A 115,343-nucleotide genomic window follows, 5' to 3' on the forward strand; every position below is an offset into this window, starting at 1 on the left:
CAAAAACGTGCCCCGGGAACTCGTCAACTTCATCTATTACAAGATAAGCAAGGTGGTATCGATACTGCTGATGCCGGTAAGGATCAGATGGAAAATAGAAATTGCGGTGCCCGATCCGTTCCCAGGGCAACTGAATTTAAAGCTCAACTAAAAAACGGGGGATGGCTAAGTAGTTACAAAGCAAACGACATTTTTCTACCGAGTAAATGTCGTGAGAAAAGAAATTGAAATCATCACTCTTTTCGACACAAGACAAGACCCTGATAAGCTAAAAGAGCAACTGGAATAAGAACGAAAGCACAACAACGGCTATAATAAATAGGGCGGTAAGTGCTTAATTCACAGGCTGGTGTATTTTTGCGAAGTCGCCAAATCTTTTGATTTGGCTTTTAGAAAAATAAGATAAAAACAAAATGCAAAAGATTTGGCTTAGTGCAAGACCGAAAGTAAGTGCTCATCACCTGCCCTACTTGCCATAGCCTTACCGTTGGTAGCCATTTGATAACAATATGAAGTTAAAATCAGCGGATTTGAAGAAGTAAAAGTTGTGAATTAAAACAACAAAAGTCACTCACTTAAAAAGAGATAACTCCCTGAAAGTAAATAAAATATTTAAATTGAATGACTATTTTAAGGTCGAACGGGACAGTGCAATATTTTGTGTTTCACTCGCTAGAGCCGGTCAAAAATAGAATGAAAACATAGGTATAACTTTAACCGTTTAAATTTATACCTATGAATGATGAAATCGATAGATTACTGGACGGGCTTGTCTCCAAGCTCTCTGACAAGGACCAACTGGAGGAGGTGCGCGAGCAGCTCTTCAAACGGGGGGTTGAAACGCTCCTCAAAGCGGAGCTCACTGCCCATCTGGGCTACGAAAAGGGCTCGGTCCCGCCCACGGGCAACGTGCGCAACGGATTTTCCCAGAAGACCCTGAAGACCTCGGGCGGCAACCATCGCATAGATGTTCCCCGGGACAGGCAGGGAACCTTTGAGCCGTTGACCGTCCCCAAGCACGGCACCATGGCCAAGGAGCTCGAGGACTGCGTGCTGCTGCTCTATGCCAGGGGTATGGGCAACGATGACATCACCGACTTCGTGGAGCGCACCTACGGGGTGAGGTACTCGACCTCCCAGGTGTCGGTGATTACCGATACCCTCCACCAGGAGATCCGCAACTGGCGACAGCGCCCCCTGGAGGACGTGTACCCGATCATCTGGATGCCCGCCCGTGCGGTTCGGACGGGGACGCCATACACTATGAGATACGCTTCGAGGGAAAAGTGGTGTCCAAGGCCTGTATGGTCACCCTGGGGGTAGATCTCTCCGGACAGCAGGACATCCTCTCACTGGACATAGTGCGGACCGAGAAGGCCGCCGAATGGATGGCCATACTCGAGGGGCTGCGGCAAAGGGGCGTGCGCGATGTCTTCTTCCTTTGCTCGGACAACCTCCCCGGACTCGACAAGGCCATAGAGGCCATCTACCCCGAGAGCATCCGCCAGATATGCATCGTGCACCAGATCAGGAACTCACTGAAATATGTCTCCTATAAAGAACGCAAAAAAATGGCCGCCGACATCAAGGGGATATACCGGGCCGACGGACAGCGGGAGGCAAAACGGGCCCTGGAGGCGTTCAGGGAACAATGGCACGGCAAATACGCCAGGGCCGTGGAGTCATGGGAAAACAACTGGGACAACCTCACCGCCTTTCTGGAATACCCCCACGAGATCAGGAAGCTCATCTATACCACCAACATCATAGAGAGCTTCAACGCGAGCCTGAGAAAGTACACCCGAAACAAAAAGGTGTTGCCCAACGACGATGCGGCCATAAAATCCATCTATCTCGCCGCAATGGCCATCAGGAGAAAATGGCACAAATCCAGGTTTAACTGGCCACAGATCCACAATCAGTTGTATATTCACTTCAAAGAAAGAATGTCTTTATAAAACCTATGTTTTTGTTCTATTTTCAAGAAACACAAAATTCTGGATAAACTCAATTATCCAGATGGTTCAATGAGTAATTTATATCGAAAATATGTTGAAAAAAACAGGAATGAATTATAAAAGCCTACCTATAATACCGTATAACATCAATTGCAAGCGCAAGCTTGCTTACAAAAATCCTTTCGGATTTTCTACTGGGTTTTTATTTGCTAAATCAGGTGGTTGAACCACGCAACCAATCTTATGCAATACGTTGTGCTTCAGACAGAAACTTCTAATTAGCGGAGATAAATCTACCCAACAAAGAGACATCGAGAAAGCCAAAAAAATCTGGAACAGAATAAAAGGGGATGGATGTGGAAACAACGAAATTTGATATAGCAGACCATTTGGACAGCGAAGAAATGATTGCCGAGTATCTAAATACAGTTCTTGAAGATGGCGAAAGTTCTGATTTGATTGTGGCAATTGGACATATCGCAAAGGCAATAGGGATGACTAAATTTTGAAAAAAAACTGGAATGAGCAGACCGAGTCTTTACAGGGCATTATCTGACAGAGCGAAACCACAATTCGGATCAATAATGAAAGTGCTGCAAGCCATACGGGGGACAAATCAATGCTAAACCAATATCGGTGTACACCACAACACGGGTAACCGATGCACCAGCCTATCCAGACCGATAGCAAATGACCCAAGGTTGTTACCTGCCCAACGCCATTAAAAATCTGGCAACCAGGGTTTACCGCCGAAGGGGGCACATCTTCCGGCACAACCAACCCTGCGCACGGCCGTTTTCCCGTTTTAAGCCTATTCTTTGTAATTAGGGATACCCACGGGACACCACCTTATCTTGGCCTTTTTGTGCCACCGCAAAAAGATGCCCCGATGATTTATGATAAAAAAAGCCCGCTGTTTTCCGTGCCTGCCTTATTTTTGTCATTGCCTTAAACGGGATAAAACATATCAGTTATGACGCTAAACACATTACTTCGCCCCTTGGGGCTTGCCTTGGTCTTTTTCACCCTGGTAAGCTGTGGATCTGATGATGCCGGCAGGGACTATACGGGAGAGAACGACCAGGAAATTAGGGATTACATCAGCGAAAACAACCTAAATGCCGTAAAAAGCGATACAGGACTGTACTATGTGGTCACCAATCCGGGCAATGAGGGCCGCCCCACGCCCACGGACAATGTTACCGTGGCCTACAGGGGTTATTTTACCAATGGCAATGTGTTCGATCAAAGTGGTCCCGAAGGCATTTCCTTCAACCTGAACCAGGTCATTGCCGGTTGGACGGAGGGCATTACCTATTTTGGAGAGGGTGGGGAAGGCGTCTTGCTCATTCCTTCCCGTCTGGGCTACGGCAATGCGGGCCGGGGAAGCATACCCGGTGGCGCCGTGCTTGTTTTTGACATCTCCCTTTTGAGCATCAACTAAGTATTGCTGAATGGGTTGTAACACCGCCCCTGGCTTGCGGGGGCAGCCTCAATCGATCCTGAAGGCAGTGCCCTGCATAATGCGCAGTTTCTTGTTGGGGTTCTTTACCGCGCTCTTGTACTCAAAGGTGTAGGAGCTGTCCGTGGAGCTAATGATCTTGTAGTGTATGGCCGCCCTACTGTTCATGTCCTGCAAAACAAACTCACAATTGTTTACCCAGCGCACGGTGGCACTGTCCACTTTACCTTCGTAATAATCCACACTGTATGCCTCTCCCCGGACAAAGCGGCCCATTTTGGTGGTGTCTCCCACCTGGTATTCAAACGAAAACTCCCCGGTTTTATAGGCGTCGCAATCTTTTTGGGGGGCATAGCAGGAAGAAAGGAGCACCGTTAAGGCAAAAAGGGAAACAACAGCTTTTTTCATAACATCAAAATTAAGAAATGCCCTGGCCATAAGCGGAAACATTATCATTTTTATAACGCTTTTTAAGCGGGCAAAACAAAGGGAACGCACTTCTTACGGGTAATGGAAAGATGGCATTCCGTTTTTGGTGCCTTGTCCTAGCTGTCCGATTCCCATACAAAAGAGGGTAGGCTTGTGGCCCAGGCGAAGATCAGCCTTTTTCCCGATACGTTTTAAAGGTGCCGTCCCTAAAAAAGACCACAATTCGATCAATTTCGGAATCCGTATTGGCCGTGGCAACCTGCTGCCCCGCGACCACTTTAACGGATGGGGCAGGGGCAAGGACTTGGTTGCCCTCCCGAGGAAAGGATCCCTTTCCGTAGAGCAACCAGTACAAGTCCACCTCCGGATAGGTTTCCACAATCTTCATCACGAATTCCAAACTGGGCTTGTTGCGCCCTTTTAGATAGTGGGAGATACTGGAACGCTGCACACCGATGCTTTCCGCAAAAGCGGATGCGGAGAGCTCATAGTGCTCCAAGATAAGTTGCAGCCTTTTGGTGATGTGGGACATGTCCTCCACAAGTTTACAATATTAAATTATACAAAAGTAACCATTTGCCCATCCATCCCAAAAGGAAAAAAAGGCATAAGAAAATATAAATAATAGATTTAAATAATACACATTAAAATATTGATTTTCAATTATTAATAAATATAATATACGAATTGTTCAGATTTGTAAATAAACGCACTGGCCCCATCGGGCAAAAATGTTTACAAATGTAAATAAATTAGCCCGTAGCTTTGTGCTTTGCTATTCATCATGATGACGGACAAAAACAAAATAGGACCATGGCTCCCCGTACAGGGCATAAAGGGAAGGTACATTACCAACGACCACTTGGAGGGGTTCTTGACCACCCTTGGCAACAAGGCGGTGATCGGTCAGGTGGGCCGATCGGTAAAGGGTGCGCCCATACATTGCCTGAAGCTGGGCCAGGGCCCCCACCGGATTTTAATTTGGTCGCAAATGCACGGTAACGAGGCCACGACCACCAAGGCCTTGATGGACTTGGTCCAATATCTCACGGGAGGGGAGGAAGGGGCCCAAAACATATTGGGCAAAATCTCCCTTACCATCATTCCCATTTTAAATCCGGATGGTGCCAGGGCCTACACCCGGATCAATGCCAATGGTGTGGACCTGAACCGGGATGCCCAGCAAAGAACCCAGCCGGAGTCAGAAGTGCTCTGGGAGGTGTACCGGGAGTGCCAGCCCCATTTTTGCTTCAACATGCACGGGCAGCGCACTATTTTCAGTGCGGGAGACCGGGAAAAACCGGCCACGGTTTCCTTTTTGGCCCCCGCCTTTGACGCGGCGCGGAGTCTGTCTCCCGCACGCCAGGCCGCCATGCAGCTCATCGTGGCAATGAATTTGGCGCTTCAGCGGGTGATACCAAACCAGGTGGGCCGCTATGATGACGGTTTTAACCCCAACTGCACGGGAGACGCTTTTATGATGCAGCAAACGCCCACAGTATTGTTTGAGGCGGGACATTATCCTAACGATTATGGGAGGGAGAGCACAAGGGCCTTGATTTTTATGGCCTTGAAAACAGCACTGGAATCCATTGCGGATACCCGTTGGCAAACGCATTCCGTGGCCTCTTATGCCCGTATTCCCGAAAACCAAAAACGGTTTGTGGATGTACTGCTCCACAACCCCCATCTGCTAGCGCCCCAAATGCACAAGGATGACACCGTGGGCATCATGTACAAGGAAATGCTGGTAAACGGGGAGATCGTGTTTAAACCGGACAGCGAAAACGTGAAGGTGGGGGCCAAAGGCCTTTACGGCCACCTCGCCCTGGACTGCGCCAACCCCAAGCACTTGAAAATCATCCAAGAGAGAGAATTGGACACCATTTTGTCATAAATACGACATTGAATTCAGACTTATTCCCGTAATGATCACATTTTATTTAAAAAAAATCGGAATTGATTGATTATTATTTATTTTTGCAGCAAAATTAGATATTATGGCAAAGGTTAAATTAGACGAAATAGATCACCAGATATTGGACATGCTCATAGACAATACCCGGACCCCGTTCACGGATATTGCCAAAAAGCTGCTCATTTCTGCGGGCACGGTGCACGTTAGGGTAAAGAAAATGGAGGAGGCCGGCATTATAAAGGGCTCGTCACTAAGCCTGGACTATGTGAAATTGGGCTACGCTTTTATCGCCTATGTGGGCATTTTTCTTGAAAAAACCCATCAAACAAAGTTTGTACTGGAACGTTTGAACCAAATTCCCAACGTGACCATTGCGCACATCACCACCGGAAAATTCAATATTTTCTGTAAAATCCGCGCTAGGGACACCACCCACGCAAAAAACATCATTTTTAGGATAGACGACATTGACGGCATCAGCCGAACGGAAACGATGATTTCCCTCGAAGAGAGCTTCAACGACAAAAAACGGTTGATGCACACCATTTTCAACGAGTTGTAACAATTGCAGTAAAGGGAATGCCTTTTGTAGCGACCCGTGGAACCTTTGGTTCTTCGGGTTTTTTTGTGGCTGCCAACGGAGCTCAATGGTCCCCAAGTGGCCCTGAAAGCCCTGTCTTATGCCCAAATCCTTTTGGTTGGTTTTGGTGCGTTGGTGTGCCGGGGCAGCTCCAGGATGGGCCAAGATACTTTAGTGGAAATTCACGGTGTTCGCTGTGGATGGTGGATCAATCCACCGAAAGTACATCATCGTCCTGCAGCACGGGCCCGTCTTCACTGGGGTCTTCCACCAACTGGGTGCCGCCCGTGGCGTCTGCGCCCAATTCCTTTTCCATGTTCTTTTCAAAATTGGCTATGAAGGTAGAAAGGCTTTTACTGATCTTTACCAAGTAGATGGCGTCTGCGGTCTTGAGTTCCACAGCTTCCACGTGATCGCCGTTATGGTTTTTAAAATGAATGATGTCCTCATCCCCGTAGCCGTGAGGGTACGTTTCCAACAGCAGGTTGGCCAGGTGGTGGTCCAGTTTCTTGTAATCAATTAACCTTCGTGTCATTTGTTCCGTATTTGGTAGTTTGGTGTTACCAAAGTAGCCAATTGCACAAAAGCGGTATATTTAGAGTTGTGAAACCCTACAAAGAAGTACATAAAGCCCTTAAACTTTGTAGTAAACAAATGCCTTGTCAATGAGTCCATTGGGTATTTCCACATCGATCTGGGCACGGCCAATGGCGTTGAGCAGTACAAAGTTTATTTTCCCGTGTGCATTTTTCTTGTCAAACTTCATCAACTCCAAAATAGGCGGCACATCCTTGTCCTCCAGGGGCACGCGGCCAAAAACGTCCAGAAATGTGTGCTTTATGTCTTCCATGGCCTCAAAGGAAAGTCCGGTGAGGGCGTGGGAGAGGTGGGCTTCCAAGACCATTCCCACGGCAATGGCCTCCCCGTGCAACAGGGCCTCCTTTTCTGGATGCTCCAAAAAATAGGATTCCAGGGCATGGCCCAAGGTATGTCCAAAATTCAGTATTTTTCTAAGCCCCTGTTCCGTGGGGTCTTCCAGCACCACCTTGTTTTTAATGCGTACCGAGGTATGTATGTGCGCGGCCAGCTGGTCCTTGTCCCCTTTCTCTTTTAGGGCCTCCCAGTACCTGGCATCCTTTATGAGCCCGTGCTTTAGCATTTCGGCCCTGCCACTTCTTAGCTGCCGTTCTTCCAGGGTGCCCAAAAATCCGGGCACCACCAAGACCATCTCGGGCTGGTTGATCACGCCCACTTGGTTTTTCAGTGTTCCCAGGTCCACCCCGGTCTTACCGCCCACGGAGGCATCCACCATGGAGAGCAGGGTGGTGGGCACGTTAATGAAGGCAATGCCGCGTTTAAAGGTAGAGGCCACAAAACCGCCCAGATCGGTAAGCACCCCACCGCCCAGGTTAATGAGCAGGCTCTTGCGATCGGCCCCCAGTTCCGAAAGGGCTTCCCAGACCCCAACACAGGTCTCTATGGTCTTGTTGATCTCCCCAGATGCAATCTCAATGATCTCAAAGGCATGATCGCCCTCAATTTCTGCCATAAAGGGCGGTAGGCAATGGAGGTGGGTATTTTCGTCCACCAGGATAAAAACGGTGGAATACGCCCGCTCTGCCAAGTGGTGGTTTAGCCGCTCCATGGCCTTTTTGTTAAAATGTACCGCGTAGGCATCGGACACTATGGAATCCATCTCCATTACTCATCGTTTTTTTTGGTATAACGGCAGCAAAATAAAGGTAAAAATTATATAATGGAATATAATTGTGTGATTATATTTGATTAAAAAAATGGCAAGGGCAAATGGAGAAAATTTTTGAAAATACGGCAACGGCTTTTTCCCTAAAAAGCGATGCCGAACTGGAAAGGGCCTATTTTCTCTTTAAGATGATCGCCAACGAGCCCTTGGTAAAATTGGGCACCCTGATGACCAATTTTGCCCTCAAGGCCAACTTACCGGTAGAGGGCCTGATCAGGGCCACCGTCTTTGACCATTTTTGCGGGGGCGTAAATGAAGTGGACTGCCTGCCCGTGGTGGACAAAATGTACCAGAAGGGCGTGGCTTCCGTGCTGGACTATTCCGTGGAGGGCAAGGATGAGGAAGACCCCCTTGACCACGCGGTACAGGTGATTCTTACCATTTTGGACTTTGTAAAGGAAAGGGAGGCCATACCTTTCGCCGTGTTCAAGCCTACGGCCTTTGGCAGGTTTGCCCTGTACCAGAAAAAAGGGGAGGGAAGGCACTTGACCGCAGATGAACAGGCCGAATGGGGCCGGGTGGAAAACCGCTTTGACAAGGTCTGCAAAAAAGCGCACGACCTCAATGTGTCCCTGTTGATCGATGGGGAAGAAAGCTGGATGCAGGATGCCGCAGACCAATTGGTAACCGAAATGATGCGCCGTTACAACACCGGGAAGACCATAGTCTTCAATACCTTGCAGGCCTATCGTTGGGACCGGCTGGATTATTTGAAGAAACTGCACGCAACCGCGGTAAGGGAAGGTTTTACCGTGGGCATCAAAGTGGTGCGCGGTGCCTATATGGAAAAGGAGAACGAGCGGGCGGAAGCCATGGGCTATCCGTCTCCCATCTGTGCCTCCAAGGCGGCCACGGACCAGAATTTTGATGAGGCCGTGCGCTATATGATCGCCCATTTGGATACCATTTCCATCTTTGCCGGAACCCATAATGAAGCCAGTTGCTACGCGCTGATGGCCCTGTTGACGGAAAAGGGCATTGCCAAGAACGATGCCCGTGTGTGGTTTGGGCAATTGTACGGAATGAGCGACCATATTTCCTTTAATCTGGCCGCCCACGGCTACAACGTGGCCAAATACCTGCCCTTTGGGCCGGTCAAGGACGTCATGCCCTACCTTACCAGGCGGGCCGAGGAAAACACCTCGGTGGCCGGGCAGACCAGCCGGGAACTCTCCCTGATCAAAAAAGAACGAAAGCGCAGAAAAATGTAGGGGCTTTTACGGGGAAATGACCAGGCTTTTCAAGGTGGCCTTCTTGGGACAGTTCTCTACCTGCATCACGGCCGGATCTCCCTTGATCATCCCCTCTATCACGTAGGTCTTGCATGGCCGGCTCTTCGTGTCACTGGCACCAAAATCCACATCGCCATCCCTAAGGAAGCCTTTTATCTCCAGGGTATCCAACTGTTTGGAAACCAGCATTTCCCGGACCTCTTCCGAATAATAAAAGGGCTTGGACCGGATGTCCTTCAGGGTTCGGCAATTGGGGAGGTAGCAGAAATACACCCCGCTCTCATCTGCTTTTTTCTTGAGAAAAAAAGCCAGAAAAACAATGCCCAGGGAAAGCCCAAAAAGAAAATACCCGAGCCGTTTTAAAAAGTGTGCGTTCATATCCTTTGTATGGCACAAAGTTAGCGCATACCCATGGAGACCGGAAAGGAAAGGATGGTTTTATTGTAATTGGAGTATTTCTGAGCTTTCCTAGCCATAACGGGTTACAGGGATAAAAGAAGATAGAGGTCAGTAGATAGTTACCTATTTTAAATCGAGTTGATAGCTTAAATGTCAGGCTGAGCGCCCGCCTGAATTGTAGTCGAGGCAGGCAGTCGAAGTCTTCCTTGGCTGGCAAATGGTTCTCTCCCGAAATTTCGGGAGCGCTCGAACTGACAATAGTAAAAATTATTAACCGTTTTATAATCAAATAATTACCTTGTTTGATGGATAAGTATTTATCTACTGACCTCGAAAAGAAGAATTGAAAAAAATAGGATTTCTCTCAAAAAATAAGAAAATTGATGTCGCTGTAGGGCATATCGAACCAATCGCCCACTGATTTGTTTGTGAGGATGCCGTGGTAGAGGTAGAGGCCATTGCGCAAGCCCTTGTCAAACCGCAGGGAATTTTCGAGTCCGCCATCCTCGCCAATTTTCAGCAAATAGGGCGTAAAGATATTGCTGATGGACACCGAGGCCGTTTTGGGGTATCTGGACGGAATGTTGGGCACCCCGTAGTGCACCACCCCAAATTTGGTTATGGTGGGCTTGTTGTGGTAGGTGATCTCGCTGGTCTCAAAACAGCCGCCCGTATCAATGCTCACATCTATGATCACCGCACCTTTTTTCATTTGCTCCACCATGGTGCTGTCCACAACCACCGGTGCCCTGTCCTTGCCCCTGGTGGCCCCTATGGCCACATCACAACGTTTCAGCGCCTTGACCAGGTTCTTGGGCTGTATGGTAGAGGTATATACGGTCCGTCCCAGATTGGTCTGTATGTTTCTGAGCTTGGTAATGGAATTATCGAACACCTTGATGTTGGCCCCCAGCCCAAGGGCAGACCGCGCGGCAAATTCTCCCACGGTACCGGCACCTATGATCACCACTTCCACGGGAGGCACCCCACTGATGTTGCCAAACATAAGGCCATTGCCCGCATTGCTCACGGCCATGAGCTCTGCCGCGATCAATACGGAAGAAATGCCCGCTATCTCGCTCAGGGAACGCACGGCAGGGTACTTGCCGTCGTCATCACGGATGTATTCAAAAGCTATGGCAGTGATTCGCTTTCGGGCCAGGGCCTCAATGTATTCCTTGTGCTGTGTCTTGATCTGCAGGGCCGAGATAATGGTGGTCTGCGGATTGATCATTTCTATTTCGGCCAGGGAGGGCGGCTCCACTTTTAGCAATAGGGGGCAGGAAAAGACCTTTTTGGTGTCCTTGGTGATCTCCCCGCCCGCATTGGTGTAGTTCAGGTCCGTAAAGTTGGCCCCTTCGCCGGCCCCGGACTCAATGAGCACCCTGTGGCCATTGGCCGTTATGGCGTTGACGGCGTCCGGGGTAAGGCAAATGCGCTTTTCCTGATATTGATTCTCTTTTGGAAGCCCTATAAAGAGTTCCCCCTTTTGTTTCAGTACCTCCAAGGTCTCTTCTTGGGGCAGCAATTGTTGGGTGCTAAAAGGGGTGGCGGGTTGTTTCATACAAAAGCGGGTAATGGTATGGCATTCTCAAAAATAAGTCAACTTTTTGTGGTATGCACGGCCTTGGCTTCAATTTATCCTTTTTCAACAGAAAAACAAACTGAAAAAAGGGTTGCCCAAGCAAAAAAGCGTCATTTAAAATTATGGGGGTTAATGGTTTAGGGGTCAGTGTATGGTGGCTCATTTTAAATTGGGTTGATGGCCAGAATGCCAGGCCGGGCGCCCGCCTGAATTGTAGTCTGGGCAGGCAGTCGAGAACTTTTCGCCAGCCAAAGAAGGCATCGACTGCCTGCCCGTCCGGTAGGCGGGCGCTCGAACTGACAACGGCAAAAGTTTTTATTTATTCAATAATCAAATGATTACCTTGTTAAATGAAGACGTATTTAACTACTGACCGCTATAATGGTTTTTGTTCCCGCACCCGTCATCCCAGGAAACCAAAAATGATTTGGCCATGATGGCTTGGCCATACCAAGTCACGTTTGCCGTGGCCGGCCCTTATGTAAATATTGGGACAGGGAAAGGCGGGGCTGGGGCCAGTTGGGCCAGAAATGCCGCGTTGTAAAGGGTTGCACACACCGGCCGGCCCCTTATTGAAAACGCTGAAAGATATTGGGAAAGTCCTTTAATTTTGCTTCAATGTTGCCCGTGGAAAGGGTGCTGTTTATGTAATCCACCAAGCCTTTGGAAGGCCGCTGATCGTGTGGCGCGCCGTTTGCAGGTTCCTTTTTTTTGTGTTCCACTTTTGCCTTTTGCATCCTGTTCTTCTGCTGCTTTTCCTTAAGACTCATCAGTTCTGCCTCCATGGCCTCGAGATCGATCCCGTGCACGTATTTGTCGTACAGGCGTATCCGTATGAGGTACACAAAAGGAATCACCACCATACAGATGGGCAGCAGCCACCAGATGTTGTCCGTGTCCACGTAGTTGTCAGAATCAAACACCACCTCAAACAACTGAAAGGCATACATGCCAATGGGAATGATGAGAATATGGTACCACCAATTTTTTGAGGTAAGGAACCAAAAAATGAAAAGATAGAGGGGTATGAGCTTGCTGGTCAAGAACCAGAGGTAGGTTTTGGCGTCTGCAAAACCATGATCCCCGATCACAATGCCCATAAGGGACACCGAACCGTCTGCATTGCTGGGAAGATACTCGTAAAATTTATAAAGAAATGGGGAGATGGCTATAAAAAATACCATCACAGATTCCACGTAAATCTTCTTTTTGATCTTGAGACGGGGTAGGTTGCCAGACATTGGGATTCATTTTCTTAACCCCTAACGTAAAATCCCACAAAAAAGTATAAAAAAAGACCGAAACAACTCCGGTCTTTTAGCTTCGGTTGAAAAATGACTTAAATCCTCTTCGTCAATTTTCTTTTGTCAATGCCCAAAGCACCCACTTCCTCGTCTATGGTAAGGGTAGGGGCGGCCATGGCGAATAAGAACACACCAAGGCACAGGCTGGCCAAAAAGGTTTTTTGTCTTTTCATTTTCAAAAAGGTTTAATTAGAGGAACATTCCTACTATAACAAACGTAAGAAATATTAGACAAACAAAACACCTTTAAACGTTAAAATTGCACGTTTCATCGGATTTTTTTATCCTTTTGTCGATTTTGGGTCGAATGCTGGATTTCTTGGAAAAGCCCCGGCATCATGGGGATGGGTGCGGGCTGTGCCAAGATGTCCTTGTTTTGGACGCCTTTGCAAACGTCTTGCCCAGCAGACCACAGCATGGCCCTGTGCAGCCCTCTTTGTTCTTAACGGTGCTTGCGTACCAGGGCATCTTGGCAAAATGAGGGTGCGCCTGGTTACTATGGCTTGGTTTGGGCCTTGCGCTGCGCCTCGGGCCCTCTGGGCATGGCCAATTCCCGGGTCTGCGCATCTACCATGGCAATGGTAAGGTGCACCGTGTCATGGGGGAGGGCAGGGGACACCTTTTGGGGCCATTCCATAAAGGACCAACAATCTGTCATAAAGTATTCTTCCAGCCCCATGTCATAGGCTTCCTCCACCGTGTTCAACCTATAAAAATCAAAATGGCGCGCCAACAAGCTTCCCTGGGGGTCCACATATTCGTTCACAATACCAAAGGTGGGGCTGTTAGTTTCCGGCAAACCGCCCAGCTGCGCCATGATCTCCCTGACCAGGGTGGTCTTGCCGGCCCCCATGGGTCCGTGCAGGGCCACATTTTTGGAGGGGGCGTTCTCCAGCACCAACCTGGCAATCTCCGGTAATTCCTTTTCGGAATAGCGTAGCTTGATCATTTTTTCCATACTGCTGTCCATAGGGCCAAAGATAATGGGTTTCTGTGGTGCCAGGGCCAAAGCGGCTTTCAAATTCAGTGTGCCCCCTGCCATGGTGGGGCGCACCATCCAAGGGGCAATGGGTGGGTGGCCCAAAACCACCGTCCATAGGTCTAGGGAAGTGCGGCAATGATCTTTGAAAGGAAGGTGTCCACGTCAAAATCGGGCGTTTCGGCGAGCCCGGTGCGCACCACCACCAGCGATTTGGAAGGGATGATGAAGACATATTGGCCCTGAAACCCCTGTGCGCAGTACATGTCCTTGGGCACATTGGGAAACCTGCCGCCCGCATTGAGCCAAAAATGCGCACCATAGCCCCCGTTGCTGTTCTCGGTTGGGGTGGCCACGTATCCTGCCCATGTCTCCGAAAACAATTGTTCTCCGTTCCAACGGCCCTGATTTAGGTAGAGGAGGCCAAACTTGGCCCAATCTCGCGTATTGGCCCATCCGTAGGACGACGCCACATAGTTCCCCACAAGATCCGTCTCCAGAGTCATGGAATGCATTCCGATGGCATCAATGAGCTCCCGGTAGGGAAAATCCAGATACGCTTGGTGGGTGCCCAACCGCTCCCTGAGGAGGCCGGAGAGCAGGTTGGTGGTGCCAGAGGAATAGTTCCATACCTCTTTGGGCGGGGCCATTACCGGATTGTTCCGTTGGCCAAGGGTCATGTCCGAGGCCAGGAACAGCATTTTGGTGACATCTGATATCTCAAAGTATTCCTCTTCCCAGGCCAGGCCGCTCTGCATGCGCAACAGGTGGTCATAGGTAATTTTTTTCTTTTCCTCCGAAACATCGGGGTCCGATGCGAAGGCGGCATCGCCCACCCTGAGCTTTCCCTGGTGTTCCAAAATGCCAAAGAGGGTGGCCCAGACACTCTTGGTGGCAGACCATCCCAAAATAAGGGTTTCTGGGCCAAAACCGGGGGCATAGCGTTCTGCCAGCAATTCATTTTTGTAGGCCACCAATACCGTGCGGGTCTTGTGTTGTTGGGGCTTTTCAAAGGCAAAGTCCAGGGCGTGGCCCAACAGCGCATGGTCCACTTCGGCAAATAGGGTGTCCCTGACCCCTGCGTTGCCAAAGGGAAAGGGTAGGCTGTCCTTCGCTTTTGTACGCTTGGGGAGCAGCTCAAAGGCATGGGCCTGATGTTCCCCATTGACCAGGACGGCGCCCAGGCCTTCCTTAAAGACGGCTTTGCGTTCCATAAGGCCATAGACGTTGGCGGTGGCCTGTTTTTCTTCCGGGGATACCCAGGAATTCGCCAGGTTGATCATGGGCATGTCATGATCATGCCGTTGTAGGCCTTCTGCCTCGCGCTGGGCCAAGAACACCCCGGAGGCCATATTTTTTGCCGCATAGCCAGATATGAGGTTCAACTTGGGGTAGTTGATGTAGATGATGGTGCCCAGTACGCCAACGACCACCGCAGAAACAAGGAACAGTCTTTTCAAAGGAAAGGGGTTTTATGAAAGTGTTGTAAATTTATCAAAAAATGACGGAAGAATGTCCAACACAGGATTGATCATTGAAGAACGGAGCCGGGATATTGGCGATTTTTTGGTGGGGCGGCTCATTCCCTTTCGCAAAAAGCGCACCATTGGCCCGTTCATTTTCATAGACCATATGGTCCCCACTGCCCTGGGACCCGAAACATATATGGATGTGGATCAGCACCCCCATATAGGCTTGGCCACGCTTACCTATATGCTCTCCGGAGAGCTCATGCATGCCGATAGTATGGGAACGGTGCAGCGCATACGGCCCGGTTCCGTGAATTGGATGGTGGCCGGCAAGGGCGTGTCCCATACAGAGAGAACCCCCAAAGACCTCCGCAACGGGCATCGCTTTTTGGCCCACGGCTACCAGATTTGGGTGGCCTTGCCCAAGGAGCTGGAGGGGATTCCCCCAGAATTTCACCACATTCCGGCCCAAGCGCTACCGCAATGGAAAGAAGACGGTGCCTCCTTTACCCTGGTGGCCGGGGAAGGCTATGGTAAAACGTCTCCGGTACCGGTACATTCCCCACTTTTTATGGTGGAAGTAAAGACCACCAAGGAATTTTATCTGAATACCAAAGACCATCTCAAAGGGGAAATAGGCATCTGTGTGGTGGAAGGCAGCCTGCAGGCCTGCGGGCAGCCGGTAAAAAAGGGCCATATTGCCGTGAGCAAGGTGAGCGATACCTGCGAGACCGTGGTGGCGCCCAACAGTCACCTCCTGCTGTTTGGCGGCGCGCCCCTGCCCGAGCCACGCCACATCTATTGGAATTTTGTATCGCACGACAAGGAAATCATTGAAAAGGCCAAGCGGGACTGGGCCAACAAGACCTTTCCCATGATGGAGGGGGACAGCAGCTATGTGCCCCTTCCCGGGTCATAGCTTTTCCCAGACCTTGTCCGGAGAGAGCCTAAAGGAGCCCAGATGGGCAAAAGTGCACTCGTGGGGGGCGATCAGGGACAAAAAAGTGCTTTGGTCCTTGGCCCTGTACAGGTGATAGGTCTTGCCTATGATGGGCTCAAAATTGAATTTGGCGCCATAGACCAGGTCATTGTACTCAAACTGCTGCATCATCTCCCGGTACTGCCGTTGCAATTCCTGGAACTTGGCCTTGAACTGATAATTGGCCCCAACAATGTGGGCATTCTTCCAAGAAGTGACATCCGGGGGCGTGATCTTGGGTGCGGCCACGCCGGTGGCATAGGGCATCAACTTACCGTGATAGGACTGGGTGTCCTCATCAAAGACCACGGCATCGGGTTTCTTTTCTTTTTTCATCGCCCTGCAAAATTACAAAAAGCAACGCTCAAATTCAACGGATTCCAAAGATGGGTTACAAAAGGAATAATTATATTTAAGGTTTGATGCACAAACCCCATCAACCCTAAAAAATTGGCTAGATACCTGTTTGCCTTATTGCTGTGGCTGTCCCTGTCTGCCTGCGGGGATGATGCCAAAGTGGCCGCTTATGATTGGATACCCCTAAAGGTGACCGCCACCGCCTACACGGATGACCCTGAGCAGACCTCCCGGCTGCACCCGGGCATTACCGCTTGGGGAGATTCCCTGAGGCCCGGTGTTAAATGGATCGCCGTATCCAGAGATCTCATTGCCAAGGGACTTGGGCACAACACTATGGTAAAAATAGATACCTTTGAGGGTATTTACCTGGTAAAGGACAAAATGCACCGCCGCTGGCGCAATCGCATAGACATCTTTATGGGGAAGGATGTTGAAAGGGCCAGGGAATGGGGCAGAAGAAAAGTAAGCATTGCCTATGCCGTAAAAAAGGATTCCCTAAACACCGATTTGAAATGAAACCCTGCCACCTGATCGCACTGTTGCTATTGACCCTGACCGCATGTAGCGTGAAAAGGACCATAGTGGACATGCCTATTGTCTTTGACGAGCAAAGAAAAGAATTGACCTTGGCCTATTTAAAGGAGCGCTACGGCCTGCAGCAGCGGGAACCGCTCATTGACCCAAAAATGATCGTGCTCCACTGGACGGTGATCCCTACCCTTGAGCGCTCCTTTGCGGCGTTCAGGGAGCCCACCTTGCCCAATTGGAGACCGGACATCAAGGGGGTTAGCGGCCTAAATGTCTCGTCCCAGTTTTTGGTGGACCGGGACGGCACCATCTACAGATTGATGCCAGAGACCACCATGGCCAGGCACGTGATCGGATTGAACCACACCGCCATAGGGGTGGAAAATGTGGGCGGAGGCGATGAGCTGCCGCTTACCAAGGCCCAATTGAAGAGCAATATCTGGTTGGTGCGCCATCTGAAGAAAAAATACAACATTGAGTACGTCATTGGCCATCATGAATACACCCTTTTTGAAGACCACCCGCTCTGGTTGGAGGTGGACGATGGGTACCGCACCGTAAAATCAGATCCTGGAGATGAATTTATGGCCAAGGTACGCCGTGCCGTGGCCGACCTCAACTTTAAACCCTTGCCAAAATGAAACTTAGCATTACCTGCCTGGGCCTTTTGTGCTGCCTGCACTTTTCCCATTCCCAAAAAAGCGAGCTCACCAGCAAATTGTACAATACGTATGAGCGGTACAAGGAACCGAGCCTGGACAAGCGCCGCATTAAATACGCGGACCTGCAGCCCCTCATTGGCAACTTAAGGAAGAACAAGAAGTTCCAAGTGACCAAGGTGGGCACCTCCATTGGCGGTAGGGACTTGAACTTGGTGAGTGTGGGATCAGGGGACATCCCAGTCTTCCTGTGGTCCCAGATGCACGGGGACGAACCCACCGCCACCCAGGCCATTTTTGACATTCTGAACTTTTTGGACAGTGCGGACGATAGGGCTGAGAAAGAACAATTGCTGTCCAAGGTGAGCCTGCATTTTTTGCCCATGCTCAATCCCGATGGAGCAGAACTTTTTCAACGCCGAAACCTCTTGGGCGTGGACCTGAACCGGGATGCCCTGCGCCTGCAATCTCCCGAGAGCAAAACCTTAAAGCGGGTAAGGGACAGTTTGGACGCCCGTTTTGGCTTTAACCTGCACGACCAGAGCACGTATTACAATGCAGAGCGCACCGAACGTCCCGCCACCATTTCCTATTTGGCACCGGCCTACAATTACGAAAAGGACATTAATGGGCAGCGGGCCAATGCCATGAAGATCATTGTGTTCATGAACAACATCATACAAGAATACGCACCGGGCCAGGTGGGGCGTTACAACGACGATTTTGAGCCCCGTGCCTTCGGGGACAACATACAGAAATGGGGCACCAGTACCATTTTGATCGAATCCGGCGGTTTTCCCAACGATGTGGAAAAACAGGAAATAAGAAAATTGAACTACGTGAGCATCTTGGCGGCCATCCATACCATTGCCAACGGCAGTTACCGGGACATTCCCTTGGAAGACTACGAAAGAATTCCCGAGAACGACCGCAAACTGTTCGATCTAAAAATACTGGGGGCCACCTATGAACTCAAGGGCCAGCCCTATATCATTGATCTTGGCATCAACCGTTTGGAAGTGGATCTGGAAGACCATTCCAATTTTTGGTACAGCAGCAGGGTAGTGGACCAAGGGGACCTTTCCACCTTCTACGGTTACCAGACCCTGGAGGCCACGGGAATGACCCTGGTGCCGGCCCGGGTGTACCCCACGGTCATGGACAACGCCCAATTGAACAATGGCACCTTTCCCGTTTTGGAGGCCTTGAGGGAGGGCTATGCCTATGTAAGGACCACCAACCTTCCGGCCGCCGACCTTTACAGTGCCTTGCCCTTGCACAAAGTGGGGGTGTCATTCTCGGCGCCCGAGTTGGCACTGAAACCGGGCGTACAGCCCACTTTTTTTCTAAGAAAAGGGGGCAATTTAAAGTATGCGGTGATCAATGGGTTTCTCTTGGATCTGGGCTTGGACCAAGAGGCGCTGCTGCGGCAGTTCAGGTCCGCAAAGGGCAACGCCATGCTGTTTCGCTGAACGTTCGGTCAAAAAAAAACTGGAGATGGCAGCAACAAAAAAGGAAGGCTTTTTGGGCCTTCCTATGTTTTTTGTAGCGAGGGGGGCACTATAGGTTTTCCGTATCCAACAGGGCAAAAAACTTATCCAGGTTGGGCAGTATCACAATCTTTGTCCTTCTGTTCTGTGCCATGTGCTCCTTACTATCGTTTTCCACCAAGGGAAGGTAACTGCTGCGGCCCGCCGCAATGAGCTGAGAGGGCTCCACACCAAAATCGTTTTGCAGTTTGCGCACCACGGAGGTGGCCCGCTTAACGCTAAGGTCCCAGTTGTCCGAAACCATCGGGGTACTTATGGGGCGGCTGTCCGTATGGCCTTCCACCATCACTTCCATACTGGGTTCGGACTTAATGACCTCGGCCAATTTTCCCAAGATATTGTCTGCCTTATCGCTTACACGGTAACTGGCCGTGTTGAACAGCAGTTCGTCCGAGATATTGATCATCACCACCGTTTTGTCTATGCTCACGTCCACGTCCTCTCCCTCATCGGAAATGGACTGTTTTAGCTTGTAGGAGACCGCGAGGTTCATGGAATCTTGCAAGGTCTTGGCGTTGGCCAATTTGGCCGGATCCACGCGCTCCAGGGTCTTGCGCATTTTGGCCTTGGTGTTGTTGCTCATTACGGCCACGTCCTCCACGGTGGTAAATTGGCTGTCGTTAATCTCCTTCAGGGAGTTGATCTTGTCATTGTATTCTGCCACACGGGCCTCAATTTTGGCCATTTTCCCTTCCAGCTCTTCCTTCTCCACCTGTGTTTTGGTCAAGGCGCTTTTGGTCTGGGCCAGATTGTCTTCCAAAGCCACGTATTTTTTCTTGGATACGCAAGAGGACAAGAGTCCCAATACCAACAATCCTGTAATGGATGCTTTTCTCATTTTTTTGTTCTTTAAGGTTACAAATGGTGTTTGGCTTATGTACGAAGGAAGTTGGGGAATGGATGTTCTCCCCAGCAGATTTTCCGTCTTTAAGGTAGGTTGGGCAAACAAAAAAATGGCATTTCAAATCTGTTACAAACCAAAGCGTGCCCGAGTTGTTCTGCTTGGCAAAGTGCTGCATCGAAAGAGCAACCAAATGGGGACCTCCTATTTTTTTGGGTATTTTGGGAAGGAAGTCCAACCATGCCCTAAGTTTCCGGTTTGCACGCCTGGATGGCCACAATGTATGGCCCCTTTGCCACCATGGACCAAAAAAAACGCCCCCGAAAATGGGAGCGCTTGCATGTTGTTGATGCGTGGTGGCGGTTATTCACACCCGCCGGTAAAACCGTTGGCGTTGAACTTGGTCTGCACGGCGCCCTGCCTGGAACCGGCGCGTACTTCAATGGCCAGGTTGTTCTCGCCACTGCCATCCCTTTTGGGGCTGCAGTACTCAAAGAGGTAAAAGCTGTTGGCCCGCTCGGACACCTTGTCCGAGATATCGCGGAAGGTCTGCTCCAACTCCTCTTTGTTCTGGGCAAAGACACTGGCGGTCTTGCCAATGTCCTCCAGTACGTCCGTATCAATTTCACTGCCCAGGCCTATGGTAAAGAAAGAGATGTTGGCATTGGCCTCCTCTACCTTTTTAAGGGCCGCGGCCTCGCTATTTCGGCCGGCTTGGTCGGTGCCATCGGTAAAGATGACCACCGAGGCGGCCCCAATGTTGCCCCCCGAGGTACTCTCCCTGACCAGCTCGGAGGCAATATCAGTGGTTTTGATCACCGCCCCATAGAGATCGGTGGAGGGATCCGTGCTAATGCTCTGGGTAATGCCGTCTATGGCCTGTATCAACTCCTGTTTGGAAGAGGTCAGGGCGTTCAATTGGTGCAGTTTGTCCTCGCCGTCGAACCAATAGATGGCCATTTGGGTAGAGGTTTGTTCCACCGTGGGCATCACGTTGTTCACAAAGCTGGTGGAGGCCACCTTTAGCTCCTCCAAACTGCCCTCCAGGACACTGTTGCTCAAATCCAGTACCAATAAGGTCTTGTTGCTGAAGATTTGTGAGTTGGGCGAAATCCTGGCAAAGGATTCTGAGGTGGAAATGGTGTTGAAGCAATCGTCATTGCGTCCTTGTTCATAAATGGTGAACTCATCTGCGGTAAGTCCTGGAACCGGATTGCCATCCGTGTCCGAAACCTTGAAAAAGATGGATACCTTTCCCGGTAGGGTGGTAAATTGCTCCTGTATGGATAGGACCAGATTGCCCTCTTCCAAACCAAGGCACTCGTCCACGGGCTGCCCCTTCCCCAAGTCGCCACCAAAGTCAAGATTTAGGGAAACATCGTCATCGGCACCGCCGCAGGCGGTAAAAAAGGCCAGTACAAAAACCAGCGATAGTGTCTTTAAAACAGTGTTCATATAACGTGGATTGAATTCAACTAGCAGAACGGGCAAAGCTACCATTAAGTATGGCACAAAAATAAAAATAATGTTAAACAATGTTAAAGAGGGGCATCCGGCGGTCAGCCTCCGCCCACCGGCGCTTGGCCTGCCCGGTGCCACAAAGGAATACACCCAAAAAGACCCCATTGGGGCAAAAAATGGCGCAGATCTTCATTAGCTTTGTGTTTATTGGGAGGCACCTGTACAAACGAGCGCAGAAACAGGATGTTGCCCATTGAAGCTTCTTCCGTATGACCCATGAACTAAAAGACATCATTGCCGCCCATCGCCTTGCGCTGCAAAAACAGCTTTCGGCAGTACTGGCCACCGTGGTGGCACTGGACGGCTCATCGTACCGTAGGCCGGGCGTGCGCATGCTGTTGCTCGAAAACGGCGAAATGGTGGGCGCGCTCAGTGGTGGCTGTGTGGAGCAGGAGGTGGCACAACAGGCGCGCTCCGTCTTTGAGACCAAGGAGGCCAAGGTGATCACCTACGACGGTCGTTTTCGCTTGGGCTGTGATGGCATCCTCTACATCCTATTGGAACATTTTTCCCCTTCCAAGGATACCCTGGCCCTTTTGGACCGCGCCTTTGCGGACCGGTTGCCCGTACAGATAAAGAGCAGCTACCAAAAGCAATTTGGTGTTTGCCCCACCGCTGGCACGGAAATCCGCGTGGCGGGCCACAAGGGTTATTTTAATTCCCAAAAGATCCGGGACAAAGATCATCCTGTGTTTGAGCAGACACTTCCCCCATTGATGCGCTTGCTCATCTTGGGCAGTGAGCACGACAGTGCCAAATTGGCGCAACTGGCAGCCCATACGGGCTGGGAAGTGATCGTGGGCTGCCCGCCCCAACACCAACGGCGTTTGGAACAATTTCCGGGCGCCAAGGCCCTTTGGGAGCATGCCCCGGAGGACTTTCCCGCCCAAAGGGTGGATGATCGCACCGCGGTGGTGCTCATGACCCATGGTTATGTAACGGACCTAAAGTATCTTTGGGCCCTGCGCAGGGCCCGGCCCATGTATTTTGGGGTTTTGGGGCCCTTAAAAAGGAAGCACCGGCTTGTGGACCAGTTTATGGAACGCTATCCCGGGGAAGACCTTTCTTTTTTTGAGGGGCTGCACGGCCCGGTAGGCTTGAACATTGGGGCCGAAACCCCGGAGGAAATTGCGATTTCCATTTTGGCCGAGATCTTGGCGGTTGCCCGTAAGCAGGACGGGGCACCCTTGAGCCATAAGAAAAAGGGCATACACCAATGAGCAAGCAAAGACCCATAGCCGCCCTGGTCATGGCCGCCGGCCAAAGCCAAAGGATGGGGGCCGTTAAACAGCTGCTGCCCTGGAAACAGAGCACCCTATTGGGGCATACCTTAAAGACACTGCAAGAAAACAAGACGCTGAGGCCCTATGTTGTCACAGGGGCGCACAGGGAACAAATTTGCGATCATTTAGAGCGTTTGGGGATCGAGGTGGGCACCGTGCACAATCCCCATTGGAAAAAGGGACTCTCCAGCAGTATTGCCGCGGGCATCCGCTACCTGTACCACAGGGAAAGGCACGCCTTTGGCGGTGCGCTGGTCTGCCTGGCCGATCAACCCTTGCTCACCCTGGCCCATTACAATGGGTTGTTGAAGGAATTTCAGTTGGGCCAGCTGGAGGTCATTGCCACAAACTATGGTGGTAGGGCAGGGGTGCCCGCCGTGTTTCGTCCCGATCAGTTCCAGAAACTGATGCATCTGGAAGGGGATATGGGGGCCAGGGCCCTGCTGAACCAAAAAAACAACAAGATGTTGGAATTGCCCGCCGGGGCATCCCTTATGGATATTGACACACCAGAACAATATGAAGCACTGTACCAATTGCACCATTAAGGTGCCCGCAAGAGCACCACGTACAAAACAGATGGCACTCTGTGCCATGCTATTCCTCACGGCATTGCCCATGGCCTTGGGACAGGAGATGGGCTTTGAGGAGTACAACCCCGTTTCCACCCTGGTTGTGCCCGGTACCGAGGTGCCAAGGGCCAAGTTTCCGTTTGTGGACATCCATAGCCACCAAAGGGACATGTCTCCCCAGCGCCTCCACGAGCTGGTAAAGGACATGGATGCCCTGAACGAAGCCGTGATGGTGAACCTTAGCGGTGGTTCCGGAGCCGATCTCAGGGAAAAGGTGGACAATATCAAGGCCACCCATCCCAAGCGGTTCGTGGTCTTTGCCAATGTGGATTTCAGTGGGGTGGGCACGCCGGGCTGGGGCAAAAAGGCCGCCCAACAATTGGAAGAGGACATTGCCTATGGCGCCAAGGGGCTCAAGATATTCAAGAGCTTGGGGCTGCGCTACAAGGACAGTAAGGGCAACAGACTGGCAGTGGACGACCCCAGGTTGGATGCCATCTGGGCAAAATGTGCGGAAATGGGTGTGCCCGTGCTCATCCATGCGGCCGATCCCAAACCCTTTTGGGATGACATGGACGCGCGAAACGAGCGCTGGTTGGAACTGAAAAAGAGACCTGGAAGGAAACGATCCGCCACGGATCCCGCCCCTTGGGAACAGATCATTGAAGAACAGCACAATGTGTTCAAAAGGCACCCGAACACCACCTTCATCAATGCCCATATGGGATGGTACGCCAACAATCTGGAAGGTTTGGGCAAACTTTTGGACGCCATGCCCAATATGTACGTGGGCATCTCGGCCGTGATCGCCGAGCTGGGCAGACAGCCAAAAAACGCTAAAAAATTCTTCATCACCTACCAAGATCGGGTGCTCTTTGGAAAAGACAGCTGGAAACCCGAGGAATTCCCCACATATTTCCGGGTGCTGGAAACGGGAGACGAGTACTTTCCCTACTACAAAAAGTACCACGCCTTTTGGGCCATGTACGGTATGGAACTGCCAGATGAGGTCCTAAAAAAACTTTATTACAAAAACGCGATGAAGCTATTGCCCGGGCTGGACGCCGGACTGTTTGCACCCTGAGCCCTATTCGGTGAGTTTTTTCTGAATGTAGTTCAGAATGAGCATCCAGTTCATTTTTAGCAGCAGGGAAGCTGTGGGCACATTGTCATCGGCTATGGCCTGGATGATGGCTTCATGCTGATTGTCCGTGGCATTGTAAAACCGATCGTCTTCGGTAAAGGCCTTTTCGTAAAAGAAAATGCGCGTCTTAAGATCGTTAAGAATGCTCAGGGCCAAGGCATTGTTGTACCCCCGTGTGAGCAATCGATGGAATTCCAGATCGGCCTGAATTCGTTCCAGGGCGTTGGAGGCCCGCTCAAATACCGCTTGTTGCTCTCTTAATTGGGCAATATCGGTTTCGGTGAAGTTCGTGTTCTCAATGGCCATGACCTCCAGATTGGCCACTAGGCCGTAGAGGTCCGCGGCCTCGTCCGGATCCAATTCGGCCACCACAAAGCCCCTATTGGGCACCGCGGCAATGATCTGCGCCTGTTGCAATTGCACCAATGCCTCCCGGATGGGGGTAACACTTACCTTCAGTTTTCGGGAAAGGGCGGCAAGATTTATGGTCTTGCCCACGGAGAGCTTGCCCCGAACCATATCGTTCAGCAATTGATTCCGCACCGCATCCCTTAAATTCACTCCCATGGAGGCAAGATATAAAATCGTATACGATGATAACGGGAAATGGCGAAAGAATCGTATGTAATGCAACAATTTATGGGGTTTTTCGGGTAAGCGGGCAAGTGCAGAGGTAGGCAGCGGGGCAAGGCAAGCACCACAACACGAGCACAACACCCGGTGGCCATGGCACCAAAACCTGTACCGTGACAACCCATTGGGCCTGCCGTATCCAGAAAGAAGGCCCCAGCGGCCCCATAGGGCCGGCTAAACAAGGGCTTTCTTACCGTAAATTCAAATGCAAACCCTATCTTTGTAGCATCATACGGCATTTTGGGGCGTTCCCAGCGCAGCGCAAACCACAATCCCCTTGATTTTAGTTCACCAAACCCGAAAATGCGGGGGCGCTGTAATGGCCCGGCAAGAAATCACGGTATCCAACAACATTAAAAACACGTTTCAATAAACAATGGCAAGATCGCAACAGACATTCAACAAAACCGAAAAAGAAAAAAAACGCTTAAAGAAGAGGGAAGAAAAGCAAAAGAAGAAAGAGGCCAGAAAAGCCGCCGCCAAGGAAAGTGGCACCTCCGGCATTCAGTTTGCGTATGTGGACCATAACGGCCATTTGGTGGACACCCCGCCCGATCCCGACCAAAAAGTGGAAGTGGAGGCTGAGGACATTGTCTTGGGCATACCCAAAAAAGAAGAAGGTGATGTGGAAGAGTTCGATCCTGTGCGCAATGGAAAAGTGTCTTTCTTTGACCATTCCAAAGGTTTTGGGTTCATTATAGATTCCGAGAACAATGAAAAATATTTTGTGCACATCTCCGGTACCATAGACGAGATTACCGAAAACGACAGAGTGTCCTTTGAACTGGAAAAAGGGATGAAGGGCATGAACGCCGTGAGGGTAAAAAAGTTGGAGGAGTAACCCCACAACCACTACAAGGCAGGTACCAGACAGATAGAGAGGTGCCGTAGGCCATGATCTACCAAAGCTTAATTTTAAAGACATTGGTCTTACCAAGGGCTTCGTGCGTGGCACGGGGCTTTTTTTGTGCGGTCTTACCGGCGTCCCAAAAGCTTGCACTCTCCAATGGCGCGGCCTCCGGCCCCTGCCCCTCCTCGTTTATGCCCCCAGGGTACCTGACCCTGCGCTCCCCAGCGCGGTAAGGGTGGGCATCAGTCAACATCCATCATCCTTAGGTAACCTATGTTACTGCCAAGGCCAAATTTGCCCGGTATTTTTGCCGTGTAAATGGTTATCCAAAATGAAGAAGACACACATATTGCATTTCCTCCTGGCACTGTTGCTCACCAAGGCATCTGCCCAGGATGCAAGGCTCATCACCAAGGCAGAGGTATTGGATAGGGTCTCCGAAAACAATACCTCCCTAAAGATTTCCGAACAGGGTCTTGAAGAAGCACGTGCCGATTTTAGGCAGACCGGAGCGGTCTTCCTGCCCAACATAACCGCTTCGCACACGGCAATGGCCACGACCAACCCATTGATGGCCTTTGGCTCCAAACTGAATCAGGAAATCCTGACCCAGAACGATTTTAACCCGCTTTTACTGAACGATCCCAGACAGATAGAGAATTACGCCACCCGGCTGGAAATACAGCAGCCCATTATCAATATGGACGGCATATACCAGCGCAAGGCCGCCAAGACCAAGATGCGGGCCATGGCCCTACAGACCCAACGCGCCCAAGAGCATCTGGATTTTGAGGCGGATAAGGCCTACATGCAGCTGCAGTTGGCCCATAAGGGGGTAGCCGTTCTGGAGAAAGCCCTAGGGGCCGCAAGGGCCAATCTTAAACTGGCCCAGGACAACTTTGATCAAGGCTACCTGCAAAGAGCGGATGTGCTGGCCGTGGAAGTGCGTGTTACCGAGGTCATGAACCAATTGCAGACCGCGCGGAGCAATGTGGCCAACGCCTCCAACTACCTTTCTTATTTAATGGATGATGAAGCCTACACCATTTACCGGCCCGCAGACAGTTTACAGCTTAACGGCAATGCGCTGGAGGAGGTGGGGGCCGTATCCGAAACCCGGGCCGATATCCGGGCCATGGAGCTGTCCTCGCAAGCCCATGAGGCCCTGAGACTGGCCGATAAGATGACCTTTTTGCCGCGCTTGAACGCCTTTGGTTCCTATGAGCTTCACGATGATGAACTTTTTAGGGCCGGCGCCAACGGATATACCTTTGGCGCACAGCTTAGCTGGAACCTTTTTGAGGGTTCCAAGCGCTTCGGACAGGCGCAAAAGAGCAAGGCCGCCCATAAAAAGTCGGTCTTGGAACTGGAGAACTACAAATCACAAAGTGAGCTGGAACTGAAAAAGGCCAACCGGATGTTGACCGACTCCAAAAACAAGCTGCAACTCACCAAATTGGCCCTGGACCAGTCCCGGGAATCACTCCGCATCCGCACCAATAGGTTCAAGGAAGGCCTGGAAAAAACAGCCGATCTTTTGCTCACCGAGACCCAATACGCCCAGAAGCAGCTGGAGTACCACCAAACGGTGTTTGAATACAACCATGCCCTCGCTTACGTGCAGTTCCTAACAAAATAATGCTACAACGATGAAAAAATTGAAAACAACAACCTTCCTTTTTGTCCTAATGCCCACCCTATTGTTCTTTACGGCCTGTGGCTCCAAGGACCAAGAACCAAAAAACATTGGCGGCCCCGCGGTGGCGGTGACCGTTACAAAGGTCCGATCTGGTGCCAATGGACAATTTTTGAGCGCAAGCGGAAAAGTGGCCGCCAGCAACAGCGCCAATCTGGGCACGCGGATGATGGGGTATGTGGACAAGATGTATGTGACCGTGGGCGATGAGGTGCGGAAGGGGCAGTTGCTCATCTCGATCAACAATGCCGATCTGCGGGCCAAGGCCGCACAGGCCGATGCCAACATTACCAAGGCCACAGCAGCCTTTGGCAATGCCCAAAAGGACTACGAACGGTATAAAAACCTGCACCGGCAAAACAGTGCCACCCAAAAGGAACTGGATGACATGACCTCACGCTTTGAAATGGCGAGCGCCGCACTGGAAGCCGCCAAACAAATGAAAAATGAGGTCAATGCCCAGTTTAACTATGCCCATATCCGGGCCCCTTTCAGCGGGGTGATCACCAATACCTTTATTGATGAAGGCGATATGGCCAATCCCGGCATGACCCTGTTGGGACTGGAGGCACCGGGGCAATATGAGGTCACCGCCCTGGTTCCTGAAAGTGAAATTTCCCGTATAGCGCCCAACAGCAGCGTAAACGTGGTGGTAAAATCCATTGGGGAGACCTTGCGGGGCACCGTGGCGGAGATCAGCACCTCGGCCAAAAACACGGGTGGGCAATATGTGGTAAAGGTAGCTTTGGAGGCTGCGGGGGCCAATGTCCTGTCCGGCATGTTCGCCACGGTGCAATTCCCGGTGGCAGGGCAGGCAAAGACAGCTCCAGTGCTCATTCCATCGGAAGCCATCATCACCAAAGGACAATTGTCCGGAGTGTACACCGTGAGCCAGAGCGATACCGCCATACTCCGCTGGCTGCGACTGGGCCGGGCCTACGGGGACCAAGTAGAGGTGCTGTCCGGCTTGGGCCCGGAAGAAACCTATATCGTGGCCGCAGAGGGAAAACTGTACAACGGGGCAAAAATCAGGGTCCAATAGCCCCGGGCACGCCTTGTGAACAGGGCGGACACCACCGTATGTTGAAACAATAGATTAACCAAAACAAATCCCTTAACCGTTTCCAAATGGAAATACAGCGGGGACCATTGTACTATGAAAGAAGGTATCGCAGGAAAAATTGCCAGGGTTTTTATGCAGTCAAAGCTCACCGTGCTCTTAATGATCGTGTTCATGGTGGTTGGGGTGTACAGTTCGTTTTTGATTCCACGGGAAGAAGAACCCCAGATAGACGTGCCCATGGCCGACATTTTTGTGGGCTACCCCGGTGCAAGCCCCACAGAGGTGGAGTCCAGGGTTATAAAGCCCTTGGAGAAACTCATAAGCAACATCAAGGGCATTGAGTACGTCTATTCCACCTCCATGAAGGAGCAGGGCATGGTCATTGTGCAATTTTACGTGGGCGAGGACATAGAGCGCTCCCTGGTAAAACTGTACAACGAAATCAACAAGCACATGGACCAGATGCCCCAAGGGGTAACCATGCCCCTTGTGAAAACGCGGGCCATTGACGATGTCCCCATTTTGGGCCTCACCCTTTGGAGCGAAACCTATGATGACTATCAGCTGGGACAAATGGCCCAAGAGTTGGAGAACGAGATCAAAAAGGTCAAAGACGTTTCCATAACCAACCAGATCGGGGGCAGGAACCGTGAGCTGCGCGTGGTTTTGGACAAAGACAAACTTGCGTCCAGCGGGTTGGATTTCCTCTCCGTTGCAGAAATGATAAAGGCCAACAACAGCCAATTGAAGGCTGGGAGTTTTGATAAGAACGATAGGGAGTTTCTGGTGAACACCGGCAAGTTTTTGGAATCGGTGACCGATGTGGAGAACCTAGTGGTTGGTGTACAGCAGAACAGGCCCATTTATTTAAAGCAGGTGGCCACCATTGTCGATGGTCCGGAAATACCGCTCAACTATGTGTCCCTGGGTTTTGGGCAGGGAAGCGAAAAAGCTGCTGGGTATCCGGCCGAGTATCCGGCGGTGACCCTTTCCGTGGCCAAGCGAAAGGGGGCAGACGCCATGAAAATCGCAGATGTGATCATTGCCAAGGTAAACCACTTGCGTGAGACCTTGATTCCTGATGACGTCCATGTTGCCGTGACCAGAAACTATGGGGAAACCGCATCGCATAAAGTGTCCGAGCTATTGCTGCACCTGATGGGCTCCATCATTGCCGTGACCATTGTGGTTATGCTGGCCATGGGCTGGCGGGGCGGACTGGTGGTCTTCCTGTCCGTGCCCATTACCTTTGCCCTGACCCTGCTCAGCTATTATATGCTGGACTATACCCTGAACCGGATCACCCTGTTCGCCTTGGTGTTCGTTACCGGTATTGTGGTGGACGATTCCATCATCATTGCCGAGAACATGCACCGCCACTTTAAAATGAAGCGCCTGCCCTTTAAACAGGCCGCCCTCTATGCCATCAATGAAGTGGGCAACCCCACCATCTTGGCCACCTTCACGGTCATTGCCTCGGTACTGCCCATGGCCTTTGTATCCGGTTTAATGGGGCCCTATATGGCACCGATGCCCATTGGGGCCTCCATAGCCATGATCCTGTCCCTCTTCGTGGCACTTACCATTACCCCCTACCTGGGCTATATCTTTTTGAGGGAAAAGGACAAAAAAGGGGCAAAGGATGCTCCCGAAAAGGCCATTGAAAACACCGCCATCTATAAGATATACAATACCTTGGAGCGGCCTTTGCTGGAGAACAAAGGAAAACGCTGGCTGTTTTTGGGCGCTACCTTTCTACTGCTCTTGGGCACCATGGCCCTGTTCTTCACCAAATCGGTGGCCGTTAAAATGTTGCCGTTTGACAATAAGAATGAATTTCAGGTGGTCATAGACATGCCGGAGGGCACCACCTTGGAGCGCACTGGCGTGGTGGCACGGGAAATAGCACAGTACCTGGCCACACGGCCAGAGGTGGTAAATTACCAGAATTATGTGGGCGCCTCCGCTCCCATAACCTTCAACGGTCTGGTGCGCCATTATGATCTCAGGGGAGGGAGCAACATGGCAGACATACAAGTGAACCTGTTGGACAAAAAGGACCGCAGTTCCCAAAGTCATGCCATTGCAAAACGATTGCGGCCCCATATCCAAAAAATCGCCGCAAAATACAACGCCAACGTAAAATTGGTGGAAGTGCCGCCAGGGCCTCCCGTACTCTCCACCATTGTGGCCGAGGTGTACGGTCCGGACCACAACACCCAGATCAAGGTTGCCAACCAAATCCAAGAGATCCTAAGAAGCACCGAAGATGTGGTGGATATCGATTGGATGGTGGAAGCCGATCAAACCGAATTTCTCTTTGAAATTGACAAGGAAAAAGCCATGCTGTACGGGGTTGCGCCCCAGCAGATCGCCCACACCATGCACCTGGCCCTATCCAACAGGGCGATCACCCATCTGTACGATGAGGATGCCTCCCACCAAGTGGGCCTGATATTGGCCTTGGATGAGCGGGAAAAATCGACCATTACAGATATCTCGCAATTGAAGGTGCGCTCAAAACAGGGCCAAATGGTACCGATCGCGGACGTGGTAAACATTGAGGAAACCACGGCTGCCAAGAGCATATACCGCAAAAACCAAAAGCGGGTGGTCTATGTGCTGGCCGATATGGCCGGGGAACTGGAAAGCCCTGCCTACGCCATACTGGGAATGGAAGAAAAATTGGCTGGGATTCCCTTGCCGGAAGGTTATGCAATTGCCGAGATGTACTTGGGACAACCAGATTTTGAGGACAACTATACGGTAAAGTGGGATGGTGAATGGCAGATCACCCTGGAAGTCTTCAGAGATCTTGGCATCGCTTTCTTGGGCGCCATCATTCTCATTTACATCCTGATCGTGGGATGGTTCCAGAACTTTAAGGCGCCCATAGTGATGATGGTGGCCATTCCGCTGTCCTTGATCGGCATCATATTGGGCCACTGGATCATGGGCGCCTTCTTTACCGCCACTTCCTTTATTGGCATGATCGCCCTGGCGGGCATCATGGTGCGGAATTCGGTGCTGCTGATCGATTTCATCAACCTGAGAACCGCCGAAGGGGTGCCCCTGAAACAAGCGGCCATTGAAGCCGGGGCCGTGCGCACCACGCCCATATTGCTCACGGCGGGCACGGTGGTCATTGGGGCCTTTGTGATTCTGTTCGACCCCATTTTTCAAGGACTGGCCATTTCATTGATGGGCGGCACCATTGTCTCTACCGTGCTCACCTTGTTGGTGGTGCCCTTGGTGTATTACATGATAGAAAAGAAAAATTTCAACTAACGGTATTCCCTGACAAATACACGGAAAGCCAAAAAAAGAGAAAACGATGAAGTTGGTCATAGTAACGGCAGTGGATGAGTACAAAAAGGAGGTCATTGATCTATTTAGAAGGGCCGGAATAGAGAATTTCAGTGAATCTGATGTGGAGGGCCACAAAACAACGGCCACCAACAATTTGGTTTCCAGTTGGTTCGCCAGGGAGGGCAGTAGGGCAGACTCAGAGCTGTTCTTTTCCTTTGCCGAGGAAGACACCGTGGACGAACTTTTTAAACTGATCAAGGGCTTCAACCAAAACCTTGAAACGAACAACCCCCTCAAGGCGGTGGTGGTTCCCATAGAAAAACATATCTAAACCCAATAAAAATGAAAAATAGAATCGTACGCGGAATTGCAGGGACATTTATTCTGATCAGCCTGGTCTTGGCCATTTATGTGAACATCAACTGGCTTTGGTTCACGGCCTTTGTGGGCGCCAACCTCTTACAGTCTTCCGTTACCAAATGGTGCCTTTTGGACGATATTCTCACCAAGGTGTTCAAGGTTAAGGGCTAGGGCCGCCCAGACCAAAGACCTTACACGGCAACTGAAAAAAAAGCGGAAAACCGGTGCGCCCCAGAGGGTCGCAATCCGGTTCCGTGGCCCGTGCAGGCCCAAAGGCTTTGCCGTTTTTGGTCCACAAAAAAACCCAAGATTTTCATCTTGGGTTCTGTATCTAATAAGTAGCGAGAGGGGGACTTGAACCCCCGGCCTCCGGGCAGTGGGCCACCTTTTGCAATTACAACCTACTCAAAAAACAAGTTGTTGTTACATTTAGTTCATTATTTTTAAAATATACCGCATACGCTGGCGTACACGGCATAAATTACTGAACATACCTATATTATCCATATAATCTTCAGCCAATGGAAAGTGGACATAAATTGTGTACATCTCATTCATCTTGAAAGGATTTTAATTCTTCTATTTCGTTCATTCTAGCATAGAGTTGCTGCCAAACAATTTTTTGTTTGGAGAGGATTGTGTGAACTTCTCCCTTTTCAAAATGTTCTGGGTTTTTGGAGACAATGTCTTTTCTCAATTCGAGAAAATCGTATATGGCCTTGACATCAGGGAATGTAACGTTGTTCTGGTTTTTATTATGTCGATGTGATTTATGGTCATAGAGGTCAGTGGATAGTTGCCTATTTTAAATCGAGTTGATAGCCAAAATGTCAGGCTGAGCGCAGTCGAAGCCTCCTTTGAATGGCGAATGGTTCTCGCCTGCCTACCCGGCAGGCAGGCGCTAGAACTGACAACAGAAAATCATTGATCATAAAGTAATCAAATCATTACCTTGTTCAGATGATACGCATTAATCTACTGACCTCTATCTGGTAAAGTTGCAATATGCATATTTTTTCAAGCAGGAGGTATGTTTGTTGGAATTTGTGCCCATTACTTTCGATTTAGTTTTTTAAGCCTTGTTTGATACGACTGTAAATAATTTCGTTTGTACGTATCGCTTAGATAGGAAGCGTCTATTAATTTTTCGACCGCTTCAGAATTTGACAGCGATTTCTCTAAGATCCCATCCAATTGGCCTTGGCCAATTTTTGCGTGTTCGGCAAGCGAAAGAAATTGTTGCATAACCTTGCCTTTGGAAAAGTTTTTGGGTAACAGGCCGTCGTCCAATGCAAAATCGGAATCCTCGATATGCATTCGTGTATTGAGCAGGTCATAGGCAGGACTTAACCTGAAATCTCCCAATTCCGTTTCCAATAACGAGAAATTTTTGAAATGGGCATCCCCATTGGAAAAAAGATAGTTGAAGACGAGTAGTCGGAAAAGTTTCGGTGCCTCCAATTGATAGGCAGGCAGGTATTTTTTCATAAGTTCGAACAATTCAAGATAACTGCCCGAATATTTGTAGTGCTCCCCATGGGTCTGGGGAGTCCTTCCCGCCAAGGAAGCAAAATCCTCTTGGGCAAGTTTTCCACCGCCTTTCTTTAGATCAAATCGCTTGGTAATGTAGGCCGGTGTGCCATCCTTAAAAAATAGGAGCGCATTTTCGGCGGTCTCGATATCAAATACCTGTCGTGCGATCTGCATCGTCAAATGCTCATTGGCAGGCATCTGGTCAGGATTTTTACCTGCACCGGGAATTGGTTTTAAAATATAGGTCCCTTGCTCCCCTTCGTTAATAAGCCGAAGTTTATTTTTCTCCAAAAGGACGGAAAATTTTTCCTGTACCCCGGAAATCGAAATATTTTTTCGGTTCTCAACAAAGAGTTCATCCGTAGCTTCGTTGCTGGCCGGGGAATCGTAAGGCAATATATGGTTTACCTTTCTTCCATCAAACACCCTTCTCAAACAGGTCGTGCTGTAGGTTTCATACCCCTCTGCCAAAGTGCCGGGACAATATTTTATCATCGGTAAGCTCATATCGGTTGCTCCATTTTCTTTACGGTTATGGCACCGATCGTATCATAACGTGCCGTTGTCAGCAACAGGCCAAAATGATCGTTTTGGTCTATCTTCATATGTCTGCACACTACCTGTTTGTTTGTTCCCTCTGGAAGCATGTTATAAAAAAATGGGAACAGATGTTCGGAACGGTGTTCCCGATCGGTTTTGGGCAATGTTAGGCTTATGGGCGGCTTTCCCGAATCGCCAAGCCATTGGTCATGGTAGCGGTACGTAAAGCTTCCATCATCGTGCTGGGTAAGTATGCCCGCTTCTTCTCCCTTGAACAATATCTTGGCCTGCCTCATATGATCGATCTAGAGTTTCTTTACCTCCAAGCATACCTCCATTCCCAATACATCCGCAATTCCATCCAAGGTTTCAAGGGTAGGGTTTGCCTGGCCACGCTCAATTTTATAGAGTGTGTTAACACTTACATCGGCGAGTTGGGCCAATTGTTGTTGGGTTACCCGTAGCGCTTTTCTACGTGCTTTAATGCTCTTGCCTATCTTCTTTTTTGACACTATAATGTGATTTAGGTGTAAAATTAGCTATAAAATTTAATATTTACAATAAAAATCACATTATACTGAGATAATAGGGTAAAATATACGACAGAAATAGTGAACAGGGGCAAAAATCACATTATAATGTGATAATGAGGGTTTTTTGAATTTGGAATTTAATGGTCCATACTTCAAGTAGACGGAGGGTGTAAAAAGCAGAATGCCCCCTCATCCTTATATACATAAAGAACGAAAACAACAATTGAGTCTTGAATGGACACGTTAGCCCTAAACAAAGAAAACACCCAAATGTTCTACCTATGTTTTACCCCACAAAAAAACCCAAGATTTCCACCTTGGGCTTTCTGTCAGTTAAAAAGTAGCGAGAGGGGGACTTGAACCCCCGGCCTCCGGGTTATGAATCCGACGCTCTAACCAGCTGAGCTACCTCGCCATAAAAACAAATGACCAAAACACCTTTTCGCCAAAAAATAAAAGGGCGCAGCGGCACCCGGAAATCGGTCGTTTTAAGCGGCTGCAAATATAAAGTTTAATTTTATGTTCTTCAACAATCCATCCGTAAAAAATATTAAGTCCCTTTTATTTTTTTATCAATGTGAAATCTATATATTGCCCATCATTAATCAGCGCAGGTATGAATGACAAGGTTAAGTTTGAGTTGGAGTTTGTAATACAGTCCTCACCACAGCTCTTATACCAATATTTGGCAACGCCATCGGGACTTTCCGAGTGGTTTGCCGACAATGTCAATTCACGGGGCGAAAAGTTTGTTTTCATTTGGGACGGGTCCGAGGAGGAGGCATCCCTGCTCAAAAAGAAGACCGATGAGTTTGTGCGTTTTGCCTGGAACCACAACGAGGATGATTCGTTTTTTGAAATGAAGATCATTGTGGATGAAATTACCAAGGACGTATCCCTTTTCATTACCGATTTTGCCGAAGAAGATGAGGTGGACGAGTCCAAAATGCTTTGGACCAACCAGGTTGCGGACCTAAAACAAGTGTTGGGCTCCACCTAAGCTGAACGAAAAAAAGTATCTTTGGGCCCTAAAAATGTAAGGCCTTTTTTTATGGTGAATTTTAACGGGGAGCTCAAGGAGGAAGGCGTTCAGCTTTTGGGGGCGCACAACAGGGGCCTTGGCTACGGTGATGCACTTTTTGAATCTGTCAGGGTGGCACCTGGGCACGTTTATTTTTTGGAAGAGCACTATTTGAGGCTCATGGCTTCCATGCGCATTTTGAGGATGGAAATCCCCATGCGGCTTACCATGGAGTTCTTTGAAGAGCAGCTATTGCGCACTTTGGAGGCCCATGACTTTGCCCATGGCGCCCTGATGAAGTTTCTTGTGTTCAGGAACAACGGTGGCCATTTACTGCCAAAGGACAACCACGTATCCTTTTTGGTGCAGGCCAGGGAACTGGAGCACCCATTTTACGTCTTGCACAAAGAGCGGTATGAAGTGGAGCTCTTCAAGGATTTCCACAAGGCCAAGGATATGCTCTCCGGCCTGAACACCGTGAACAAACAACTACAGATCAGCGGAAGTATCTATGCGCACGAGAACGGTTATGACAATTGCATGCTCATTAACCATGACAAAAATGTGGTGGAATTCCTGAACGGCAATCTCTTCCTGGTATCCAAGAAGACCGTGAAGACCCCGCCGCTGGCAGATGGCTGCACCAATGGCATCATCAGAAAAAAGGTGCTGGACCTTTTGCAGAACTTGCCAGATCTGGAGGTGTTGGAGGCCAGTGTTTCCCCCTTTGAGCTACAGCGCGCGGACGAGCTCTTCATGACCAATATAGACCAGGGCATTGTACCGGTGACCAAGTACCGAAAGAAGGAGTTTGGCACCCAAGTGGGGCAATCCCTGATCGGCAAATTGAACGCGGCGGCCCGGTTGGCCAAATGAACTGGAAATTCCCACCTTAAATTACGGGAACATTTCTCCGCAGCAAGGATTGGCAAGGCATCCAAGGTGATTGTCAATGGTTCTTTGTTGGCGGGAATGGGACCTTATGCGAAGCGGGAAGTGGTTGGCTTCGTGTGGGGCAAGGCAAGGAGATGGCCCAAAGGGCCTCAGTTGAGATTTGGGTTGGGCGGAGCGTTGGACCACAGCATGTATTCTCCGCCAAGTGCCACCATTTTTTCCTTCCAAAAGGCCTCCGGTTCTTTTTGAATGATCTGGCTGGCGTATTCGTTCTCGGTGACCACCCAGGTTTTGGAAGAGAGCTCGTTGTTCAGTTGCAGGGAAGACCAACCGGAATAGCCCAAGAAGAAGCGAATGTCTTTCGCGGTGATGACCTTTTCGTTGATCAGCTGCACGGTTTTGTCAAAATCCCCTCCCCAAAAGATGCCGTCCGAGATTTCCACGCTATTGGCAATGAGGTGCGGCACTTTGTGGATAAAGTAGAGATTGTCCTGTTCCACCGGGCCGCCATTGAAGACTTTGAAGGGGATCTCTATTTCGGTCACCAGGTCGCGGATCTCGTACTCCAGGGGCTTGTTCAGGATAAAGCCCACCGATCCCTCCGCGTTGTGCTCCGCCAACAAGACCACGGACCTGCTAAAGGAAAGATCGCCCGTTAGCGAGGGTTCTGCAATGAGCAACTTGCCCTTTTCTGGATTGGAATCCACCATTTTATCACATCTATACCATACCAATGTAAGGCATTTCGGCCGAACGGCAAAAATGGACATAAAAAAAAGTGCTTTTTACAAAGCACTTTCAATTTTGTCTTTTGGGACGAATTTAGTTCACGGAGTTGCTCAACTCAGCACCTGCCTTGAATTTTACAACGTTCTTGGCTGCAATTTGGATGGTCTTTCCAGTGGATGGGTTTCTACCTTCCCTTGCATTTCTCTTGGAAACAGACCAGGAACCGAAACCTACTAGGGATACACGATTACCACCTTTAAGGGATTTTTCAACATTTCCCAAGAAAGACTCCAATGACTTCTTGGCTGCGGCTTTGGTGATGCCAGCGTCAGCGGCCATTGCATCGATCAATTCTGTTTTGTTCATAACGTGATTAAATTAATGAGGTTAAAATTATTATGCTTAAACAAATTTATGGGGATTTGGCTGCGATGCAAGTAAAACCGGGGGAAATCCCCGATTTTGTTGATAAGTAAGTGCCTTTGTTAATAAAGTGGGACTTTTTTGACACCTTGCCCCCAGCCCAATGGCAATGGGGCTTAAGACACATATGCATTTTCCAATAATTTGTGGCCGTTTAGGAAATCGGTCACCTTCATTTTCCGTTTGCCCTGGAGCTGCAGTTCCATAATGTTCAAGAAACCATCGCGTACCGCAACTTTCAATTCCTTTTTTCCGCTCAGCAGCGTGCCCGATGGGTGGTCATGCCGGGCAACTTCTGGCCTTACCTTGAACACTTTGAGCATGGCGGCTTCCTCCCCGTTGTGCAGGGTGCACCAAGCGGCCGGGTAGGGGCTCAGTCCCCGGATAAAGTCATACAGCGCTTTGAGGGAACGTTCAAAATCAAGCCGGCAGATTTCCTTGTTCAGTTTTGGGGCTTCCCGCAAGGGTTCCTGGACCACCTGCGGTCGTGGAAGGGCTTTGTCCCTGCCAATGAGGTCAACGGTTTCCAACACGGCGCGGGCACCCAGCTCCATTAAGTGGTCATGCAAGCTGCCGGCCGTGTCTTCCGGCCCTATCTCTGTTTCCTTCTTTAAAATGATGGCCCCGGTATCAATTTTGTCGTCTATGAAAAATGTGGTGACCCCCGTTTTGGTCTCTCCGTTCATGATGGCCCAATTAATGGGCGCGGCGCCACGATACTGTGGCAAAAGGCTGGCATGGAGGTTAAACGTGCCCTTTGCGGGCATTTGCCAAACCACCTTGGGAAGCATTCTAAAGGCCACGACCACTTGTAGATCGGCCTCCAGCGCCCTAAGATCTCCAAGGAACATGGGGTCTTTTAAATTGGTGGGCTGCAGCACCGGAACATCATTTTCCAGGGCAAATTCCTTCACCGCCGATGCGTTCATTTTCCTGCCCCTCCCGGCGGGGCGGTCTGGCGCCGTGACCACGGCCACAATGTTATGGCCCGCTTGCAACAAGGCTTTGAATATGCCCACGGCAAAATGGGGTGTTCCCATAAATACAATTCGTAAGTGTTTTATTGTTGCCATATTCTTATTTCAAGGTGTACTGGTTTTTGGTGTTGATGCCGATCTGCCCGTTTTCCAACATTTGGGACAGGGCCTTGAGGACCATTTTGGGGTCTTGCCCAAGCTGCGCCACAATCTCCCTGGAGCTGGCCTCGTGGTTCGTTAAAAAGGTGGTGATGGCCGCTATGGTTCCTTGCCCATCTTCGGTGCCCCGGCGGGCCGTGCACACATCGCAGCGGCCACAATCCTCGGTCTCCCGTTGTCCAAAATAGGCCATGAGCTGCTTATTGCGGCATACCTTGTTGTTCTCCACATAGGAGAGCATGGCACGGAGCTGTTCCTTCTTGCGGTCTTGCTGCGCTCCCATGGCCTTGGAAAAGCCGTTAATGGTCCGGTCATCTTCCCTGGGCACCAAAAAGGTGATCTCCATATCACTGGTGGCCGCCCGGTAGGTAATGATCTCTGCTTCGGCCAAGGCTTCCAGGCCCTTGTGCACATCGCTTTCGGACACGTTCATTTTCTTGGAGAGGAGGTGGGTGTTCACCTGGGTATCAAAATCAAACAATCCCCCGTAGGTGCGCAGCAGTGTCTGGATCAATTCCTTCTGTTGGGGCCATTTTTCCATGTATTGGTAGAGCACGGTCTTATGGCACACAAACTGTAGGCTACATTTTTTGTTGTGCGCCTCGGACAGGGCGATCACCGAATACTGGTCCAAAAGTCGCAAGGTATTGTAGCCCAACAAGGGATGCAGGCCGTGGGTGGCACAGAAGGCATTGAAATTGAGAAGGAACGGTTCCCCACTACCTTCCCCGTAGGCAATCTGAAAGTAACTGCACAGCTTGCGGTAAAACCGTTTAACAAAGTCCACCCCCGGCAAGACCTTGATAAATTGATCGTGGGCACGTTGTTGGTCCGTTTGGTTGGCCAATAGAATGGCCTTTGCCGGGTTCCCATCCCTTCCGGCACGGCCGGCTTCTTGAAAGTAGTTTTCAATGCAATCCGGTATTTGGTAGTGCAGCACCAAGCCCACATCTGGTTTGTCTATGCCCATGCCAAAGGCATTGGTGGCCACCATGACCTGTACCTGTCCGGAGAGCCAGTGCTCCAGGCCCGTCTTTTTTTCCTGGGCAGATAGACCTCCGTGGTAGGCCGCCGCCCGCACCCCATGACGGCCCAAGTAGGCGGCCAGCTGCACGGTGGCCTTCCTGTTGCGCACATAGACAATGCCACTGTTCTCCAGGTTTTGGCAATGGGTGCGCAGGGCATATTGTTTATCCTCTTCCTGTGCCACGCCAAAACAAATGTTCTTCCTGGCAAATGAATCTTTGGCCACCAAGGGATCCCGAAGCTCCAAAAGGGTCATGATGTCCTGCACCACCTTTGGGGTCGCGGTGGCCGTCATGGCCAGCATGGGCACCTGCGGATGTATTTCCCTTGCCCTGGCGCAGTGAAGGTAGGCCGGTCTAAAGTCATGTCCCCACTGGGAGATGCAATGGGCCTCATCTACCACAATGCTGTTCACGGGCATCTGCGCCAACCGCTGCTGTACCAGTTCTTGCTGCAGTCTTTCCGGGGAGAGGTACAAGAATTTGTAATTGCCGTAGATGCAATTGTCCAAGACCTGGTCCAAGGTCCCGTAGGGCAGGTTTCCCGCCAAGCCAATGGCCTTGATGCCCAACTGTTTTAGTTTGTTCACCTGGTCTTCAATGAGGGCCACCAGGGGAGATATCACGATGCAGATGCCGGGCAGTACCATGGCCGGCACCTGGAAGGCAATGGATTTGCCCCCGCCGGTGGGCAACAGCCCCAAGACGTCCCGGCCCTTCAGTGCGGCGGCCACAATGCTGTCCTGTGAGCCCCGAAACCGTTCGTGGCCCCAATGGGCCAATAGGACCTCAGATGCCTTGCTGCGGGCCATGTTCCAATACCTTTTGTTCTATAAAGGCGGCGCGCTCCCCCACGGATGCCAAGGGCACCTCAATAGTGGCGTAGCCCAACCGCGCGTAAACGGCCTCCAGCGCGGCATGTATGGCCCTTGCCTCGGCGTAACTTTCCATACGCTCGTTGTCCTGAACATAAATGGCCTCCCAAGGGGGCAGCAAAAAAACCACATCGTAGCGGTGTTGCTGGGCGGGCCCCTCAAAATCGATCCCGTAGGGTTGCCCAAAATAATCCATATAGGCCAGGACATCGGGGATTCCCCGGTCATAGAACACCACAGGGTGTTCCAGGTTTTTGGCTGCATGAAAATCGGCCTCTCGCGCCTCCAGCAAGATTTGGTTAAACTCACGGGGATCCTTGACAAAGGTGAGGGGGTTGGTCAGTGCGGTTTCCCGGTTCACGGTTTTCTTGGCCGCCAAGGTCATCTCACGGACCACTTCATGAAAACAGTGGTATCCCGCATTTTCCAAAAATTGGACCAGGGCCGTTTTACCGGTTCCCGGGCCACCCGTAATGACAATTCTATGGGGTACGGCCTTCTTCATATATGAGCACAAAAGTAGGCAAACGCGTGCTAATAAGGAATTTCATCCCACCCACTTTTCCCATAGGGGCCGAAGGGGTTTTACCGGTGCACAGTTGGCGGAAAGGGCAAAATCCGGAATTCCTTTTTGTCTCAGTCCGCCATTGCCAATAAAGACGGTGCCTGCCCCTCCCAATGGCAGGAAGAGGCGAAAGACCGAGAGACCAAACCGCATGGCATCTTTTGTCCCAAATAATTTGCAAATACCCGTACCTTTGCACAAAAATAGGAGTATGGCATCCGATGATTCAGCGGAATTTTATGTTAGGTTGAAGGAACAACTGGCCGAAAGCACCCAATGGCCTTCAGAGTACCTCTACAAGTTCATTGTAAAGAGCGAGGGTGAAAAAGTGGAGCAAATACACAAGATATTTGACAATACCGGGGCCGTGATCAATTTTAAAAAATCGAAAAACGGGAAGTACACCAGTGTTTCTATCCGGGTTAACCTCAGTGGCCCCGACGCTGTCATTGCAAAATACAAGGAAGTGGGGGCCCTGGAAGGAGTAATATCGCTCTAAAAATAGTATTTGGCCCATATTTTTCTTAATTTGCCGCTTCTTAAGGGAAGCATAGCTTCCAATATCCCAGTAAAACCTCTCCAATTTGGATTTAATAGATTACCTAGAGTACAACACGGAACGCCCCCATCTCATTATCCCGGAATACGGTCGCCACTTCCAAAAGATGGTGGACCACGCGGTGAGCATTGAAGATCGGGAAGAGCGAAACAAGGTGGCCCAGGCCATCATCAGCGTAATGGGCAACATGCAGCCCCATTTAAGGGACGTGCCCGATTTTCAGCACAAACTATGGGACCAGATGTTCATCATGTCCGATTTTAAGTTGGATGTGGACTCACCGTACCCCATTACCTCAAAAGAGGTGCTGCAGCAGCGGCCCGAACCATTGCAGTATCCTCAAAACCATCCCAAATACAGGTTTTACGGCAATAACATCAAAAGAATGATCGATGTTGCCGTGCAATGGGAAAAAGGGGACAAGCGCTCCGGCCTGGAATACGCCATTGCCAACCACATGAAAAAATGTTACCTGAACTGGAACAAGGATGTGGTGGACGATGCGGCCATCTTTAAACACCTCTACGAGCTGAGCAACGGAGAGATAGATTTGGCCACGGACGGTGAAAACCTGACGGACAGCGGACAATTCCTCAAAAATCGAATCTCAAAGAACCAGCGCAGCACCACCAGCAACAAGAAAAGCCAACGCAACAACAACCGCGGAAAGAAGCGGTATTAATCTCTGCTACTTTAATGGGAACTTTTAAAATAGAGGGCGGCCACCGCTTGTCCGGTGAAATTACCCCCCAAGGCGCCAAAAATGAGGCCCTCCAAATTCTTTGTGCCGTATTGTTGACCCCGGAGAAGGTGGCCATACACAATATTCCGGACATTGTGGATGTGAACAAGCTCATATCCCTGCTGGAAGACCTTGGCGTAAAGATTCAAAAAAAAGGGAAGGGATCCTATACCTTTAAGGCAGACGACATAAACCTGGACTACCTCCAGAGCGATCAGTTCAAGAAGGATGGCGGTGCGCTCAGGGGTTCCATCATGCTGGTGGGGCCACTTCTGGCCCGTTTTGGCAAGGGGTACATTCCCAAACCCGGTGGGGACAAAATAGGTCGCAGGCGTCTGGACACCCATTTTGAGGGATTTATAAAATTGGGCGCTTCCTTTCGCTACAACCGAGAGGAACATTTTTACGGCGTGGAGGCCAAGGAACTCAAGGGCACCTATATGCTGTTGGATGAGGCCTCCGTAACCGGAACGGCCAATATTGTCATGGCCGCCGTTCTCGCAAAGGGCACCACCACCATTTACAATGCGGCCTGCGAACCCTACCTGCAACAGCTCTGTAAAATGTTGAATCGCATGGGGGCCAAAATCGGGGGCATTGGTTCCAATTTGCTCACCATTGAGGGTGTGGACGCCCTGGGCGGCACGGAACACACGATGCTTCCGGACATGATCGAAATAGGCAGTTGGATCGGCTTGGCGGCCATGACCCAAAGTGAGCTCACCATTAAAAAAGTGAGCTGGGACGATTTGGGCCAGATTCCAACGGTATTCAGAAAAATGGGCGTTACCGTGGAACGCCAGGGAGATGATATTCACATTCCAGAACATAAGGAAGGTTACGAAATACAGCATTACATAGACGGCAGTATCCTTACCGTATCCGATGCACCTTGGCCGGGACTGACCCCTGATCTCTTGAGCATAATCCTGGTAATGGCCACGCAGGCCAGGGGAGAGGTGATCATACACCAAAAAATGTTTGAAAGCCGTTTGTTCTTTGTGGATAAATTGTTGGACATGGGCGCCAAGATCATTCTGTGCGACCCGCACCGGGCGGCGGTCATGGGGCACGACTTCAAATCTACCCTCAAGGCCACCACCATGACCTCACCGGACATTCGGGCAGGGGTGTCGCTCCTCATTGCGGCCCTTTCGGCCAAGGGCACGTCCACCATACATAACATAGAACAGATCGATCGTGGTTACGAGAACATAGATGAGCGCCTGCGCGCCATTGGGGCCAAGATCCATAGGGTGTAGGCACAGCGGCTTAGCCACCAAACCATCCCGACTCCCAAAAACCGTACAGTCCCAATACAAACACCAGGGTCCAAAGTAAGGTGCGCCACCAGTTTTTGGCCACCAATTGGGCGGTAATGCCCTTGGCCTGTGCCTCCGTGCTGCCCTCTATCTTGTGGTGCAGGGGAACAAAAACGGCAAAGGTCATGACCCAAATGGCCAGTACCAAGGCCAGTTTCATTATCGGGACCGTTTCCGGAGCCACCATAACCGCCCAAATGCTGCCGGCCAACTGACCGAACATCAGGGGCAGTACCACAAAGGTGATGCGTTGGGTATAGCTGCGGTGCCAAACCACCAGCTCTGGGTGGGCATAATAGGTGAGCCCGGGATAGATGGCCAGTTGTACCGCCCAGATCAACACCAGGGTGGCCGTATCAAAAAGAAGGTTGATAAGGGCGATCAATGCACTTAATTTTGAAAGAGTATTTCCTTTACACCACTGAAAAAGGGCAACAATAGCTCACTTTTGTGGGAAAAGGCATTGCTTTTGTTCAAGAAGGTGTCTATTTGATTCATCTTAAAGTGGGCAGCATGTCCATTGGCCCCATAGTCATGGAAAGCCATGCTCCATTCATTGAAAAGGCGCTGGCGGAGGTGTACGTGCTTCAGGGTTTCCACGTCTTGGTGCCGCCGGTCCCGCACTATCTTATCAAAGAGCCGCTCCAGGTTTTCTTCCTCACCTTCCAGTAGCTGTAAAAAATGGCCGTTATGGTACAAAAGACAGCCGGTGATGCCGTGTGCCGCATTGTAGTCTTTGGCATTGCTGAGCATGGCATAGATATCCGGGAGGGTAAAGGTCTCGATGGCCTTGGAACGGTAAATAAGGGAACGCATCAACTTTGGGCATTTAAGATTCAACGCCTAAATATAATCCATTTTTGTTCAACCTCTAAATGGGTCGTGTTAAAACTCCAGAAAGGTAAAAAAACGATTAAAATTGTTGTTTTTGTTGACCGTAAGGGTCATTAAAACAGGTCTGGGCGACCAACGGAACAACCTAAAAACCTTAAACAAAACGGGGTTGGAACAAACAGCTTTTCACTATTTCCGCATGGCCCAGGCCCACCACAACAGCAACGGATGCACCACAACCAAACGTGCCCAGGCCACCCATATGGGGGTGCACAGCCCGTCTGGCACACAGGCATCGATGGCAATGAAATGGACATGCGACGGGATGAACAGTACCAAAAGCCCAACAATGCCATAGGCGCCCCACGGCCGTAGCTTTGGAAACAACAGCATGCCCCCAAAAAGTATTTCCAAGGCCCCGGACACCACATTGATCAGGTCTGGAAAGGGCAGGTAGGGCGGAATGAGCGGCAGATAAAACCCGGGATCCATAAAGTGGTTGGCCCCCGCGAACAACATGAAGCCAGACAAAAGATAGCGCAATATGTTTCTTATCATAACCTAGAACATTAAACAAAAGGCAACCGGTGTGGTGTCCTTGGAGAACAGCTTGCCCCGGGCAGGGAAGCGGCCCCACAAGGTCTTAAAACAAGAGAAGGGACGCCCCCAAGAACGGGCCAATGACATTTACCTTGGTCTCTACCTGCTCACTGCCCTCCCCATCCGTGCGCTCGTAATAAAAATTACGGAAACCTACATGGACGGCCAACGGTTTTGCCACCTTAAAGGAGTTGAGAAAGGTCCAATCATAGGCCAGTTTGGAGGCATTTCCCAATCCAAAACCGCCAATGCTCGCCTGTGCGGAAATGGTCACGGTCTTACTGATCACAAATGCCGGGGACACACCGATCATAACATCCCACCACTCTTGCCTTTCCAGCAGGCTGCCATCATCCAGAACATTCCCAAAGAGCACAAATTCATAGCCCAGACTCACGTCGTTCAACCAATACTTGGCGCCCAAGTTCACCCCAAGTTCCCAGCCCTGAATTATTTGGTTGTCCGTGACCTCCAGATCCCTTACCACGAGATAACCCAAACGGGTATCCAAAATTTGTTGGTCAATGTTCAGGTCCAGGTTCAACAGATTTCCCGTCTGGGCTGTTCCCAGGTTTGCCCAAGTACCATCAAAACGAAACATCCAACGCTTGTAACGTAAATCTGCGATCATCTGAAAACCGGAATTGGTCAGGGAAGACAAGTCGTTAAAAGACTGCCTAAGCCTATTGTCTCCCACATCCGTGGCCTGGGCCGCCAAGAGGCCATAGGGGGAAATGTTCAGGGTCCAGTCGTTTTCTTCCCCCTCGGGCTGTATATCAAACAATTGCCCCGTGGCCAGGGCACTGAAGCACAAAAAGAAGCAAAAACCAAGAAATTGGCGAACGTACATGGTCAAATGGTTTTATATAAGTTATTTGGTTGATTTTGGATGATGCAAAAAAAAATAGTATTGCGGCTAAAAATTGCTGCAAAACCTGGCGCCGTGCCGAGGTTTGCCCAACCGGCGGAGCAATGGCCATTACCCAACCGCAAAGGTCTGGATTTTATTGGAGGTTGCAACCCCATTACAAAAGTCATTTTAAAGATCTGTTCAAAGGGCCATTGTTGTTCAAAGCTGCCATTGGGTCTGTTGGTGCACCTTTTTGAGAATGATGAAAAAGGGAATCCACCAAATAAAATCGTTGGTGATCAGGGTATAGATGAATTCAAAGGGCACCACCTCTTGCCAGTAGTTGAAGAGAAATCCCAGGGGGCCAAATATTTTTCCCAAAAAACCAACGGCCACAATGGGCCAATGTTTTATGGGATCATAGGATGCCCACCAATAGCCCAAACCGTAAACACCTATGACCATGCCCATGCCCTGCCATACCAGGGGATGGTTCAAGGGTTCCATGCCCACCAGCTCAAAAAAATGGTTTGGAAAAAGCACCACCCAAGCACCCCACAGGATGTTGTAAACGGCGGCCAATTGAAGCGTAAGTCTCATTGCAATGATTTTAATGCCCCTTGATCAGGAACCTCTTTTTATGCCAATGTCGTTTTTCGCCCCCAACCCAAATCATGTCCGGCGGCTTCTGCATTGCCCGGCTAAAGGAACACCAACAAAAACCAACCGCAGGATAAGGGGCATTCCCATTTAAGCGTCACTTGTGCAAAGTTAGGGTAAATCCCAACTTTGGTTTATGGTTTTATTGTAAATCTTTGACCAGGTCCGGAAAGCGCTCCTTGAGCTGGCGCCAGATGGCCAAATGGCCCCCATTTTTGGCCGTGTAGTAGGTTTTGCCACCATCTTTTGTGGTGATCAGGAGATACTCCCGGGCCGGGGCATTGAGCAATAGTTTCACCTCCTCTCCGTGGGCTGTCCCAAAATGCCCTTTTTTTAAATGTCCCACCGCGAAGCCGTTGGTCTTGATGGCAATGGGCGGGAGTTCTTGTACCAGTTGTATGTCCCGTATTTGCTCCGGCGCTATGGTCTCCCCGTACATGCCGGCAATGATAATGCCATCTCCCGAAATCTGGATGCTGTTTTCGGAATACCCCAAATAGAACAGACCTGCGGTGAACGCGAGGGTCAGCAAGAGTACAAGGAGCACCAGAACAGGGGCCTTTTTTTTCGTGTTTCCATAATAGGGCCGGCTCTTTATGATAAAAAAAGCATAGGCCAGTAGGGGGTACCCCACCAAAAAAGGACCGCTCACCAGCTCGCCCAACGTGTAATGTAGCCCTAGGCCAAAAACCAAAAGGGAAGCGCCCAGAAAGAGGTGAAAGCGTTTAAAAATCCGAAGATAGCCCTCAAGATCAAACGTCTGTCGGGCACTGGCATCCATCGTATTGTAGCCAGAGAGCAGTTGGGCGGCGTTGTTTTGGTTGATCAACAACCCAACGCCAACGATGATAAGGGACATAAGAACAAGGGCGTAGAGCATAAAGGAGCTATTTACAAGGTGTACGGGCAAACGCTTAGGACACTACCAAGATAGTTCATTTTAGGGAGCATGTAATACGAGTGTCTGCCCAATGGTGTTCCCAAAATCTTTATGCCTGCGCGCAACCCTTGGGCGCACGCGCCATCTTGCTTAAAAGAATGGTGGTCGGGAACAATACCGCGCCATACCTGGTTCCCACGCCAATGGGTTTGGGAACATGGCTCAGTGCATCGGCATCCAGAAGTAATACCGTGTAATGGACGACATAAAAGGTGTCGTGCGCCCAATGCTGTGGAACGCCCCAAAAATTCGGGAAAAACACCATTGAAAAGCAAGGTTTTCATGCTTGGTATCAAGGCTGCACCCGTAGCTTGGGATTTAATTTCCATTTTGCTTTGGTTCGGCTACCGAAAAATGAAAAAACGTAAAAAATGAAATATCTAATTTTCTCCCTATTGTTTTGCCTTCCCTGTACCGGGGCATTTGCCACCGATGGGGAAATAACGGCCCAAGTGGTTTTTGAAAACCTCACCCAACGGGACTTGCGTTCGGGCACCTTTACCATTATAGGTGCCAATACCAGCATTGAAGTCAATGATGCCAATCCCTTTAACATCACCCTGCCCGGCAAAGGGAAATACGAGTTCCTGTTTAGCTCGGAACACTTTGTGGCGCTATTGTCCTATCCGAAGAAAATCACCCCAAAAAACAATTTGATCAAGATTCAATTACTTGCCAAATACAACAGCAACAAACTGACCGTAGCTGCCCAAAATGGCTATATTGAAAACCGTATTGCAGATGGTAACCTCAATTTTGTCCTGCACGGTATGGACGCCACCGTGCCCCGGGAATACCTGGAACTGAAGCGTAAATATGGGGTGGGTCTGGTAAAGGAAAATTGTGCCATTGACCCCGTTTCGATGAAGGCGGCAAAGGAACACAACAAACGTTTGTCCCAATATTTGGACCAAAAATACGGGAGCACTTGGTCAGAAGGGCTCACAGAAAAACCCTTTGGACTCTAGAGGCTCCGGTAACGGGGCAATACCGCCAAGCACCGAGAGTAGCGCATGGTAAAAGAAAGGCGGGGATATGCACCGCCGTTAGGCATTAAACGAGTTTTTCCCTTCCTTCAGGGAAGTGGGCAGCTCAAAGACCTCCAGATCAAAATAAGGTACGGCGGCCAGAATATGGTCAAAGATATCGGCCATAATGTATTCGTAGTTCTGCCAGCGCTTGTCACTGCTAAAGGCATAGATTTCCAACGGAATGCCCTGTGGGGTGGGCGGTAACTGCCGGGTCATGAGGGTCATGTTTTCATTGATGCCCGTATGGCTTTCCAGGTAGCTGACAATGTATTTCCTGAACACCCCCAAGTTGGTAAGGTTGCGCCCATTGATGAGCAGGCTCTTATCCACCCCTTTTTCCGTGTTTTCCTCATTGATCTTGGCCTGCCTATCCATAAGGTACCTGTTTATGAGCGCCACTTTTTTCAGTGCCTCCACTTGGCCTTCCGTAAGAAAGTGGACACTCTGTTGCCTAATGATCACGGAGCGTTTTATGCGCCTGCCCCCGGAGTCCTGCATGCCCCGCCAGTTCTTAAAACTGTCCGATATGAGCGCATAGGTGGGAATGGTGGTTATGGTCTTGTCAAAATTCTGCACTTTCACGGTGGCCAGGCTTATTTCAATGACATCGCCATCTGCCCCGTATTTCTCAAAGGTGATCCAATCGCCAATGCGCACCATATCGTTGATGCTCACTTGGATACTGGCCACAAAGCCCAATATGGTGTCCTTGAAGATCAATAGCAAAACCGCGGAGGCCGCGCCCAGTCCGGTTAAAAACTTCCAGATTTCAGTGCCTGTCAAAATGGCCAATATGGACATGATGCCCGCCGCCCAGGCGAAGATCATAAATACCTGGATGTAGCTGTGAATGGGCTTGTCCCTGAATCGGGGCAGGGTCTTTAGATAGTCGTTCACGGTGCGCAAAAACCGGTGTACAATGCTCAGGATCAACAAGACGCTGAGCACTTCCAGCACCTTAACGGCCACAATTTCCGCGAAGTCAAAATCGGCAAAGACCATGGGGGCCAGCTCCAGGGCCAGGGCCAAGGGGAGAATGTGGGCCAAATAGCGGGGCAGTCTGTTGGTCACCGCAAGATTGTCAAAATTGGTGCGCGTGCCCTTGGCCAATTTGGCCGAAAAATAACGAATTACCTTCCACAGGGCATAATCAAATACCAACACGATCACCACGGCCGCCACCAAGAGCAGTCCGGCACTGAGGTACTGTGCCGCCCCTTCGCTTAGTCCGCCCTGAAGCAGTAGTTCCTTTATTCTTTCCAATCCTAAATCTGCCAACATGGGGTTTGTGGTTTCCCAACAAAGGACAATAAGGTTGCCAAAGTGGTCGGGGAGGTCAAATTGTCGTAATATTGCCCCCGTGGAAGACAGCAGGAAACAAACGATGCTCATTATCCTGGCATTTTTTGCCATTTACGTCATTTGGGGTTCTACCTATCTGCTCAATAAGATCGCGGTGACCGAACTGCCTCCCTTTATGTTGTCCGGAATTCGTTTTGTCACGGCGGGGCTCCTGCTCTTTGGTTTGGCCAAGCTCATGGGGCTGTCCCTTTCCTTTACCGCCAAAGAGCTTAAAAACAGCATCATTGCCGGATTTCTTTTCCTCACCTTTGGCAACGGGGTCATGGTTTGGGCACTGCAGTTTGTGGACAGTGGCTTTGCCGCACTGGAAATTTCCGCACAGCCCCTGGTGGTGCTGTTGCTCATGCGCATGCTGCAAGGAAAGAAGATACAGGCCATGTCCTTGGTGGGCGTGGGGCTGGGCATTTTGGGCATGTATCTTTTGGTGGGGCAGAAAGACATCATGGCCCAGGAGGGGGCGCCCTTTGCCGTGGGTCTCATTTTTGCCTGTATGGTGAGTTGGAGCTATGGCAGTCTCTTTGTGGGCACGGCCAAGCTTCCGGCCCATTACATGGTGAACACCGGCTGCCAAATGATCACCGGGGGAGGCAGCCTATTGGCCATAAGCTGGCTGTTGGGAGAACCTTGGAGCCCGCCAACGGCCTGGAGCCCGCCCGCATTTTGGTCCATGTTGCTCCTCGTTGTCTTTGGCAGTGTGGTGGCCTTTACGGCCTTCAATTTTCTGTTGCGCACCGTGTCTCCGGAAAAAGTGGCCACCAGCACCTATGTGAACCCCATCATTGCCATGGTGCTGGGCTGGTATTTTCTACAGGAGAACATTACCTTACAAAGTTGCCTTGCGGCCGTGGTACTGCTCACCGGGGTATATTTTATAAACACCAAAAAGAAGATGCCCCTTTTTAGCCGTTTCATTTCCCGAAGACGGTCCAAAAAACAAGCCTAGGGTTGCGTTAAAGCTTAATTGGCGTGTAAGGCTCCCGCAGGTGCGGGAGTGGATTTTGTGGCAGATTTAGGCACGACATAGCAAGTGCTATCGGCGAGATGCTGCGAAGGCAAGGCATGGCAATAGCTGCAAAATTATTTTTTAACGACAATATGCCGCTAAAAAAGCAGTGGATCATGTGACGAATGTGGCTTAACTTAACACTGGTTCCCCTTAAAATTGTCCCACCCGGCTTTGGTAAAAGGGCCTTGGCTCGATGCTTGTCGGGAAGATGGCCTTTTCATCCCATAATTGTCCATTTCCCCACAGAAGGTGCTACCTTTGCAGGCGCGAAGAAAAAGATACCATGTCAGAGACCTTTTACGAAGTACAGGAAAAAAAGACCGATAAGGAACTGTACGACTACCAACAAGGGGCCATACAACAGATTTTTGAAAAGTTTGAAACCGAGCGGGAAGACTACCACCTGCTGTACCAACTTCCCACGGGCGGCGGAAAAACGGTGATCTTCTCCGAAATTGTGCGCCAGTACCTTAAACACCACCAAAAAAAGGTGTTGGTCATGACCCATAGGATCGAGCTGTGCAACCAGACGGCCGCCATGCTAAGCAGTTTTGGCGTGGTGAACAAGGTGGTGAACAGCAAGGCCAATCTGGAAGACCAGGAGAAGTACAGTTGCTTTGTGGCCATGGTGGAAACCCTTAACAATAGGCTCCAGGATGACAAACTGGACATCTCTGACGTAGGATTGGTCATTGTGGACGAGGCCCACTATAACTCGTTCACAAAACTCTTCAAATATTTTGAAAATTCCTTTCTGCTGGGGGTCACGGCCACCCCGCTAAGTTCCAACAAGGACCTTCCGATGAAGGACAACTACGATGCCCTGATCCCTGGGGAGTCCATAGAAAATCTGATCGAGAACGAATTCTTGGCCCGGGCAGAACAGTACCATTATGACATGGGCCTCACCAGCCTGGAAGTGGGCTCCAATGGGGATTATACCGTAAAATCGTCCACGGACCTCTATACCAGTCCGGCCATGCTCAACAAGTTGTTGGAGGCATACAACAAGCATGCAAAGAACAAAAAGACCCTGATCTTCAACAATGGCATTGAGACCTCCATACAGGTGTACCATACCTTTGCCAACGCCGGGCTGCCCATCATGCACCTGGACAATACGGCCACCAAGAAACAGCGCCAACAGATCTTAAAGTGGTTCCACGAGACCCCCAATGCGATCCTCACCTCCGTGAGCATCCTTACCACGGGTTTTGACGAACCCACCATTGAGGCCATTATCCTGAACCGGGCCACAAAATCCCTGACCCTATATTACCAGATGATCGGCCGGGGATCACGGATATTGAACCAAAAATCCAGATTTACCGTGGTGGATCTGGGCAACAATTTTTACCGTTTTGGCCCTTGGGGCGCCGATCTGGACTGGGAGGCCATCTTTAAGTCGCCCAACTACTATTTGGACCGCATCAAGGACGATGAAACCATTGAGAGCACCTTTAAGCACGACCTTTCTGAGGAGGTCCGTGCGTCTTTTGCCAACTCGGAAGACACCTTTTTTGATGTCAAGGAGGTCTATGAGGAGGTCACCTACGCAGGGGAGAGCTCCAAGAAGGTCTTGGAGCGCTCCATTGCCCAGCATGCCCATATCTGCATTGAGAACAGTGAGGACGTGTACGATGCCATTGCCCTGGCCAAGCTCTTGAAAGAGGACATAGACAATCGCATACAGGTGTACGCCAAGTGCATCAGTAAAAGCACGCACAACTTCTTGAGCTGGTTAAAGCTAGACTACCAGAAAAAGCTAAATGCCTATCTCAGGGAAAACTTTGACCGTGTTTTTGAGGACATACACGGGCACCCCCCAGAAGATTGACAGCTCTCTTTTTTAAACCTTACATTGCCCACTTTCAGCAAGATGCAGGGGGAACATGTCTTGCGTCCCATTTTTTTATGCCGATGGTGGCAACCCCTAGTCCTTTTTTAAAGAGCATCCCATTCCGGTTCTTTTTTGGAAATGATATGGGATGCCAAGAAGTCCCGACCAGGAATTGTTTAGGGTAAAAGCAGGACATTCCTTATTTTTATCGCATGGAAAAAAAGGACAGGAAAATTGCCATTATCGGTGCCGGTGTCAGTGGTTTGATCGCTGCAAAAGTGCTGGAAAACAAGGGATATGCCCCCACCATTTACGAAAGATCGGAGGGCCCCGGTGGGCGCGTAAAGACCACGGTACAGGACGGCCATTTGTTGGATCACGGCTTTCAAGTCTTATTGGATGCCTATCCGCTGGCCAAAAAGTACTTGAACTACCAAGACCTTGAGCTGCAACACTTCCTGCCCGGGGCCCATATCTACGAACGTGGAAAAAAGGTGACCCTTGGCGACCCCTTGCGGGAACCGTCCCTGTTGTTTCCCACCTTGACCTCAGGTGTGGGCACCTTGGGAGACAAGGTAAAGATCCTAAAGCTCAATTCCAGCCTGAAAAAGAAATCCATCGAAGCCATTTTTCAAAGCGAGGAACGCAGTACCATGGCCTATTTGAAGGAAAAAGGGTTCAGTGAGGCCATCATTAGCCAATTTTTTAGACCTTTTTTTGCCGGTATCTTCTTGGAACCGGACCTGGCCACTTCCTCCCGCATGTTCGAGTTTGTGTACAAGATGTTTGGCACGGGCCACGCCACCCTGCCCAAGGCCGGCATAACGGCCATTCCCCAGCAATTGGTCTCCCAGCTGAAGCAAACCACAATTCGCTACAACAGCGCTGTGAGCAGCTGCGAGGACCATACGGTCTTCTTTGAGGATGGCACTAAAACTTTGGTGGATTTTACCATCGTGGCCACCGAGGCGGCGCCGCTCATTGCCAACATGCGCAACCAGGGCACCGAATGGAAATCGGTGGACAACCTGTACTTCAGCGTCCCCAAGGCCGATGATGCGCGCCCCATGATCGGGCTGGTTCCGGACCCGGAGGCCTACATTAACAACCTCCATTTTGTGACCAACCTGCCCACCACCAGCCAGGGCCAAGGACAGCTGTTGTCGGTAAGCGTGGTAAAACAACATACCTTTACCGAGTATGAACTGATCAACACCATCAAGGAAGAGCTTAAGCTGCATTGTGGCATCACCGATGTCACCTACCTCAAGACCTTCAACATAAAGAAGGCCCTGCCCAAACTAAAAGACCTGCGTTACGGAATGGACCCCACGGAGACCCGGCTTACCAACACCATGTTCTTGGCGGGCGATTATCTCCTCAACGGATCGCTGAACGCGGCCATGCACGCCGGGGAACTGGCGGCCGAGGGCCTATTGGAGGTGGTGGACGGCGCCGTAAAATTATAGCCCTGTCCATAAGAGCCCTGACCGCGATGTTAAGATGCCCAGAGGGGCGGGTTGTGGCAAATTTTCTTACCTTGAAACCCTTCCAAAACAGTAATTATGGCCGCTTATCCGGAAAAAGTGTATTTAAACGGGCAGATCCTTCCCGCTTCGGAAGCCAAGATTTCGGTTTTTGACCGTGGATTTATCTTTGGAGACGGTGTTTATGAAGTCATGGTACAGATCAACGGTCGTTTTTTTATGCGGATGCCCATCTGAACCGTTTACAGCGCAGTTTACGGGAAATTGATATCGATTTTGATGTACAACAGCTGCCGGAGGTGATCAAGGCCTTGCTGGACGCCACCGGCCTAACGGGAAAAGACTGTTTGCTCTATGTACAGATAACCAGGGGAGTGGCGCCCAGGACCCATGCCTTTCCCAAGAACGTGCCGCCCACTGTGATGCTATACGCCCTGCCCAAAACACTGCCGCCCATCAATGAAGCACACGCCCAAGTGGTTACCGCGAAAGATTACCGCTGGGGCCGTTGCGATATAAAAATGACCTCCCTTTTGGGGAATGTAATGCTCAATGAGCACGCGATGGGGCAAGGATGTTATGAAACGATTTTATTGCGAAATGGGGTGGTGACCGAAGCATCGCACTGCAATGTGTTCTTTGTTCAGGACAATGTGGTACGCACCCACCCGGCCAACCACCACATCCTGGACGGCATCACCAGACAGATTGTCCTGGCACTCTGCGAACATCTGGGCTTGGAAACAAGTATTGATCCCGTGAGGGAAGCGGAAATCCCCTATATGGACGAAGCCTTTTTGGCGGGCACCAGTACCCAGATCGCCGCGATAAAACAATGCAATGACCATTGTTTTTACCAAGGGAACAAGTTGGGGAACATCACCCAGAAACTTCAAACGGCCTTTCTGAAACTTAAGGCGGGCAAATTAACCCTTCCCTTGCAACAACATGACCCAACCAAAACGCCATAGGACCATGAAAAGAAGAACCTTTATCAGGCAAACGGGGTTGGCCAGCGCATCAACGGCGTTGCCCCTGCCCATTATAAGCAGGCCCTTGGCCCCAAAGTACAAAATGGGACTGCAACTCTTTACCGTGCGCGACGTGATGGCCACCGATCCCATTGGCACCTTAAAGGCCGTAAGGGAGCTGGGCTATGAAGATTCAGAAATTTTTGGCTATGACAGTGAAAACGGCACTTTCTACGGCCTAAAGGCAAAAGAGTTTCGGCGGGTGATCGATGACCTTGGCTTTGGGGTGAGCAGCGGCCATTACAATTTCTCCCAATTTTTCAACGGGCCCCATACTGTTCTAAAGGAATATCTGGCCCACTGCATTGAGGGTTCGCACCTCATTGGGGCAAAATACATTACCTGGCCCTGGTTGGCGCCGGAATACCGCTATGCCGAAGGTTATAAGAAATTGGTGAACCTTCTCAACCACATGGGGGAGCAGGTAAAGGAGGGCGGCCTTTCCTTTGCCTACCACAACCACGGCTTTGAGTTCGCCGACCTCGGTGGGCAAACGGGCTACGACATGATTTTGGCGGGCACCGATGAGGAGCTGGTAAAACTACAGATGGACATGTACTGGGTGGCCCATTCTTCCAAGACCAGCATGGCCCAATATATTGCCCAAAACCCCGGTCGTTATGTCATGTGGCACATAAAGGACATGGACAAGGTAACGCGGGACTACTCCGAGCTGGGCAACGGCTCCATTGACTATGTTTCGCTGCTGTCCCAACTGGACAAGGATGCCCTGGAACATATTTACATTGAGCAAGGCGGGAACTTTGCCCATAATTCCATACAGAGCATCACGGACAGTGCCGCGTACTTCAAGACCCATTTGGCCCGGTATTTCTAGCGTGCGTTGGCACCCATACCATTCACTCTACTCCAGGGGTATCCATAGGACAGGTTTAAAAGCGAAAATCCTGTGGTTTACCTTGGTTTTCCCTGTTCATTCCCTGTTCACCAATGTGGCCCTGACGCGCGAGATGGGGAGACCAGTGCCTCCCTATTTTCCCAGCGCTGATGAGCCTGCAGTTCATCGGGTTCAAGAAGTCACCCATAGTGTCCGGCAGGCCTTGTCGGGGCAGCGTTTAGCACAGGTCCGGACAGGACATTGTTTAGCGGTACCGGCAACTTCAAGGGTAAAAAAGGTCCATGGAACGGGCGGCGAACGTTCGCTTGGTGCGATAAGCACAACCATACCGCGTTACAAGCCCTCTTTTTTGTGTATTTTTAAGGGCCCGTTCCAAAACAATGGCAAAAACGATGATACACCCTTAAAAAAAGCCCAAGGCCCATGTCCTTCAGAACGCAAAAGATAACAGAAACAACAACCATCATGCAACAACCAAAAACCATTTTTTTCGCCCTTTTCTTAATGTTCGGGTTTACCTTAACTGCGCAAGAACCCTCTGAAATCTTACAGGAACTGGAGTCCATTGCCATCATTGACCAAAAAGTGATGATGCCCATGCGGGACGGGGTCCGTTTGGCCACGGACATCTACCGCCCCAAGACCGAGGGGAAAGTGCCCATCATCTTTTCCCGCACGCCCTATAACTTCAATTCTTGGGGAGACGGCGAGCAGCGCACGCGCACGGCCCAAAGGGCCTTGGAAGCCGTAAAACGTGGGTACGCCTACGTGGTGCAGAACGAGCGTGGCCGTTATTTTTCGGAAGGGGAATGGGACATTTTGGGCGTGCCCCTGACCGATGGTTACGATGCCTTCACTTGGATGAAGGACCAGCCCTGGAGCAACGGAAAGATTGGCACCTATGGCTGTTCCAGCACGGCAGAGTGGCAAATGGCGGTGGCCGCCTTGGACCATCCCGCCCATGCCGCCATGGTGCCCCAGGCCTACGGGGCGGGCGTGGGCCGTGTGGGAGACATCATGGAACAGGGCAACTGGTACCGGGGCGGGGCAGAGCAACTGCTGTTCTTTTCCTGGCTCTACGGCGTGGAGCACGATAAGTTCAAGCCCAGGATTCCCGCAGGGGCCACCCAAGAGGACCTGATTCGTATTTCCCGCTTTTATGACCTGGCCCCCGAAAATCCGCCCGTGGACATGTCCATAGCATTAAAACATCTTCCCCTGACCGACATCCTGAAAAACATCAACGGAAAAAAGGAGATATTCGACAAAATGGTGCGCAGAACGCCCAACCATCCGGATTGGTTCACGGGCGGTCTTTATCATGACGATATGGAGATCGGTGCCCCGGGCTTCTGGTTCTCCTCTTGGTACGATGTTTCGGTAACGCCCAACATTGCCCTTTTTAACCACGTGCGCAACAACAGCAAGGATGCCGCCATACGGGACAACCAGTATTTGGTCATTGCCCCCACCTTGCACTGTGCCTTTACCCGCGCCACCGAGAATACCGTGGTGGGCGAACGCTACGTGGGCGATGCACGTCTCAATTACGAAGAACAGATCTATGCCTGGTGGGACCTTTGGCTAAAGGGCGAGGAAAACGATTTCAAGGAAAAAACGCCCCGGGTACAGTTCTATACCATGGGCAGCAACAAATGGCAGGCCGGGGAAGAATGGCCGCCAAAAGACACAAAAATGACCACCTTTTACCTGGATAGTGATGGAACCGCCAATACCCGGAACGGAAGCGGCACCTTGAGCCGAAAACGCCCCTCCAAAGACCGTCCAGACACCTTTGTTTACGATCCCATGAACCCCGTGAATTCCTACGGGGGCAATGTCTGCTGTACCGGAAACGCCATCAAGGGAGGCGCTTATGACCAAAGTGCACTGGAGGAACGGGAAGACATCCTGGTCTATACCACCGATGTGCTGGAGGAGGGCACCGAGGTCACGGGCTTCATTGAGTCCACCCTTTATCTTTCGTCAGACGTAAAGGATACCGACCTCACCATTAAGCTCATTGACGTCTATCCGGACGGAAGGGCCTACAACCTGCACGAGACCATACAGCGTGTCCGGTACCGGGAGGGGTATGACAAGGAGGTTTTTATGGAAAAAGGAACCGTGTACAAAGTGGACCTGACCCCGATGGCCACCAGCAACTTTTTTAAAAAAGGCCACCGCATACGCATTGAGGTGTCCAGCAGCAATTTCCCGCGTTTTGCCCGCAACCTGAACACCGGGGGCAGGAATTATGACGAAAGTGAGGGCGTGGTGGCCACCAATACCATACACCACTCCAAGAAGTACCCGTCCCAGATCAGGCTTCCCATTCGGTAACGGGAAATGCGGGCGGGGCCCCCTTAAAAAGTGGCATTACCGGTTTAAATGGTGATGGGCCTGTGGGGAGCGGCCAAAACACGGTTCTTCGGGGAAACCGGGGTAGAACTAGGACAGGGAGGAAAAAAGGTTTTAATCTGATATTGCTAGCTTATCTTTCAAAAAACAAAACATGATACCACCAATGGCCCGCAAGCACCTCCCGATCGCCCTCCTTGGTCTGCTGATGCTCCAGTGCAAAGGACAGACCACGAAACAAGGCACGGTTGGGGACCCGTCCTTGGAGACCCCACAACGCTATACCTACCGTAAGGGCGACCCAAATGGAACAGGGAAATGGTACATGGGCCGGGAAATAGCCCACGTGATGGGCTTTCAGGGAATGGCCTGGTTGGAACGCCCGGAACGCGACAGGGAAGAGGACACTGCCGCCCTACTTAAAAATTTGGACATACAGGAAGGGGATACCATAGCCGACATTGGTGCCGGCTCCGGATACCACATCTTTAAAATGGCGCCCAAAGTGGGAGCGGGGCATCTGTACGCGGTGGACATACAGCAGGAAATGCTCAACGAGATACAACGGAAAAAAGAGGTGGGCGGCCTCACCAACATCAGCACCGTTAAAGGCAGTGCCACCAGTGCCCATTTGGAACCGAATACGGTGGACAAGGTCTTGATGGTGGATGTGTACCACGAATTTGACCATCCCTACGAAATGATGACCTCCATTTACGGCGCCCTGCGCCCCAACGGCAAGCTCTATCTCGTGGAATACAGGGCAGAGGACGCCCAAGTGCCCATAAAGCGGGTGCATAAAATGTCCGAGGCACAGGCCGTAAAGGAAATGGCAGCGGTGGGCTTCACCCTGGAAAAAAACATTGAAAACCTGCCATGGCAACATTGTTTGGTCTTTGTGAAAAAGAGCACCGCAAACCAACCCTGATCTAGATTCAGGGCATATCATCCAACCCTTACAACTACACAGAAGACGATGAAAAAAATACTATTGTTCTTGGGCTGCTTCGGCTGCCAAATCACCATGGGCCAATCGCCCCAACCAAACCACCAATCGGCCGTTTCCGTCACGACAGCGGTCCAAGATATCGGGGGGTCCGCTGCCAAAGCCCCTCTGAAACACCCAAAAGTTGCTTCTTCAGGGCCCCAGATCGCCCTTGATCGACCCAGCGCCCGAGAAGCGCGCGCCATGGTCAACCCGGGCCTACAACTGGAACACTATACCTTGGCCAATGGCCTTAAGGTCTATCTGAACCCAGATGCCGGTGCCAGCACCATTTACGGTTCCGTCTGGGTAAATGCGGGCGGCAAGGACGATCCCGCCGATGCCACCGGCATTGCCCATTATTTGGAGCACATGCTCTTTAAGGGCACCACCACCCTGGGCACCCTGGATTATGCCGCAGAAAAGGTGCACTTGGATAACATAAAGGACCTCTACACAGCCTTGGCCCAAGAAACCGATGCCGACAGAAAACGGACCATTCAATTACAAATCAATGAAGAAGAGCTCAAAGCCGCAGCATATGCCATTCCCAACGAATTTGACCGCTTGTTGAAATCCATTGGCGGCACCAAGATCAATGCCAGCACTGGCCATGACTACACCAATTATTACAACCAGTTTCCGCCCAACCAACTGCCCAAGTGGTTGGCCCTGTATGCCCACCGCTTTAAAGACCCCGTGTTCCGGTTGTTCCAGAGTGAGCTGGAGGCCGTTTACGAGGAGAAGAACCGTGCCAATGACGACCTCCAGCGACGTATTGTCCAAGCTTTTGACCAACGTCTGTACGGCGCGCACCCCTACGGTTCCCAGACCGTATTGGGCAGCGTGGAGCACTTGAAAAATCCATCCTTGGAAAAAATGTACCAGTTTTTCAAGACCTACTATGTGCCCAACAATATGGCCCTGGTGCTCAGTGGCAATTTTGATGTCGCCACGGCAAAGACCTACATAGAAGAAAGCTTTGGCCAACTTCCCAAGGGCCCTGAACCCCGTTTTAAGAACAATGCGCCCCATACGTTCAAGGGCAGGGAAGTGGAGAAAGTACGCATCACTCCCATAAAAGTCGGCTTTTTGGGCTATAAATTGGTGCCCTTTGGCCATCCGGACCGCGCCGCCCTCTCCGTTTTGGGGGAAATGATGTACAACGACAACGAAACCGGGTTTCTGGACCAACTCAATCTGGAAAACAAAGTGCTCTATGCCACTGGGTACCAGGAATTTTTGGAAGAGGACGGCGCCAGCACCCTAATCTACGTGCCAAAGATCTTTGGACGATCGCTAAAACATTTTGAAGAGAAGTTAAGGGCCAGCTTTGATGGCATTGCCCAGGGCCATTTCTCGGACAGCTATTTCCAATCCATTAAAAACGGCATGTACCGGCAGTTCTCCAGATCCTTGGAAGATTTGGAAACCCGTAGCCGGTACTTGGGACTCAGCTTTATTTATGACCTTCCCCCGGCCCAATTGCTCTCCTACACGGAAGCCTTGAAAAAGGTGGACAAAGCGGACGTTCAGCGGGTGGCCCAGACCTATTACGGAGAAGATTACCTTACCATGCAGTCCAGAACCGGCTTCCCCAAAAAAGAGAAGTTGAAGAAGCCCGCCTACAAGCCCATAGAGGCCAGGACCACGGCCAAATCGGCCTTTGCCAAAACCTTTGAAACCCTACCGGAGGAAGAACCGGCACCATCTTTCATCACCATGGGGGAAGACGTAAAGGTGTACCAGGACTATTTGTACCACACCAAAAATCCAATGAACAACGTTTTTACCCTAACGGCCAACATCGCCAAGGGAACCTGGGACGATGCCCTGTTGCCCATCTTGGCCAATGCCCTTAACAATGCCGGTACAAACACCCATACCGTGCAGGCCTTAAAGAGTGAATTCGCCCAATTGGGGGCCACCTATTTCTTTAGTGCCCAGACGAACAAATTTCAGGTGACCCTCACCGGTATTGACGATAACTTTGAGGCGTCCGTTGGGCTGTTGGAGCATCTTATGCGCGACTTTAAGCCCACCCGGGCAACGCTCATGAACCTTTACAACCAAAGAAAGACCCAAAATAAAATAGACGGAAACGACCCCGCTACGGCAGGAAACATCCTGTATGGATATGGCCTGTACGGGAACCAATCCGATTACAAAAAACGGACACCGCTAAAGGAACTCAAGAAGATGGAGCCCGCCCTTTTAAAGGAAGAGGTCGCTGTTCTTTTTGCCCATGGTTTCAACAGCCTGCATTACGTAGGTCAAAAATCGGCCGAAGAAAGTCTCCTGAAAATGGCCAAGAATCCTTTTTTTGGGAAGAACACCACCAATGCCTACACCTTCAAGGAAGCCAAAGTCCCCAATGAAACCACCATCTATGTGGTGCATGACAAAAAGGCCATACAGAGCCATGTGTACTATGTGGTACAGGGCGAAATGGTAAAGCAAGAAGACCATTTTAAGAAAAAGGCCTTTGAAAACTATTATACGGATGGGCTCTCGGGACTCTTGTTCCAGGAAGTACGGGAGTTTCGCTCTTTGGCCTACGCCACGGGCGGCGCTTATATCGGTCCGGATCACGAGCCCCACAAAAAGGGCAGGCTGGTCCTGTTCACCGGTTCCCAGGCAGACAAGACCGTGGACGCCGTAACGGTGGTCATGGACCTTTTGAAGACCATGCCCGAATACCCCGATCGACTCCCCAGCCTAAAAAAAGGACTCACCTTGGCGGCGGGCACCGGTGCCCCTGATTTTAGGGAATGGTCCGCAAAGGCAGAGACCTTTTTGGGTTCGGGCCACGAAAAAGACCCCAACGAACAACTTTTTAAGGATATGGACGGCTTGATGTTCACGGATATCAAAACCTTTTATGAAGCCAATATTAAGGACAAGCCCCTGACCATTACCATTTACGGCAATACCAAAGCCATGGATATGGAAGCCCTGGGCAAACTGGGCAAGGTGGTGCCCCTCAAGATGAAAACCATCCATCAAAAATAACAACGCGGGAGGATTATATTTTGTCTAAGTTTTTGTTAAATAGGGTAAACAAAAAATCTCATTGCTTACCTTTGACCTGAACAAAAACAAATAGTTATGAAAATGATTGCCAAAAGTCTATTGTCCTTTGCCACTGTATTGATGGTGGTTTCCTGCGGGGAAAAGAAGAAAGAAGTGAAAGAAGCCGTTAACGATGCCGCCACTGAAGTCCAAGCCCAGGTGGAGGAAGTGGTGGAGACCAAACCCAATATTGTGGGGGTGGCCGCGGGCAACGAGGCTTTTAGCACCTTGGTCACCGCGGTACAGGCCGCAGGCTTGGTGGAAACCTTAAGCGGCGAAGGCCCCTTTACGGTCTTTGCACCCACCAACGATGCCTTTGCCAAGCTGCCAGAGGGTACCGTGGCCTCCCTATTGGAGCCCGGAAGCAAGGAGGCACTGACCGGGATATTGACCTACCACGTGGTTTCCGGAAGCTTTGATGCGGCCACCGTGGTGGGCGCCATTAAGAGCAACGATGGCACCTATACCGTGGAAACGGTGCAAGGAAACACGATAGATTTGAGTATGGACGGTGATAAGGTAGTGCTCACCGATGCCAAAGGCGGTACGGCCACCGTGGTCATCGCAGATGTGGAGGCCTCCAACGGAATCATCCACGCCATAGATACGGTGGTGATGCCAGAATAATTCATCAGCGCATTATTTTTTGCCGAAACCACCATGTTTATGGTGGTTTTTTTTTGCCCAAATCCAAATGATGGTCCAGACCTGTCTCGCTTTTGTATGTAATTGGTAACGAGCAGCATTGTTTGCATCAATTATTAACCTGATCGCACCAAGCGATTCCCTTATATGGCGCCATATTTGGAAAAACAGAAAAAATGGAAAATGTATTGGTAGTGGGTGCCACCGGCACCACCGGAAGAAAGGTGGTTCAGTTTTTAATGGCCTCACAAAATTTTGAACCAGTAGCAATGGTGCGCAAAGAAGCGCAAATACAATCCTTTGCCGATCAGGGCGTGCAAACCCGAATGGGCGATCTGGAAACCGATATCCCCAACATAGCACAGGATATGGACAAGGTGGTCTTTGCGGCAGGTTCCGGTGGAAAAAAAGTGCTGGAGGTAGATCAAGAAGGTGCCAAAAAAGTGGTGGACTCCTCCAAGAAACATAATTTGAAAAAATTTGTGATGTTGAGTTCCCTGGGTGCGGACGCCCCGGAAGAAGCGGATGAACTGCAAGCCTACCTAGAGGCAAAGCACCGGGCAGATGAGTACTTAAAACAAAGCGGGATCGCATACACCATTGTGCGCCCCGGTGCACTTACCAATGCCCCGGGCAAGGGCAGCATTGAACTGAAAGAACAACTTGGCCATCGCGGCTCCGTTCCCAGAACCGATGTGGCCCAGGTCCTTACCCGATCCCTCCATGACCATACAGCCACCAACAAGACCGTTGAAATCATCAGTGGGAATACGCTCATCGGGAAAGCGATGAAAGCGCTAGATGATCGGGAGCCATAGGGCCATGGCAATAGGGCCACCCATTTTAAAATCCGTGGCACCATAAATAAAAAGTTGAACCCAGATTATGCACTGGACTTTCGTGATGAGGGTGTAAAGCCCAATAAAATCAAGACTTTTGCGATTGAGGCGCCCGCCTGAATGACTCGGTCGGGCAGGCCCGCCCGAATGTGCCCTTCGGTACGGGCGGGTAGCCATCGCTACGGTGAGCGAGCAAAAGTCAGTGCAACGATTGATTTTGCAGGGATTGGCAGCCGTAATACCTGCCCGTTCCTTTCAGGCGGGGAATTTCCATTGCTTAATCTGGGTTGAAGCACGCCGCAAGGTGGTTGCATCATTTCCAACAAACAAAACACGGTGAGGGAACGAAGCTGGCAGGAATGTTTTTTTCCGTCTGTCCTGTTCCATTCTCACCATTCATTGACATTAAAACGCCATGACACAGAAAGTAAACATAAAACACAAAGAGCACCTTACCCATGACGTACTGCGCCTGGTCACGGATCGGCCATCCAATTACAGCTTTGAGCCCGGTCAGGCCACCGAGGTGGCCATAAACAAACCAGGTTGGGAAAACAAGAAACGCCCTTTTACCTTCACCGGACTTCCAGGGGACGTGGAACTGGAATTTACCATAAAAATGTACCCTGGTCATGACGGCGTTACCAAGGAAATGGACGGCCTAAGGGTGGGCGATTCCCTGTTGATCGGCGATGCTTGGGGCGCCATTTCCTACCAAGGCCCAGGAACCTTCATTGCCGGCGGGGCGGGAATCACTCCCTTTATTGCCATAGTAAAGGACTTGCGGGGCAAGAAACAACTTGACGGCCACCGCTTGATCTTTGCCAACAAGACGGAAAAGGACATCATACTAAAGAAAAATCTAGAAACTTGGTTGGATGGAAAGGTAAGCCACATCCTTTCGGAAGAAAACCACCAGAACTACCATCACGGGAAAGTGGACCAGGATTTTCTAACTTCCCAAGGCTTGGACACCGAGCAAAAAGTATATCTCTGCGGACCACCACCGATGATGGAGGCCCTGGAGGCGGACCTATATGCCATGGGCATCTCCAAAGAACAGCTGGTGGCAGAGCATTTGACCAGTTGACAACTCCCGGAATGGGGTGGGCCAGCGGCCTGAAAACACTGAAACGGGCCCTTGGACAGCGTTACGGTCTTCAATTGCCAAGATTTCGTTAATGGGCACTTGTTTTGTTTATTATTGATTATATTTCATTAAACAAAAAATTGATTTTCTTTTTTCATCTTATTTTGATGATGGGAACGACCCAAGAACAACCTTACGTACTGTTTGATGCCCAAACCCCGGACAACCCCGCCCGGTGGTATGTGGTGAACGATGGCGTCATGGGTGGCGTGAGCGAAGGCAAAATGGAGCTGGACCCCGATGGCCATGCCCATTTCAGTGGCACGGTAAGGCTGGAGAACAACGGTGGCTTTTCCTCCGTTCGCCATCGCTTTGAAAAAAGAAAGGTGGGCGCCTACCAAAAAGTGGTCTTGCGCCTAAAGGGCGACGGCAAGGCCTATCAATTCAGGATTAAAAGTGATTCCCGGGAACGATTTTCCTATATCCAGCATTTTGAAACCACTGGGGAATGGGAGACCATCAGTCTGCCGTTTCACAACTTTTATCCCGGATTCCGAGGCTACCGTCTGGACCTGCCCAATTATGCCGGGGAACAAATGGAGGAAATCGCCTTTCTCATCGGAAACAAGAAAAAAGAATCCTTTTCCCTGACCATAGCGCACATCCACTTGGAATAAGAACCCCTTAAAAAAACCATAGCATGAACTATCTTCTCATTGCCCTACAGCTCATTGTGGCCTTAAGCATTTTAAATGTTTGGCTCATACAGAACAAAAAGGCTACCCAATGGCGTGGGGGAAACGCCCAAAACTTGCTGGAAGAGTTCAAGGTGTACGGCCTTCCGGTCTGGATGTGCTATGTGGTGGGTGCCCTAAAAGTGGCTTTTGCCCTTGGTTTGATCGCCGCCATCTGGCTTCCGGAACTCAGGCAGCCGGCTGCCCTTGGTCTGGCGGCGCTGTTGTTGGGGTCCATAGCCATGCACCTGAAAATTGGCGATCCCCTGAAGAAATCCTTCCCGGCCTTTTTGTTTTTATGTATGTCGCTTTACATTGCCTTTCCACTGTTTTAGTGGGCTTGGAGCAAAAGGTGCACCAGGTAGCCGTTCAAGATGGCGTAGAACAGGGAAGGCGCAAACTGCAGCACCCCATCCCTAATTTTCAACCGCACAAAAAAGCCTAGGAGCATCAATAAAGCCAGGCCCGCAGCGGCGGCAACTTGAAGTTCCGGCAGCCTAAAGAACCCAAAAAAAAGGCCCAGGGCGCCCAACAGTTGCAGGGCACCCACCGTGCTGCGGTACTTGGCCAGGCCGTAGCGCTCAAATTCGCGCCTCATCTGTTGGGTGGCAAAACAGGCCATGCCAAAAAATAGGAAGGAAAAGCCCGAGAACAGCGTAAGATAAAAGATGTGGTCCATAAATACGTTTTTTAAATCACACCATTCTTAAGTCCAAGCCTTCGGATGGGCTTCTGCGTCACAAAGAGCCAACATTTACAAAAACACCCTGGCCACAGGCTCTTTTGATCTTTTCCGTGCAACAGGGTTGTAATCTTGGCATACAGCGATGGCACCACTAAACGCCCACCTTTTTGGCCCGTTCCATAAAGTAATTTTCAAAACGCTTCAACTGGGGCGAAAGTTGGCTGGCATAAAGCACATATTGGCACTTCTGAAGGCTTTGGGCAACGGACAGCAAGGCACTCCCGGCGGACTTCTGGTGCAGGAAATCGGCATCATCCACACTGAACAATCTTAGTTGGGACGTACTTACCCCGTTTAGCAAAAAGAGCTTGTTCATGGTCGCCGGGGTGGATATGAGCACGTCAATGCCCTCAAAGATTTCAGACTTCTGCACGTCAATATGCAGTTGTTCGTAGCTGGCGTAGATGCGCAGATCGGTGTATTTGGCAAATTGTATGAACAGGGCATGCAGCTCCAGCACCTTGGCCTTGTCCTCCACGATCACCACCGCTCTGGGAGCTGCACCTTCTGCCGCACCCCCCAACTTTTGCAAGGTGGTGAGCACCAGCGTGGTGGTCTTGCCCGAACCCGTGGGCGCCGTGGCATAGACATTGGCCCCGCTTTTAACCACGGGGATGGCCTTGGTCTGAAACGGCGTGGGCTGGGACAGCTCCAAGCGCTCCAAGGCTTCGTGCAGCTCGGGGCGCAATTTTTTAAAGGGCATAGACATTTTTTGGTGGTTTTGGCTGCCCAAGGGAGGGCAACCGTACCGCAAAGATACGAGCTACCGGCCAATTGCCGGCGGGCACCAAGGGAGTAGCGGCCAGACCAAAGGAACCGGGTCCGGTGTAACCGCCAAAATGACTTTGCACATGGATACCCGGGACGGCTTCACAAGTCCAAACTTTATCCTATCTTTAGGGAAGGCATTCCCATACACCGAGACCATGCGCATGACCCTCCTCTTTTTTGTTTTATTGCTGATCTTGGCCTGCCGGGAAGACGTAAAAAAGGCCAAAGGGCCCGCCCAAGCCCCTCACCAAAGGGCTGCCTTGAGCTTGGATTCCCAGATATTCTTGGGCAACAGGCTCTTCTCCGAAAAAACCTGCATTACCTGCCATAACATCAACACCCAAAAAATAGGTCCGTCCATTGTGGAAATTATGGAGGTGTACAAGAAAGAGGACGGGGACATTGTGGCTTTTCTTAAAGGGGAACAAGGCCCCATTGTGGATACCACGGCCAGCCAAGTGGCCATCATGCAGGCAAATATCGATGGGTTTTTGCAAAACATTTCGGACGAGGAGCTACAGACCATAGCCGTCTATATGATGCACGTGGATGAAAGACAGGCAGACCAAAAGCGATGAAGGCCCTGAAGAAGTCCAAGGCCAAGGATGTCAAGTAACCTATCCCGGGGCAAGCCGAGGCAATGATAGGAAGCTGAATTTCAATTTCTAGGCAAGCCGGGGTATGGAACCCTTTGGTGGTGCCAATGAAAAACACCCCTTTTAAAAAAAAATTGACGCACTATGCCAACACCCCACAAAATTGCCCTTTCGCCACTACAAGCCATGCTATTGCCGTTTTTATTGGTATTTTGTAACAGCACAGCACAGACCGATATGAAAAACACCCTGACGGTACAAAAGATAATGGCGCCCAAACCTCAGACCCTGGCAGAGGTGGGGAAGCTCCTGGAGGAAAAGACCGACCTGCACACCGTGGGAACGGTAAACTGGGCGCACTTTTCCTATGCCCCCAAAGTACGGTTCAGGATCGGCCACGCGCAAGAGGAAATATGGTTGAAGTTCTATGTGGAGGAGGAACACATTCTGGCACGGCACACGGAGACCAATGCCGCCACGCACCGGGACAGCTGTGTGGAATTTTTTGTGGACCCCGGCGACAAGGGACATTATTACAATTTTGAGTTCAATTGCATTGGCACCACCCATTTGGCCTATGGCCCCAATAGGAAGGAACGCCGTTTTGTGGCCGCGGAGGTCATAGAAAAAGAACTGGCCATTGCCTCCAGTCTGGGCAAGGATGCCTTTGAGGAGCGTAGCGGCGGTCACCGTTGGGAAATGACCGTGGTGATTCCCAAAACCGTCTTTACCTTTACGCCAGGCCTCAGTTTTGACGGACTCGTGGCCAAGGCCAATTTTTATAAATGTGGGGACGATACGGCCCAACCCCACTACCTCTCTTGGAGTCCCATACAGACCGAAAATCCAGACTTTCACCGTCCCGAATTTTTCGGCACGCTGCACTTTGGGGAATAAGGGGCAAGGGCAAAAACCGGGGAACCAGGGGGGAAAACTTTTGTTTTGGACAAGGCCAGCGCCACATACTTCGGTAAACGGCACCTACAATGAAGTTTTAACATATGGTTTGTCCAAAAACAGGGTTAGCGAATGTCTTTAACATAAACGAAAACCTTTATCATGAAAAAATACTTATTGTTGCTTCACGAAGACATTGGGCAAATGCAAAAGCTTTCCCTGGATGAAATGGAAGCCTTGGGGAAAGCCCATATGGCTTGGGCTGAAAAATTGGGCGAATCCGGACATTTGTTATCTGGTGAAGGGCTTGAAGAGCACAGCGTTCTCATTTCTGGAAAAAGCAGTATCGTAAAAGACGGGACATTCTTGGAATCCAAAGAAATGATCGGTGGCTATTATTTGCTCCAGGCCAAGGACTTGGAAACCGTGATTGGCTTGGCCAAAAGTTGTCCCTGTCATCTTTGGGGCGGAACCACGGAAATAAGACCTATAATGGAGTATGGGGAATAGAACTTCATTGGTCGTGGAATCCAGTTACAGGGCTTTGTACGGGAAACTGTTTTCTGCCCTTTTCCGTCAGTTCGGGGGTAAGCATTTGAGCGAAATTGAAGATGCCATTCAAAATGCTTTTTTAAAATCCTTAAAGAGCTGGCAACCAAATAAAATTCCGAAAAACAAGGAAAACTGGCTGTTCGTTGTTGCCCGCAACGATGTACTGAACCAACTAAAAAAAGGAAGTAAACGTCACTCTACAACACGTTTTAAAGCCCACGGGGACCATGATAGCGCAAACGAAGATCTAAGGCTAAAAACTATTTTTTTTCTTATAAAAGTTAAAACCGTTTCTCCCAAGGCAAAAGTGGTGTTTGTTCTGAAGAACATTTTTGGCCTGCACATCGAGGAAATCGGGGCATGTACCCTCATCTCCCAAGAAGCCCTTTACAAGAGCATCAATAGGGCAAAAAAAGACTTTCAGCAAGCGACAAAAGATGCGGATTTCGATTCCGCCTTTGAGCACATCACCGAGAAAGAAATTGTATTGATAGAAGAGATTCTCTATGCGATTTTCAACATCGGTTTTGACTCTTTTAGCCAAAAAAACAAGTACATTTTCAACGAAGCGCTGTGTTTGGAGGCAGTGGCACTGGCAAAAATCCTATTGGCCAAATTCAAACAATTGACCACCAAAAACCTTCTTGCCCATTTCTGTTTCCATTTGGCAAGAATTCCGGCCAAAATAAAGGACCATAAAATCATTTCCTTTTTTCAACAGGACAAGACACAATGGAACAAGGATTTTATGGATTTGGGATTTTACTACCTACAAAAACCATCGACCCTGAACAAATATTATGTGGAAGCCCTGATAGCATGCAAGCATATGACGGCGAAAAAGATTGACATTTCGCATTGGAACGAAATAATCAAACTTTATCAACTACTGCTTTCCGTTTCCTATTCACCCATTACCAAATTGAACCTTTGCTATTGTTTGAGCAAAGCACAAAGAATGGGGGAAACCAAAGAATTATGGGAACACGTGGAAAACGAATTGCCAAACGACCATCTTTATCTATGCTTGGTAAAGGCCACTATCTTTAAAAATGGGAAATCACTGGAAACGGAAAAAACCATTGAAAATGTTTTAGAAAGATTACATCAAAAAGTAAGAAGGGATTATATTCTGGAGCATCTTACACCATGATGTAACTAAAGAAATTCCATATTTGGTCTTCGCTGGCACACTTGACCAACCCAACTACTCGGAAGCCTTTTGTCCCATCATCTTAATGGTGGCGGCGCCCAGCACCACGATCACAATGCTCATAATGGCATAGAGCCACCATTTGTTCTCGAACAGGGGGGAGGGCCTTCTTACTTTGGCCTTGGCAATGGACATTTCGGCGCCCAGACCAAGGGCCGTGGCGGTTTCCGGAAGGGCCGCCCGGGCTTGTTGCAGATCATATTGCGGCGCTCTGGCCCTGTCATTGCCATAGACCAGAAAATAATCGGCTTGTTCGGTAAAACGTCCCAACAGCGTGTGGGCGTATCCCTGGACGGCCACGGAGCCAATGTCCAAAGGTGGGTTGTCCCGGTTTTCGATCCGTATGCGCAACTTGTCCACCAGGGTGGTGGGTAGGGAGAACTCGGCCTTTTCCAATGAGGTCAGGGTGGCGCGTGCCAAGTTGCGATAGGTGTATTTCATGCCCTTTTCCGTCTGCACGCTGTCCGAAACATAGCTGATGACAATGGGCCTGTAAAAGTCGTAGGTGCTGTCCACGGTCAAGCCCAGCAAGGATATGGGGCGCACACCTTCCAGGTCCACATCGATGAGGGTGGCCTTGCCGTCCTGGGAGATCTTTACCGCTTTGGTTTCGTGGCTTACGTACTGCGCCGGAAGCGTTTTGTTGCGCCACAGCCCCGTGGACCGTATCCGTGGGGGCGCTTCACTTTTTATGCGAACGCGGAAGTAAGGATATTGGGCATCTGGGAAGCGCAAGGTGGTAAACCGGTAGTTGGTCTGCTCGTTTTTTATGGCCAGCACCCTGTAATCCTTTAATATCGTAAACCAATTGCGTTGGTCCTGACTGCCCTCCAGATCTACGCTCCAGTCGAAATTTTCATCCTCAAAATCAAGCTGTATTTCATTGATGGGCCCCGCCACGGGGAGGGCATAGGTACGGTAGTGCCCGGCGGCATCGTCACTCTGGTTGATCTCCTTAAAGGTCACGGCTTCCATTTTGCGCTGGGCGGCGGAGGTGCGCAGCACATAGGGCACTTCCAAAGTGTCCGTGTCCGTGATGCCATAGATGCGAAGGTCCGATAGGTCGTGCTTCACCTTGCCAAAGACCGTGTTGGGCAAGGTGATGCCGTGCCAAGTGTCCGTTATGCCCTCCAAGGGAATTTTGTTGTCATAGTCGCCCAATTGGGCCAAAAGAGAGATGGGGAGCAACAAGGCCCCGAAAAAAATTGCGCTAGGCTTCATGATCGTTGGTTATTCTGTGTTTGTATTTGTTGTACAGGAAGGAGATGATGGACATCAGGATGCCCAAGGACACAAAGACCACGGTCTTGGAAATGGTGCTCATGGAGGCAATATCATAGAAAAACAGCTTGATCAAGGTGACCCCAAAGAGCACTATCGCGGCAATGCGCAGGTGCTGCTTGCCCTTCCAAATGCCCAAGGCAACCAAAAACAGGGCATAGACACCCCAAAGGATGCTCAACCCCAGCTTGTAGGAGGTATCTTCCGTGGCGATGGCCATCCAATGGATAAGTTCACTGCTGGCCAGCCAGAGCGCACTGATATGGACCAATAGCTCCATGGGGATCTTGAAGTTGATGCGCATAAAATCTTGCCGAACCAGCCGGTGCATGCACCATAGCAAAAGGGCAAAGAACGTATGGGCCACATAGCGGATCCATAGGTTGTGGGAACCCACCTCATAATGTTCGGCCAGGATTCCGTTCAAATAGCTTTCCCTAAGCTCACTGAGGGTGTAAAGACCTCCCGTGAGGTAGATGGTGCCCATAAAAATGCCGATCACCAAGGTCACCAGGCCCAACGCCCTATTCTTGAGCTTAAAAACATTGAAAGCCGCCAAGAGCGCAACAAAAGAAAGACTGTAGATCAGCAGCCAAACATGGCCAAAGCGATCAATGTCCCAATTTTGGATAATTTGGGCCCGATCTCCAGCGCCCAACTTGAGTTCGGATGCATAAAACCGGGTGGAAAAGTACTGGTCCACTTCCAAAGAGAAGGCTGCGTACAGCACGGCAAGGAAAGTGGCGGGCACCGCAATTTCCATCAAGGTGTCCCAAAGTTTTTTCCCTTCCGCCTGCCGTTGGCCAGCACGTTTTCTTTGCAGGAAAAGGATAAGGCCAAAAGCCACTAAAAACAAGACCGAGGTAAGGAAGGTACTATTGGTCAACGGAACGTGGAGAATACCGTCCGTGCTTGCCCAATGCGCATTTCCGTAACCACTGGCCCAGTCGTCCAAAAGACTGAAAAGGGCCAGGGCCATGAGCGGGTAGGACATGTACTCATAGGCCCGTACCTTCTTGCCCGTACCGATCCAATAGAGCAGGGCCGCCTCTGCGGCCCATAGCAGCGTTACCCAATTCCCCTCCAACTGAACGGGTATGGCAATGGTGACAAAGGTGAGCACCAATCCTGCCGAGAGGTAGAACAGGTTGTTGTCTGCCAATTTCTTTTTAAAGATAAGGGTGGTTACCCCAAAGTGCACCACGGCGTTGACCAAGGTGAACAGGCCCAGCAGCTCATTGCCCCTTTCCAAGTCCGTGAGCAGTCCGTACCCCAATCCATAAAAGATGAAGGAGTTGAGCAACAACATGACAATATCGGAAACCTTGAACACTTCCGATTTAAGGAATTTATAGCCCAAAAAGGTTGCGTAGAAAATAAGGAAGAAGACCGTGAGAAAGCCAAAGGCCAGGGCAAATTCTGTGTTGGCCTCATAAGAGAACACCACCCAAACCGTATATATGGCCCAAGTAAAGGCAAATGCCACGTAATAAAGGGGTTTCCAATACTTCTTGAGCGAAATGAACAAGATGCCCACGTTCACCAAGGCCACAAAACTGAACAAGATCGCCGCATTGCCCTGATCGTTGCTCAACAAAAAAGGAACCGCATAAGCGCCCACCAAGCCCATATGGGCTATGATCTGTTTGTTGTAGTTCAAGGCCGCCACCACGCCAAAAAGGGTAATGAGCACCATAATGGCAAAGGCAGGGACCTGGGGAAAAAGACCATAAAAGCTGTATGCGGCAAAGGTGATGAAGTACATGATCGCCAACGCCCCACTGACCAAAACCGCACTGTAACCGGTGTATTTGGCCTTTAGTTTTAACCCGGTGCCCACCAGCACCAGTCCCAGCACATACCCCAGAACAATACGGGTCATGGGACTGATCAGGTCGTTTTCAATGGAATACTTGGCGCCAATGAACACCCCGATGATGGTGATGAGAATACCTATTTTGTTGATCAGGTTCTCCCCAATGAATTTTTCCAGGTTCGATTTTCCACGGGGCCGGCCCATGGCTTTATTGGGGGGCACTACGGTTTCCTCGGCCATGGCATCCTCCACAGCAACGGTCTCTTCGGTGCTTGGTGCGGTAAAATCCACCGCCATTTCCGGCTCTTGGGCCATTTTTTCCGTTTTCGCCACGTTTGGCGCGGCAATGGGGAAGGCGTCCCGTTCGGTTTTGGACGCCGATGGGTCGCGCAGCGCCAGTACCTCCCCCTTTAAGGCTTGCACCTCTTCATTCAGTGTGGCCTGCTGTTGCAAGAGCAATTCCACCCGGTCCAAGAGCTTCCCCAGTTGTTCTGAATTATTGGCCATATTGGTTCGGTTTTTTTTGGTTCACTATGAGAAGGTACCCCTTCTAAAACGTTCTCGCCTCCATTTTGTTGGCAAGGTAGGGCCTATTTTTCGGTGAAGAAACCCCTGAATACCGTGGAAAATTACGCTATGGAACGCAACCGAGTGCTAAAAATGGCATCTTGGTTGTGATGAAGAAGTACATATGATACCGGTTCTCTTTTGAAATTCTGCCAAACATATTGAATTGTTTTTTTGCACTCGAAAAAGAATAATAGGACAAAGACTGGCTACGGCTTGTTTTTATATTGAAGAAGGGCGCAAAAAGAACCCATTTATCGGCTGATTTTCAAAGGGGAAATGGTTTTACGTCCTAAGCGTCCTAAACCTGGCCAATATCATTTTCGTTTCCACAATATTCAGGACAGCACCAAACAATCCATTATGTTCTCACGAAATCCTTTTCAGAACACGCCCGCTTTAAACGGTTTTTACGGCTTGGCCCCAAAACGAAGTGTTGTTCCCATTTTGTTGGGTGTGGCACTTTTGTTTATGTTGGGCTGTGGCAAGGAAGACTGCCAAGCGGTGCCCAAGGAAAACTGCATCGTTAGCTTTGAGCTCCGGCCGGTTTGCGGTTGCGATGGGGTTACCTACGGCAATCCGTCCACGGCCGCCTGCAACAACATTACGGAATACACCTTTGGCCCCTGCTACTGATCTGCGCCCGGACAAGGCATCAGCGAACGGCAGGCATCAGCAACCTCTCAAGGAAAACCACCAAATTAGTCCACCATAAAGAGGGCGTTGGCAAAAAAGAGCTTCCCGTTTTCCCAGAAACCTCGGAACAGGGGATTGTCCACCATATAGACCACTTGCCCGCTTCCCATGCTTTGGCTGCCAAACACCAGGGTATTGGCAATTTTCTTGGTGGCCTCGCTTCCCGCAAACCCCGAAACGGGCTCGTTCTGGCCGGCCGTTAAATAGACGGCACTGCCCCCATCCAACCAGTCAAAGGCCCTACTGCCCAACTTCAGGGTAAAATAGTGGTCGCCGTAACCGTAGGCCAAGGGGTGGGTGGCATCCACGGTGGTCTTGAGTATGGCCCCGGTGATCTGGTGCTTAATGCGCTCGCGCTCCGTCCCATCGTAGGGATCTAGGGTAAGGGTGGTATCCTTCTCCGCCGTTTTGGGCTTTATGGCAAAGGATTCATCCTTGGCCAGGCCATCAATGGCGCCCCCCATGGCAATGAGCTTGCCACCGGCCCTGACCCAATCCTTTATTTTCTTGCTGCGCTGCTCGTTCATGTACTCCTTGTAGCCATATCCCCCGGGAAGGATGAGCACATCATAGCGGGAAAGGTCCACCCGATCAAAATAACTTTCGTCCAAGATGCTCAAGGGGTAGTGGAGCTGTTGTTCAAAAAAGTGCCATATTTCACCAAAACGCAAGGTAGAGGTGGGTTCGCCCGCCAGCATCGCCACCTTCACCTTGGAAACCATGTCCACGTGTCTGGAACCAAAATCCTTGCCATTGTCCACAAACCCAGTGGTGGCAATATGGAGGTCCATCTCGGGATGCGCATCCAACAGGGAGGTCATGGTGCCCACAAAATCCCGGTGGTGCTTGTTGTCCCCCAGCAAGATGATCAGGCTGCCCCGGTCAAAACTGGCCCCATCCACGGCAAAGGGCTTGTGCGCCTTTCTCACGCGCACACCCTGTTCCAACAGTGCCGCCAGGAACTTGGCATCGGCCAGGCTGTTCCAATTGGCAATGTACCCGTAGTTGGTGGCGTTGACCTTGCCCGCGGCGCTGGCGGTCCTTTTTGCTGCCCCGTTCATGGCCACACTCCCTGCGGTGGCCACGGCATTTAGGCCGTAGGCATAGGGAAGGGACCAGGCCGTGATATCATAGGTCACGGAATCACTGAGCTTGGCCTCGGGCTCAAAAAGTACCTTCACCAAGGTGCCCTTGGTCTGATCGGTGGGCACCACCAAACTTCCCTCCGTGATCTTCATGCTGCCCATCTTACCGGTGGCATAATCAAACCCTTTGACCGATCCGCCATTGGCAAAACCGTATTCAATGGCGTGCCGGTCCAGCAAGCGGGCCAGGGCATTTACCTTGTCCGAATTTCCGTTGAGCACGTAATTGGCGTACTTAAAATCCTTGTTTTCATAGAACTTCCTGAATTCCGTGTTCAGTCCCTGCGCGTTCTGGTGCGCCACCTCAATGGTGGACAGTCCCGTGGTGTGGTGGTGCGCAATGCGGTCCTTTAAGGTCAGGGTGTCCCCAATGCCGGTAATGATGCCCAGACCGGCGCGGCCACTGCCGCCCTGTTCGTAGGTCATCCCAATGGCACCATTGTAAGTGGGGTAGGTGTCCCCATAACTGGGGTAGAGCAGATCAAAGATTTCCTTGGTAAAATAGAGCCATCCGTTCTGGTCAAAATACTTGGCGTGGTTCTTTCCTATGGTTTTCTGGAATTCGCGCTGAAAATCCGTGATGACCTCGTGGTAGGGCTCGGCCGCCGGGGCAAAATAATACGGATTGTCCACCCCCTGTTCGTGAAAATCAACGTGCACGTGGGGCAGCCATTGGTTATATACCTTCAAGCGCTGTTGGCTCTCCACCTGTGTGAGCCACGCCCAATCACGGTTAAGGTCGAACATGTAGTGGTTGCTACGGCCACTCCACCACCCCTCATGGTGTTCCTTGGAGTAGGGGTCCACTTGATAGGGGGTGTTTTTGTGTTGGTTGTACCAATTTACATAACGATCGCGCCCATCTGGGTTAACGCACGGGTCAATGATCACCACCGTATTGTCCAGGTAATGGCTTTTTTGGGTAAGCAACTCATAAACGGTCTGCATCGAGGCCTCCGTGCTCACACTTTCATTGCCGTGCACGTTGTAACTTAACCATACAACGGCCTTTTCCGGTGTGCCCTGGCCCTCGGTATTTTTTAGGTGTTCCTGGCGGATGGCCTCCAAATTGGAGATGTTCCCGGCGGCAGAAACATAGGCCAGAACCAGTCTCCTGCGCTCATTGGTGGTGCCATAGTCCTTTAACACCAGCCGGTCCGGGGCCGCACTGGCCAGGTACTCGTAATAGTCCAACACCTGGTGGTGCCGCGTGAACTGACTCCCCAGCCCATAGCCCAGAAACTGGGAGGGCGACTGCAATTGGGACAGTAAAAAAAAGGGAAATAAAAGGAGGAGGGCGCGTAGTACTGTTTTCATACGATATGGAATTGACAAAAGGCATCAAATCTATTAAATAAAAACCAGTTATCCCTGTGCTTTCGTCAATTTATGGTGTTCTCCCGATAACCTGAAAGCGGGCTAATTAACGTAACTTTACCACCACACCGAATGCAATATTTTATATTTACCAATATTTGATGTTTTTATGGAAATAGACTGTTTGCCCTTTGACAAGACCGGGTATTTCTCTAAATTGATATGTGACTATTTGGGCGAACGTCCCCAGCTGAGGCCATTTTACGGACATTATCCCCATCTGGCCAATTTTGAAAAGCAGATGGCCGAAAAAAAAGCCCATTTCCCCAAGGCCCACAGAACCGTTTTGCAACAGGCATTGGTGCAACAGTACAAAGGGTTAACATGCTCCAAAAAAACCAAGAACCACCTGGACAAGCTCACCAAGGAAAACACCTTTACCGTGGTCACCGGGCACCAGCTCAATCTTTTTACCGGACCCCTTTATTTCCTGTACAAGATCATTTCCACCATAAACCTATGCAATGCGCTGGCCGCGGAATATCCCCAAGGTCACTTTGTGCCCGTGTACTGGATGGCCACGGAAGATCACGACTTTGAGGAGATCAATTATTTCAATTTCAAGGGAAAGAAGATCCAGTGGAACCGGGAAGCCGCTGGGGCCGTGGGCCATTTGGGCACCGAGGGGCTGGAAGAGGTACTCACCACCTATGCCAATCTGTTGGGAGACAGTGCCCACGCCCAGGAGATGAAGCGGCTCTTCAAAGCGGCCTATCTGGAGCACGGCACCCTTGCCGAGGCCACGAGATATTTGGCCAATGAACTATTTGGCGATCATGGCCTGGTCATTGTGGATGGGGACCATGCAGATCTAAAGCGACTATTGGTTCCCTACGCCAAACAGGATATCCTGGAACAAAAGGCCTTCCGGGCCGTTGGGAAGAGCATTGGGGCCCTGGAGGCCTTGGAGGAAAACTACCCCATACAGGTAAATCCCAGGGAAATCAATTATTTTTATCTCAAGGATGGTGTGCGCGAACGAATGGTGCAAGAGAATGGCATCTTTAGGGTAAAGGATACGGAAATGCAATTTAGCCGGGAAGCCCTGTTGAAAGAACTGGAGGCACACCCGGAGCGTTTTTCGCCCAACGTCATTGCGCGGCCCTTGTACCAAGAAGTGGTCTTGCCCAACCTTTGCTATATTGGGGGTGGGGGAGAATTGGCCTATTGGTTGCAGCTGCGCGGGGCATTCCAGGAAATGGAGGTGCCCTTTCCCATGCTGCTCTTGCGCAACTCCGCCCTGTTGATCACGCCAAAACAAAAGGACAAGATGCAAAAGTTGGATGTTTCCCTGGCGGATGTCTTTCTGGCCCAAAACAGTCTCATAAACAAAAAAATACGACAGATATCCAACATAGACATCGATTTTTCCCCCCAGAAAAAGGCCTTGGAAAAACAGTTTGAAGCCCTTTACGCCCTGGCCGAACAAACCGATAAATCCTTCTTGGGCGCGGTCAAGGCCCAAGAGACCAAACAGAAGAACGGACTGGACCACTTGGAAAAACGACTGTTAAGGGCACAAAAGAGAAAATTGGCCGACCATGTGCACCGCTTGGCCCAGCTGCAGGACAGCATGTTTCCCGGAAAATCCCTACAGGAAAGACACCTTAATTTTTCCGAGGCCTATCTGGAGTACGGTGCGGAGTTGATCCCCATGCTCTTTAACGCCCTTAATCCCCTGAAACAGGAATTTGTGGTAATCACGGCGGAGTAGGTGCCCTGTTGACCTTAATAGTGAACCGACCGCCCCGCCGCCCGATCGGATACCTACATTCAAAAGGAATGTTTATGAAGAAAGTCCCCAAAAGCTTCCATTTAAGTTCAAAAGAGACGGAATGAGCCCACGTTTTGCCCCCGTCCACAAACCCAAGCTGTTGGCCCTGGGATGCCTATTGGCCATTACGGGCATCACCTTCTTTAAACGGGCACTGGAACTGGAAGATGCCGAGCAGGCCTATTACAGTCAATGGCTGCGCTGGGGCTATGACGATCAACCACCACTCTATACGTGGTTGCAGTACGCCGTAAATGCGCTGCTGGGAACGGGCAAAGGGTCCTTATCCTTGCTTAGGGGCCTTATTTTTGCGGGCATCCTATGGACGTTTTGGCTGTTCGCGGGCCGCGTGCTCACCGCGCCCAAAAACCGTGAAGTGGCCCTGTTCGCCTTGGTGCTGCTGCCCGTCTTCATCGATTTCACCTTTAGGCGATTATCCCACACCTCTTTGTTGTGCCTTGCCATCTTGCTGTCCTATCTTATGGTGCACCGTTTAATGCGCCAAAAGACCTGGGGCAACTATGCCCTCTTCGGGGTGGTCATGGGCCTGGGCATGCTCTCCAAATACAATTACGCCTTTTTTTTGGGCGCCTTGGGGCTGGGTCCCATCCTGGATCATAAACTCAGGGCAGTGGTTCTCCATAAAAGAATGGCCTTGTCCATACTTTTGGCCACGCTCATCTTGGTACCGCATCTCCATTGGCTTTTGGGCCCGGAAGGGCACTTGGGCCAACTACGGGAAAGCATTGCCCTAAAAACGGGTCGGGAAACAGAAAACACCCTGTCCGTGCTTGGTCCGTTGTTTTCCCTGCTATGGACCTTGATGCAGCTCTTGTGGCCGCTGTTCGTTGTCCTGGCCGGTGCCATTGCCCTGAAAAAGGCACGCCTGGTGGCACCCAAGTGGGATTGGTTCAGCAGACTGGCCTTGGGCCAGGCCGTGGTACTGGTGCTTTTTTTCGTGGTGTTCAACGTGCACAAAGTGGAAGAGCGCTGGCTATTGCCCTTGCTGCTGCCCTTTGTGGTATGGGTCTTTCGCTCGGTCCGTTTTAAAAACGAGACCAAATGGGCAGCAAACCTTTACTTGGTTTTCTGTGCCGCAGTACTGCTGCAAGTGCTGCGCACCCCGGTGGAAAAGGCCCTGAACATTCCCTCTTCCGTCCACTTTGGCTTTGAACCGCTTTCCGACATCTTGAACCAACAGTACGCCGATCGGCCCTGGGTGCTGCCCAACGTCACCTACGGCGGCAACATACGTCTCTTGAACCCCGAGCGGGAAGTGTTCGCGGCAGATGATTTTTCCTTGCCCGCGGCAAAGCGAAACCCGGCCCGTGGGATTGTGGTGCAAATGGGCCATGCCCCATCAACCCATACCGGGGCCCTGCGCAGCTTGGTGAACTTTGGAAAGGAAGGGGACACCCTGTACTTCCTTCCGTTGAACCCCGGCAAAAAATGACATCGAACCAAAATAGGGAACATCCAAAGAAAAACGGTTTCAAAAGAAATTGGAAATGGGTACTGGGGCTGAGTATCTTTGTTGCCATCGGTTATGGGGTGACCAGCGTTCCCCAACTGGGCACCAAAATGGCCGGGATGGCCAAGGTGCACACCGAGACCCAGGTATTGGACAGCGCCCTGGTCCTTGCCTCCGGAAACCAACAGGTAGTGGCCTTGCTGGGAACACTGCAACCGCTGGGCAAATTGGCCATTGTTGAAGGCTCGCATAGGTATGCGGAAGATTATGGCCGACTCGAAATTACGGTAGATGTGCGCGGGGACAACCCCCAAGCGGACATCCGCAGCAAAATGGATGTTGTGGTCACCAAGAAAGAAGACCGCTGGCAATACGAATTGGTGCAGATCAGAATTAAAAAGCCCCGGCATATAAAGCAGACCATTCCCATTTTTGGCAGAAGCCATTGATAGGGGGAAGGCGGCTAAGAAAAATACAAAACACGACCATGGCAAGGGCATTCAACCCTTGCGATGGGCGGTAAAGTAAAAAATAGAAATAAAAAACCGATGCACGTTATAGACATTGAAATGGTGGAAATGACCTTGGATGTGGTCAAATATGCCATCAATCGCATTACACAGACCAATCCAGAACTGGGGAAGCCCAAAACCGAGGCCGAACTGCGAAGCCTGGTGGGCGAAACCGTTACCAACAGGGGAATAGGCGGGGAGAGAGCCTTTGAGCTCTTCCGCGATGTGCTGGTCAAGGCCACGGTGCCCATAGACCACCCCAGGCACCTGGCCTTTGTGCCCGCTGCCCCGACAAGGGCGGCCATCCTGTTCGATCTGGTCACCTCTGCCTCCAGCATTCACGGGGCCTATTGGATGGAGGGTGCCGGCGGCATTTTCTGCGAAAACGAGGCCATGGCGTGGTTGGTGTCGCTCACGGGAATGCCAGCGCCCGCCTTTGGGGTATTTACCAGCGGTGGCACGGCAGCCAACCTTTCTGCGCTCGTGGCGGCCCGGGAAACCTGGCGAAAAGATCCCCGCAATAAGAACGTCAAGGGGCTCATGATCACCTCCGTGGGCGCGCACAGCAGTATCAAGGCCATGGCCAAGGTCATTGATGTGGACCTCCTCCTGGTGGATACCGAAGATGAAATGACGGAAAGCGCGCTGCAGGCAACGATCAATGCCCTGGGGCCAGAACGGGCCCGGGTCTTTGCCGTGGTGGCCACGGGGGGCACCACCAATGCCGGCATCATAGACGACCTCAGTGGGGTGGCCCGGGTCTGCGAACGGGAAAACCTATGGTTTCACGTGGATGCCGCCTATGGCGGTGGGGCTTTGGCCGCCAAATCCGTGCGGCACCTGTTCCAGGGCATAGAACGGGCAGACAGTGTTACCATCGATCCCCATAAATGGTTGTTTTCTCCGTACGACTGTGGGGCGGTCATCTACAAAAACCCCGAACTGGCCAAGGAGGCCCATGCCCAGGAAGGCTCTTACCTGGAAATTTTCAAGGACGAAGGGGCGCACGGCTTCAATCCGTCCGATTACCAAATACAGCTCACGCGGCGTCTGCGCGGGCTACCGCTATGGTATTCCCTGGCCACCCACGGCACCGAAAAATATGAATGGGCCGTGGAGGAAGGCATTAAACTGGCCCAAACCGCCGGGAAGCTCATTACCGCCCACCCGTTGTTGGAACTGGTAAGGCCCCCGAGCCTGTCATGCGTGCTCTACCGACGCAAGGGATGGACCCCTGAAGACTACCGAAACTGGACCTACGCCAACCATGAGGCCGGTTTTGCCCTGGTGGCACCCACAAAATGGAAAACCGCGAACGGCACGGAAACCGTAAGCCGGTTTTGTTTCATAAATCCGGACACCACGGAAGAAGACATCATTGCGGTGCTCAAGAGCATGGAGTAGGGTAGGGGCCCGAAAAAATACAGGGAGTGGGTCAAGGCACCAAAAAGGTGCCCTGCCATGCGCCCCCTTCCTTGGAGAACCGGATGCGCAGGTGGTTGGGGCGCTTTAGTTTAAGGTATTCCATCTTAAAAAGTTCCACTTCCACAAGGCAGAAATGGTTCTCCTCGTTCAGGTACTGCAGCTCGTCCGGATTTTTTAGGGCAGTCCCGGGAGCCTGTTGGGTAAGGTAGTCCTTGCGGTTGTTCGGGGGCACCCCGTGCCAATATTTTTCCAGGGTCTTTTGGTCCTTTACAATGGTGGCGTGGCCTTCCAACTTAAGCTGCAACAGCTGCTTGGGGTGGTAGAACAAGCAGCTCACCTTGGGGTTCTCTTTAATGTGCAGTACCTTCTTGGACCGGCGATCGGTGTAGAACACCAGCTTAAGATCGGGCGTTATCCTTCTGAGCACCACGGTGCGCAGCCGCGCAACGGAATCCAGGCCCACGGTACCCAAGGTAAAGTAACGAAAAGGATGGCCCTTTTTTACCACACCCTTTTGCAGGGCGTCTTTAGCTTCTTCAAAAAAGGAATTGGTCATGGCGTGCACTTTAGCTAAAGATAAAAAAAATTACGCCACGGGGTAGGGTTTTTGTACGATCGGTTGTTTTAAGGTAAATGCCGTGAAAGAGAATGGTCTAGGTTTGGTTTTTTTCAGTTGGTTTATTAAGAAGCCCGGGGATTGCCCCGGGCTTCTTTTATGGTACATTGGTTTTCTTGTGGCAGACTTTCAATCCTTGTGGGGCCCTTACTTTACCTTATAGTCCAACCGCATGGTAATGGAGGCCGTTTTCTTTTTGGAGCTGGTATTGAAGGAGCCTCCCCAGGAGTAGTCCTCTCCGGAGTTCTGTCCGGTTATTTGAAACACCCCCATTTTGGCAGAGATCAAATCTCCCAGACCACTACCAGAGTTCTGGGCAATGCTCTCTGCCCGCAGCCGCGCATCTTCCGTGGCCTTGGAAATCATTTCTATTTTCAGGTCGGACAATTTGGTGTAGTAATATCTTGGCGGGTAGGAGTTGAACTGCACCCCTTTGTTGAGCAGCTCTGTGATTTCACGGGCCACGCCCTCTACCAGTTCCACGTTCTGGGATTCTATTTTCACAGTCTGCGTTAAGCGATAGCCGCGGAATATAGTGCCCACAAAGTTTCCGTTCTCATATTTATTGTCCCGCTGTTCGGTGGTCTGTACACTGTTAAAGATGATGTTTCCGGCATCAATGCCCTTGGAAACCAGATAGTCCCTAACCACTTCCTTGTCTTTGTTCAATTGGTCAAAAGCTGCTTTTAGATCAATGCTGTTGGCCGAAAACTGGCCCTCCCAAACAATGAGGTCAGAGGTAAAATCTTTGTTTCCCAGACCGGTCACGGAGATGATCTGGGGCGGATTGGCCCTGTTTACGTAGGCGTTTCCAAGAAAATAGGCGGCCACGACGATGGCGACCCCAAAAATAATGGCCGAAAGATGTTTCATAACAACGGATTAGACGTATGCAACGTTAAAGATACCCAAAAAGTTGTACCATGGCCAGCAAAGTGGCCCAACATAACAAAAGAACGTGGCATGATGTCAGTATTGGAATCTGGGATGCAGTTACTTTTATTCCAATTCCACCTCAAAGGTGCTTTCGGTCAGCGCATAGCCGGCAAAAATGCCAATGGCCCCATTGTTTAGGATGTTTGTGGGGGCAATGGCGTATTCCACGAACGGATTGCCCCCCGCATCTTCATTGGTCCTGGAAGAGCGCAGGTGCCGGTACAGGAATTCGTCCGTATGGGCCACTTGGAGGGTCACCGAGGCTTCCACAATGTTGTCCAAGTTTCCGAGAAACACATCGGATTCGGCATTTAGGGTGCCCCCATCGTTTATATTATCGGTCAAGAACTCATTGTCATCGAAAAAGAACCTGCCTTGGGAAATGAAAGGTGGTTCACCCTCAAATTCAAAAGTTGCCTGGTACGTGGCCCCTACGATGTAGAAGTTGTTCTCACCTTCAAAATCTGTAAAGGCCAAGGTTAAATTTACCTCTTGCTGCCCAAAACCGTCCGGCCTAAGGTCTATGGTTGCATTGACATCCTCCACCATTTTGGGGATGGTGCAGGAGGCGTTATATTCTTCGCCGTTTACCACCACGGTCAAAAAATAGGTGCCGCCCACCTCAATGGTCAATTCCGTGGCCGGGGCCAGGTAGGCATTTAGGTCCGCATCGTAAATAAGTTGGGCGGCATCCCCGTTGGCATTGCCAATGGTCACCAGGGCATCCGTGATAAGAAACTCTTCCGGGGCACCCTGACCCTGATCTATTCTTATGGGTGTTCCTATGGCAGGCAAGGCCTTGGACACATCTACCCTGAGAACCGTGTCGCTGGGAGATAAATAGCCAAGTATGGAAACGCGTTCTTGTACGTCCAATAGCTTGTCCGCATCCACTACCTGTTGGCAGCTTGCCAACGTCAATGCGATCAATAAACTGCTCAGCAGGGCTCTTTTCATGGCTTAAAATTTAAAGATATAGTTTATGGACGGAATCAAAACAAGCACGGAGGTCCGGGTAAGCTGTTTTTCTTCCGTGGCATTGGGGTCGTCATAGTCGGGGTCATTGAAATCTACCGTATAAATGAAAGGATTCTGTCTGGCATAGGCATTGTACAGGGAAAAGCTCCAGGTGCGTTCGCGCTCCTTCTTTTTCTTTTTATGAAATTGAAAAGCAAGGTCCAGCCTATGGCTCGTTTCTCCCCTAAAGTTATTGCGCTGGGTGGCAAAATCGTTAAGGCCGGCATTAAAGAAATTGGTGCGGCCTATGGGAAAGGCATTGTTGGGTTCCAGGCGTTGGAGGTTGGGCAAGGTGTAGTTGTTCCCTGTGGCCAAGACCCAGGTGGCAGAGAACGTAAATTTCTCCGTGGGCTTGTAAATGCCCACTACGGAAATGTCATGGCGTCTGTCATATCGGTCAAAAAATTTGTTGCCAAGGTTCAGTTCTTCAAACTGTCTTTCGGACCAGGAGAGGGTATAGCCTGCCCAGCCCGTTAACTTGCCCGTTTGTTTTCTAAAGAGGATTTCGGCCCCGTAGGCCCAACCGCGTCCGGCGGTAATGCTTTCTTCCCAGTCCAGATCCGCGCCGGATTCCAGGTTGTCCAAGGCCAAAAAGGATGCCCCTTCCTTGTAGGCGATGACATCGTCCAAGGTTTTGTAGTACCCTTCCACGGTCAGGGAGTAGTCCTTGTCAAAAAAATCCTTGGCCATACCTACGGCAAATTGCTGGGAACTTTGTGGTTTAACCTGGTCCGTGGAAGATACCCAAAGATCGGTGGGGAGGCCAATACCGGAACTGGACAACAGGTGTATGTATTGGTTCATGTTGGAGTATGATGCCTTGAGGGCCAGATCGGGATTTAGGTTGTAGGCCAGGGAAAAACGGGCCTCGGGATTGAGATAGGTGGTGTTTTCGTAATTAAAATAGCTTAGCCGTGCGCCCGGTGAAAACCTCAGTTTGTCCGTAATCTTCCAATCATCCTCAACATATAGGGCCCCTTCAAGGGAATTGAGCTCTTGTGTCTTATCCACATCATCGGCAAAATCGTCCTTGATGAGCACCCGCTGTGGGGTAAACCTGTGGCGGGTGAGTTCCGCGCCAAAGCGCACGGTGTGTTTCGTATTGGGGTAGTAGTCAAAACTACTTTTAAGGGTCAGGTCGCTGATACCGGAACTGCTCTGGAAGGAATAGTTTTCTTCCCGATCGTCAAATCTATCCGTGTAACGATAGCCAATATTAAAATTATAGTTGCTAAAAATGGCTGAGGTGTTCACAAATAATTTGTCGTTGAACTGGTGGTTCCAGCGTAAGGTTGATGTAATATTGCCCCATCCCAGATCACTTTCCTCCTCGGTAAATTCATTGTCCAGAATGCTATAGAACTTGTCCCTACCGTAGTACGTGCTCCAATAGAGCTTGTCCTTGGGACTGAAGACATGGTGCACCTTAAAATTTAGATCGGCAAAATAATACCCGCCCTTGCCGGTTTCGCGATTTAAAAAAGGCTGGGCCAGAGCGTCTGCATAGGTGCGCCTAGCGCTGAGGATAAAAGACGTCTTTCCCTTGTTTATGGGGCCTTCCAACAGCAATGAAGAGGAAATGAGACCAACGTTCACCTTGCCCGACAGTTTTTCCTTGTTGCCGTCCTTCATATCTATTTTTATGACCGATGAAAGTCTGCCGCCAAAACGTGCCGGAAAACCGCCCTTGTAGGCTTCGACCGATTTAATGGCGTCCCCGTTGAACACAGAGAAGAAGCCGAACAGGTGATTGGCATTGTACACCACCGCATCGTCCAAAATAATCAGGTTTTGATCGGGCGTGCCCCCGCGGACAAAAAATCCCGCACTACCTTCGGTGCCGCCCTGTATGCCCGGAAGCAGTTGCAGGGTCTTGAGCACATCCTTTTCTCCCAAGAGTGCGGGTACATCCTGCACTACGGAAGGGTTCAGTTTAACGGTGCTCATTTGCGTTACCTTGCTTTCCTTGATTTTCTCGTCCGCACGCACCACCACCTCGTTCAAGGACTCGGCAGCTTCTGCCAATTCCAGTTGCAGCGCCATGTCCCTATCAAGCGTTATGGTCTCCACGCGGATTGCGTACCCCATATAGGAAACATGCACCTCATGCCTTCCCGCGGGCAGGGAAAGGGAAAAGAAACCATAATCATTGGTAACGGTCCCCAGTTGAAGCTCTGGAACATAGACAGAAACGCCAAGCAGGTTCTCGCCACTCCCAGCCTCCGTTACATACCCGCTAATGGTAAACCGCTCATTGGACTGCCATATCCTTAAAACACCCGTCTTGTCAAGTTCACCATGCACCTCGGTAGGAAGATGTCCCAGGTTTGCGGTACTTGGCCTATTGTTGGCATTTCCCAAAAGGCCCAAGCCCAAAACAAGTAGTGTGCAATAATGTTGTGATTTCAAAAGAAGTCTTTGGTTTGGTCGCTTCTGGTGTTCTTCACCTTTACTGGTAAACGAAGAACACGATCTTTAAGTATCCAACATTTTTTGTTGGGATGGAAAGGCTGGTTCCTTCACCTTTTCGTGAACACCGTTGTCCTCATTAATAGCCGAAAGAAACGCCAATTTTAAAAACGGGCTTGTTAACGAAACGGTAAAAAAAAGGTTGCCCACTAGATGTACGTTGATGTTTATGGGTTGATTTCCTTTGTGCCAAATATTAAAAAAAACAGAAGCCACAGGATTCTCAAGGGGGTTTAGGCCTCCTTGTGGAGTGCCTTCTTGGCCACGCATTGCCCCGATGATGTTTGATGCCTTTACGGTGAACTCACTTTTTTTAGCGCCCGTGTCCATATTGCCCTATCCGAGGCCAGGGGCCCAGGGTGGCATTTCCCGAGCCCAAGGGATATGGTGGATGCCCCAGACCCCGGGAAAACCTCATATCCAAGGCCAGTAGGGCTTTGGTCTATTTGTTCTGTATGGAGACGCGGTGCCCATTGCACATCTTTGGCAACCACCAAAAGAGATGGTCTTGGGTGTCCGGGCCAAATGGAGCGCCAAAAAACACCGGCACCCAAGATGGTGGTTACGCAGTTGCCTTTCCCCCTTTCCCCGTCTTGTTAAAAACCTGTTGGAATTAACCCTAAAGAACCGACCCTCAATTTTGGGTTTTTCCTATTTTTGCCCATGCAAAACAACGTACTCATCTTGGATTTTGGTTCGCAGTACACCCAACTCATAGCCCGCAGGGTGCGCGAACTCAACATTTTCTGCGAAATAAAACCCTATAACAAGGTGCCCAAAGACCTGGGGCCCTACAAGGCCGTGATCCTTTCCGGGTCCCCATTTTCCGTAAGGGCGGAAGACGCCCCGCATCCGGACCTTTCCGGCATCAGGGGCAAAAAGCCCCTTTTGGGCATTTGCTATGGTGCGCAGTACCTGGCCCACTTCATCGGTGGCAGTGTGGAAAAGTCCAACACCCGCGAATACGGCAGGGCCAATCTCTCTTCCGTGAAGAACGATCACCCTTTTTTCAAGGACATCAATGTGGGCAGCCAGGTCTGGATGAGCCATGCGGACACCATCAAGGCCCTTCCGGAGCACAGCACCCTGCTGGCCAGCACCCATGACGTGGAAATTGCCGCCTTTCAGTTTCACGGGGAAGAGACCTACGGCATCCAGTTCCATCCAGAGGTGTACCACAGCACCGATGGCAAGCAGCTGTTGGAGAATTTCCTGGTGCACATTGCCGGTGTGGCCCAAACCTGGACCCCGGCCGCCTTTGTGGAAGACACCGTGGCCGAACTCAAGTCCAAAATAGGGAAGGAAAAAGTGATCTTGGGACTTTCCGGGGGAGTGGACTCCACCGTGGCGGCGGTCTTGTTGCACAAGGCCATAGGGAAGCAGCTGCATTGCATCTTTGTGAACAACGGGCTGCTGCGCAAAAATGAATTTGAGGAAGTACTGCACCAATACGAGGGCATGGGACTCAATGTAAAGGGGGTAAACGCTTCGGCACGCTTTTTGGACGCCTTGGCCGGGGAGAGCGACCCCGAGACCAAGCGCAAGATCATTGGCCGGGTGTTCATAGAGGTGTTTGATGATGAGGCCCACCTGGTGGAGGATGCCAAATGGCTGGCCCAAGGAACCATTTACCCCGATGTGATCGAGTCGGTCTCCGGTACCGGCGGACCATCGGCCACGATAAAGAGTCACCACAATGTGGGCGGACTCCCGGATTTTATGAAGTTAAAAGTGGTGGAACCCTTAAAAATGTTGTTCAAGGACGAAGTGCGCCGTGTGGGCAAGAGCATTGACGTGGGCGAGGAGCGCTTGGGACGGCACCCCTTCCCGGGTCCCGGTCTGGCCATTCGCATCCTGGGCGACATTACCCGTGAAAAGGTGGCCATTTTACAGGAAGTGGACCATATTTTTATCCAGGGGCTGCGAGACTGGGACCTGTACGATCAAGTCTGGCAGGCCGGAGCCATGCTGCTGCCGGTGGACAGTGTAGGGGTAATGGGGGATGAGCGTACCTATGAAAAATGCGTGGCCCTAAGGGCGGTGGAAAGCACCGATGGGATGACGGCAGATTGGGTAAATCTGCCCTATGCCTTTTTACAGAAAGTCTCCAATGACATCATCAATAAAGTCCCTGGGGTAAATCGTGTCGTATATGATATAAGTTCCAAACCGCCGGCCACCATAGAATGGGAGTAAAGGGGCCGGGTAGGGCCCTGGCCAAAGCGCCACGGCATTTCCTCCCTTACCTTATGTAAAACAGTACAGATGCATCAAATGCTAAAAAAAACAGTTCTTCTCTTTGCCTTGTTGGCCTTTGGTCTTGGGGTCAGGGCCCAGAAATTCAAGACCCATGCCGTGAAATCTGGCGAGACCTTAACGGGCATCTCAAAACAGTACGGGGTCAGCAAGGCGGCCATACTCAAATACAACAAGGAGATAGGGGAGAACGCCCCCTTGAAGGCCAATACCATCCTGGTGATCCCAGAAGCCACGAACAGCACCAATGCAGCGGTACAGGCCACAAAGGAAAGGGTGGATCGCCTGATCAGCAGTGTGATCAACGATTCCGTGGTGCCACGGAAACCGGTGGGCTTTTTGACCCATAAGGTAAAAAAGAGGGAGACCATATACGGTATTGCCCAGCGCTACAAGATTACGGAAGATGAACTAAAAAAGGCCAACCCCGTGCTCTATGCCACACCTTTGGGCAGGAAAATGGAGCTGCGGATCCCAAAATATGAGGTGCCGCAGCCCGAACTTGTGGAAAATGCCATAGATCCCGAGGATTATGAAAAATACACCGTGGCCCCAAAGGAAACGCGTTGGAGCATTGCCCATAAATACGGTATCTCCTTGGACAGTATGATTACCTTGAACCCTGACTTGGCCAAGACGGGCAGCTATCTGGCCGAGGGGCAGGTGCTTTTACTGCCCAAAATTGCGGGCAGCAGCGTAGGGGATCAGCAGACCCAATTGTACACTTCGTACACCGTACCGGCCAAAATGAACTTTTACCGCTTGGAAAAGGAATTTGGCGTGGCCAGCGACGAGATCATTAGGCTCAATCCCGAAATCACGGAACTCGGGGGGCTCAAGGAGGGAATGGTGATCCGCATTCCCGAAAAAAAGACCGGTACGGGAGAGATCAATACGGAAAACTACCTCTTTTACGAAGTAAAGCCCAAACAGAACGAGTTTAGGCTCACCCGCAAATTTGGGCTCTCCTGGCGGGAGTTGGTGGCCCTGAACCCAGAGCTCAAAGACGGCCTAAAGGCGGGAATGGTCCTGAAATTGCCCAAGGGCCAGGTGGGCGATTTTGAAGTGAGGAATTCACTCATTTTGGACAAAATAAGCCTCTTGGACAGTATAAACGTGCAAAACAGGCCCAAAGTGCTGTTCATGCTCCCCTTTCGTTTGAACCTATTGGACATGGCCAACAAGACATCCGTGGCCAGCACCATCAACCGGAGAAGGAGCCTCCAGTTTAGCCTAGGGGTGTACTCCGGGGCGCTGGTGGCCCTGGATTCCATAAAGTCCCTGGGGGTCAGTGTGGACGTAAAAGTGTTGGACAATGAGCTCAGTCTGGAGCGGACCAAGGCCCTGCTCGCGGCCGAAAAGCTATGGGACTACCATGCCGTGGTGGGCCCGGTAGATGCCAATTCCCTGAAAGAAGTTTCCGTACAGGCGGCACGGCACAAGGTGCCCGTACTGTCCCCTGGCTCTGCCCAAAGCAACATTAGCCTTGGCAATGTGTTCTTCAGTTATACCGCGGCACCGGTGCTAAGGGAGCGCATGCTGGCCTACGTGGAGGCGCAGCGCGAGGAACAGAACGTGTTGATCATTGCAGACGGCGAGCACAACGACGTGGCGGCAGAGATCATGGCCAAATTCCCGGACGCCAAGCGCATTTCGGTCAAGGAAGAGGACAAGAACATAGGCATCAACAGGGACAAGTTGGCCGCCATGCTTTCCAAGGACCATGAAAACTGGGTCTTTGTGGAAACGGAGAACTTTCAATTGATATCCAGTGTGGTGTCCATTCTAAACGCCTTTCATGACACTGCCCTGGACGTGGAAAAGAACCCCCAAGGGGAGAAGATCCAGGTGCGGATGTTCACCACGGACAAGAACGATTCCTTTGAGAACGACATTCTCTCGGCCACCCATCTGTCCAACCTCAATTTTACCTATCCCTCTGTGTTCAGGGAGGTGCCCAACAACAGTTTTGTAAAACGCTACCAAAAACGCTTTGGCAGCGAGCCCGATCGGTACGCCGTTTGGGGCTTTGACCTGACCATGGACCTCTTGCTGAAGCTGGCCTACAAAAACGACCTTATGGCCGTGAACCGCACCATTGGGGCCACGGAGTACAACGGATCTCGCTTCAACTATGAGAAAGATACCACCTCCGGCTATTTCAACACCGCGGCCTACATCATGGCCTATGAGAACATGCGCATAAAACAACTGGATTGATCATGACGGCAAAAGTAACCTATACCGGAAACTTGCGCACCCAGTGCGTACATTTGAAATCGGGCGACAGCTTTGTCACGGATGCCCCCACGGACAACAATGGCTTGGGAGAGGCCTTCTCCCCAACGGACACCGTGGCCACCGGCCTGGCCAGTTGCATGCTCACCATGATGGGCATCAAGGCACGGGACCTGGGCGTGGACCTGGAGGGTGCCACGGCAGAGGTCACCAAGCACATGGCCTCCAATCCCCGGCGCATCTCCAAAATAGAAGTGGCCCTTCAGCTACCCGCCGGCGTGTCTGAAAAACATAGAAAAATGTTGGTGCACACGGCAGATACCTGTCCGGTGCACTACAGCCTACATCCGGAGATTGAGAAAGCGATCACCTATAATTGGGTACAGTAATGGGCCTTGGTTGTCCCATTCCATATGGGGCCATCAGATAGGCTCCCTCAACTATGATCTGAGAATACGCACTTGTCTTGGGACATTCCACCCGAGAAAAAACTGGCAGTTCTCAGGTCATAACGCTTAATTGGAGGCCTTCTCCCGGAGTTCCTTTCTTACACTGGAAAACAAACCGGACAGAATGATCACTGCCGTGGAAACCATAATAAACGCACCATTTCCTTCTTGGAAGAGGAGAACACTTCCAATGACCCACAGGCCAATGGAAAGAAAGGCCTTTAGTTTTAAGGTGAAGGATAGCTTTGTCATGTCTCGTGCACTGTTACGCTTCCAATCGCGTTTTTGTTTCTTGTGTCTTGATTCTTGCATCTAATTCTCGATTTTTTTCCATCCCAGTCCAACGTCCCACCGGCGCCCAAGGACGCGCCCTAAGCTTTGGCGAACCGATCCCCCTACACGTCACAAATGGTGACCCCTTGTTTCAGGGCATCCAATTTGTTGTCCCAACTGGGTATGAACTCCTGGGCCACGTGGCCGGTGTATCCGGTGTCCAGAATGGCCTTCATGATGGCCGGGTAATAGAGCTCCTGGGTCTCATCGATCTCGTTCCGGCCCGGGTTGCCCCCGGTATGGTAGTGGCCGTAATAGGCGTGGTAGTCTTGAATGTGGCGAATCACATCGCCCTCCATGATCTGCATATGGTAAATATCATACAACAACTTAAAATTCTCGGAACCAATGGTATCGCAAAGCGAAACGCCCCATTGCGTGTTATCGCACATATAATCCTTGTGATCTACCCTACTGTTCAGCAGTTCCATCTGCAGTACCACTCCGTATTCCTCTGCCATGGGCATCAACTCCTTTAAGCCCTTGGCACAGTTTCTAAGGCCCACCAGATCGTCCATTCCGTTTCTGTTGCCGCTAAAGCAGATCAAGTTTTTGTAACCGCCCGCGGCCACTAGGGGAATGACCCGTTGGTAGTCTTCAATGAGCTCTTTGTGCAGTTTGGGATCGTTCCAGCCCTGCTCAATGCCCTTTCCGGCGCCCCAGCACATGGACGCGTGGATGTTGTATTTTTTCAATAGGGGAAACTGTTCGGCATCGACCAAATCAATGGCCCGGATGTCGAGCCGGTTCAAGGCCTGCAAAAATTCCTCAAATGGAATGGTGTTATAGCACCAATAACAGACACTATGATTAATATTGTGCTTTAGTTTGGTCACGGGGGCCAAATTGGTTTCCTGGGCACGGAGTCCGGTGGTGGCCATGAGCCCCACGGCCGCCGCAGAGGAGGCACCGATAAAATTGCGTCTTTTCATCTGTTCGTTTTTATTGTTTTTACCCATCAGACCTCCCCGTTCCGGCTGGGGCGGGCGTAATTGGCCAATAACCATCCCGGTTGGCATCAAGACGTGTCATGGCGCATTTCAGTGGGGGCGATGTTCGCTTGGACGCTAAAGATAGATTTTTTTTGATTACCATGAAGATAGAACCCAACAAGCAACATTTAATTGAGCTGGCCCATTACCGCATGCCCTTTGGCAAATACAAGGGAAAGTACCTCTTGTACCTGCCAGAGGCCTATTTGGTCTGGTTTCAACGGCAAGGGTTCCCGGAGGGAAAACTGGGATTCATGCTGCGCTCCATGCTGGAGATCAAAGTGAACGAACTGGAAGCGCTGCTGAGAACCATACAAAAAGATTTTCCGCGTTGAGCGGTTCCTTTTCCCATCTCAATTTGTACCTTTGGCTCCCGTAATTAAGAAAATGACGTATGGCACAGACCAAATATATCTTCGTTACGGGCGGGGTTACCTCTTCCTTGGGAAAGGGCATCATTGCGGCCTCCCTGGCAAAATTGCTTCAAGCCCGGGGCTACAAGACCACCATCCAAAAACTGGATCCCTACATCAATGTTGATCCCGGCACTCTGAACCCCTATGAGCACGGAGAGTGTTATGTGACCGATGATGGAGCCGAGACCGATCTGGACCTTGGCCATTACGAGCGCTTTCTAAACGTTAAGACCTCCCAGGCCAACAACGTCACCACCGGCAGGATCTACCAAAGTGTCATAGAAAAAGAGCGCCGTGGCGAATTTTTGGGCAAGACCGTACAAGTGGTGCCACACATTACCAACGAGATCAAGGAACGGGTACAGCTCTTGGGCAAAAGTGGGGAATACGATATGGTGATCACCGAGATCGGCGGTACGGTGGGCGATATTGAATCCCTGCCCTACATAGAGTCCGTTAGGCAATTGCTCTGGGAACTGGGAGACAACAATGCGGTGGTGATCCACCTTACCTTGGTGCCCTACCTGTCTGCCGCAGGGGAACTGAAGACAAAGCCCACCCAGCATTCCGTAAAGACCTTGATGGAAAGCGGTATCAAGGCCGATATCCTGGTCTGCCGCACCGAGCACGAAATCTCGGACGAGATCAAGGCCAAACTGGCCCTTTTCTGCAATGTGAAACGGGAAGCGGTGATCCAGAGCATAGATGCCAGCACCATTTACGATGTGCCCATGCTGATGCAGGAAGAAGGACTGGACACCGTTACCCTGCAAAAACTGGCGATGCCCGATGTCAAGGACCCGGATTTGACCCAGTGGAAAGAATTTCTGAGCCGGCACAAAAACCCAAAGAACGAGGTCACCATTGGTCTTGTGGGGAAATATGTGGAACTGCAGGACTCCTATAAATCGATCTTGGAATCCTTCATCCATGCGGGGGCGGCCAATGAGGTGCGGGTGCGGATCCGCTCCATTCACAGTGAGTTCATCAACAAGGCCAATTTTGAGTCCACCCTCAGCGGATTGGACGGCATCTTGGTGGCGCCCGGTTTTGGTGAGCGCGGCATAGAGGGCAAGGTCATGGCCGTACAATACGCCCGCGAAAAGCACATTCCCTTCTTGGGCATTTGCCTGGGCATGCAGATGGCGGTCATTGAGTACGCGCGGAACGTGATGCAGCTGCCCAAGGCCAACTCCACGGAAATGGATGCGCATACCGCCCACCCGGTGATCAGTTTAATGGAAGAGCAAAAATCCGTGACCAACAAAGGGGGCACCATGCGCCTGGGCGCCTGGGAATGCCGTTTAACCGACAACAGTTTGGTGAGCACCGTCTATGGCGGTGCCCAGACCATCTCGGAACGGCACCGGCACCGCTACGAGTTTAACAACGCCTATAAAAAAGATATGGAAGCGGCCGGGCTCAAGGCCACGGGCACCAATGAGGAGACCGGGCTGGTGGAAATCGTGGAACTGCCCACCCATCCGTGGTTCATTGGCGTGCAATACCACCCGGAGTACAAAAGCACGGTGGCCAGTCCGCACCCCTTGTTCGTGGGCTTTGTAAAAGCGGCCCTTGCCCACAAAACCGGACAATCTCATGCCAGTATGGCATAAACTCCGCTTTTGGGCATATATTTGCGTTGGCAAAATGCAAAACACCAAAGTTTTAAGCGTATTTAGATGGAAGAGAAGAAAATGGATGTGAATTCAATCATTGGCTTTGTGCTGATTTTTGCCATTCTCATTTTTATGTTTTACCAAAACAGGCCCACTCCCGAGGAGCTGGAGGCCCAAAAGGCGCAACAGGAGCAAGTGGAGGCCCAGGAGGCCCGGGAAGCAGGGGCCTCCCTGCCCCAGGTCACCGAAAGCGAAGCCGCCACCCTGAACCTCAACGACTCCACCGCCGTGGCCCAGTACCAAAGTCAGATCGGGGCTTTTGGCTTTACGGCACCCCAAACCGGGGAGACGGTTTTGGAGAACGACCTCATCTATCTCAGGGTGAGCCACAAGGGAGGGCAGATCGTGGAAGCCAAAATGAAGAATTTTGTGACCCACGATTCGGTTCCCGTTTACTTGATCAAGGACGGAAACGCCAGTTTTGGCATTGATTTTTCCACCACGGACAATAGGGTGCTCAATACCACCGATCTCTTTTTTGAGCCCACCCTGAGCACCTCCAATGGCAACCAAGTCCTTTCCCTGAAGGCCAAAGCGGCCAACAACCAGTTCTTGGAATACCGCTATGAAATGGCGCCGGACGACTATATGTTGGACTTTTCCATACGTACCCAAGGTCTGGACCGGGTGATCAATGCGGAAAAACCAATGGTGCTGCAATGGAAGTTGAAGGGCATACGCCAATCCAAGAGCATTGAGTACGAAAACCGGTACACCCGCCTCACCTACATGCACGAAGGGGACAAGCTGAGCAAGCTGTCCGAGGGCAGCGACGACGAAGAGGTGGAGCAGGATCTGAAATGGATCTCTTACCGCCAGCACTTTTTCAGTACCATCTTGGCTGCGGACGAGCCCTTTGAATCCGGCACCCTCACCTCCCAAAACCTGGTGGAGGAAGAGAGCCGCACCTTTGGCTTTACCAAGGCCTATGCCAGTAGTTTGCCCCTGGAGTTCACGGGAGGGGCCCTCAACAAAAACCTGCAATGGTACTTTGGCCCCACGGATGTCAAGGTACTTTCAAAGTACGAAGACCTGCAACTGGCCGATTCCATTCCTTTTGGATGGGGCATTTTTGGCTGGATCAACCGCTACATTTTTACCCCTTTCTATTCCTTTTTGGGGGGAATGCTGCCCGCGGGCATCGCCATTATCATCATGACCATATTGGTGCGTTTGGCCATGTCCCCGGTCACCTACAAGTCTTACCTGTCCCAGGCAAAGATGAAGGTGCTGAAACCAGAAATTACCGAATTGGGCGAAAAGTACAAGGACAACGCGATGAAAAAGCAGCAAGAGACCATGAAACTGTACGGTAAGGCAGGGGTGAGCCCTATGAGCGGGTGCATCCCGGCCCTGTTGCAGGCGCCTATTTTCTATGCCCTGTTCATGTTCTTCCCCACCTCCTTTGCGCTGCGCCAAAAATCGTTCTTGTGGGCAGATGACCTTTCTTCCTTTGACACCATTTATCAATTTCCGGAAGGCTTTTCCATCCCGATCTATGGAGACCATGTGAGCCTGTTCCCCATTTTGGCCTCCATTGCCATTTTCTTTTATATGATGATGACCACCGGACAGAACATGCCCCAGCAACCGGGAATGCCCAATATGAAGTTCATCATGTACCTGATGCCCTTCATGATGCTGTTCTTCTTCAACAACTACGCCAGTGGACTGAGTCTGTACTACTTTATCTCCAACCTGATCACCATTGGCATCATGCTGGTGATCAAGAACTTTATTTTGGACAACGACAAGATACACGCCCAGATACAGGAAAACAAAAAGAAGCCCAAGAAGGAAAACAAGTTTCAGCGCAAGATGCGCGAGATGATGGAACAGGCCGAAGAGCAGAAAAAATTGGGCAAAAAATAGCGGCCTTTCTTTATCAAAAGGCACATGTGCCCTGTTTTCCATAAGGAAACCCTTCGGGACGGGCTGCCAAAAAACCCTTGACCATACGGCCGGTCAAGGGTTTTTTGGCACCCTGGGCCCCCTGGATGCAAGGCGACCAACATACGCTTTGCCCACCGATATCTTAGAAAGCGCCCCATCCCTTCGATGCCGGCCGGTGGCGCTGTGCCCCCGAATCCCTTTACAGACAAGGACAAGGTACCGCTGCCAACAGCACTTGCAAAAATAGGCCTTTGTCTGCCCAGGAGTTCTTTCCCTTCGCCAAGAAGGGCAGGGCCAAGGAATGCCATGTTTCTTGATTTGCGCTCTATTGTTTGGGATGATTGGGTCATTACCATAAAAAAAAAGCCCCTGAAAAATTCAGGGGCTTTGCCAAGGGCCTAGGTCGGGTTTAATAAGATTTGGGTCGGTAAAGATGCACCATACTTCCCAAGAAATAAAAACTTCGTTGTAAAAGCATCTCAAGTTGTAGGCAAGGCATCCTTATTTGATGTTTGGAAAGGGCAAAAAGACAAAACCCCAAAGGAAATGTTTCCTTCGGGGCTCTGAATTAAACCAACCAACCAAAATCACATTAGTGGGAGGGCGGGTTGAGCAAGTCAACCACTTCTTGTGGCAGCAACACCTTGTCCACAACGTGAACAATGCCGTTGCTGGCCATAACATCTGCAATGGCCACATTGGCGTCCGTATCAGACTTGTCCCGGATGCTAACACCGTGGTTCACAATGGCAGTAATGGTCTCGTGCCCATTTTGCGTTTCTATGACCTGATGGTTCTTCAAGTCCGTTGAAGCTACGGCCGCACCGGCTACCACGTGGTATTTAAGTACCCTTGCCAAAAGCGCCTTCTCGGCAGCGGTATCAAAATCGTCTAGGCTATGGAACCCAAGAGCGGTCAAAAGATCGGCGAAGGCATCGTTGGTGGGCGCAAATACGGTGAAAGGACCGTCGCCACTCAACACATCCACCAAACCGGCGTCTGCCTGTACCAAAGCGGCCACCAAGGAGCTAAGGGCATCCGTGGCCTGGGCAGTCTCCACGATATTGGGCAGTGGGGGGTTCAATGCATCCAAGGCAGATTGTGGCAACAATACCTTGTTGATCACGTGTACCACACCATTGCTCGCCTCCACATCGGCAATGGCCACCATCGCGTTGTCATGGGTGGCATCTATGATGTGCACCGTACCATTGCTAATGTTTATGCCCACATTTTCGCCCTGTAGGGTGGCAATGTGCTGCCCGGAGCTCAAGTCCGAGGAAAAGGCGGCCACACCGCTAACCACGTGGTAGGTAAGCACATCCACCAACAGTGCTTTTTCCTCAGCCGTATCAAAATCGGCCAGACTGTGGTAATCGTCACCCAAGAAATCCAAGAGGGCCACAAAGGCAGCATTGGTTGGGGCAAAGACCGTAAAGGGCCCGTCTCCGTTCAAGGCTTCCACAAGACCGGCATTGGCTTGGGTCAAGGCCTCTACCAAAAGGCTAAGGTCATCGGTTTCCACTGCAATCTCCACAATGGTCTTGAGGCTCATCGCGGCCAGGGCATCCAATGCGGATTGTGGCAACAACACTTTGTTGATCACGTGTACCACACCGTTGCTGGCGGCCACGTCTGCCATTACCACGGCGGCATTGTCATCCGTGGCATCGTCCACGTGAACAGTGCCATTGGTAATGTTAATGCCCACGTTCTCACCCTGGAGGGTGGCAATGTGCTGTCCTGAGCTCAGATCCGTGGAGAAGGCAGCTACATCTTTAACCACATGGTAGGTGAGGATATCCACTAGTAGGGCTTTTTCCTCGGCCGTATCAAAATCGGCCACACTGTTGTAATCATCGCCCAAGACGCCCAATAAAGCTACAAAAGCAGCGTTGGTGGGAGCAAAGACGGTAAATGGTCCCTCACCATTCAAGGCTTCCACAAGACCGGCATTGGCCTGGGTCAGGGCCTCTACCAAAAGGCTTAGGTCATCGGTTTCCACAGCAATCTCCACAATGGTCTTGAGGCTCATGGCGGCAAGGGCATCCAAAGCGGATTGTGGCAACAATACCTTGTCAATGATGTGCACCACACCATTGCTGGCAGCAACATCGGCGGCAACAACAGTGGCCTTGGCATCGGTGGCATCGGATATTTTCACCTTTCCATCGGCAAGGGTGATGCCCACAGCTTCTTTTTGGAAGGTCTCAATGGACTGGCCATCACTCAGATCAGTGGAGAATGCAGCGGCTCCTGCCACTACGTGATAGGTAAGTACATCTACCAAAAGGGCTTTTTCCTCGGCCGTATCAAAATCGGAAAGACTGTTGAAATCGTCTCCCAAAGTATCCAAAAGGGCAGCAAAGGCGGCGTTGGTGGGCGCAAATACGGTAAAGGGACCTTCACCTTGTAGGGTCTCCACCAAACCGGCGTCGGCCTGTACCAGGGCATCCACCAACAAACTCAGATCGTCCGTGGCAATAGCGGTGTCCACAATGGTCTTGAGAGAAAGTCCGGCCACGAAATCCACGGCACTCTGCGGCAGCAACACCTTATCAATGGTATGTGCCACACCGTTGGAGGCCATAATGTCCGTGCCCGTGATGTTGGCATTTACCTCAGAGGCATCGCCGATCACAAAACCGTTCTCACCGGCAATGACCTCTACACTGTTTTCGGCCAACGCAGTGGCCACGCTACCTTCGGCCAAATCGGCGGCCAATACTTTTGCGGGTACCACGTGGTACAACAAAATATCTGTCAATAGGGCTATTTCCGCCGCTTCGTCAAAATCATCCAAACTATTGTAATCGTCCCCAAGAAGGTTCAACAAGGCCACAAAGGCATCATCGGTAGGGGCAAAGACGGTAAAGGGTCCTTCTCCGGAAAGGGTCTCGGCCAAACCGGCTTTTATCACGGCAGCCTCCAACAAGCTCAGGGCTTCGGTGGCCACCACAATTTCCACCAGGTTACCGGTTTCATTGTTCATATCGCCATTGTTCAGCGCATCTATGATCGCCTGGGGCAGCATTACCTTGTCAATAATGTGCACCACACCATTGCTCGCCTCCACATCGGCAATGACCACTTTGGCCTTCACCTCAGTGGCATCCTCCACAAAAACACCGCCATCAAGGTCGATCTCAACGGACTCTCCCTGTAGGGTGGCAATTTCTTGCTCATCGGTTAGATCGGTGGACTTTGCCGCCACACCGGATACGACGTGATAGGTAAGAATGGTCTTTAGCACATTGAGTTCCTCGTCGGTATCAAAATCAGACAGTTTATCAAAACCGTCCAACTGCTCCAAAAGGGCGGTAAACGCCGCATTGGTCGGTGCAAAGACGGTAAACGGGCCTTCCCCGCTCAGGGCGCCCACCAAATCGGTGTCCTCCAAATTGTCCGCAGCCGTCAGGGCGGCCACTAGGGAGGAAAGTGCCTCTTCCTTTACCGCCGTTTGAACAATATTGTCCTCCGGAACGGCCTTATCGGCCTCATTGTCGTTCTCTTTTTCGCACGACCATGCGAAGAGGGCCACGAACATTAGGGCGATTAAACTCTTAATTGATAGTTGTTTTTTCATAATACGTGTTTTTAGATGATTTGTTTAATAAATGGTTTAAAAAATGATACAATTAACGATTGGATTGAAAGTCTTGAATGATGTAAGATTTTACCTAATTTCTGTGTTTTATCTTCTTTTTCGCTATTTATCTTAATAAAAATGTAGAAAAAGCTTTGTTTTGGTTAATATAACTAATAGATGGGTGCTTCCACAAAAGGTTGCTTTTGTTTACTTTAATTTTGCAAAAGTTTAACAAAACAGATGCAATATAACGATGGGGCCCTCCAAAAACCCGATGAAATACCCTTCATTGGCCAGTAAATCCTGGGCTCCCATACCGTTGGCCCATGGAACATGCACCGATAAGCCCCCACTTTTGGAGTCCTGTTTCAAAATAAAACCGACCATGGCCACGCAAAACCTTATTTTCTTTTTACGAAGGACAAAAAGCCATTCCATTTCTTTCGCCGATGTATAAAAAGGGAAGGGGCAATGCATCTTGGGTGTGCCGGGCAACGAAGCTGGCACCGTCATAATGAAATTAAACCCACCCAAACCTTAAAACCTGTCCTTTGTTAAACTTGCCTTTTTTTTTGACTTCCCGTTTGTTTGCACGTCCGCGCCCCGGCCCCGATGGGCCACCACGGGGTATAAAAAAAGCCGCTGAAAAGCGGCTTTCATTAAAGATATACCCTACAACCTAGTTGGTCGTATCTGGGATCAATACGGTGTTTACCGCGTGAATGACACCGTTACCGGCCTGTACATCGGCAGCGATTACCTGTGCAGTGCTGTTGCCGGCACCATCGGTAATGGTCACAACGCCATCGGTGATGCTAAAGGTAACCGTATCGCCTTCCAAAGTGGCGGGGGATACGAGGCCATCACTTAAGTCACCACTCCGTACGTTTCCGCCAGCGATGACGTGGTGCTGCAACACAGCGGTCAGGGCGGCACCTTCCGGTACGGCGGCCAAGGCGGCAAACGCATCGTTCACTGGGGCAAATACGGTAAAGGGTGCTGGATCCGTACCGTTGGGCGTGCTCAGGGTTGCCACAAAATCGGGCTGTCCATCAGCGGTGAGTGCACCCACCAAAGAAGTGAAATTGGGGTCTGCGGTGGCAAAGGTGACCACGGTGGGGATATCGATCACCGCATCCACGGCATGAATGACCCCATTGGTGGCCACAACATCGGCCACGGCCACGTTGCTAACGCCGTTCAAGGTTACGCCATCATCGGTATTGATGTAAAGGCTCAATTTTTGGTCTGGCGCAAAAGTGGCCTCCGTGTTCACGTAGGTGTTTGTGAGGCCATCGGAGTAGGCGGCAGCTCCGGCCACGACATGGTTGGCCAGAATGGCATTGATATCGTTTCCGTTGGGATTGGTAAAGGCATCAAATGCAGCATCCACCGGAGCAAATACAGTGAAATCAGTAGCAGCACTTGACAATAGGTCCGTAAAGGTGGTGTTGCCATCTGCCGTAAGGGCGCCCACCAAGGCACTGAAATTGTCATTGGCCACGGCGTGGGTTACAATGTTGGGAAGGCCTATGACCTCATCCACAATGTGCACCACTCCATTGATGGCTTTTACATCGGCGGTAATCACATCGGCCCCACCATTGAGTTCCACACCATCGTCCAGGTCCACGTACATACTAAGGTTGCGCTCGCCGGGCCCTGCGGTGGACAAGGTTGAAATGTAACCCTCGGTCAAATCAGTGCTCATTACGTTGCCGCTTACCACGTGGTTCAACAAGACTTGCTGCAATACCTCCGTGGGGATATCGCCTAGGCCGGAAAAGTTGTTGTCTTCCAAAAACTCGGCAAAAGCGGCATTGGTTGGGGCAAAAACCGTGAAAGGACCGGCACCGCGCAAGGTGTTGGGCAAGTCGGCATCCGCAGCTATCAGGGCTTCCACCAAAATGCTCAGGTCCGGAGTGGCAATGGCCAAATCGGTAATGGATTGCAACAACACATCTTCCAAGGCATCCAAAGCGGCTTGGGGCAACAAGACCTTATCTATAATGTGGATCACCCCATTAAGGGCATTGTTGTCCGCAGAGATGACCGTTGCGGTTTCCCCGGCGGCATCAACAAAGCCCGCCCCTCCGTCAAGGGAAACGGTAACGGTGCTGCCCTCCAAGGTGGTAATGGTACCTCCGTCCGTTAAATCGCCGGACTCCACCCGTGCGCCAGCGGCTACGTGATAGGTAAGAATGGTGGCCAACAGGTCTTGCAGTTGCGCATCATTAAAATCGTCCAAAGAGCTGAAGCCGTCCAAGCGATTCAACAAATCGCCAAATGCGGCATTGTTGGGGGCCAATACGGTATAGGTGGCAGATTCATCGGATAGAGCAGCCACCAAATCGTTGTTGGCACTTTCATCTGCTTTCTGTAATGCAGCCACCAAGGTGCTCAAATCGTTCACGCCCTGGGCAGTCACTACAATATTAGATCCTTCGGAAATTGGGGGTGCGGCGGGGTTGTCCTCTTCCTCACAGGAAACCGCCACAAAGGCCATTACGGCCAGCAATAGAATACTTTTTAGTTTTAGGTACTTCTTCATGGGTAAAATTTTAAATGTTAAGATTAATTGTTTGTTTAATTCCATATAAAGATGACCACAAATAAGATAGGTTGCTTTTGTTTAATCAAATTTTACTAAAGTTTAACAAAATTAATCCGCATATCTTAAGGTTATCTTAAAGAATTGTGAAGGACAACCGAGCAGTCCAATAGCAACAAGACCTATAATTAGGCTTAAATAGCGGGTTTTACGGGACATTCAGCGCCACCGACCGGTCAATGCGATCCTAACGGACGTTATATTGATTGTTTGGACAAAAAAGGATAATGTTTAAACAAATTTTGGCAAAGGCCTTGGGCATCTTGAAACTGCAAAGTTGAACAGAATTTGATGCACCCCTGCAGCACTGCCATTGGTGGCCCCCCGCGCCAAAGGGGCATGATGACCGGGTAATTTTGTATTTTTGCGGGGAAATGAGCGCAATGAAAAAAGTAGTGGTAGGACTTTCCGGAGGGGTGGATTCCAGTGTGGCGGCCCATTTGCTCAAAGAGCAGGGGTACGAGGTCATAGGGCTGTTCATGAAAAATTGGCATGACGACAGCGTGACCATCTCCGCGGAGTGCCCTTGGCTGGAAGACAGCAACGATGCCCTGATCGTGGCGGAGCGCTTGGGCATCCCCTTCCAAACCGTGGACCTGAGCAAGGAATACAAAGAGCGCATTGTGGACTATATGTTCCGGGAATATGAAATGGGAAGAACGCCCAACCCAGACGTGCTCTGCAATAGGGAAATCAAGTTCGATGTATTCCTGAACATAGCCCTACAGTTGGGGGCAGATTATGTGGCCACGGGCCATTATTGCCGCAAGGACACCCTGACCCTGCCCGATGGTACCGGGACGCACAGGCTACTGGCGGGAAAAGACCCCAATAAGGACCAGTCCTATTTTCTGTGTCAGCTCTCCCAAGAACAATTGGCCAAAACCCTTTTTCCCGTGGGCGAACTGCTGAAGCCCGAAGTACGGGACATTGCCAAAAGGGCCAATTTGATCACGGCGGACAAAAAAGACTCCCAAGGGCTGTGCTTTATAGGAAAGGTGCGCTTGCCGGAATTTTTGCAGCAACAGCTGCAGCCGAAAGCGGGAAAGATCGTGGAAATCCCCAGCAACCTGCCACAGTATGCCCAGGACCTGCCCAATTTTGAAGGCAAACCCGAGGAACTGGCCTTTCATGCCCAAAAGCCAAAATATGCCCCACAGCAGGGCAAGGTGGTGGGGCAGCACCAAGGCGCGCACTATTTTACCAAGGGGCAGCGCAAGGGGCTTCACGTGGGGGGCACCAAAGAGCCCTTGTTTGTCATAGATACGGATGTGGAAGACAACATCATATACACCGGACAGGGCAGGCAGCACCCGGGACTGTTTCGGCGCACCCTTTTTGTGAACGACGCGGAACTGCACTGGGTACGCCCGGACCTGGCCTTGGCCACGGATGCCAAAATGGAGGTGCGGGCCAGGATCAGGTATCGGCAGGAGCTGCAGCGGGCCACTTTGTACAAGGTACTGGGCGGACTTTACGTGGATTTCCAAGAACAGCAATCGGCCATAACGGAAGGGCAGTTCGTGGCTTGGTATCTGGAAGACGAACTGATCGGTTCCGGTGTAATCAGTTAAAGCCCATGGAAAACCGCATAACCCAACTTTTTAAGATAAAACATCCCATGGTACAGGCCGGAATGGTCTGGAACAGCGGTTGGCGACTGGCGTCCGCGGTCTCCAATGCCGGTGGACTGGGCCTTTTGGGCGCGGGATCTATGTACCCGGAGGTACTGCGGGAACACATCCAAAAATGCAACGCTGCCACAGATCGGCCCTTTGGGGTAAATGTGCCCTTGCTGTACCCGGACATTGAGCAGCATATGGAGATCATTGTGCAGGAAAAAGTGCCCATTGTTTTTACGTCGGCAGGAAATCCGAAAACCTGGACCGCATTTCTCAAAAAACACGGCATCATTACAGCACATGTGGTGAGCAGCACCAAGTTTGCCCTCAAGGCTGCGGAAGCGGGTGTGGACGCCGTGGTGGCGGAGGGTTTTGAGGCCGGTGGGCACAATGGCCGGGACGAGACCACCACCATGGTGCTGCTGCCCTCGGTTAGAAAGCACTTAAAGCTGCCGCTGATCGCCGCCGGGGGCATCAGCAGCGGAAAGGCCATGCTGGCCGCCATGATCCTGGGCGCCGATGGCGTACAGGTGGGCAGTCGTTTCGTGGCCAGCGAAGAAGCCTCTTCCCACAGGGCGTTCAAGGATAAAGTAGTGGTGGCAAAGGAAGGGGATACCCATCTTACCCTGAAGGAGTTGACTCCCGTTAGACTATTGAAAAACACTTTTTACGAACAAGTGCAGCAAGCCTATGCCCGGGGAGCCGACCGCGAGGGGCTAAAAGCACTGCTGGGAAGGGGCAGGGCCAAGAAGGGCATGTTTCTGGGCGATATGGAAGAGGGCGAACTGGAAATAGGGCAGGTGGCCGCCCTGATCGACCGGGTGCAGGCCGCCGCGGATATCGTAAGGGAAATCATGACTGAATTTGAAGCGGCAAAAAAATCCGTCGCAACGCTCTAGACTGTTTACCCTCCCAAGCAAGAGCTAGGCACCCTTGTCCTTTAGACTGCCCAAAAACTCCATCAGATCCCGAAGTTCGCGTTTGGTGATCATCTTGCCCATGGCGGGCATGGCAGAAACGGAGTTTTCCCGTTCCTTTATCCGTTTCAGGGGCACGCGCATGGGCTCTGCCTCCCCGGTGCGCAGTAAAAGTTCGGTATCGCTCTCTTCCAGCAGCACCCCGTTCACCTCTTGGCCGTCCTGCAAGGTGAGCATGACACTGCCGTAACCCGGGGCCAAACGTTTACTGGGGGCTATGAGCGACTCCAAGAGCTGTTCCCTCGTAAGGATATTGGCAATATTGTCCATGGGCGGCCCCACCTCGCCCCCGGAACCATTAAGGGCATGGCAGCGCACGCATTGGGCGGTGGAGTTGTTCTCGAACACCATTTTACCGCGCCACCAATTGCCACCGTACATCGCTTCTTGGTAATCATCCGTGCCGTACCCCCTTTTTTCCAGAAGGGCCAATTGATCATTGAGCTCGGGATGGTCCGTGCGCTCCACGGCCTCCATCAGATCCAGCATCACCTCCCGATCGATCTGTCCCTTGCCGGCCATCTGCAACAGTTGTTCCAGGGTGGCAAGGCTTTTTTCCTGCGGAAGGTCTGACAGTACCCGGAGCACGGCCTGCTGTTCCCCGGTGCCGCCCGTTCTAAAGATGGGGCGCACCACGGCCGGCCATTGCTCTGCCGGAAGGTCCAGAGAAGAGAGCAGGCCCACTGCCGCGCGGCGCACCCCTTGGTCGCCATCTTGCATGCCCATCGCCATGGCAGCTTCCATTTTGCTGAAGTCCAGTTGTCCCAGGGATTGCAGCAGGGCGGCCCGTACGCTGGGGTCTTCGCTTTCCCGGAAATAGGTAAAGAGAAGCTCGTTGTACTGGGGCATCTCCAGGGCACCCAACATTTTGGCCGCCCCAATCATGAGCTCCGGCTGCCCGGTCTCCAAAAACCTGGGTATCTCATTCTCCAATTTTTGCTTCAGTGGCACCACATCACGTGTGATCTCTCCACGGTACCTGCCATCCACGCGATCCAAGGGCGATGGGTTGCCCCAGGTACCCAGGGCGGCCAAAGCTTCCCCGCGGAGGGTGTTGGGCACATCGGACCGCTTGGTAAAGGCAATAAGGGCCTCCATCTCGGTTTCGGTGCCCACCCGTAGGGCGGCATTGATGGCCCTACGCAGCAGGGGTTCAGCGGTATGGCCCTCTTGGGTCAAGACCGCCGCCAGGTCTGGCAGGGCCTCGGGAATGGAGAAATCGTCATTGATGGCCCTGGCGGCCTCGGTAACGATATAGGGGTCGGCATCCTTTAAAAAACGGGCGATCCCGGGATGCCGTAGTTTGCGCAGCACCAAGACGGCGGCAAGCCGTAAACTACGGTTTTCATCACCCGCCAAATCCAACAGCGGTTGGGCCTCGCCCATACGGGAAAGTGCCAGCACGCCGGCGTGCCTTAGATAGACATCTTCATCGGCATTGCGGGCGATCATGCCCATCAAGGCCGGGATGGCCTCCCGATGCTCCAAGCGGCCCAAGGCCTGTGCCGCAAAAAAGACCGCCCGGGCATGGTCATGCTCCAAGAGCGAAAGCAATTGGGGTGCGGCAGGTGCATATCTCACATCGCCCAGCACCTTGGCGGCTTGTGCCACCAGCTCCCCATCTTCGCTTTCCAAGAGCGGCAGCAGGGCCTCTGCTTTGTCCAGGTCCTTGGCGGCCATTTGTCCCAGGCCCCAAATGGCGTGGATCTTGGCCAATTGATCGTTGTCCTTTTCCAGCACCTCCCGAAGTGCCCGAAAACCCCAAAATGTCCTTTCGGCCAATGCAAATTGGGCCTTTTGCCGTATGCGCATGTCCGGATAGGCCAACAAAGCCACCAAATTGGCGGTGCTGTCGCCTTCATAATCATGCGTCATCAGGGCCTCCGTTTTTTTACGTTGTTCGGCCAGGTCGTTCTCCTCCTCGGTCACATCAAGCTTCCAGACCCGTCCGTAGTCCTTGGTGCCCCATCCGTTGATCCAATCGGCCAAATAGAGGGCCCCGTCCGGGCCAAAATCAATCCCCGTGGGCAGCACACCGCTCAAGATGTCCCAGTCGGTATCCAAGTCAAAAGAGGCGCCCTTTGGCTTTAGGTTGAACGACCAGATGTGCGAACGACTGGGCTCGCCCACAAATTCCACCAAAAAAAAGCGGTCCGTCCATTTACTGCCCAGGGCGGTACCGGGGTTGTACACCATTCCCGTGGGGCCGTTGTGGAAATTGACAATGGGCGGAATGATGTAGGCGGCCTGCCCCTCCCAACGGGGCTTGTACAGCGCTTCGTCCATCCACACATTATAGCCGTTGTTGTCAGGATCGGTATATTTCCCGTACTGCCAATTGGCCCGCCATCCGGCATCGGAACCCTCCACAATGTGCACCAAGCGCTCGCTTTCGCCCTGGTGGTCCCCATCGTTGTCCGAAGAGATGATGTTGCCGTGGGCATCAAAGACAAACTCGTGCGTATTGCGCAGCCCATGGGCAAAAACCTCAAAATCGGACCCATCGGGATTGCTCCTCACGATCACGCCTTGGTTGGGGTAGGGGTGTTCCTCACCCTCCACGGTGGTAATGTGGGCCCCGATATCGCCAATGGCCCAGTAAATCTTGCCGTCCGGTCCTTGGATGGCGCCGCTCATGCCATGGCCACTAAAGCCAATATGTACCTGAAACCCCGTGGCAATACTGGTTTTCTCGTCCAGCACCTCATCTCCATTGGTGTCCCTAAGGCGCCACATATCTGGGGCAATGCCCACAAAAACATCTTCGTCGCGCACCAAGAGGGCACCCGCCACATCACTGACCTCGGTATTGAAATCTTCCAAAATGAGGGTGGCCCTATCGGCCTTGCCGTCCTTGTTGGCATCCACCAATTTCCAGACTTCGTCCTTCTGTACGGCCAGATCGCGCCAGTCATGCACGGAATCCTTGTTCAGGTCGGGGAGCCAATTGTTCTCCGCACTGCGCTCGGGAGCAAAGGTGGCGCGCAGAAATTCCCTCCGGTCTTCCACCGTTTGCAGGGCAATGGACGGCGTCATCCAGTCCCGGTGACCACGAATGTCGAACTCCGAGTTCTTTTGTCGGTTGGTACGGGTCAGGTAAATGTTGCCGTGGTCGTCAATGTCCATGGCAATGGGGTCGGGCGCCAAGCTGTCCGTGGCCCAGAGGCTCAATTCCAGTCCCGGGGCCACTTTTGTGGTCACACTTTTCTTGATTCGGTCCACGTCCGCTTCCAGCTGGGTGGAATCTGCATGCACCACCAATGGGGTCTGCATCGGTTTTTTCTGGGTACAGGCGAAAAATAGGGGAAGGGCCACCAAGGCCATTGCCCAGCGGATGGGGGTGGTCATTTGCATTTTTAGGTCGATGGTTTAAAGGTTAAAAATAATCAATAATGCGCCATTGGCACAAGGTTTCCGTTCAAAAGCGATAAGGGACGGACGATGATTGCCAGAACCTGTGGTGATGTGCTTCAAACGTGCCTCCGTACCAATTTGATGCCCCGCGCCACAAGCAGCCCACCGAGCTAAGGCCTTCATGGCCCCGCTCTTTTCCCGGTACCCGAGGGCCGCCCCATCCAACGACATCCAAACACATCCAACCAAAAAAATTCTGTCCAAGCGCCCGGCCTTGAAATGATCCCCCATTTGCTATCTTTGGAAATCATTTTAAAAACAAGATCATGTCCGTACCAAAAATGCTGTTTTCTACCTTATTGTTGTCTTTTTTTGTCGCCCCCCTGGCCTTGGGCCAAGTGTCAAATTCGCCAGAGGGCCGTTGGAACCTGACGATCAGTCAAGAAGGGGAGGCCTTGCCCGCTTGGTTGGAGATCGAGAAATCGGGCACCAATGCCCTGGTGGGTCGGTTTTGTTATGCCTTTGGCAGTGCACGTCCCATAAGCGAGGTAAACATGTTGGGAGACCGTTTTTATTTCAGCATACCGCCGCAATGGGAACCGGGAGCCGCCAATATGGAGTTGGAGGGTACGCTGGAAGGCGAACAGCTCAAGGGCACCATGGTCTATGCCGATGGTAAAACATACGAGTGGACGGCCCAGCGCACCCCAAAACTGCCCTATACCGAGAACCCAAAATGGGGCAAGGAGATCGCGCTCTTCAACGGCAAGGACCTGGAAGGGTGGCAGGCCGAGGGAGATAACCAATGGTCTGTAAAAGACGGCATCCTCACCAATGCCAAAGCGGGTGCCAACCTGATTTCAGAAGAAAAATTCAACGATTTTAAGATCGTGCTGGAGTTCAGGTATCCCGAGGGCAGCAACAGCGGACTCTACCTGCGGGGGCGCTATGAGGTGCAGATCGCGGACAATTGGGGGGCGGAGCCCCACCCCAACCTCTTTGGGGGGATCTATGGCCTGTTGGCGCCCAATGAGATGGCCGCCAAAAAAGCAGGGGAGTGGCAAACCTATGAGATCACGCTCAATGGCAGGCGGGTAACCATCGTGGCCAATGGCAAGACCATTATAGCCGATCAGAACATACTGGGGATGACGGGCGGTGCGCTGGACAATGACGAGGCCGCACCGGGACCGATCATGCTGCAGGGCGATCACGGCGCCGTGGAATTCAGGAAAATCGCCATCAGGCCCAGAATACCGGAATGATCGGCCCCAGGGATGGCGCCACCGTGTAAATGAAAAATAGGTGGCGGTATTCCCGCTTATTGAAAGTTGTAACTGGTACGCTCAATGATGGGCAATACCTTTTGCAGCAGCTGGTCCGTGAGTTTGATCTCCTTCAGCTTCTCCAAATGGCCGGTATGGTGAATGTCCGAGGCCACAAAATCTATGAGTCCCGCTTCCAGAAGCGCCACGGCGGCCTTGTGCACCTCCTTGCCGTAGTGGTCCGAGAGGGAGAGCAGGTTCATCTGCATCAGCATCCCCTTGTCCTTGTATTCCCGGTAGGTGTTCATTTTGCCGTGCAAAAAGACATAGCGCTCCGGATGCGCCAGAATGGGGTAGTGTTTTTTTTCCGTACAACTGGCAATGGCATCCAACAGGTTCAGGGAGGGCTGCAGGTAAGACATTTCCACCAGAATGTACTGCCCGTCCATGGTCATGATGCGGTCTTCTTCCAAAAGTTGCTCAAAATGCGCATCGATCATGTGCTCCGCGGCCACCCGCAAGCGCACTCCCGTGATGCCCGCCTCTTTCAGTCCCGCCTCCAGTTGGCGGTGGGCCGTGCCAATGCTCTGGGCATCGTTGGGGTAATAATTGGCCATGATGTGGGGCGTGCAGATAAAATCGGTGATGCCCAAGCTGCCCATCCCTTGGATCAGGTCCAGCGATGCGGCCACGTTCTTGGCGCCATCGTCAATGCCCGGCAGAATATGGTTGTGCATGTCCACCAAATGGGCAAGGTGATCGGAAAGAAAGGTCTTTTTGGTGAAAAAACTGAACATGGGCGGGGTTTATGCGGATAACGGATGAAACGCTGCAAAATTGCCGAAAAAAGAGGTAAATCGCGGCCCATTCCAGAAAAAAATGTGCTTCATGACGGTAGGTGGGGGCTGGGACCCCCGATCCTTGCCTCCCTGAGGCGGCCAGCCGGTACATTTGGTGTTGGGGGCGTCTTTTTATGCCGTTCGGCACTTTAAAAAGGGGTAGATTCACCCTTTCGGTTTATCTTTACACTTCAACCCGTAAAACCAAAAATGGAATGAAAAAATTTAACGCATGGCAGCTGCCGTTGGTGCTTTTGTTGCTCCTAACGGCCTGCAATCCCAAAAACAAGAAAAAAGAGGCCGAGCCCCAAATGGCCCAGGCAGAGATCGGTGAGGCACAAGATGATTTTGCCGTGATGGCCTATTATGTGGCGGAGGCCGACTATAAGCCCGAGAACATCCCGGTGGAAAAACTCACCCACATCATCTTCTCCTTTACCAATGTCATTGACGGGGAAATGAAATTCCGAAATCCAGAGCGTTCAGGCCCCCAATTGGCCGCCCTTGTGGAGCAGAAAAAGCGCAACCCCAACCTCAAGGTGATGATCGCCTGCGGCGGATGGGGCGCCGATGGCTTTTCGGACATGGCGCTTACCGAGGAAGGAAGGACAAAGTTCATAAACAGTGCGTCTGACTTTATAGTGAAATATAAGTTGGACGGGCTGGACATGGACTGGGAATACCCCGGCATTTCCGGGGCGGGCACCAAGGCCCGGGACGAGGACACCGAGAATTTCACCGCCCTGATGAAGGGGCTTAGGGAAATGCTGGATACTTTTGACACCCCCAAGGTGCTCACCTTTGCCTCCGCCGGCTGGAAGCGCTATTACGATTTCATTGAAACCGAAAAAGTGATGCAGTATGCCGATTTTATGAACGTCATGACCTACGATCTGGTCTCCGGGGTATCGGAGTACACCGGCCACCACACCGCCCTGGGCGATGTTAAGATCGAGGAGATCGAGGGCACCCCCTTCCACGAGCAGCTCAGCAACCGCTTTAAAGAGGGCAAGAGCAAGGACCCGCATCCGCGCAGCACCGAAAAGATCGTGGACTTCCTCATAGCCAACAATGTAGATCCCAAGCAGATTGTCATTGGGGCGGCCTTTTACGGTAGGGTCTGGAAAGGCGTGGTTCCGGACAACAAGGGACTGTACCAGCGCAGTGGCGGCATGCACATAGGCTGGCTGGCCTATCACGAAATCCGGAAATCGTACGAGAACAATCCGGACTACGTTCGCCATTGGGACGAAAAGGCACAGGCCCCCTACATGTACAATGCCAAAGAGCAGTTCATGCTCTCCTATGACGATACCGTCTCCGTGACCAAGAAAACCGATTATGCCATGGAGAAAGGCCTTGGCGGCATCATGTTCTGGGAACTGGGCAATGACACCAAAGAGGAGAACGGCCTCTTGGATGCCATTTACGCAGAGGCCACCGACTAGGGCCGGGCAAGCGGTCACCTAAGGGCTCCCACCGCACCTTCGTGGTTTCCGCCGCCCTAAACAAAAACCGGCCCCAAAGCAAAACACCCCGATAGGAGGCAAACACCTGCCGGGGTGTTTTTTTTGGCAAAACTGGCCTGTTTTGGGAAACGCCCACCCTGTTCCGAAAGCAGGCCGAGCCAAGGAATGGCCCAACCTGGGAACGGCAGGGTGTGGGGCACATTGGCTTTCCATATTTCTTATGCTTGAAATTCTGCCTGAAAAAGGGAGTGGGAGGGAGGGGGCAGGCCAATCTTGAAAAGGTTTAACTCCAAAAAATACAATTGAACACACACAATGTTACAGCGTTAACACAGAAATGTAAACATGAAATATGGCAACAGTTCGTAAAAAAAGTAACCTTTACACAACAACATCACCAAACTCCAAGGGCACTACCGGACAACCCACCCTTGGGCATGGCCATTAGCCAAGCTAAGGCCGCTTTTTCCGAACAAGGCGTTGGGGAGCTAAGACCTAAAGGAGCAATGGCCACAAATTTTATATTTTTCAATCATCGGCACCCATTAATCCGTGGACCATTTTTAATTTTCATTTGTATATCCGGGTAGGTTGCCTTTTGTGAAAAAACACTGTTCGCCCATTGTTTTATGGCATCAATGGGGAGGAGACAAGAAAAATCGTAAAGAATTCATTTTAAGCCAGTAACCTTAAAATAATTGACCTCATTTTTCCGTTAGATGTGCAAAACCACCTTACCATGTACATATGGCATTAAAAATGCATTGGCGCAAAAACATGATATTGGTCTTTTTAACGGCCTCCACAATACTTTTGGGCTGTAAAAAGGACAGCGATCTGCCGGCGTTTGAAATATCCAATGAAACGGCCACCATTAGAAAGGATCATGATGGGTTGGCAGACGAACTGGACCCCAACCCATTCAATTCCGATAGCG

107 protein-coding genes, 1 tRNA gene and 2 pseudogenes (1 of these 110 running past the window's edge) are annotated in these 115,343 nt (G+C 51.1%); 61 read left to right on the top strand and 49 right to left on the bottom strand.

All coding sequences use genetic code 11. The features are described 5' to 3' along the window. Positions 1–735 precede the first annotated feature (735 nt). The 4 genes and pseudogenes from ACKWCC_RS00005 (at position 736) to ACKWCC_RS00020 (ending at position 3,402) form a co-directional block, all read left to right on the top strand. Positions 736–1,323: a transposase gene (locus tag ACKWCC_RS00005; RefSeq protein ID WP_413993831.1), complete on the top strand. Its 588-nt coding sequence runs from the start codon at positions 736–738 to the stop codon at positions 1,321–1,323. After that, positions 1,290–1,958: an IS256 family transposase gene (locus ACKWCC_RS00010; protein ID WP_413993832.1), complete on the top strand. Its 669-nt coding sequence runs from the start codon at positions 1,290–1,292 to the stop codon at positions 1,956–1,958. The genes ACKWCC_RS00005 and ACKWCC_RS00010 overlap by 34 nt, the downstream gene beginning before the upstream one ends. Positions 1,959–2,362: 404 nt before the next feature. Continuing rightward, positions 2,363–2,584 (top strand): annotated as a pseudogene (locus ACKWCC_RS00015) (addiction module antidote protein). 347 nt (positions 2,585–2,931) lie between these two features. Beyond that, entirely contained in the window at positions 2,932–3,402 is a 471-nt protein-coding gene (locus tag ACKWCC_RS00020; RefSeq protein ID WP_413993833.1) for an FKBP-type peptidyl-prolyl cis-trans isomerase, read from the top strand. Between the two features lie 48 nt (positions 3,403–3,450). On the opposite strand, the gene ACKWCC_RS00025 is transcribed toward ACKWCC_RS00020, so the two are convergent. After that, positions 3,451–3,828, bottom strand: coding sequence for a hypothetical protein (locus ACKWCC_RS00025; RefSeq protein WP_413993834.1), 378 nt, complete (start codon positions 3,826–3,828; stop codon positions 3,451–3,453). A gap of 190 nt (positions 3,829–4,018) precedes the next feature. Further along, positions 4,019–4,381, bottom strand: a complete 363-nt coding sequence (locus tag ACKWCC_RS00030; RefSeq protein ID WP_413993835.1) for a helix-turn-helix domain-containing protein — start codon at positions 4,379–4,381, stop codon at positions 4,019–4,021. A gap of 252 nt (positions 4,382–4,633) precedes the next feature. Here ACKWCC_RS00030 and ACKWCC_RS00035 point away from each other — a divergent pair, with 252 nt between their 5' ends. Both ACKWCC_RS00035 and ACKWCC_RS00040 read left to right on the top strand, forming a co-directional pair. After that, positions 4,634–5,746 carry a M14 family zinc carboxypeptidase gene (locus tag ACKWCC_RS00035; protein WP_413993836.1) on the top strand — a complete coding sequence of 371 codons (1,113 nt, stop codon included), beginning with the start codon at positions 4,634–4,636 and terminating at the stop codon, positions 5,744–5,746. Between the two features lie 103 nt (positions 5,747–5,849). Continuing rightward, positions 5,850–6,329, top strand: coding sequence for an Lrp/AsnC family transcriptional regulator (locus ACKWCC_RS00040; protein WP_413993837.1), 480 nt, complete (start codon positions 5,850–5,852; stop codon positions 6,327–6,329). Positions 6,330–6,555: 226 nt separating this feature from the next. Here the strand turns inward: ACKWCC_RS00040 and ACKWCC_RS00045 are convergent, their stop codons facing one another. Beyond that, positions 6,556–6,882: a hypothetical protein gene (locus ACKWCC_RS00045; protein ID WP_413993838.1), complete on the bottom strand. Its 327-nt coding sequence runs from the start codon at positions 6,880–6,882 to the stop codon at positions 6,556–6,558. Positions 6,883–6,981: 99 nt separating this feature from the next. Further along, the gene (gene aroB / locus ACKWCC_RS00050) at positions 6,982–8,043 is read right to left on the bottom strand and encodes a 3-dehydroquinate synthase (protein WP_413994115.1); all 1,062 of its coding nucleotides are present in this window, start codon (positions 8,041–8,043) and stop codon (positions 6,982–6,984) included. Positions 8,044–8,153: 110 nt separating this feature from the next. Between aroB and ACKWCC_RS00055 the strand changes: the two genes are divergently transcribed. Beyond that, on the top strand, positions 8,154–9,320 hold the full coding sequence (locus ACKWCC_RS00055) for a proline dehydrogenase family protein (RefSeq protein ID WP_413993839.1): 1,167 nt from the start codon (positions 8,154–8,156) through the stop codon (positions 9,318–9,320). 6 nt (positions 9,321–9,326) lie between these two features. Here the strand turns inward: ACKWCC_RS00055 and ACKWCC_RS00060 are convergent, their stop codons facing one another. From ACKWCC_RS00060 to ACKWCC_RS00085, 6 genes are all read right to left on the bottom strand, one after another. Continuing rightward, a complete protein-coding gene (locus ACKWCC_RS00060) occupies positions 9,327–9,719 on the bottom strand; it encodes a DUF4258 domain-containing protein (RefSeq protein WP_413993840.1) in 393 nt (130 codons plus the stop codon). A 385-nt stretch (positions 9,720–10,104) separates the two neighbouring features. Continuing rightward, positions 10,105–11,304: an alanine dehydrogenase gene (locus ACKWCC_RS00065; protein ID WP_413993841.1), complete on the bottom strand. Its 1,200-nt coding sequence runs from the start codon at positions 11,302–11,304 to the stop codon at positions 10,105–10,107. Positions 11,305–11,894: 590 nt separating this feature from the next. Next, positions 11,895–12,566: a hypothetical protein gene (locus ACKWCC_RS00070; protein WP_413993842.1), complete on the bottom strand. Its 672-nt coding sequence runs from the start codon at positions 12,564–12,566 to the stop codon at positions 11,895–11,897. A gap of 98 nt (positions 12,567–12,664) precedes the next feature. Beyond that, positions 12,665–12,802, bottom strand: a complete 138-nt coding sequence (locus tag ACKWCC_RS00075; protein WP_413993843.1) for a hypothetical protein — start codon at positions 12,800–12,802, stop codon at positions 12,665–12,667. Between the two features lie 323 nt (positions 12,803–13,125). Beyond that, the gene (gene tsaE / locus ACKWCC_RS00080; RefSeq protein ID WP_413993844.1) at positions 13,126–13,713 is read right to left on the bottom strand and encodes a tRNA (adenosine(37)-N6)-threonylcarbamoyltransferase complex ATPase subunit type 1 TsaE; all 588 of its coding nucleotides are present in this window, start codon (positions 13,711–13,713) and stop codon (positions 13,126–13,128) included. A 17-nt stretch (positions 13,714–13,730) separates the two neighbouring features. Beyond that, on the bottom strand, positions 13,731–15,068 hold the full coding sequence (locus ACKWCC_RS00085; protein ID WP_413993845.1) for a serine hydrolase domain-containing protein: 1,338 nt from the start codon (positions 15,066–15,068) through the stop codon (positions 13,731–13,733). Between the two features lie 52 nt (positions 15,069–15,120). Here ACKWCC_RS00085 and ACKWCC_RS00090 point away from each other — a divergent pair, with 52 nt between their 5' ends. Continuing rightward, the gene (locus tag ACKWCC_RS00090) at positions 15,121–15,996 is read left to right on the top strand and encodes a pirin family protein (protein WP_413993846.1); all 876 of its coding nucleotides are present in this window, start codon (positions 15,121–15,123) and stop codon (positions 15,994–15,996) included. Here the strand turns inward: ACKWCC_RS00090 and ACKWCC_RS00095 are convergent. Continuing rightward, positions 15,991–16,392 carry a DUF2452 domain-containing protein gene (locus ACKWCC_RS00095; protein WP_413993847.1) on the bottom strand — a complete coding sequence of 134 codons (402 nt, stop codon included), beginning with the start codon at positions 16,390–16,392 and terminating at the stop codon, positions 15,991–15,993. The two genes, ACKWCC_RS00090 and ACKWCC_RS00095, sit on opposite strands and share 6 nt — an antisense overlap. Positions 16,393–16,506: 114 nt before the next feature. Here ACKWCC_RS00095 and ACKWCC_RS00100 point away from each other — a divergent pair, with 114 nt between their 5' ends. The 3 genes from ACKWCC_RS00100 to ACKWCC_RS00110 are packed head-to-tail and all read left to right on the top strand — an operon-like array spanning position 16,507 to position 19,075. Next, a complete protein-coding gene (locus ACKWCC_RS00100; protein WP_413993848.1) occupies positions 16,507–16,932 on the top strand; it encodes a 3D domain-containing protein in 426 nt (141 codons plus the stop codon). Beyond that, positions 16,929–17,585 carry a peptidoglycan recognition protein family protein gene (locus tag ACKWCC_RS00105; RefSeq protein ID WP_413993849.1) on the top strand — a complete coding sequence of 219 codons (657 nt, stop codon included), beginning with the start codon at positions 16,929–16,931 and terminating at the stop codon, positions 17,583–17,585. Before ACKWCC_RS00100 ends, ACKWCC_RS00105 begins: the two co-directional genes overlap by 4 nt. Beyond that, entirely contained in the window at positions 17,582–19,075 is a 1,494-nt protein-coding gene (locus ACKWCC_RS00110; protein ID WP_413993850.1) for a M14 family metallopeptidase, read from the top strand. The genes ACKWCC_RS00105 and ACKWCC_RS00110 overlap by 4 nt, the downstream gene beginning before the upstream one ends. Positions 19,076–19,163: 88 nt before the next feature. Here the strand turns inward: ACKWCC_RS00110 and ACKWCC_RS00115 are convergent, their stop codons facing one another. Both ACKWCC_RS00115 and ACKWCC_RS00120 read right to left on the bottom strand, forming a co-directional pair. Further along, positions 19,164–19,991 carry an OmpA/MotB family protein gene (locus tag ACKWCC_RS00115; RefSeq protein ID WP_413993851.1) on the bottom strand — a complete coding sequence of 276 codons (828 nt, stop codon included), beginning with the start codon at positions 19,989–19,991 and terminating at the stop codon, positions 19,164–19,166. A gap of 366 nt (positions 19,992–20,357) precedes the next feature. Next, positions 20,358–21,449, bottom strand: a complete 1,092-nt coding sequence (locus tag ACKWCC_RS00120) for a vWA domain-containing protein (protein ID WP_413993852.1) — start codon at positions 21,447–21,449, stop codon at positions 20,358–20,360. 275 nt (positions 21,450–21,724) lie between these two features. Here ACKWCC_RS00120 and ACKWCC_RS00125 point away from each other — a divergent pair, with 275 nt between their 5' ends. From ACKWCC_RS00125 to ACKWCC_RS00135, 3 genes are read left to right on the top strand one after another with little or no spacing between them, the layout of a single operon-like run. After that, positions 21,725–22,735 carry an XdhC family protein gene (locus ACKWCC_RS00125; RefSeq protein ID WP_413993853.1) on the top strand — a complete coding sequence of 337 codons (1,011 nt, stop codon included), beginning with the start codon at positions 21,725–21,727 and terminating at the stop codon, positions 22,733–22,735. Then, positions 22,732–23,346: a nucleotidyltransferase family protein gene (locus ACKWCC_RS00130; RefSeq protein WP_413993854.1), complete on the top strand. Its 615-nt coding sequence runs from the start codon at positions 22,732–22,734 to the stop codon at positions 23,344–23,346. The genes ACKWCC_RS00125 and ACKWCC_RS00130 overlap by 4 nt, the downstream gene beginning before the upstream one ends. Positions 23,347–23,377: 31 nt before the next feature. After that, entirely contained in the window at positions 23,378–24,454 is a 1,077-nt protein-coding gene (locus tag ACKWCC_RS00135; protein WP_413993855.1) for an amidohydrolase family protein, read from the top strand. Between the two features lie 3 nt (positions 24,455–24,457). Here the strand turns inward: ACKWCC_RS00135 and ACKWCC_RS00140 are convergent, their stop codons facing one another. Further along, positions 24,458–25,081: a GntR family transcriptional regulator gene (locus ACKWCC_RS00140; protein ID WP_413993856.1), complete on the bottom strand. Its 624-nt coding sequence runs from the start codon at positions 25,079–25,081 to the stop codon at positions 24,458–24,460. Between the two features lie 442 nt (positions 25,082–25,523). On the opposite strand from ACKWCC_RS00140, the gene ACKWCC_RS00145 reads away from it, so the two are divergent. Further along, positions 25,524–25,988, top strand: a complete 465-nt coding sequence (locus ACKWCC_RS00145) for a cold-shock protein (protein ID WP_413993857.1) — start codon at positions 25,524–25,526, stop codon at positions 25,986–25,988. A 58-nt stretch (positions 25,989–26,046) separates the two neighbouring features. On the opposite strand, the gene ACKWCC_RS00150 is transcribed toward ACKWCC_RS00145, so the two are convergent. Continuing rightward, positions 26,047–26,250: a hypothetical protein gene (locus ACKWCC_RS00150; protein ID WP_413993858.1), complete on the bottom strand. Its 204-nt coding sequence runs from the start codon at positions 26,248–26,250 to the stop codon at positions 26,047–26,049. 78 nt (positions 26,251–26,328) lie between these two features. On the opposite strand from ACKWCC_RS00150, the gene ACKWCC_RS00155 reads away from it, so the two are divergent. The 5 genes from ACKWCC_RS00155 (at position 26,329) to ACKWCC_RS00175 (ending at position 32,596) form a co-directional block, all read left to right on the top strand. Continuing rightward, entirely contained in the window at positions 26,329–27,636 is a 1,308-nt protein-coding gene (locus ACKWCC_RS00155) for a TolC family protein (protein ID WP_413993859.1), read from the top strand. Positions 27,637–27,646: 10 nt separating this feature from the next. Continuing rightward, positions 27,647–28,735: an efflux RND transporter periplasmic adaptor subunit gene (locus ACKWCC_RS00160; RefSeq protein WP_413993860.1), complete on the top strand. Its 1,089-nt coding sequence runs from the start codon at positions 27,647–27,649 to the stop codon at positions 28,733–28,735. Between the two features lie 114 nt (positions 28,736–28,849). Further along, a complete protein-coding gene (locus ACKWCC_RS00165) occupies positions 28,850–32,044 on the top strand; it encodes an efflux RND transporter permease subunit (RefSeq protein ID WP_413993861.1) in 3,195 nt (1,064 codons plus the stop codon). 46 nt (positions 32,045–32,090) lie between these two features. Then, a complete protein-coding gene (locus ACKWCC_RS00170) occupies positions 32,091–32,396 on the top strand; it encodes a hypothetical protein (RefSeq protein ID WP_413993862.1) in 306 nt (101 codons plus the stop codon). A gap of 11 nt (positions 32,397–32,407) precedes the next feature. Then, entirely contained in the window at positions 32,408–32,596 is a 189-nt protein-coding gene (locus ACKWCC_RS00175; protein WP_413993863.1) for a YgaP family membrane protein, read from the top strand. 379 nt (positions 32,597–32,975) lie between these two features. Here ACKWCC_RS00175 and ACKWCC_RS00180 read toward each other — a convergent pair whose 3' ends face one another. The 5 genes from ACKWCC_RS00180 to ACKWCC_RS00200 all read right to left on the bottom strand — a co-directional run bounded on the left by ACKWCC_RS00180 (position 32,976) and on the right by ACKWCC_RS00200 (position 35,446). Beyond that, positions 32,976–33,122, bottom strand: coding sequence for a hypothetical protein (locus ACKWCC_RS00180; RefSeq protein ID WP_413993864.1), 147 nt, complete (start codon positions 33,120–33,122; stop codon positions 32,976–32,978). 356 nt (positions 33,123–33,478) lie between these two features. Continuing rightward, complete coding sequence (locus tag ACKWCC_RS00185) at positions 33,479–34,465, bottom strand: type II toxin-antitoxin system HipA family toxin (protein ID WP_413993865.1); 987 nt, start codon at positions 34,463–34,465, stop codon at positions 33,479–33,481. Continuing rightward, on the bottom strand, positions 34,462–34,794 hold the full coding sequence (locus ACKWCC_RS00190; protein WP_413993866.1) for a HipA N-terminal domain-containing protein: 333 nt from the start codon (positions 34,792–34,794) through the stop codon (positions 34,462–34,464). The genes ACKWCC_RS00185 and ACKWCC_RS00190 overlap by 4 nt, the downstream gene beginning before the upstream one ends. A 9-nt stretch (positions 34,795–34,803) precedes the next feature. Continuing rightward, the gene (locus ACKWCC_RS00195) at positions 34,804–35,010 is read right to left on the bottom strand and encodes a helix-turn-helix domain-containing protein (RefSeq protein WP_275615766.1); all 207 of its coding nucleotides are present in this window, start codon (positions 35,008–35,010) and stop codon (positions 34,804–34,806) included. Positions 35,011–35,372: 362 nt separating this feature from the next. Continuing rightward, positions 35,373–35,446, bottom strand: a tRNA-Met gene (locus ACKWCC_RS00200). Between the two features lie 201 nt (positions 35,447–35,647). Here ACKWCC_RS00200 and ACKWCC_RS00205 point away from each other — a divergent pair. Both ACKWCC_RS00205 and ACKWCC_RS00210 read left to right on the top strand, forming a co-directional pair. Next, entirely contained in the window at positions 35,648–36,031 is a 384-nt protein-coding gene (locus tag ACKWCC_RS00205) for an START-like domain-containing protein (protein ID WP_413993867.1), read from the top strand. 21 nt (positions 36,032–36,052) lie between these two features. Then, positions 36,053–36,928 carry an aminotransferase class IV gene (locus ACKWCC_RS00210; RefSeq protein WP_413993868.1) on the top strand — a complete coding sequence of 292 codons (876 nt, stop codon included), beginning with the start codon at positions 36,053–36,055 and terminating at the stop codon, positions 36,926–36,928. A gap of 167 nt (positions 36,929–37,095) precedes the next feature. Here the strand turns inward: ACKWCC_RS00210 and ACKWCC_RS00215 are convergent, their stop codons facing one another. The 5 genes from ACKWCC_RS00215 to ACKWCC_RS00235 form a co-directional block, all read right to left on the bottom strand. After that, positions 37,096–37,656 carry a YqgE/AlgH family protein gene (locus tag ACKWCC_RS00215; RefSeq protein ID WP_413993869.1) on the bottom strand — a complete coding sequence of 187 codons (561 nt, stop codon included), beginning with the start codon at positions 37,654–37,656 and terminating at the stop codon, positions 37,096–37,098. A gap of 112 nt (positions 37,657–37,768) precedes the next feature. Continuing rightward, positions 37,769–38,041: an HU family DNA-binding protein gene (locus tag ACKWCC_RS00220; protein ID WP_413993870.1), complete on the bottom strand. Its 273-nt coding sequence runs from the start codon at positions 38,039–38,041 to the stop codon at positions 37,769–37,771. A 173-nt stretch (positions 38,042–38,214) separates the two neighbouring features. Then, positions 38,215–39,171 (bottom strand): methionyl-tRNA formyltransferase, encoded by a 957-nt coding sequence (gene fmt / locus ACKWCC_RS00225; protein ID WP_413993871.1) that lies wholly within the window; start codon positions 39,169–39,171, stop codon positions 38,215–38,217. A 4-nt stretch (positions 39,172–39,175) separates the two neighbouring features. After that, a complete protein-coding gene (locus tag ACKWCC_RS00230; protein ID WP_413993872.1) occupies positions 39,176–41,071 on the bottom strand; it encodes a RecQ family ATP-dependent DNA helicase in 1,896 nt (631 codons plus the stop codon). Then, complete coding sequence (locus ACKWCC_RS00235) at positions 41,049–41,639, bottom strand: AAA family ATPase (protein ID WP_413993873.1); 591 nt, start codon at positions 41,637–41,639, stop codon at positions 41,049–41,051. The genes ACKWCC_RS00230 and ACKWCC_RS00235 overlap by 23 nt, the downstream gene beginning before the upstream one ends. 271 nt (positions 41,640–41,910) lie before the next feature. Here ACKWCC_RS00235 and ACKWCC_RS00240 point away from each other — a divergent pair, with 271 nt between their 5' ends. From ACKWCC_RS00240 to murA, 3 genes are all read left to right on the top strand, one after another. Next, positions 41,911–42,198: a DUF493 family protein gene (locus ACKWCC_RS00240; protein ID WP_413993874.1), complete on the top strand. Its 288-nt coding sequence runs from the start codon at positions 41,911–41,913 to the stop codon at positions 42,196–42,198. An 85-nt stretch (positions 42,199–42,283) separates the two neighbouring features. Next, the gene (locus ACKWCC_RS00245; protein ID WP_413993875.1) at positions 42,284–42,940 is read left to right on the top strand and encodes a DUF4290 domain-containing protein; all 657 of its coding nucleotides are present in this window, start codon (positions 42,284–42,286) and stop codon (positions 42,938–42,940) included. A 14-nt stretch (positions 42,941–42,954) separates the two neighbouring features. Further along, positions 42,955–44,262 (top strand): UDP-N-acetylglucosamine 1-carboxyvinyltransferase, encoded by a 1,308-nt coding sequence (gene murA, locus ACKWCC_RS00250; protein ID WP_413993876.1) that lies wholly within the window; start codon positions 42,955–42,957, stop codon positions 44,260–44,262. Positions 44,263–44,272: 10 nt separating this feature from the next. Here murA and ACKWCC_RS00255 read toward each other — a convergent pair whose 3' ends face one another. From ACKWCC_RS00255 to ACKWCC_RS00285, 7 genes are all read right to left on the bottom strand, one after another. Then, on the bottom strand, positions 44,273–44,707 hold the full coding sequence (locus ACKWCC_RS00255; RefSeq protein WP_413993877.1) for a hypothetical protein: 435 nt from the start codon (positions 44,705–44,707) through the stop codon (positions 44,273–44,275). A gap of 5 nt (positions 44,708–44,712) precedes the next feature. After that, on the bottom strand, positions 44,713–45,138 hold the full coding sequence (locus ACKWCC_RS00260; protein WP_413994116.1) for a BLUF domain-containing protein: 426 nt from the start codon (positions 45,136–45,138) through the stop codon (positions 44,713–44,715). Between the two features lie 207 nt (positions 45,139–45,345). Then, entirely contained in the window at positions 45,346–45,714 is a 369-nt protein-coding gene (locus ACKWCC_RS00265) for a DoxX family protein (RefSeq protein ID WP_413993878.1), read from the bottom strand. A gap of 85 nt (positions 45,715–45,799) precedes the next feature. After that, the gene (locus ACKWCC_RS00270) at positions 45,800–46,606 is read right to left on the bottom strand and encodes a hypothetical protein (RefSeq protein ID WP_413993879.1); all 807 of its coding nucleotides are present in this window, start codon (positions 46,604–46,606) and stop codon (positions 45,800–45,802) included. A gap of 219 nt (positions 46,607–46,825) precedes the next feature. Further along, entirely contained in the window at positions 46,826–47,206 is a 381-nt protein-coding gene (locus ACKWCC_RS00275; RefSeq protein ID WP_413993880.1) for an alkyl hydroperoxide reductase, read from the bottom strand. A gap of 202 nt (positions 47,207–47,408) precedes the next feature. After that, on the bottom strand, positions 47,409–48,146 hold the full coding sequence (locus ACKWCC_RS00280; RefSeq protein WP_413993881.1) for a DUF3784 domain-containing protein: 738 nt from the start codon (positions 48,144–48,146) through the stop codon (positions 47,409–47,411). 109 nt (positions 48,147–48,255) lie between these two features. After that, positions 48,256–48,471, bottom strand: coding sequence for a hypothetical protein (locus ACKWCC_RS00285; protein ID WP_413993882.1), 216 nt, complete (start codon positions 48,469–48,471; stop codon positions 48,256–48,258). A 106-nt stretch (positions 48,472–48,577) separates the two neighbouring features. Between ACKWCC_RS00285 and ACKWCC_RS00290 the strand changes: the two genes are divergently transcribed. Beyond that, positions 48,578–49,174 carry an FEKKY domain-containing protein gene (locus ACKWCC_RS00290; protein ID WP_413993883.1) on the top strand — a complete coding sequence of 199 codons (597 nt, stop codon included), beginning with the start codon at positions 48,578–48,580 and terminating at the stop codon, positions 49,172–49,174. Positions 49,175–49,252: 78 nt separating this feature from the next. Here ACKWCC_RS00290 and ACKWCC_RS00295 read toward each other — a convergent pair whose 3' ends face one another. Then, positions 49,253–50,518 carry a mechanosensitive ion channel family protein gene (locus ACKWCC_RS00295; protein WP_413994117.1) on the bottom strand — a complete coding sequence of 422 codons (1,266 nt, stop codon included), beginning with the start codon at positions 50,516–50,518 and terminating at the stop codon, positions 49,253–49,255. A 103-nt stretch (positions 50,519–50,621) separates the two neighbouring features. Here ACKWCC_RS00295 and ACKWCC_RS00300 point away from each other — a divergent pair, with 103 nt between their 5' ends. From ACKWCC_RS00300 to ACKWCC_RS00365, 14 genes are all read left to right on the top strand, one after another. Further along, positions 50,622–51,542, top strand: a complete 921-nt coding sequence (locus ACKWCC_RS00300; protein ID WP_413993884.1) for an EamA family transporter — start codon at positions 50,622–50,624, stop codon at positions 51,540–51,542. A gap of 346 nt (positions 51,543–51,888) precedes the next feature. Beyond that, positions 51,889–53,442: a DEAD/DEAH box helicase gene (locus tag ACKWCC_RS00305; RefSeq protein WP_413993885.1), complete on the top strand. Its 1,554-nt coding sequence runs from the start codon at positions 51,889–51,891 to the stop codon at positions 53,440–53,442. A 215-nt stretch (positions 53,443–53,657) separates the two neighbouring features. Beyond that, positions 53,658–54,914 carry an FAD-dependent oxidoreductase gene (locus ACKWCC_RS00310; protein ID WP_413993886.1) on the top strand — a complete coding sequence of 419 codons (1,257 nt, stop codon included), beginning with the start codon at positions 53,658–53,660 and terminating at the stop codon, positions 54,912–54,914. Positions 54,915–55,010: 96 nt separating this feature from the next. Beyond that, positions 55,011–55,169, top strand: a complete 159-nt coding sequence (locus ACKWCC_RS00315; RefSeq protein ID WP_413993887.1) for a hypothetical protein — start codon at positions 55,011–55,013, stop codon at positions 55,167–55,169. 26 nt (positions 55,170–55,195) lie between these two features. Beyond that, complete coding sequence (locus ACKWCC_RS00320; protein WP_413994118.1) at positions 55,196–55,903, top strand: aminotransferase class IV; 708 nt, start codon at positions 55,196–55,198, stop codon at positions 55,901–55,903. A 4-nt stretch (positions 55,904–55,907) separates the two neighbouring features. Next, entirely contained in the window at positions 55,908–56,801 is an 894-nt protein-coding gene (locus ACKWCC_RS00325; RefSeq protein WP_413993888.1) for a sugar phosphate isomerase/epimerase family protein, read from the top strand. A gap of 486 nt (positions 56,802–57,287) precedes the next feature. Next, positions 57,288–59,165, top strand: coding sequence for a CocE/NonD family hydrolase (locus ACKWCC_RS00330; protein WP_413993889.1), 1,878 nt, complete (start codon positions 57,288–57,290; stop codon positions 59,163–59,165). Between the two features lie 172 nt (positions 59,166–59,337). Then, entirely contained in the window at positions 59,338–60,111 is a 774-nt protein-coding gene (locus tag ACKWCC_RS00335; protein WP_413993890.1) for a class I SAM-dependent methyltransferase, read from the top strand. Positions 60,112–60,159: 48 nt separating this feature from the next. Continuing rightward, positions 60,160–63,180: a M16 family metallopeptidase gene (locus ACKWCC_RS00340; RefSeq protein ID WP_413993891.1), complete on the top strand. Its 3,021-nt coding sequence runs from the start codon at positions 60,160–60,162 to the stop codon at positions 63,178–63,180. Positions 63,181–63,276: 96 nt separating this feature from the next. Continuing rightward, positions 63,277–63,867 (top strand): fasciclin domain-containing protein, encoded by a 591-nt coding sequence (locus ACKWCC_RS00345; RefSeq protein ID WP_413993892.1) that lies wholly within the window; start codon positions 63,277–63,279, stop codon positions 63,865–63,867. A 194-nt stretch (positions 63,868–64,061) separates the two neighbouring features. Then, positions 64,062–64,703, top strand: coding sequence for an SDR family oxidoreductase (locus tag ACKWCC_RS00350; protein ID WP_413993893.1), 642 nt, complete (start codon positions 64,062–64,064; stop codon positions 64,701–64,703). Positions 64,704–65,139: 436 nt separating this feature from the next. Continuing rightward, positions 65,140–65,814: a ferredoxin reductase domain-containing protein gene (locus tag ACKWCC_RS00355; RefSeq protein ID WP_413993894.1), complete on the top strand. Its 675-nt coding sequence runs from the start codon at positions 65,140–65,142 to the stop codon at positions 65,812–65,814. Between the two features lie 167 nt (positions 65,815–65,981). After that, positions 65,982–66,491, top strand: coding sequence for a CIA30 family protein (locus ACKWCC_RS00360; protein WP_413993895.1), 510 nt, complete (start codon positions 65,982–65,984; stop codon positions 66,489–66,491). Positions 66,492–66,514: 23 nt separating this feature from the next. After that, positions 66,515–66,883 carry a DoxX family protein gene (locus tag ACKWCC_RS00365; RefSeq protein ID WP_413993896.1) on the top strand — a complete coding sequence of 123 codons (369 nt, stop codon included), beginning with the start codon at positions 66,515–66,517 and terminating at the stop codon, positions 66,881–66,883. On the opposite strand, the gene ACKWCC_RS00370 is transcribed toward ACKWCC_RS00365, so the two are convergent. Next, on the bottom strand, positions 66,880–67,227 hold the full coding sequence (locus ACKWCC_RS00370) for a DoxX family protein (RefSeq protein ID WP_413993897.1): 348 nt from the start codon (positions 67,225–67,227) through the stop codon (positions 66,880–66,882). The genes ACKWCC_RS00365 and ACKWCC_RS00370 overlap by 4 nt on opposite strands. A 157-nt stretch (positions 67,228–67,384) precedes the next feature. Then, entirely contained in the window at positions 67,385–67,996 is a 612-nt protein-coding gene (locus ACKWCC_RS00375; RefSeq protein ID WP_413993898.1) for a DEAD/DEAH box helicase, read from the bottom strand. A 223-nt stretch (positions 67,997–68,219) separates the two neighbouring features. On the opposite strand from ACKWCC_RS00375, the gene ACKWCC_RS00380 reads away from it, so the two are divergent. From ACKWCC_RS00380 to ACKWCC_RS00400, 5 genes and pseudogenes are all read left to right on the top strand, one after another. After that, positions 68,220–68,642, top strand: a complete 423-nt coding sequence (locus ACKWCC_RS00380; RefSeq protein WP_413993899.1) for a c-type cytochrome — start codon at positions 68,220–68,222, stop codon at positions 68,640–68,642. 162 nt (positions 68,643–68,804) lie between these two features. Next, positions 68,805–69,557, top strand: coding sequence for a carbohydrate-binding family 9-like protein (locus ACKWCC_RS00385; protein ID WP_413993900.1), 753 nt, complete (start codon positions 68,805–68,807; stop codon positions 69,555–69,557). Positions 69,558–69,719: 162 nt separating this feature from the next. Further along, positions 69,720–70,067 (top strand): YciI family protein, encoded by a 348-nt coding sequence (locus ACKWCC_RS00390; RefSeq protein WP_413993901.1) that lies wholly within the window; start codon positions 69,720–69,722, stop codon positions 70,065–70,067. Next, positions 70,057–70,284 (top strand): annotated as a pseudogene (locus ACKWCC_RS00395) (RNA polymerase sigma factor); the annotation flags it as partial. The gene ACKWCC_RS00390 and the pseudogene ACKWCC_RS00395, both read left to right, overlap by 11 nt. Before the next feature lie 135 nt (positions 70,285–70,419). Beyond that, positions 70,420–71,262, top strand: coding sequence for a DUF6596 domain-containing protein (locus ACKWCC_RS00400; protein WP_413994119.1), 843 nt, complete (start codon positions 70,420–70,422; stop codon positions 71,260–71,262). 54 nt (positions 71,263–71,316) lie between these two features. On the opposite strand, the gene ACKWCC_RS00405 is transcribed toward ACKWCC_RS00400, so the two are convergent. Continuing rightward, positions 71,317–72,543, bottom strand: coding sequence for a DUF3999 family protein (locus ACKWCC_RS00405; RefSeq protein WP_413993902.1), 1,227 nt, complete (start codon positions 72,541–72,543; stop codon positions 71,317–71,319). Further along, positions 72,533–74,926 (bottom strand): DUF2339 domain-containing protein, encoded by a 2,394-nt coding sequence (locus ACKWCC_RS00410; protein ID WP_413993903.1) that lies wholly within the window; start codon positions 74,924–74,926, stop codon positions 72,533–72,535. Before ACKWCC_RS00410 ends, ACKWCC_RS00405 begins: the two co-directional genes overlap by 11 nt. A gap of 423 nt (positions 74,927–75,349) precedes the next feature. On the opposite strand from ACKWCC_RS00410, the gene ACKWCC_RS00415 reads away from it, so the two are divergent. Then, a complete protein-coding gene (locus ACKWCC_RS00415) occupies positions 75,350–75,622 on the top strand; it encodes a Kazal-type serine protease inhibitor family protein (RefSeq protein WP_413993904.1) in 273 nt (90 codons plus the stop codon). 65 nt (positions 75,623–75,687) lie between these two features. Here ACKWCC_RS00415 and ACKWCC_RS00420 read toward each other — a convergent pair whose 3' ends face one another. Next, entirely contained in the window at positions 75,688–78,144 is a 2,457-nt protein-coding gene (locus ACKWCC_RS00420) for a M14 family metallopeptidase (RefSeq protein ID WP_413993905.1), read from the bottom strand. Between the two features lie 169 nt (positions 78,145–78,313). Here ACKWCC_RS00420 and bshC point away from each other — a divergent pair, with 169 nt between their 5' ends. The 4 genes from bshC to ACKWCC_RS00440 all read left to right on the top strand — a co-directional run bounded on the left by bshC (position 78,314) and on the right by ACKWCC_RS00440 (position 83,365). After that, positions 78,314–79,918, top strand: coding sequence for a bacillithiol biosynthesis cysteine-adding enzyme BshC (gene bshC, locus ACKWCC_RS00425; protein ID WP_413993906.1), 1,605 nt, complete (start codon positions 78,314–78,316; stop codon positions 79,916–79,918). 121 nt (positions 79,919–80,039) lie between these two features. Further along, positions 80,040–81,431 (top strand): ArnT family glycosyltransferase, encoded by a 1,392-nt coding sequence (locus ACKWCC_RS00430; protein ID WP_413993907.1) that lies wholly within the window; start codon positions 80,040–80,042, stop codon positions 81,429–81,431. Further along, positions 81,428–81,898, top strand: coding sequence for a cytochrome c oxidase assembly factor Coa1 family protein (locus tag ACKWCC_RS00435; protein WP_413993908.1), 471 nt, complete (start codon positions 81,428–81,430; stop codon positions 81,896–81,898). Before ACKWCC_RS00430 ends, ACKWCC_RS00435 begins: the two co-directional genes overlap by 4 nt. Before the next feature lie 99 nt (positions 81,899–81,997). After that, positions 81,998–83,365 (top strand): pyridoxal phosphate-dependent decarboxylase family protein, encoded by a 1,368-nt coding sequence (locus ACKWCC_RS00440; RefSeq protein ID WP_413993909.1) that lies wholly within the window; start codon positions 81,998–82,000, stop codon positions 83,363–83,365. 31 nt (positions 83,366–83,396) lie between these two features. Here the strand turns inward: ACKWCC_RS00440 and ACKWCC_RS00445 are convergent, their stop codons facing one another. From ACKWCC_RS00445 to ACKWCC_RS00465, 5 genes are all read right to left on the bottom strand, one after another. Then, positions 83,397–83,942: a pyridoxamine 5'-phosphate oxidase family protein gene (locus ACKWCC_RS00445; RefSeq protein ID WP_413993910.1), complete on the bottom strand. Its 546-nt coding sequence runs from the start codon at positions 83,940–83,942 to the stop codon at positions 83,397–83,399. A 207-nt stretch (positions 83,943–84,149) separates the two neighbouring features. After that, on the bottom strand, positions 84,150–84,875 hold the full coding sequence (locus tag ACKWCC_RS00450; protein ID WP_413993911.1) for an SIMPL domain-containing protein: 726 nt from the start codon (positions 84,873–84,875) through the stop codon (positions 84,150–84,152). A gap of 126 nt (positions 84,876–85,001) precedes the next feature. Then, positions 85,002–85,895, bottom strand: coding sequence for a DUF4249 family protein (locus ACKWCC_RS00455; protein ID WP_413993912.1), 894 nt, complete (start codon positions 85,893–85,895; stop codon positions 85,002–85,004). A gap of 3 nt (positions 85,896–85,898) precedes the next feature. Further along, positions 85,899–88,364 carry a TonB-dependent receptor gene (locus tag ACKWCC_RS00460; protein WP_413993913.1) on the bottom strand — a complete coding sequence of 822 codons (2,466 nt, stop codon included), beginning with the start codon at positions 88,362–88,364 and terminating at the stop codon, positions 85,899–85,901. A 66-nt stretch (positions 88,365–88,430) separates the two neighbouring features. Further along, complete coding sequence (locus ACKWCC_RS00465) at positions 88,431–88,754, bottom strand: hypothetical protein (protein ID WP_413993914.1); 324 nt, start codon at positions 88,752–88,754, stop codon at positions 88,431–88,433. 333 nt (positions 88,755–89,087) lie between these two features. Here ACKWCC_RS00465 and guaA point away from each other — a divergent pair, with 333 nt between their 5' ends. From guaA to ACKWCC_RS00480, 3 genes are all read left to right on the top strand, one after another. After that, positions 89,088–90,620, top strand: coding sequence for a glutamine-hydrolyzing GMP synthase (guaA, locus tag ACKWCC_RS00470; protein WP_413993915.1), 1,533 nt, complete (start codon positions 89,088–89,090; stop codon positions 90,618–90,620). Positions 90,621–90,689: 69 nt separating this feature from the next. Continuing rightward, positions 90,690–92,900 (top strand): LysM peptidoglycan-binding domain-containing protein, encoded by a 2,211-nt coding sequence (locus tag ACKWCC_RS00475; RefSeq protein ID WP_413993916.1) that lies wholly within the window; start codon positions 90,690–90,692, stop codon positions 92,898–92,900. A 2-nt stretch (positions 92,901–92,902) separates the two neighbouring features. Then, entirely contained in the window at positions 92,903–93,307 is a 405-nt protein-coding gene (locus ACKWCC_RS00480; protein ID WP_413993917.1) for an OsmC family protein, read from the top strand. Between the two features lie 126 nt (positions 93,308–93,433). On the opposite strand, the gene ACKWCC_RS00485 is transcribed toward ACKWCC_RS00480, so the two are convergent. After that, on the bottom strand, positions 93,434–93,679 hold the full coding sequence (locus ACKWCC_RS00485; protein ID WP_413993918.1) for a hypothetical protein: 246 nt from the start codon (positions 93,677–93,679) through the stop codon (positions 93,434–93,436). Between the two features lie 83 nt (positions 93,680–93,762). Beyond that, positions 93,763–94,632, bottom strand: coding sequence for a hydroxypyruvate isomerase family protein (locus ACKWCC_RS00490; protein ID WP_413993919.1), 870 nt, complete (start codon positions 94,630–94,632; stop codon positions 93,763–93,765). 80 nt (positions 94,633–94,712) lie between these two features. Between ACKWCC_RS00490 and ACKWCC_RS00495 the strand changes: the two genes are divergently transcribed. The 3 genes from ACKWCC_RS00495 (at position 94,713) to yidC (ending at position 98,659) form a co-directional block, all read left to right on the top strand. After that, a complete protein-coding gene (locus ACKWCC_RS00495; protein ID WP_413993920.1) occupies positions 94,713–95,027 on the top strand; it encodes a DUF3820 family protein in 315 nt (104 codons plus the stop codon). Positions 95,028–95,086: 59 nt separating this feature from the next. Next, positions 95,087–96,724: a CTP synthase gene (locus ACKWCC_RS00500; RefSeq protein WP_413993921.1), complete on the top strand. Its 1,638-nt coding sequence runs from the start codon at positions 95,087–95,089 to the stop codon at positions 96,722–96,724. A 66-nt stretch (positions 96,725–96,790) separates the two neighbouring features. After that, a complete protein-coding gene (yidC, locus tag ACKWCC_RS00505; protein WP_413993922.1) occupies positions 96,791–98,659 on the top strand; it encodes a membrane protein insertase YidC in 1,869 nt (622 codons plus the stop codon). 613 nt (positions 98,660–99,272) lie between these two features. On the opposite strand, the gene ACKWCC_RS00510 is transcribed toward yidC, so the two are convergent. Further along, positions 99,273–102,266, bottom strand: a complete 2,994-nt coding sequence (locus ACKWCC_RS00510; protein ID WP_413993923.1) for a fasciclin domain-containing protein — start codon at positions 102,264–102,266, stop codon at positions 99,273–99,275. 682 nt (positions 102,267–102,948) lie between these two features. Next, positions 102,949–104,820 carry a fasciclin domain-containing protein gene (locus ACKWCC_RS00515; RefSeq protein WP_413993924.1) on the bottom strand — a complete coding sequence of 624 codons (1,872 nt, stop codon included), beginning with the start codon at positions 104,818–104,820 and terminating at the stop codon, positions 102,949–102,951. Between the two features lie 443 nt (positions 104,821–105,263). On the opposite strand from ACKWCC_RS00515, the gene mnmA reads away from it, so the two are divergent. Beyond that, a complete protein-coding gene (mnmA, locus tag ACKWCC_RS00520; RefSeq protein ID WP_413993925.1) occupies positions 105,264–106,454 on the top strand; it encodes a tRNA 2-thiouridine(34) synthase MnmA in 1,191 nt (396 codons plus the stop codon). Positions 106,455–106,459: 5 nt separating this feature from the next. Continuing rightward, on the top strand, positions 106,460–107,401 hold the full coding sequence (locus tag ACKWCC_RS00525) for an NAD(P)H-dependent flavin oxidoreductase (RefSeq protein ID WP_413993926.1): 942 nt from the start codon (positions 106,460–106,462) through the stop codon (positions 107,399–107,401). A 24-nt stretch (positions 107,402–107,425) separates the two neighbouring features. On the opposite strand, the gene ACKWCC_RS00530 is transcribed toward ACKWCC_RS00525, so the two are convergent. Next, a complete protein-coding gene (locus ACKWCC_RS00530) occupies positions 107,426–110,827 on the bottom strand; it encodes a DUF7133 domain-containing protein (RefSeq protein WP_413993927.1) in 3,402 nt (1,133 codons plus the stop codon). Between the two features lie 332 nt (positions 110,828–111,159). Between ACKWCC_RS00530 and ACKWCC_RS00535 the strand changes: the two genes are divergently transcribed. Continuing rightward, positions 111,160–112,098, top strand: coding sequence for a 3-keto-disaccharide hydrolase (locus ACKWCC_RS00535; protein WP_413993928.1), 939 nt, complete (start codon positions 111,160–111,162; stop codon positions 112,096–112,098). Between the two features lie 56 nt (positions 112,099–112,154). Here ACKWCC_RS00535 and ACKWCC_RS00540 read toward each other — a convergent pair whose 3' ends face one another. Further along, positions 112,155–112,895, bottom strand: coding sequence for a tyrosine-protein phosphatase (locus ACKWCC_RS00540; RefSeq protein WP_413993929.1), 741 nt, complete (start codon positions 112,893–112,895; stop codon positions 112,155–112,157). A gap of 257 nt (positions 112,896–113,152) precedes the next feature. On the opposite strand from ACKWCC_RS00540, the gene ACKWCC_RS00545 reads away from it, so the two are divergent. Both ACKWCC_RS00545 and ACKWCC_RS00550 read left to right on the top strand, forming a co-directional pair. Continuing rightward, positions 113,153–114,385, top strand: coding sequence for a glycoside hydrolase family 18 protein (locus ACKWCC_RS00545; protein ID WP_413993930.1), 1,233 nt, complete (start codon positions 113,153–113,155; stop codon positions 114,383–114,385). 780 nt (positions 114,386–115,165) lie between these two features. Continuing rightward, positions 115,166–115,343, top strand: partial view of a sialidase family protein gene (locus tag ACKWCC_RS00550; protein ID WP_413993931.1) — the 5' end (the start) only. Its footprint extends 2,444 nt past the window's final position; only the first 178 of its 2,622 coding nucleotides appear in the window; the start codon lies at positions 115,166–115,168; the stop codon falls past the right edge of the window.

The organism is Maribacter aquimarinus, from assembly GCF_047345505.1.
Lineage (GTDB): Bacteria > Bacteroidota > Bacteroidia > Flavobacteriales > Flavobacteriaceae > Maribacter.

Excerpts from the sequence above, each read along its gene's own strand:
- ACKWCC_RS00005 (WP_413993831.1), top strand. The coding sequence starts at position 736 with ATGAATGATGAAATCGATAGATTACTGGACGGGCTTGTCTCCAAGCTC.
- ACKWCC_RS00020 (WP_413993833.1), top strand. The coding sequence starts at position 2,932 with ATGACGCTAAACACATTACTTCGCCCCTTGGGGCTTGCCTTGGTCTTT.
- ACKWCC_RS00025 (WP_413993834.1), bottom strand. The coding sequence starts at position 3,828 with ATGAAAAAAGCTGTTGTTTCCCTTTTTGCCTTAACGGTGCTCCTTTCT.
- ACKWCC_RS00030 (WP_413993835.1), bottom strand. The coding sequence starts at position 4,381 with ATGTCCCACATCACCAAAAGGCTGCAACTTATCTTGGAGCACTATGAG.
- ACKWCC_RS00035 (WP_413993836.1), top strand. The coding sequence starts at position 4,634 with ATGATGACGGACAAAAACAAAATAGGACCATGGCTCCCCGTACAGGGC.
- ACKWCC_RS00040 (WP_413993837.1), top strand. The coding sequence starts at position 5,850 with ATGGCAAAGGTTAAATTAGACGAAATAGATCACCAGATATTGGACATG.
- ACKWCC_RS00045 (WP_413993838.1), bottom strand. The coding sequence starts at position 6,882 with ATGACACGAAGGTTAATTGATTACAAGAAACTGGACCACCACCTGGCC.
- aroB (WP_413994115.1), bottom strand. The coding sequence starts at position 8,043 with ATGGATTCCATAGTGTCCGATGCCTACGCGGTACATTTTAACAAAAAG.
- ACKWCC_RS00055 (WP_413993839.1), top strand. The coding sequence starts at position 8,154 with ATGGAGAAAATTTTTGAAAATACGGCAACGGCTTTTTCCCTAAAAAGC.
- ACKWCC_RS00060 (WP_413993840.1), bottom strand. The coding sequence starts at position 9,719 with ATGAACGCACACTTTTTAAAACGGCTCGGGTATTTTCTTTTTGGGCTT.
- ACKWCC_RS00065 (WP_413993841.1), bottom strand. The coding sequence starts at position 11,304 with ATGAAACAACCCGCCACCCCTTTTAGCACCCAACAATTGCTGCCCCAA.
- ACKWCC_RS00070 (WP_413993842.1), bottom strand. The coding sequence starts at position 12,566 with ATGTCTGGCAACCTACCCCGTCTCAAGATCAAAAAGAAGATTTACGTG.
- ACKWCC_RS00075 (WP_413993843.1), bottom strand. The coding sequence starts at position 12,802 with ATGAAAAGACAAAAAACCTTTTTGGCCAGCCTGTGCCTTGGTGTGTTC.
- ACKWCC_RS00090 (WP_413993846.1), top strand. The coding sequence starts at position 15,121 with ATGTCCAACACAGGATTGATCATTGAAGAACGGAGCCGGGATATTGGC.
- ACKWCC_RS00095 (WP_413993847.1), bottom strand. The coding sequence starts at position 16,392 with ATGAAAAAAGAAAAGAAACCCGATGCCGTGGTCTTTGATGAGGACACC.
- ACKWCC_RS00105 (WP_413993849.1), top strand. The coding sequence starts at position 16,929 with ATGAAACCCTGCCACCTGATCGCACTGTTGCTATTGACCCTGACCGCA.
- ACKWCC_RS00110 (WP_413993850.1), top strand. The coding sequence starts at position 17,582 with ATGAAACTTAGCATTACCTGCCTGGGCCTTTTGTGCTGCCTGCACTTT.
- ACKWCC_RS00115 (WP_413993851.1), bottom strand. The coding sequence starts at position 19,991 with ATGAGAAAAGCATCCATTACAGGATTGTTGGTATTGGGACTCTTGTCC.
- ACKWCC_RS00120 (WP_413993852.1), bottom strand. The coding sequence starts at position 21,449 with ATGAACACTGTTTTAAAGACACTATCGCTGGTTTTTGTACTGGCCTTT.
- ACKWCC_RS00125 (WP_413993853.1), top strand. The coding sequence starts at position 21,725 with ATGACCCATGAACTAAAAGACATCATTGCCGCCCATCGCCTTGCGCTG.
- ACKWCC_RS00130 (WP_413993854.1), top strand. The coding sequence starts at position 22,732 with ATGAGCAAGCAAAGACCCATAGCCGCCCTGGTCATGGCCGCCGGCCAA.
- ACKWCC_RS00135 (WP_413993855.1), top strand. The coding sequence starts at position 23,378 with ATGGCACTCTGTGCCATGCTATTCCTCACGGCATTGCCCATGGCCTTG.
- ACKWCC_RS00140 (WP_413993856.1), bottom strand. The coding sequence starts at position 25,081 with ATGGGAGTGAATTTAAGGGATGCGGTGCGGAATCAATTGCTGAACGAT.
- ACKWCC_RS00145 (WP_413993857.1), top strand. The coding sequence starts at position 25,524 with ATGGCAAGATCGCAACAGACATTCAACAAAACCGAAAAAGAAAAAAAA.
- ACKWCC_RS00150 (WP_413993858.1), bottom strand. The coding sequence starts at position 26,250 with ATGTTGACTGATGCCCACCCTTACCGCGCTGGGGAGCGCAGGGTCAGG.
- ACKWCC_RS00155 (WP_413993859.1), top strand. The coding sequence starts at position 26,329 with ATGAAGAAGACACACATATTGCATTTCCTCCTGGCACTGTTGCTCACC.
- ACKWCC_RS00160 (WP_413993860.1), top strand. The coding sequence starts at position 27,647 with ATGAAAAAATTGAAAACAACAACCTTCCTTTTTGTCCTAATGCCCACC.
- ACKWCC_RS00165 (WP_413993861.1), top strand. The coding sequence starts at position 28,850 with ATGAAAGAAGGTATCGCAGGAAAAATTGCCAGGGTTTTTATGCAGTCA.
- ACKWCC_RS00170 (WP_413993862.1), top strand. The coding sequence starts at position 32,091 with ATGAAGTTGGTCATAGTAACGGCAGTGGATGAGTACAAAAAGGAGGTC.
- ACKWCC_RS00175 (WP_413993863.1), top strand. The coding sequence starts at position 32,408 with ATGAAAAATAGAATCGTACGCGGAATTGCAGGGACATTTATTCTGATC.
- ACKWCC_RS00185 (WP_413993865.1), bottom strand. The coding sequence starts at position 34,465 with ATGAGCTTACCGATGATAAAATATTGTCCCGGCACTTTGGCAGAGGGG.
- ACKWCC_RS00190 (WP_413993866.1), bottom strand. The coding sequence starts at position 34,794 with ATGAGGCAGGCCAAGATATTGTTCAAGGGAGAAGAAGCGGGCATACTT.
- ACKWCC_RS00205 (WP_413993867.1), top strand. The coding sequence starts at position 35,648 with ATGAATGACAAGGTTAAGTTTGAGTTGGAGTTTGTAATACAGTCCTCA.
- ACKWCC_RS00215 (WP_413993869.1), bottom strand. The coding sequence starts at position 37,656 with ATGGTGGATTCCAATCCAGAAAAGGGCAAGTTGCTCATTGCAGAACCC.
- ACKWCC_RS00220 (WP_413993870.1), bottom strand. The coding sequence starts at position 38,041 with ATGAACAAAACAGAATTGATCGATGCAATGGCCGCTGACGCTGGCATC.
- fmt (WP_413993871.1), bottom strand. The coding sequence starts at position 39,171 with ATGGCAACAATAAAACACTTACGAATTGTATTTATGGGAACACCCCAT.
- ACKWCC_RS00230 (WP_413993872.1), bottom strand. The coding sequence starts at position 41,071 with ATGGCCCGCAGCAAGGCATCTGAGGTCCTATTGGCCCATTGGGGCCAC.
- ACKWCC_RS00235 (WP_413993873.1), bottom strand. The coding sequence starts at position 41,639 with ATGAAGAAGGCCGTACCCCATAGAATTGTCATTACGGGTGGCCCGGGA.
- ACKWCC_RS00240 (WP_413993874.1), top strand. The coding sequence starts at position 41,911 with ATGGCATCCGATGATTCAGCGGAATTTTATGTTAGGTTGAAGGAACAA.
- murA (WP_413993876.1), top strand. The coding sequence starts at position 42,955 with ATGGGAACTTTTAAAATAGAGGGCGGCCACCGCTTGTCCGGTGAAATT.
- ACKWCC_RS00260 (WP_413994116.1), bottom strand. The coding sequence starts at position 45,138 with ATGCGTTCCCTTATTTACCGTTCCAAGGCCATCGAGACCTTTACCCTC.
- ACKWCC_RS00265 (WP_413993878.1), bottom strand. The coding sequence starts at position 45,714 with ATGATAAGAAACATATTGCGCTATCTTTTGTCTGGCTTCATGTTGTTC.
- ACKWCC_RS00270 (WP_413993879.1), bottom strand. The coding sequence starts at position 46,606 with ATGTACGTTCGCCAATTTCTTGGTTTTTGCTTCTTTTTGTGCTTCAGT.
- ACKWCC_RS00275 (WP_413993880.1), bottom strand. The coding sequence starts at position 47,206 with ATGAGACTTACGCTTCAATTGGCCGCCGTTTACAACATCCTGTGGGGT.
- ACKWCC_RS00280 (WP_413993881.1), bottom strand. The coding sequence starts at position 48,146 with ATGCTCTACGCCCTTGTTCTTATGTCCCTTATCATCGTTGGCGTTGGG.
- ACKWCC_RS00285 (WP_413993882.1), bottom strand. The coding sequence starts at position 48,471 with ATGGTGTTTTTCCCGAATTTTTGGGGCGTTCCACAGCATTGGGCGCAC.
- ACKWCC_RS00290 (WP_413993883.1), top strand. The coding sequence starts at position 48,578 with ATGAAATATCTAATTTTCTCCCTATTGTTTTGCCTTCCCTGTACCGGG.
- ACKWCC_RS00295 (WP_413994117.1), bottom strand. The coding sequence starts at position 50,518 with ATGTTGGCAGATTTAGGATTGGAAAGAATAAAGGAACTACTGCTTCAG.
- ACKWCC_RS00300 (WP_413993884.1), top strand. The coding sequence starts at position 50,622 with ATGCTCATTATCCTGGCATTTTTTGCCATTTACGTCATTTGGGGTTCT.
- ACKWCC_RS00305 (WP_413993885.1), top strand. The coding sequence starts at position 51,889 with ATGTCAGAGACCTTTTACGAAGTACAGGAAAAAAAGACCGATAAGGAA.
- ACKWCC_RS00310 (WP_413993886.1), top strand. The coding sequence starts at position 53,658 with ATGGAAAAAAAGGACAGGAAAATTGCCATTATCGGTGCCGGTGTCAGT.
- ACKWCC_RS00315 (WP_413993887.1), top strand. The coding sequence starts at position 55,011 with ATGGCCGCTTATCCGGAAAAAGTGTATTTAAACGGGCAGATCCTTCCC.
- ACKWCC_RS00325 (WP_413993888.1), top strand. The coding sequence starts at position 55,908 with ATGAAAAGAAGAACCTTTATCAGGCAAACGGGGTTGGCCAGCGCATCA.
- ACKWCC_RS00330 (WP_413993889.1), top strand. The coding sequence starts at position 57,288 with ATGCAACAACCAAAAACCATTTTTTTCGCCCTTTTCTTAATGTTCGGG.
- ACKWCC_RS00335 (WP_413993890.1), top strand. The coding sequence starts at position 59,338 with ATGATACCACCAATGGCCCGCAAGCACCTCCCGATCGCCCTCCTTGGT.
- ACKWCC_RS00340 (WP_413993891.1), top strand. The coding sequence starts at position 60,160 with ATGAAAAAAATACTATTGTTCTTGGGCTGCTTCGGCTGCCAAATCACC.
- ACKWCC_RS00345 (WP_413993892.1), top strand. The coding sequence starts at position 63,277 with ATGAAAATGATTGCCAAAAGTCTATTGTCCTTTGCCACTGTATTGATG.
- ACKWCC_RS00350 (WP_413993893.1), top strand. The coding sequence starts at position 64,062 with ATGGAAAATGTATTGGTAGTGGGTGCCACCGGCACCACCGGAAGAAAG.
- ACKWCC_RS00355 (WP_413993894.1), top strand. The coding sequence starts at position 65,140 with ATGACACAGAAAGTAAACATAAAACACAAAGAGCACCTTACCCATGAC.
- ACKWCC_RS00360 (WP_413993895.1), top strand. The coding sequence starts at position 65,982 with ATGATGGGAACGACCCAAGAACAACCTTACGTACTGTTTGATGCCCAA.
- ACKWCC_RS00365 (WP_413993896.1), top strand. The coding sequence starts at position 66,515 with ATGAACTATCTTCTCATTGCCCTACAGCTCATTGTGGCCTTAAGCATT.
- ACKWCC_RS00370 (WP_413993897.1), bottom strand. The coding sequence starts at position 67,227 with ATGGACCACATCTTTTATCTTACGCTGTTCTCGGGCTTTTCCTTCCTA.
- ACKWCC_RS00375 (WP_413993898.1), bottom strand. The coding sequence starts at position 67,996 with ATGCCCTTTAAAAAATTGCGCCCCGAGCTGCACGAAGCCTTGGAGCGC.
- ACKWCC_RS00380 (WP_413993899.1), top strand. The coding sequence starts at position 68,220 with ATGCGCATGACCCTCCTCTTTTTTGTTTTATTGCTGATCTTGGCCTGC.
- ACKWCC_RS00385 (WP_413993900.1), top strand. The coding sequence starts at position 68,805 with ATGCCAACACCCCACAAAATTGCCCTTTCGCCACTACAAGCCATGCTA.
- ACKWCC_RS00390 (WP_413993901.1), top strand. The coding sequence starts at position 69,720 with ATGAAAAAATACTTATTGTTGCTTCACGAAGACATTGGGCAAATGCAA.
- ACKWCC_RS00405 (WP_413993902.1), bottom strand. The coding sequence starts at position 72,543 with ATGAAGCCTAGCGCAATTTTTTTCGGGGCCTTGTTGCTCCCCATCTCT.
- ACKWCC_RS00410 (WP_413993903.1), bottom strand. The coding sequence starts at position 74,926 with ATGGCCAATAATTCAGAACAACTGGGGAAGCTCTTGGACCGGGTGGAA.
- ACKWCC_RS00415 (WP_413993904.1), top strand. The coding sequence starts at position 75,350 with ATGTTCTCACGAAATCCTTTTCAGAACACGCCCGCTTTAAACGGTTTT.
- ACKWCC_RS00420 (WP_413993905.1), bottom strand. The coding sequence starts at position 78,144 with ATGAAAACAGTACTACGCGCCCTCCTCCTTTTATTTCCCTTTTTTTTA.
- bshC (WP_413993906.1), top strand. The coding sequence starts at position 78,314 with ATGGAAATAGACTGTTTGCCCTTTGACAAGACCGGGTATTTCTCTAAA.
- ACKWCC_RS00430 (WP_413993907.1), top strand. The coding sequence starts at position 80,040 with ATGAGCCCACGTTTTGCCCCCGTCCACAAACCCAAGCTGTTGGCCCTG.
- ACKWCC_RS00435 (WP_413993908.1), top strand. The coding sequence starts at position 81,428 with ATGACATCGAACCAAAATAGGGAACATCCAAAGAAAAACGGTTTCAAA.
- ACKWCC_RS00440 (WP_413993909.1), top strand. The coding sequence starts at position 81,998 with ATGCACGTTATAGACATTGAAATGGTGGAAATGACCTTGGATGTGGTC.
- ACKWCC_RS00445 (WP_413993910.1), bottom strand. The coding sequence starts at position 83,942 with ATGACCAATTCCTTTTTTGAAGAAGCTAAAGACGCCCTGCAAAAGGGT.
- ACKWCC_RS00450 (WP_413993911.1), bottom strand. The coding sequence starts at position 84,875 with ATGAAACATCTTTCGGCCATTATTTTTGGGGTCGCCATCGTCGTGGCC.
- ACKWCC_RS00455 (WP_413993912.1), bottom strand. The coding sequence starts at position 85,895 with ATGAAAAGAGCCCTGCTGAGCAGTTTATTGATCGCATTGACGTTGGCA.
- ACKWCC_RS00465 (WP_413993914.1), bottom strand. The coding sequence starts at position 88,754 with ATGGACACGGGCGCTAAAAAAAGTGAGTTCACCGTAAAGGCATCAAAC.
- guaA (WP_413993915.1), top strand. The coding sequence starts at position 89,088 with ATGCAAAACAACGTACTCATCTTGGATTTTGGTTCGCAGTACACCCAA.
- ACKWCC_RS00475 (WP_413993916.1), top strand. The coding sequence starts at position 90,690 with ATGCATCAAATGCTAAAAAAAACAGTTCTTCTCTTTGCCTTGTTGGCC.
- ACKWCC_RS00480 (WP_413993917.1), top strand. The coding sequence starts at position 92,903 with ATGACGGCAAAAGTAACCTATACCGGAAACTTGCGCACCCAGTGCGTA.
- ACKWCC_RS00485 (WP_413993918.1), bottom strand. The coding sequence starts at position 93,679 with ATGCAAGAATCAAGACACAAGAAACAAAAACGCGATTGGAAGCGTAAC.
- ACKWCC_RS00490 (WP_413993919.1), bottom strand. The coding sequence starts at position 94,632 with ATGAAAAGACGCAATTTTATCGGTGCCTCCTCTGCGGCGGCCGTGGGG.
- ACKWCC_RS00500 (WP_413993921.1), top strand. The coding sequence starts at position 95,087 with ATGGCACAGACCAAATATATCTTCGTTACGGGCGGGGTTACCTCTTCC.
- yidC (WP_413993922.1), top strand. The coding sequence starts at position 96,791 with ATGGAAGAGAAGAAAATGGATGTGAATTCAATCATTGGCTTTGTGCTG.
- ACKWCC_RS00510 (WP_413993923.1), bottom strand. The coding sequence starts at position 102,266 with ATGAAAAAACAACTATCAATTAAGAGTTTAATCGCCCTAATGTTCGTG.
- ACKWCC_RS00515 (WP_413993924.1), bottom strand. The coding sequence starts at position 104,820 with ATGAAGAAGTACCTAAAACTAAAAAGTATTCTATTGCTGGCCGTAATG.
- mnmA (WP_413993925.1), top strand. The coding sequence starts at position 105,264 with ATGAAAAAAGTAGTGGTAGGACTTTCCGGAGGGGTGGATTCCAGTGTG.
- ACKWCC_RS00525 (WP_413993926.1), top strand. The coding sequence starts at position 106,460 with ATGGAAAACCGCATAACCCAACTTTTTAAGATAAAACATCCCATGGTA.
- ACKWCC_RS00530 (WP_413993927.1), bottom strand. The coding sequence starts at position 110,827 with ATGACCACCCCCATCCGCTGGGCAATGGCCTTGGTGGCCCTTCCCCTA.
- ACKWCC_RS00535 (WP_413993928.1), top strand. The coding sequence starts at position 111,160 with ATGTCCGTACCAAAAATGCTGTTTTCTACCTTATTGTTGTCTTTTTTT.
- ACKWCC_RS00540 (WP_413993929.1), bottom strand. The coding sequence starts at position 112,895 with ATGTTCAGTTTTTTCACCAAAAAGACCTTTCTTTCCGATCACCTTGCC.
- ACKWCC_RS00545 (WP_413993930.1), top strand. The coding sequence starts at position 113,153 with ATGAAAAAATTTAACGCATGGCAGCTGCCGTTGGTGCTTTTGTTGCTC.